At 62.6% G+C, this 113,853-nt stretch carries 105 protein-coding genes and 3 pseudogenes (2 of these 108 only partly in view); 56 read left to right on the forward strand and 52 right to left on the reverse strand.

Going from position 1 to position 113,853, the window contains the following annotated elements; all coding sequences use genetic code 11:
• The 7 genes in view from HDG34_RS18215 to HDG34_RS18245 are tightly spaced (at most 52 nt apart) and all read left to right on the forward strand, a layout consistent with a single transcriptional unit that may run on beyond the window.
• Positions 1-64, forward strand: the end of a protein-coding gene (locus HDG34_RS18215; RefSeq protein WP_184061571.1) for an AAA family ATPase. 1,148 nt of this gene lie to the left of the window's left edge; the window shows 64 of its 1,212 coding nt (coding positions 1,149-1,212); its start codon lies beyond the left edge, outside the window; the stop codon is at positions 62-64.
• A 39-nt stretch (positions 65-103) separates the two neighbouring features.
• A complete protein-coding gene (locus HDG34_RS18220) occupies positions 104-1,465 on the forward strand; it encodes a CpaF family protein (protein ID WP_184024443.1) in 1,362 nt (453 codons plus the stop codon).
• Positions 1,466-1,517: 52 nt separating this feature from the next.
• Positions 1,518-2,495, forward strand: a complete 978-nt coding sequence (locus HDG34_RS18225; protein ID WP_184061572.1) for a type II secretion system F family protein — start codon at positions 1,518-1,520, stop codon at positions 2,493-2,495.
• Between the two features lie 28 nt (positions 2,496-2,523).
• The gene (locus tag HDG34_RS18230) at positions 2,524-3,492 is read left to right on the forward strand and encodes a type II secretion system F family protein (RefSeq protein WP_184061573.1); all 969 of its coding nucleotides are present in this window, start codon (positions 2,524-2,526) and stop codon (positions 3,490-3,492) included.
• A gap of 52 nt (positions 3,493-3,544) precedes the next feature.
• Entirely contained in the window at positions 3,545-3,997 is a 453-nt protein-coding gene (locus tag HDG34_RS18235; RefSeq protein ID WP_184061574.1) for a TadE/TadG family type IV pilus assembly protein, read from the forward strand.
• Entirely contained in the window at positions 3,994-4,488 is a 495-nt protein-coding gene (locus HDG34_RS18240) for a TadE/TadG family type IV pilus assembly protein (protein WP_184061575.1), read from the forward strand. The genes HDG34_RS18235 and HDG34_RS18240 overlap by 4 nt, the downstream gene beginning before the upstream one ends.
• A gap of 51 nt (positions 4,489-4,539) precedes the next feature.
• A complete protein-coding gene (locus tag HDG34_RS18245) occupies positions 4,540-5,859 on the forward strand; it encodes a vWA domain-containing protein (protein ID WP_184061576.1) in 1,320 nt (439 codons plus the stop codon).
• A 15-nt stretch (positions 5,860-5,874) separates the two neighbouring features.
• On the opposite strand, the gene HDG34_RS18250 is transcribed toward HDG34_RS18245, so the two are convergent.
• From HDG34_RS18250 to HDG34_RS18275, 6 genes are all read right to left on the reverse strand, one after another.
• Complete coding sequence (locus HDG34_RS18250; protein WP_184061577.1) at positions 5,875-6,519, reverse strand: trimeric intracellular cation channel family protein; 645 nt, start codon at positions 6,517-6,519, stop codon at positions 5,875-5,877.
• Positions 6,516-7,784 carry a M20 family metallopeptidase gene (locus tag HDG34_RS18255; protein WP_090807627.1) on the reverse strand — a complete coding sequence of 423 codons (1,269 nt, stop codon included), beginning with the start codon at positions 7,782-7,784 and terminating at the stop codon, positions 6,516-6,518. The genes HDG34_RS18250 and HDG34_RS18255 overlap by 4 nt, the downstream gene beginning before the upstream one ends.
• Positions 7,785-7,844: 60 nt before the next feature.
• Positions 7,845-8,300, reverse strand: a complete 456-nt coding sequence (locus tag HDG34_RS18260) for a MarR family winged helix-turn-helix transcriptional regulator (protein ID WP_184061578.1) — start codon at positions 8,298-8,300, stop codon at positions 7,845-7,847.
• Between the two features lie 108 nt (positions 8,301-8,408).
• Complete coding sequence (locus HDG34_RS18265; protein ID WP_184061676.1) at positions 8,409-9,743, reverse strand: MFS transporter; 1,335 nt, start codon at positions 9,741-9,743, stop codon at positions 8,409-8,411.
• A gap of 57 nt (positions 9,744-9,800) precedes the next feature.
• Positions 9,801-11,285: an amidase gene (locus HDG34_RS18270; RefSeq protein WP_184061579.1), complete on the reverse strand. Its 1,485-nt coding sequence runs from the start codon at positions 11,283-11,285 to the stop codon at positions 9,801-9,803.
• Between the two features lie 170 nt (positions 11,286-11,455).
• Positions 11,456-12,151: a GntR family transcriptional regulator gene (locus HDG34_RS18275; protein WP_184061580.1), complete on the reverse strand. Its 696-nt coding sequence runs from the start codon at positions 12,149-12,151 to the stop codon at positions 11,456-11,458.
• Positions 12,152-12,450: 299 nt separating this feature from the next.
• Between HDG34_RS18275 and HDG34_RS18280 the strand changes: the two genes are divergently transcribed.
• On the forward strand, positions 12,451-14,004 hold the full coding sequence (locus HDG34_RS18280) for a hypothetical protein (RefSeq protein ID WP_184061581.1): 1,554 nt from the start codon (positions 12,451-12,453) through the stop codon (positions 14,002-14,004).
• 212 nt (positions 14,005-14,216) lie between these two features.
• Here the strand turns inward: HDG34_RS18280 and HDG34_RS18285 are convergent, their stop codons facing one another.
• From HDG34_RS18285 to HDG34_RS18295, 3 genes are read right to left on the reverse strand one after another with little or no spacing between them, the layout of a single operon-like run.
• A complete protein-coding gene (locus HDG34_RS18285; RefSeq protein ID WP_090807615.1) occupies positions 14,217-14,495 on the reverse strand; it encodes a 2Fe-2S iron-sulfur cluster-binding protein in 279 nt (92 codons plus the stop codon).
• Between the two features lie 52 nt (positions 14,496-14,547).
• Positions 14,548-14,868 (reverse strand): hypothetical protein, encoded by a 321-nt coding sequence (locus HDG34_RS18290; RefSeq protein ID WP_184061582.1) that lies wholly within the window; start codon positions 14,866-14,868, stop codon positions 14,548-14,550.
• Entirely contained in the window at positions 14,865-15,173 is a 309-nt protein-coding gene (locus HDG34_RS18295) for a 2Fe-2S iron-sulfur cluster-binding protein (RefSeq protein WP_184061583.1), read from the reverse strand. Before HDG34_RS18295 ends, HDG34_RS18290 begins: the two co-directional genes overlap by 4 nt.
• 326 nt (positions 15,174-15,499) lie before the next feature.
• On the opposite strand from HDG34_RS18295, the gene HDG34_RS18300 reads away from it, so the two are divergent.
• From HDG34_RS18300 to HDG34_RS18325, 6 genes are all read left to right on the forward strand, one after another.
• Complete coding sequence (locus tag HDG34_RS18300) at positions 15,500-16,231, forward strand: TenA family transcriptional regulator (protein ID WP_184061584.1); 732 nt, start codon at positions 15,500-15,502, stop codon at positions 16,229-16,231.
• A gap of 105 nt (positions 16,232-16,336) precedes the next feature.
• A complete protein-coding gene (locus tag HDG34_RS18305) occupies positions 16,337-17,797 on the forward strand; it encodes an aldehyde dehydrogenase family protein (RefSeq protein WP_090810261.1) in 1,461 nt (486 codons plus the stop codon).
• Between the two features lie 56 nt (positions 17,798-17,853).
• Positions 17,854-18,333: a heme-binding protein gene (locus HDG34_RS18310; RefSeq protein WP_184061585.1), complete on the forward strand. Its 480-nt coding sequence runs from the start codon at positions 17,854-17,856 to the stop codon at positions 18,331-18,333.
• 66 nt (positions 18,334-18,399) lie between these two features.
• Positions 18,400-19,416: a 2Fe-2S iron-sulfur cluster-binding protein gene (locus tag HDG34_RS18315; RefSeq protein ID WP_184061586.1), complete on the forward strand. Its 1,017-nt coding sequence runs from the start codon at positions 18,400-18,402 to the stop codon at positions 19,414-19,416.
• A gap of 53 nt (positions 19,417-19,469) precedes the next feature.
• Positions 19,470-20,414: an ornithine cyclodeaminase family protein gene (locus HDG34_RS18320; protein WP_184061587.1), complete on the forward strand. Its 945-nt coding sequence runs from the start codon at positions 19,470-19,472 to the stop codon at positions 20,412-20,414.
• A 6-nt stretch (positions 20,415-20,420) separates the two neighbouring features.
• Positions 20,421-22,049: an MFS transporter gene (locus HDG34_RS18325; protein ID WP_260321211.1), complete on the forward strand. Its 1,629-nt coding sequence runs from the start codon at positions 20,421-20,423 to the stop codon at positions 22,047-22,049.
• A gap of 13 nt (positions 22,050-22,062) precedes the next feature.
• Here the strand turns inward: HDG34_RS18325 and HDG34_RS18330 are convergent, their stop codons facing one another.
• Both HDG34_RS18330 and HDG34_RS18335 read right to left on the reverse strand, forming a co-directional pair.
• Complete coding sequence (locus HDG34_RS18330; RefSeq protein ID WP_184061588.1) at positions 22,063-22,590, reverse strand: GNAT family N-acetyltransferase; 528 nt, start codon at positions 22,588-22,590, stop codon at positions 22,063-22,065.
• A complete protein-coding gene (locus HDG34_RS18335; RefSeq protein WP_184061589.1) occupies positions 22,587-23,174 on the reverse strand; it encodes a helix-turn-helix domain-containing protein in 588 nt (195 codons plus the stop codon). Before HDG34_RS18335 ends, HDG34_RS18330 begins: the two co-directional genes overlap by 4 nt.
• A 398-nt stretch (positions 23,175-23,572) precedes the next feature.
• Here HDG34_RS18335 and HDG34_RS18340 point away from each other — a divergent pair, with 398 nt between their 5' ends.
• Positions 23,573-25,789 (forward strand): beta-glucosidase, encoded by a 2,217-nt coding sequence (locus HDG34_RS18340; protein WP_184061590.1) that lies wholly within the window; start codon positions 23,573-23,575, stop codon positions 25,787-25,789.
• A 60-nt stretch (positions 25,790-25,849) separates the two neighbouring features.
• Here HDG34_RS18340 and HDG34_RS18345 read toward each other — a convergent pair whose 3' ends face one another.
• Positions 25,850-27,172, reverse strand: a complete 1,323-nt coding sequence (locus HDG34_RS18345) for an amidohydrolase family protein (protein ID WP_184061678.1) — start codon at positions 27,170-27,172, stop codon at positions 25,850-25,852.
• Between the two features lie 650 nt (positions 27,173-27,822).
• On the opposite strand from HDG34_RS18345, the gene HDG34_RS18350 reads away from it, so the two are divergent.
• Entirely contained in the window at positions 27,823-28,689 is an 867-nt protein-coding gene (locus HDG34_RS18350) for a MipA/OmpV family protein (RefSeq protein ID WP_184061591.1), read from the forward strand.
• A gap of 84 nt (positions 28,690-28,773) precedes the next feature.
• Here HDG34_RS18350 and HDG34_RS18355 read toward each other — a convergent pair whose 3' ends face one another.
• The 3 genes from HDG34_RS18355 to HDG34_RS18365 all read right to left on the reverse strand — a co-directional run bounded on the left by HDG34_RS18355 (position 28,774) and on the right by HDG34_RS18365 (position 31,182).
• Complete coding sequence (locus HDG34_RS18355; protein ID WP_184061592.1) at positions 28,774-29,313, reverse strand: thioredoxin family protein; 540 nt, start codon at positions 29,311-29,313, stop codon at positions 28,774-28,776.
• A 1-nt stretch (position 29,314) separates the two neighbouring features.
• Positions 29,315-30,031 (reverse strand): cytochrome c biogenesis CcdA family protein, encoded by a 717-nt coding sequence (locus HDG34_RS18360; protein ID WP_090807599.1) that lies wholly within the window; start codon positions 30,029-30,031, stop codon positions 29,315-29,317.
• 179 nt (positions 30,032-30,210) lie between these two features.
• On the reverse strand, positions 30,211-31,182 hold the full coding sequence (locus HDG34_RS18365; RefSeq protein WP_090807598.1) for a LysR family transcriptional regulator: 972 nt from the start codon (positions 31,180-31,182) through the stop codon (positions 30,211-30,213).
• A gap of 304 nt (positions 31,183-31,486) precedes the next feature.
• Between HDG34_RS18365 and HDG34_RS18370 the strand changes: the two genes are divergently transcribed.
• The 3 genes from HDG34_RS18370 (at position 31,487) to HDG34_RS18380 (ending at position 34,130) form a co-directional block, all read left to right on the forward strand.
• Positions 31,487-32,530 carry an alpha/beta fold hydrolase gene (locus HDG34_RS18370; RefSeq protein WP_184061593.1) on the forward strand — a complete coding sequence of 348 codons (1,044 nt, stop codon included), beginning with the start codon at positions 31,487-31,489 and terminating at the stop codon, positions 32,528-32,530.
• A 376-nt stretch (positions 32,531-32,906) separates the two neighbouring features.
• A complete protein-coding gene (locus tag HDG34_RS18375) occupies positions 32,907-33,254 on the forward strand; it encodes a DUF4148 domain-containing protein (protein WP_184061594.1) in 348 nt (115 codons plus the stop codon).
• A gap of 87 nt (positions 33,255-33,341) precedes the next feature.
• Positions 33,342-34,130, forward strand: a complete 789-nt coding sequence (locus HDG34_RS18380) for an alpha/beta fold hydrolase (protein ID WP_184061595.1) — start codon at positions 33,342-33,344, stop codon at positions 34,128-34,130.
• Between the two features lie 20 nt (positions 34,131-34,150).
• Here the strand turns inward: HDG34_RS18380 and HDG34_RS40165 are convergent.
• A pseudogene (locus tag HDG34_RS40165) lies at positions 34,151-34,228 on the reverse strand (AsnC family transcriptional regulator); the annotation flags it as partial.
• 469 nt (positions 34,229-34,697) lie between these two features.
• On the opposite strand from HDG34_RS40165, the gene HDG34_RS18390 reads away from it, so the two are divergent.
• Positions 34,698-34,886, forward strand: coding sequence for a hypothetical protein (locus HDG34_RS18390; RefSeq protein ID WP_184061596.1), 189 nt, complete (start codon positions 34,698-34,700; stop codon positions 34,884-34,886).
• A 125-nt stretch (positions 34,887-35,011) separates the two neighbouring features.
• On the opposite strand, the gene HDG34_RS18395 is transcribed toward HDG34_RS18390, so the two are convergent.
• From HDG34_RS18395 to HDG34_RS18415, 5 genes are all read right to left on the reverse strand, one after another.
• Positions 35,012-35,167 carry a DUF3309 family protein gene (locus tag HDG34_RS18395; protein ID WP_018423731.1) on the reverse strand — a complete coding sequence of 52 codons (156 nt, stop codon included), beginning with the start codon at positions 35,165-35,167 and terminating at the stop codon, positions 35,012-35,014.
• Positions 35,168-35,392: 225 nt separating this feature from the next.
• Positions 35,393-35,599, reverse strand: coding sequence for a hypothetical protein (locus tag HDG34_RS18400; protein WP_184061597.1), 207 nt, complete (start codon positions 35,597-35,599; stop codon positions 35,393-35,395).
• A 346-nt stretch (positions 35,600-35,945) separates the two neighbouring features.
• A complete protein-coding gene (locus tag HDG34_RS18405; RefSeq protein ID WP_184005151.1) occupies positions 35,946-36,164 on the reverse strand; it encodes a hypothetical protein in 219 nt (72 codons plus the stop codon).
• Positions 36,165-36,359: 195 nt separating this feature from the next.
• On the reverse strand, positions 36,360-36,662 hold the full coding sequence (locus HDG34_RS18410; protein ID WP_184061598.1) for a hypothetical protein: 303 nt from the start codon (positions 36,660-36,662) through the stop codon (positions 36,360-36,362).
• 91 nt (positions 36,663-36,753) lie between these two features.
• On the reverse strand, positions 36,754-37,020 hold the full coding sequence (locus HDG34_RS18415; protein ID WP_184061599.1) for a hypothetical protein: 267 nt from the start codon (positions 37,018-37,020) through the stop codon (positions 36,754-36,756).
• Between the two features lie 433 nt (positions 37,021-37,453).
• Here HDG34_RS18415 and HDG34_RS18420 point away from each other — a divergent pair, with 433 nt between their 5' ends.
• The gene (locus HDG34_RS18420; protein ID WP_184061600.1) at positions 37,454-39,544 is read left to right on the forward strand and encodes a serine/threonine protein kinase; all 2,091 of its coding nucleotides are present in this window, start codon (positions 37,454-37,456) and stop codon (positions 39,542-39,544) included.
• 28 nt (positions 39,545-39,572) lie between these two features.
• On the opposite strand, the gene HDG34_RS40170 is transcribed toward HDG34_RS18420, so the two are convergent.
• Both HDG34_RS40170 and HDG34_RS40175 read right to left on the reverse strand, forming a co-directional pair.
• Complete coding sequence (locus HDG34_RS40170) at positions 39,573-40,637, reverse strand: formylglycine-generating enzyme family protein (protein WP_409259433.1); 1,065 nt, start codon at positions 40,635-40,637, stop codon at positions 39,573-39,575.
• Between the two features lie 105 nt (positions 40,638-40,742).
• Positions 40,743-41,573, reverse strand: a pseudogene (locus HDG34_RS40175) (caspase domain-containing protein); the annotation flags it as partial.
• A gap of 313 nt (positions 41,574-41,886) precedes the next feature.
• Between HDG34_RS40175 and HDG34_RS18430 the strand changes: the two are divergent.
• The 9 genes from HDG34_RS18430 (at position 41,887) to HDG34_RS18470 (ending at position 54,586) form a co-directional block, all read left to right on the forward strand.
• Positions 41,887-42,390, forward strand: a complete 504-nt coding sequence (locus HDG34_RS18430) for a DUF4399 domain-containing protein (protein ID WP_184061602.1) — start codon at positions 41,887-41,889, stop codon at positions 42,388-42,390.
• A gap of 46 nt (positions 42,391-42,436) precedes the next feature.
• The gene (locus HDG34_RS18435) at positions 42,437-42,874 is read left to right on the forward strand and encodes a DUF4399 domain-containing protein (protein WP_090807583.1); all 438 of its coding nucleotides are present in this window, start codon (positions 42,437-42,439) and stop codon (positions 42,872-42,874) included.
• Positions 42,875-43,127: 253 nt separating this feature from the next.
• Positions 43,128-43,406, forward strand: coding sequence for a hypothetical protein (locus tag HDG34_RS18440; protein ID WP_184061603.1), 279 nt, complete (start codon positions 43,128-43,130; stop codon positions 43,404-43,406).
• A gap of 349 nt (positions 43,407-43,755) precedes the next feature.
• Positions 43,756-45,132 carry an efflux transporter outer membrane subunit gene (locus HDG34_RS18445; protein ID WP_221309169.1) on the forward strand — a complete coding sequence of 459 codons (1,377 nt, stop codon included), beginning with the start codon at positions 43,756-43,758 and terminating at the stop codon, positions 45,130-45,132.
• A 239-nt stretch (positions 45,133-45,371) separates the two neighbouring features.
• A complete protein-coding gene (locus tag HDG34_RS18450) occupies positions 45,372-47,984 on the forward strand; it encodes an FHA domain-containing protein (protein WP_184061604.1) in 2,613 nt (870 codons plus the stop codon).
• The gene (locus HDG34_RS18455) at positions 47,962-49,335 is read left to right on the forward strand and encodes an HlyD family efflux transporter periplasmic adaptor subunit (RefSeq protein WP_184061605.1); all 1,374 of its coding nucleotides are present in this window, start codon (positions 47,962-47,964) and stop codon (positions 49,333-49,335) included. Before HDG34_RS18450 ends, HDG34_RS18455 begins: the two co-directional genes overlap by 23 nt.
• A 38-nt stretch (positions 49,336-49,373) precedes the next feature.
• Positions 49,374-50,126, forward strand: coding sequence for a peptidylprolyl isomerase (locus HDG34_RS18460; RefSeq protein ID WP_184024541.1), 753 nt, complete (start codon positions 49,374-49,376; stop codon positions 50,124-50,126).
• A 39-nt stretch (positions 50,127-50,165) separates the two neighbouring features.
• Positions 50,166-53,234, forward strand: coding sequence for a peptidase domain-containing ABC transporter (locus HDG34_RS18465; protein WP_184061606.1), 3,069 nt, complete (start codon positions 50,166-50,168; stop codon positions 53,232-53,234).
• The gene (locus HDG34_RS18470) at positions 53,231-54,586 is read left to right on the forward strand and encodes a sigma-54-dependent Fis family transcriptional regulator (RefSeq protein ID WP_184061607.1); all 1,356 of its coding nucleotides are present in this window, start codon (positions 53,231-53,233) and stop codon (positions 54,584-54,586) included. Before HDG34_RS18465 ends, HDG34_RS18470 begins: the two co-directional genes overlap by 4 nt.
• Before the next feature lie 45 nt (positions 54,587-54,631).
• On the opposite strand, the gene HDG34_RS18475 is transcribed toward HDG34_RS18470, so the two are convergent.
• Complete coding sequence (locus HDG34_RS18475; RefSeq protein WP_184061608.1) at positions 54,632-55,402, reverse strand: protein phosphatase 2C domain-containing protein; 771 nt, start codon at positions 55,400-55,402, stop codon at positions 54,632-54,634.
• A gap of 5 nt (positions 55,403-55,407) precedes the next feature.
• Positions 55,408-55,695, reverse strand: coding sequence for a hypothetical protein (locus HDG34_RS18480; protein ID WP_090807566.1), 288 nt, complete (start codon positions 55,693-55,695; stop codon positions 55,408-55,410).
• Between the two features lie 449 nt (positions 55,696-56,144).
• Between HDG34_RS18480 and HDG34_RS18485 the strand changes: the two genes are divergently transcribed.
• Complete coding sequence (locus HDG34_RS18485) at positions 56,145-56,666, forward strand: lecithin retinol acyltransferase family protein (protein ID WP_184061609.1); 522 nt, start codon at positions 56,145-56,147, stop codon at positions 56,664-56,666.
• Between the two features lie 40 nt (positions 56,667-56,706).
• Positions 56,707-56,958 (forward strand): hypothetical protein, encoded by a 252-nt coding sequence (locus HDG34_RS18490; protein ID WP_184061610.1) that lies wholly within the window; start codon positions 56,707-56,709, stop codon positions 56,956-56,958.
• 4 nt (positions 56,959-56,962) lie between these two features.
• Here the strand turns inward: HDG34_RS18490 and HDG34_RS18495 are convergent, their stop codons facing one another.
• A complete protein-coding gene (locus HDG34_RS18495; RefSeq protein ID WP_184061611.1) occupies positions 56,963-57,841 on the reverse strand; it encodes a LysR family transcriptional regulator in 879 nt (292 codons plus the stop codon).
• A 340-nt stretch (positions 57,842-58,181) separates the two neighbouring features.
• On the opposite strand from HDG34_RS18495, the gene HDG34_RS18500 reads away from it, so the two are divergent.
• Positions 58,182-58,673: a DUF4126 domain-containing protein gene (locus HDG34_RS18500; protein ID WP_090807556.1), complete on the forward strand. Its 492-nt coding sequence runs from the start codon at positions 58,182-58,184 to the stop codon at positions 58,671-58,673.
• A gap of 65 nt (positions 58,674-58,738) precedes the next feature.
• Here HDG34_RS18500 and tehA read toward each other — a convergent pair whose 3' ends face one another.
• The 4 genes from tehA to HDG34_RS18520 form a co-directional block, all read right to left on the reverse strand.
• Positions 58,739-59,761: a dicarboxylate transporter/tellurite-resistance protein TehA gene (gene tehA / locus HDG34_RS18505; RefSeq protein ID WP_184061612.1), complete on the reverse strand. Its 1,023-nt coding sequence runs from the start codon at positions 59,759-59,761 to the stop codon at positions 58,739-58,741.
• A 179-nt stretch (positions 59,762-59,940) separates the two neighbouring features.
• Positions 59,941-60,291, reverse strand: a complete 351-nt coding sequence (locus HDG34_RS18510) for a PleD family two-component system response regulator (RefSeq protein ID WP_184061613.1) — start codon at positions 60,289-60,291, stop codon at positions 59,941-59,943.
• Between the two features lie 6 nt (positions 60,292-60,297).
• Positions 60,298-61,863 carry an ATPase domain-containing protein gene (locus HDG34_RS18515; protein WP_221309170.1) on the reverse strand — a complete coding sequence of 522 codons (1,566 nt, stop codon included), beginning with the start codon at positions 61,861-61,863 and terminating at the stop codon, positions 60,298-60,300.
• Positions 61,811-62,278, reverse strand: coding sequence for a hypothetical protein (locus tag HDG34_RS18520; RefSeq protein ID WP_184061615.1), 468 nt, complete (start codon positions 62,276-62,278; stop codon positions 61,811-61,813). The genes HDG34_RS18515 and HDG34_RS18520 overlap by 53 nt, the downstream gene beginning before the upstream one ends.
• Positions 62,279-62,370: 92 nt before the next feature.
• Between HDG34_RS18520 and HDG34_RS18525 the strand changes: the two genes are divergently transcribed.
• Together HDG34_RS18525 and HDG34_RS18530 are read left to right on the forward strand one after the other, a co-directional pair.
• Entirely contained in the window at positions 62,371-63,417 is a 1,047-nt protein-coding gene (locus tag HDG34_RS18525) for a phytoene/squalene synthase family protein (RefSeq protein WP_184061616.1), read from the forward strand.
• Positions 63,418-63,601: 184 nt separating this feature from the next.
• Positions 63,602-63,850 (forward strand): hypothetical protein, encoded by a 249-nt coding sequence (locus tag HDG34_RS18530; RefSeq protein ID WP_129961873.1) that lies wholly within the window; start codon positions 63,602-63,604, stop codon positions 63,848-63,850.
• Positions 63,851-64,124: 274 nt separating this feature from the next.
• Here the strand turns inward: HDG34_RS18530 and HDG34_RS18535 are convergent, their stop codons facing one another.
• On the reverse strand, positions 64,125-64,439 hold the full coding sequence (locus HDG34_RS18535) for a DUF4148 domain-containing protein (RefSeq protein ID WP_184061617.1): 315 nt from the start codon (positions 64,437-64,439) through the stop codon (positions 64,125-64,127).
• Positions 64,440-65,248: 809 nt separating this feature from the next.
• Here HDG34_RS18535 and HDG34_RS18540 point away from each other — a divergent pair.
• Together HDG34_RS18540 and HDG34_RS18545 are read left to right on the forward strand one after the other, a co-directional pair.
• The gene (locus HDG34_RS18540) at positions 65,249-66,484 is read left to right on the forward strand and encodes an ABC transporter substrate-binding protein (RefSeq protein ID WP_260321220.1); all 1,236 of its coding nucleotides are present in this window, start codon (positions 65,249-65,251) and stop codon (positions 66,482-66,484) included.
• Positions 66,481-69,429 carry an EAL domain-containing protein gene (locus tag HDG34_RS18545; RefSeq protein ID WP_184061619.1) on the forward strand — a complete coding sequence of 983 codons (2,949 nt, stop codon included), beginning with the start codon at positions 66,481-66,483 and terminating at the stop codon, positions 69,427-69,429. Before HDG34_RS18540 ends, HDG34_RS18545 begins: the two co-directional genes overlap by 4 nt.
• 479 nt (positions 69,430-69,908) lie before the next feature.
• Here the strand turns inward: HDG34_RS18545 and HDG34_RS18550 are convergent, their stop codons facing one another.
• From HDG34_RS18550 to HDG34_RS18560, 3 genes are all read right to left on the reverse strand, one after another.
• Complete coding sequence (locus HDG34_RS18550; RefSeq protein WP_184061620.1) at positions 69,909-70,301, reverse strand: hypothetical protein; 393 nt, start codon at positions 70,299-70,301, stop codon at positions 69,909-69,911.
• A 395-nt stretch (positions 70,302-70,696) separates the two neighbouring features.
• Complete coding sequence (locus tag HDG34_RS18555; RefSeq protein ID WP_184046296.1) at positions 70,697-70,999, reverse strand: VF_A0006 family four-cysteine protein; 303 nt, start codon at positions 70,997-70,999, stop codon at positions 70,697-70,699.
• A gap of 572 nt (positions 71,000-71,571) precedes the next feature.
• Positions 71,572-71,757: a hypothetical protein gene (locus tag HDG34_RS18560; protein WP_184061621.1), complete on the reverse strand. Its 186-nt coding sequence runs from the start codon at positions 71,755-71,757 to the stop codon at positions 71,572-71,574.
• Positions 71,758-72,875: 1,118 nt separating this feature from the next.
• Here HDG34_RS18560 and HDG34_RS18565 point away from each other — a divergent pair.
• From HDG34_RS18565 to HDG34_RS18575, 3 genes are all read left to right on the forward strand, one after another.
• Entirely contained in the window at positions 72,876-73,814 is a 939-nt protein-coding gene (locus HDG34_RS18565; protein ID WP_184061622.1) for a nitrilase-related carbon-nitrogen hydrolase, read from the forward strand.
• Positions 73,815-73,981: 167 nt separating this feature from the next.
• Positions 73,982-75,298, forward strand: coding sequence for a hypothetical protein (locus HDG34_RS18570; RefSeq protein ID WP_184061623.1), 1,317 nt, complete (start codon positions 73,982-73,984; stop codon positions 75,296-75,298).
• Positions 75,299-75,632: 334 nt separating this feature from the next.
• Positions 75,633-76,289, forward strand: coding sequence for a 2OG-Fe(II) oxygenase (locus HDG34_RS18575; RefSeq protein ID WP_221309172.1), 657 nt, complete (start codon positions 75,633-75,635; stop codon positions 76,287-76,289).
• Between the two features lie 243 nt (positions 76,290-76,532).
• Here HDG34_RS18575 and HDG34_RS18580 read toward each other — a convergent pair whose 3' ends face one another.
• The 6 genes from HDG34_RS18580 to HDG34_RS18605 form a co-directional block, all read right to left on the reverse strand.
• Positions 76,533-77,177 (reverse strand): hypothetical protein, encoded by a 645-nt coding sequence (locus HDG34_RS18580; RefSeq protein ID WP_184046304.1) that lies wholly within the window; start codon positions 77,175-77,177, stop codon positions 76,533-76,535.
• A 434-nt stretch (positions 77,178-77,611) separates the two neighbouring features.
• Complete coding sequence (locus HDG34_RS18585) at positions 77,612-78,499, reverse strand: hydratase (RefSeq protein WP_184061624.1); 888 nt, start codon at positions 78,497-78,499, stop codon at positions 77,612-77,614.
• Between the two features lie 104 nt (positions 78,500-78,603).
• Positions 78,604-79,920 carry an MFS transporter gene (locus HDG34_RS18590; protein ID WP_184061625.1) on the reverse strand — a complete coding sequence of 439 codons (1,317 nt, stop codon included), beginning with the start codon at positions 79,918-79,920 and terminating at the stop codon, positions 78,604-78,606.
• 298 nt (positions 79,921-80,218) lie between these two features.
• Complete coding sequence (locus HDG34_RS18595) at positions 80,219-81,145, reverse strand: ketopantoate reductase family protein (RefSeq protein WP_184061626.1); 927 nt, start codon at positions 81,143-81,145, stop codon at positions 80,219-80,221.
• Positions 81,146-81,156: 11 nt separating this feature from the next.
• A complete protein-coding gene (locus tag HDG34_RS18600) occupies positions 81,157-82,236 on the reverse strand; it encodes an isocitrate/isopropylmalate dehydrogenase family protein (protein ID WP_184061627.1) in 1,080 nt (359 codons plus the stop codon).
• A gap of 121 nt (positions 82,237-82,357) precedes the next feature.
• The gene (locus tag HDG34_RS18605) at positions 82,358-83,263 is read right to left on the reverse strand and encodes a LysR family transcriptional regulator (RefSeq protein WP_184061628.1); all 906 of its coding nucleotides are present in this window, start codon (positions 83,261-83,263) and stop codon (positions 82,358-82,360) included.
• A 565-nt stretch (positions 83,264-83,828) separates the two neighbouring features.
• Here HDG34_RS18605 and HDG34_RS18610 point away from each other — a divergent pair.
• Positions 83,829-84,827 (forward strand): class I SAM-dependent methyltransferase, encoded by a 999-nt coding sequence (locus HDG34_RS18610; RefSeq protein WP_184061629.1) that lies wholly within the window; start codon positions 83,829-83,831, stop codon positions 84,825-84,827.
• 488 nt (positions 84,828-85,315) lie between these two features.
• On the opposite strand, the gene HDG34_RS18615 is transcribed toward HDG34_RS18610, so the two are convergent.
• The 9 genes and pseudogenes from HDG34_RS18615 to HDG34_RS18650 all read right to left on the reverse strand — a co-directional run bounded on the left by HDG34_RS18615 (position 85,316) and on the right by HDG34_RS18650 (position 93,316).
• A complete protein-coding gene (locus HDG34_RS18615) occupies positions 85,316-85,582 on the reverse strand; it encodes a hypothetical protein (protein WP_409259434.1) in 267 nt (88 codons plus the stop codon).
• A pseudogene (locus HDG34_RS40180) lies at positions 85,539-85,700 on the reverse strand (MFS transporter); the annotation flags it as partial. The pseudogene HDG34_RS40180 and the gene HDG34_RS18615, both read right to left, overlap by 44 nt.
• A 198-nt stretch (positions 85,701-85,898) precedes the next feature.
• A complete protein-coding gene (locus tag HDG34_RS18620; protein ID WP_184061630.1) occupies positions 85,899-87,443 on the reverse strand; it encodes an alkaline phosphatase family protein in 1,545 nt (514 codons plus the stop codon).
• A 151-nt stretch (positions 87,444-87,594) separates the two neighbouring features.
• Positions 87,595-88,287 (reverse strand): hypothetical protein, encoded by a 693-nt coding sequence (locus HDG34_RS18625; RefSeq protein WP_184061680.1) that lies wholly within the window; start codon positions 88,285-88,287, stop codon positions 87,595-87,597.
• Positions 88,287-88,769 carry a glycoside hydrolase family 108 protein gene (locus tag HDG34_RS18630; protein ID WP_090807511.1) on the reverse strand — a complete coding sequence of 161 codons (483 nt, stop codon included), beginning with the start codon at positions 88,767-88,769 and terminating at the stop codon, positions 88,287-88,289. The genes HDG34_RS18625 and HDG34_RS18630 overlap by 1 nt, the downstream gene beginning before the upstream one ends.
• Positions 88,770-88,823: 54 nt before the next feature.
• Entirely contained in the window at positions 88,824-90,296 is a 1,473-nt protein-coding gene (locus tag HDG34_RS18635) for a tetratricopeptide repeat protein (RefSeq protein WP_184061631.1), read from the reverse strand.
• Between the two features lie 286 nt (positions 90,297-90,582).
• Complete coding sequence (locus HDG34_RS18640; protein WP_184061632.1) at positions 90,583-91,446, reverse strand: ABC transporter permease; 864 nt, start codon at positions 91,444-91,446, stop codon at positions 90,583-90,585.
• Between the two features lie 16 nt (positions 91,447-91,462).
• Positions 91,463-92,257 (reverse strand): ABC transporter ATP-binding protein, encoded by a 795-nt coding sequence (locus tag HDG34_RS18645; protein ID WP_184024643.1) that lies wholly within the window; start codon positions 92,255-92,257, stop codon positions 91,463-91,465.
• A 39-nt stretch (positions 92,258-92,296) separates the two neighbouring features.
• Positions 92,297-93,316 carry an ABC transporter substrate-binding protein gene (locus tag HDG34_RS18650; protein WP_018423693.1) on the reverse strand — a complete coding sequence of 340 codons (1,020 nt, stop codon included), beginning with the start codon at positions 93,314-93,316 and terminating at the stop codon, positions 92,297-92,299.
• Between the two features lie 292 nt (positions 93,317-93,608).
• On the opposite strand from HDG34_RS18650, the gene HDG34_RS18655 reads away from it, so the two are divergent.
• The 3 genes from HDG34_RS18655 (at position 93,609) to HDG34_RS18665 (ending at position 96,841) form a co-directional block, all read left to right on the forward strand.
• Positions 93,609-94,286: a response regulator gene (locus tag HDG34_RS18655; RefSeq protein ID WP_018423692.1), complete on the forward strand. Its 678-nt coding sequence runs from the start codon at positions 93,609-93,611 to the stop codon at positions 94,284-94,286.
• A gap of 2 nt (positions 94,287-94,288) precedes the next feature.
• Positions 94,289-95,674 (forward strand): sensor histidine kinase, encoded by a 1,386-nt coding sequence (locus tag HDG34_RS18660; RefSeq protein ID WP_184061633.1) that lies wholly within the window; start codon positions 94,289-94,291, stop codon positions 95,672-95,674.
• 126 nt (positions 95,675-95,800) lie between these two features.
• Positions 95,801-96,841: an ABC transporter substrate-binding protein gene (locus HDG34_RS18665; RefSeq protein ID WP_184061634.1), complete on the forward strand. Its 1,041-nt coding sequence runs from the start codon at positions 95,801-95,803 to the stop codon at positions 96,839-96,841.
• A 153-nt stretch (positions 96,842-96,994) separates the two neighbouring features.
• Here HDG34_RS18665 and HDG34_RS18670 read toward each other — a convergent pair whose 3' ends face one another.
• Positions 96,995-97,834 (reverse strand): DNA-binding transcriptional regulator, encoded by an 840-nt coding sequence (locus HDG34_RS18670; protein WP_184061635.1) that lies wholly within the window; start codon positions 97,832-97,834, stop codon positions 96,995-96,997.
• 221 nt (positions 97,835-98,055) lie between these two features.
• Between HDG34_RS18670 and HDG34_RS18675 the strand changes: the two genes are divergently transcribed.
• The 10 genes from HDG34_RS18675 (at position 98,056) to HDG34_RS18720 (ending at position 109,540) form a co-directional block, all read left to right on the forward strand.
• Entirely contained in the window at positions 98,056-99,918 is a 1,863-nt protein-coding gene (locus HDG34_RS18675) for a bifunctional 3-(3-hydroxy-phenyl)propionate/3-hydroxycinnamic acid hydroxylase (RefSeq protein WP_184061636.1), read from the forward strand.
• 1 nt (position 99,919) lies between these two features.
• Complete coding sequence (locus HDG34_RS18680; protein ID WP_184061637.1) at positions 99,920-100,870, forward strand: 3-carboxyethylcatechol 2,3-dioxygenase; 951 nt, start codon at positions 99,920-99,922, stop codon at positions 100,868-100,870.
• Positions 100,871-100,888: 18 nt separating this feature from the next.
• Entirely contained in the window at positions 100,889-101,698 is an 810-nt protein-coding gene (locus HDG34_RS18685; protein WP_184061638.1) for a 2-keto-4-pentenoate hydratase, read from the forward strand.
• A gap of 35 nt (positions 101,699-101,733) precedes the next feature.
• On the forward strand, positions 101,734-102,684 hold the full coding sequence (locus HDG34_RS18690; protein WP_184046345.1) for an acetaldehyde dehydrogenase (acetylating): 951 nt from the start codon (positions 101,734-101,736) through the stop codon (positions 102,682-102,684).
• 13 nt (positions 102,685-102,697) lie between these two features.
• Complete coding sequence (dmpG, locus tag HDG34_RS18695) at positions 102,698-103,729, forward strand: 4-hydroxy-2-oxovalerate aldolase (RefSeq protein WP_184061639.1); 1,032 nt, start codon at positions 102,698-102,700, stop codon at positions 103,727-103,729.
• 101 nt (positions 103,730-103,830) lie between these two features.
• Positions 103,831-105,093 carry a 3-(3-hydroxy-phenyl)propionate transporter MhpT gene (mhpT, locus tag HDG34_RS18700; RefSeq protein ID WP_184061640.1) on the forward strand — a complete coding sequence of 421 codons (1,263 nt, stop codon included), beginning with the start codon at positions 103,831-103,833 and terminating at the stop codon, positions 105,091-105,093.
• Between the two features lie 81 nt (positions 105,094-105,174).
• Positions 105,175-106,059 carry an alpha/beta fold hydrolase gene (locus HDG34_RS18705; protein ID WP_184061641.1) on the forward strand — a complete coding sequence of 295 codons (885 nt, stop codon included), beginning with the start codon at positions 105,175-105,177 and terminating at the stop codon, positions 106,057-106,059.
• A gap of 189 nt (positions 106,060-106,248) precedes the next feature.
• Complete coding sequence (locus HDG34_RS18710) at positions 106,249-106,500, forward strand: AbrB/MazE/SpoVT family DNA-binding domain-containing protein (protein ID WP_184061642.1); 252 nt, start codon at positions 106,249-106,251, stop codon at positions 106,498-106,500.
• Entirely contained in the window at positions 106,494-106,841 is a 348-nt protein-coding gene (locus HDG34_RS18715; RefSeq protein ID WP_184061643.1) for a type II toxin-antitoxin system ChpB family toxin, read from the forward strand. The genes HDG34_RS18710 and HDG34_RS18715 overlap by 7 nt, the downstream gene beginning before the upstream one ends.
• A gap of 470 nt (positions 106,842-107,311) precedes the next feature.
• The gene (locus tag HDG34_RS18720; protein WP_184061644.1) at positions 107,312-109,540 is read left to right on the forward strand and encodes an NADP-dependent isocitrate dehydrogenase; all 2,229 of its coding nucleotides are present in this window, start codon (positions 107,312-107,314) and stop codon (positions 109,538-109,540) included.
• 190 nt (positions 109,541-109,730) lie between these two features.
• On the opposite strand, the gene HDG34_RS18725 is transcribed toward HDG34_RS18720, so the two are convergent.
• On the reverse strand, positions 109,731-109,958 hold the full coding sequence (locus HDG34_RS18725; RefSeq protein ID WP_184061645.1) for a hypothetical protein: 228 nt from the start codon (positions 109,956-109,958) through the stop codon (positions 109,731-109,733).
• 361 nt (positions 109,959-110,319) lie between these two features.
• The gene (locus HDG34_RS18730) at positions 110,320-111,216 is read right to left on the reverse strand and encodes a LysR family transcriptional regulator (protein WP_184061646.1); all 897 of its coding nucleotides are present in this window, start codon (positions 111,214-111,216) and stop codon (positions 110,320-110,322) included.
• A gap of 98 nt (positions 111,217-111,314) precedes the next feature.
• On the opposite strand from HDG34_RS18730, the gene HDG34_RS18735 reads away from it, so the two are divergent.
• Together HDG34_RS18735 and HDG34_RS18740 are read left to right on the forward strand one after the other, a co-directional pair.
• Positions 111,315-112,619: a CitMHS family transporter gene (locus HDG34_RS18735; RefSeq protein ID WP_184024701.1), complete on the forward strand. Its 1,305-nt coding sequence runs from the start codon at positions 111,315-111,317 to the stop codon at positions 112,617-112,619.
• A 25-nt stretch (positions 112,620-112,644) separates the two neighbouring features.
• A protein-coding gene (locus tag HDG34_RS18740; protein WP_184061647.1) for an acyclic terpene utilization AtuA family protein crosses the window boundary here: on the forward strand, positions 112,645-113,853 show its 5' portion. The gene runs 150 nt beyond the window's last position; only the first 1,209 of its 1,359 coding nucleotides appear in the window; its start codon is at positions 112,645-112,647; its stop codon lies beyond the right edge, outside the window.

Consider the following 113,853-nt stretch of genomic DNA (forward strand, 5'->3'; position numbering starts at 1 on the left):
GGGCGAGTCGCTGTTCGGGCGGCTGCTGGGCCGCCAGCCGTCGCCGAAACTCGAAACGCTTTAACCGTGCTCCAACGCTACACGATCAGAACAGGGGAACGTCATGTCGCTTCGTGAGCAGATTTCCGCGCAACGCGTGCAGCCGCTGGGCGAACGCCAGGACCCGGCGGGCGCCGGCATGTTGCGCGGTGCCTACCAGAAACTGAAACGCGAGATTCATCAGGCGGTGCTCGAACGCGTCGAGCTCGAACGGCTGTCGCGCCTGCCGCCCGAGCAGGTCCGCCAGGAGATCGCGACGCTGATCGGGCGCATTCTCGAAGATCAGAAGGCGCCTGCCAACGATCTCGAACGCCGGCAACTCGTCGGCGACGTGCACGACGAAATGTTCGGCTTCGGTCCGCTCGAAGTGCTGCTGCGCGACCCGACCGTGTCCGACATTCTGGTGAATACGCATCGTCATACGTACGTCGAGCGCCGTGGCCGTCTCGAAGCGACCGACGTGACCTTCTACGACGACGCGCATCTGATGAAGGTCATCGAGAAGATCGTCTCTGGCGTCGGCCGCCATATCGACGAATCGAGCCCGATGGTCGACGCGCGCTTGCCGGACGGCTCGCGCGTGAACGCGATCATCCGGCCCTGTGCGATCGACGGTCCGTTGCTGTCGATCCGCCGTTTCGCCGCCAATCCGTTGCAGGTTGCCGACCTGGTTGAATTGCAGAGCCTGACGCCGCCGATGGCCGAAGTGCTCGACGCGCTCGCGCGCGCGAAGGTGAACATCCTCGTGTCGGGCGGCACGGGCAGCGGCAAGACCACGCTGCTGAACGTGCTGTCGGGCTTCATTCCGGGCGACGAGCGCATCGTCACGATCGAGGACGCGGCCGAGCTGCAACTGCGCCAGCAACACGTGCTGCGGCTGGAGACGCGTTCGCCGAACATCGAGGGACGCGGCGAGATCACGCAGCGCACGCTGGTGCGCAACGCGCTGCGGATGCGGCCCGACCGCATCATTCTCGGCGAGGTGCGCGGCGCCGAAGCGCTCGACATGCTGAACGCGATGAACACCGGCCACGAAGGCTCGCTGTCGACGATCCACGCGAACACACCGCGCGATGCGCTGACGCGCCTCGAAAACATGATGACGCTCGGCGGCCTGTCGCTGCCGACGCGCACGATGCGCCAGCAGATTTCGTCGGCGATTTCGGTGGTCGTGCAAGCCACGCGTCTGACCGATGGCCGCCGCAAGATCGTCAGCATTTCGGAGCTGACCGGCATGGAGGGCGACATGATCAACATGCAGGAGATCTTCGTGTTCCGCCGCTCCGGCGTCGATACGAAGGGCAACGTGCGCGGCCATTTCTGCGCGACCGGCGTGCGGCCCCAATTCGCCGAGCGCTTGCAGGCATTCGGCGTGGCGCCCTCGGAGCAGGTCTACGATCCGGCGCGTCGCTTCGAAACGACATGACGGGTATGGACAACGCGCACCGACCGCTCGCCCGGTGTTTCAGGAGACTTGCATGAGCCCGATTTTCTACGCGTCGATCATTCTGCTGTTCGCGGCCGTGGCGCTCGCGACGGGCGGCGTCTACGAGTATTGGAACAGCCGGCACGGCCCGGTCGCGCGGCGCGTCGATTCGCGGATTCGCGCGCTATCCGCCGGCGGCGCGTTGAGCAGGCAGCGTCTTTCGATTCTGAAGACGCGCACGATGGCCGACTCGGCGGTGCTCACGCGGCTGCTGCTGCGCATTCCGCGCGTGCACGCGCTCGATCTGTTTCTGCAGCAGTCGGGGCTATCGTGGTCGGTCGGGCGACTCGTCGGCACCTGCGCGGTGTTGCCGCCGTTCGTGCTGATGGCGGGCGCGAGCCTCGCGATGCCATGGGTCTTCACCGCGGGCGCCGCGGCGCTGTCCGCATTGCTGCCGCTCGCCTACGTGCAGCGGCGGCGCAACCGGCGCATCCGTCAACTCGAACGGCAACTGCCGGACGTTTGCGACATGCTGTCTCGCGCGTTGCGTTCGGGCCATGCGTTCACCAGCGCGATCGATATGGTCGGCACCGAGTTCGCCGAGCCGATGAGCGGTGAGTTCCGCATCGTGTTCGACGAGATCAACTACGGCGTGTCGATCAGCGAGGCGCTGACGAATCTCGCGACGCGCGTGCCGATTCGCGATCTGCGCTACTTCGTGATCGCCGTCGTGATCCAGCGCGAGACGGGCGGCAATCTCGCCGAAGTGCTCGACGGCATCACCGCGCTGATCCGCGACCGCTTCAAGCTATTCGACAAGGTTCGCGTGCTCGCCGCCGAAGGCAAGATGTCCGCGTGGGTGCTCGGCCTGCTGCCGTTCGGCGTCGGCGCCGCGATGATGGCGATCAACCCCGGGTTCCTGAACGTTCTGTGGCAGGACCAGGCGGGCGTCAAGATGATCGCGGTGGCGAGCGTCGCCATGCTGTTCGGCATTCTGTGGATGCGGCACATCGTGAAGATTCGCGTCTGAGCGGGCGAGAGCTCATCGGAGAAGGACCATGCAAACACTGAACATCACGCAGATTCTGTTGCTTGCCGGCGTATTCGCGATCGTTTTCGCGGCCGCGTTCGGCGCGATGCATCTAAGCACGCCGCGCGACATGAGCCGCCGTATCGAGCAGGCGGGCGGCGCGAATGCCGTCCCGGCGCCGGAGCAACTCGCCGCCGCCGCGCAGACGCCGTGGTACGAAAAGCTCGTCGAGATTTCGCAGCCGATCTCGAAGCTGTCGGTGCCGAAGGACGGCTGGGAGCAATCCGCACTGCGCCTGCAATTGATGAACGCCGGCTGGCGCTCGGCCAACGCCGCGCCGATCTATCTGGCCGCGAAGACCGCGCTCGCGCTGACGTTGCCGCTCGTGGCGATGCTCGCGCTGTACGGCTCGTCGTTCGCGAATTCGCTGCTCGAACGCGCGATCGTGCTGGTCGTGCTGGCCGCACTCGGCTACTACCTGCCCAACGTCGTGCTGTCGCGCCGCATCGCAGCGCGCAAGCGCGGCATCGTCGAGGACTTTCCCGATGCGCTCGATCTGCTGACCGTGTGTGTCGAAGCGGGTCTGGGCCTCGATGCGTCGCTGATGAAAGTCGGCGAGGAAATCCGCCTTCGCAGCGCGGTGGTCGCGAGCGAGCTCGAACTGATGCTGCTCGAAATGCGTTCAGGTTTCTCGAAGGAAAAGGCGCTGCGCAATTTTTCGCTGCGCACCGGTGTGGAAGACATCGACTCGTTCAGCGCGATGCTGATCCAGGCCGAGCGCTTCGGCACCAGCATCGGCGCGTCGCTGCGTGTGCTGTCCGATACGCTGCGCACGCGCCGCCGGATGCGCGCCGAGGAGCGGGCCGCGAAGATCGCGCTGAAGTTGCTGTTTCCGTTGATGTTCTGCATTTTTCCGGCGCTGCTCGTCGTGCTGATGGGGCCCGCGATGATTCATATCTATCGCGATCTGCTGCCGAGCATGGCGGGTGGTGCATGACCACGCACTTCGTCGCGGGTGGACCGACATGTGGAACGAACGGAGGGAGCCGGTGAAACGCACGAGACAACGTGGCGCGGCAGCGGTCGAACTCGCGCTCGTGCTGCCGCTGCTGCTTGCGCTGATCTTCGGCATCGTGCAGTTCGGCTGGCTGATCAACAACTATCTGGTACTGACCAACGCGGCCTCGCTCGGCGCACATCAGCTCGCGGCGGAGCGCGGTTACGCATCGCCATACTCCGACGCGACTGCCGCGATTCATTCGCAGACCGGTGCGCTGAACGGCACGTTGACGATTTCGATGAGCGTCGGCGGCACGTCCTGCACGAGCGATAGCGCGTGCGCCAGCGCACTGGGGTCGAGCACGTCCGCGCCGGCTGCGGGTACGCAGGCGAAGGTGCAGCTCGGTTATACGTTCGCGCCGCTCTTCGGCGGCACGCTCGATAACCTCAAAGGCATCATGCCCCGCAGCTTGAGCGCCACCATGTCGGAGGTCGTGCAATGAGTGCAGCCATTCGTCCGAAGCGGAGAACGACACCGCCAATCGGTTACAAGCAACAGAAGGGCGTCGCCGCGGTCGAGTTTGCGCTGGTCGCGCCGCTGCTGCTGCTGGTGCTGCTCGGCATCGCGCAGTTCGGCTGGCTGCTCGGCAACTACGTGATGGTCGTCAATGCGGCCTCGTCGGGCGCGCGCTATTTCGCGTCGCAACGCGGCACCAGCACACCGTACTCGGCGACGCAAGGTCAGGTAAGCACCTCGGCGGCGCTTCTGAATACGTCGAATCTGTCGATCGCGACGTCGGTGAACGGCGTCGCGTGCAGCAGCGATTCGAGCTGCGCCGCCGATCTGAGCAGCGCCGGCGGCACGAGCGCGGTCGGCACGGCGACCGTGACCGTCACCTACACGTTCGCGCCGCTGTTCAAGGGCAGCCTGTCGGGTCTGTACGCGATGATGCCGACCGCGCTCAATGCGAGCGCGGTGGAGCGGGTGCAATGACGACGCATGAATAACAAAAGCGGTGCGACCGTTTGGGAGGGGCGTGAAATCATGAAAACGACATACCGTAGTTCGGGTGGCTCGCGTCGGCGTCAGCGCGGCGCCGTTTCCGTTCTCGTGGCGGTATCGATGGTCGCGCTATTGGGCTTTGTCGCAATCAGCGTCGACTTCGGCTACCTGGCGTATAGCCAGCGGCGCCTGCAAAGCGCAACCGATGCCGCGGCGCTGTCGGGCGCGGTCGACCTTTGGACGCAATCGTGGACCACCGCGGCAAGCGACGCGCAGGCGTTCACGGCGGGGTACAACAACAGGCTGCCTGCCGCCGTCGTGCCCGCCAGCGCGACGATCACCGGTCTCACGTTGTCGAGCGTCACATTGCCATATAAGCAGGCGACCTCGGGCTATAACGGCATCCAGGTCACGCAAACGGCGACCGTGCCGCTCTATTTCGCGCGCGTGTTCGGCAAGAGTTCGCAGACCATTTCCGCGACCTCGCGAGCCGGGGCGGGCGGCGGCGCGGAGCCCGCGCTCTACAACGTGATGATCGTGCTCGACGCCACGAAATCGATGGCCACGACGACGGACAGCAACTGCAAGAACTCGAAGGGCGTCGCGCAGACGCGGCTGGCGTGCGCTCAGGCGGGCGCGTTGACGCTGCTGACAGGCTTGACCAATGCGGGAGACAACGTCGGCTTGATGGCGTTTCCGCCGCAAACGTCGTCCACCTATAACTTCACGTGCTCCGGCAAGGCGCCGACCATCGCGGGCAGCTATTCGGCGTCGGGCGCGACTTACCAGGTTTCGTCGCTGAACACCGGCTATCTCGGCAGCAACGGTTCGGTCAGCACGAGCTCGGGTATCGTGCAGGCGCTGGGCGGCGGCAGTTGCGGCGGCATGTCGGCGCCGGGCGGTCTCGGCACGTTCTACGCGCAGGCGCTTACGGCTGCGCAATCGGCGCTCGTCGCGAAGTCGTCGACGCAGAGTCCGGCTGGACAGAACGTGATCATTCTGTTGAGCGACGGTGTTGCGTCGTCGTCGACGAGTCAACTCGGCAACACGTACGGCAGCACTTATGGAAGCGAGTGCCAGGCCGCCATCAATGCGGCGTCGACGATCAAAGCCAGCACCGGCACGTTGATCTATACCGTCGCGTATCTGGGCGGGGAGGCCGCGTCGGCGCCGAGCTGCGGCGACGGTAACGACAAGCTCACCGCGTGCAATACGATGCAGTCGATCGCGTCCGGTCCGTCGTATTTCTACTCGGACACCTGCTCGAATGCGGCAGGCGGCACCAATAGCCTCAATACGTTGTTCAGCCAGATCGCGTACAGCCTGACCAAGCCGCGGCTGATTCCGCAAACCGCGAGCTGAAGCGCGAAGGGCTCGTTATGAGTTGTCGCGTGTCCCGGCCGTGCGTCTGCCTTGGAAGATCGGCAGCCGCCAGCCATAGCGCAGCGACGCGAGCCGCGCCAACACGCAAGCCGATGTCGCGAACCACGGCGTCCACCAGTCCGTCCAGCCCGCGTACGAAAAACCGACTTGCACCGCCGCGCCTAACAGCGCGGCCGACGCATAGATCTCGCGTTCGAGAATCGCGGGTACGCGCGAGAGCACGACGTCGCGCATCACGCCGCCACCGACCGCGCTGACGATGCCGAGCAGAATCGCGAGTTCGGCATTGTGGCCATACGTGAGCGCTTTCTGCGCGCCCGACACCGCGAACAGACCGAGCCCGATCGCATCGAAGAACAGCACCGGCTGACGCAGCCGGCGCACCTGCGGATACGCGAGAATCGTCACGGCCGACGCGGCGAGCGCGGTCGCCAGATAGCGCCAGTTCGACAGCCCCGCAGGCGGGATCGCGCCGATGCACAGGTCGCGCACGATGCCGCCGCCGCATGCGACCATGAAGGCGATCACGACGATGCCGAGCAGGTCGAGCCGTCGTTGACGCGCGGCCACCGCGCCGCTGATCGCGAACACGAAGGTGCCGATCAGGTCGAGAATGGTGTAGACGGCGTGTGAATTCACTGAGTGGTTTCGTGTTGATCGAGCCAGGCACCGGCCGCGCACAGCATGGCTTCGAGGCCCGTGCGCAGGGTCGGGTCGAGCACAGGTGCGAATTTCGGCGAGTGATTGCTCGGAATTTCGTTGAGTTTTTTCGCGGCGAGCGCCTGGCGGAACACTTCGGGCTCGGTGCCGCCGACGAACCAGAACGAGTACGGCACGTTCCATTCGCGGCCGAACACGCTGAAGTCTTCGCTTGCGGCGGCCGGCGGCGATTCGTACGCGCGCTCGCCGAACTGCGCCTCGAACGCGTTGCGCACACGCTCGGTCGTGACCGCGTCGTTGATCGTCAGCGGGTAGCTCGATAGTGTCGTGAATTCTGGCTCGCGCGGCGCGTTCGACGCCACGCATTCGGCGCAGCAGATGCGGCGGATCGCGCCGAGCATGTACTCGCGCACGTCATCGTCGTAAGTGCGCATGTTGAGCTTCAGCGTCGCGTCGTCGGGGATGATGTTCTCTTTCGTGCCGGCTTGCAGCGAACCGATGGTCAGCACGGCGCTGTCGCTCGGCGCGATTTCGCGCGACACGATGGTTTGCAGACGCAAGGTCGTCGACGCTGCCATGATCACGGGATCGATCGACGTCTGCGGCTGCGAGCCGTGCGCGCCGCGCCCGAACAGCTTGATCTTGATGCTGTCGCCGGCCGACAGGATCGTGCCGCTGCGATAGCCGACCGAGCCCGCCGCGCCGACCATCACGTGCTGGCCGAGAATCACGTCGGGCTTCGGAAAGCGCGTGGTCATGCCGTCGTCGAGCATGCTGCGCGCGCCGCGGCCGACTTCCTCACCGGGCTGGAACACGGCCATCAGCGTGCCGCGCCATGCGTCGCGATGCCCTGCCATCAGACGCGCGACGCCGAGCAGCCATGTGACGTGCATGTCGTGGCCGCACGAATGCGCGACGCCGACTTCGAGCCCGTCTTCGTCTTTCGCCCTCACCGTGCTCGCATAGGGCAGGCCGGTCGCTTCGGCCATCGGCAGCGCGTCCATGTCGGCGCGCAGCATCACGGTGGGACCGTCGCCGTTGCGCAGCAACGCAACGACGCCCGTCACGCCGACGTTGCGCGTCACCTCGTAACCGAGCTTTTCCACGTAGTCCGCGACGATGCCCGCGGTGCGCACCTCCTGCATCGACAGTTCGGGGTGCGCGTGCAGGTCTTTGTAGATCGCTTCGAGTTCAGGCAGCAGCGCGTCGATCGCGCTCGACATCGTTTCGATCAGCTTCGACATGGAGGGCTCCTTGTTGCCATGAACGCCAGGGAAGGAAGGCGGCGGAATGCGGACCGTCCGTCAGGATCGCGCAGGCGGCGTGCTTGCGGACTCGCTTTCGAGCAGGCTGTGCGAAAGCTTGCCAAGCAGACGTTCGAGCGTTTTGCGTTCGTTCGCGCTGAGCGCCTTCGCCAGCTCGACCTCGAGTTCGGTGCCCACCGCTTCGGACGCCTGCGCGACTTCGAGGCCGTGCGCCGTGGCACGCAACGCGATACTGCGGCGGTCCGACGCATGCATGTTGCGCGTGATCAGGCCGCGCGTTTCAAGCTCGGCGAGGACTTTGGAAAGCAGCGTTTTTTCGATCAGCGCGCGCTGTGAAACGGATTTGGGCGTGATGTCGGGCTCCGCGCAGACGAGGCGCAGCACGCGCAGCGCACGCACGTCGAGATCCCAGCGCTCGCGGTAGACCAGGTTCGCGCGGTTGATCAGCAACGCGCTGGTCAGATCGAGCCTGAAAGTCAGGAAGTCCGAATACAAGAATTTGCTCCGCTGTCCGCGTCATACGCAGTGCAGGCATTATAGGCAAGTAGTTGAAATTTTCAAATACTTGCGTGGACGCCGCCCTGGTGCGAGACAGGTGAAGTGTTAGCGAGCGTCGCGCCCGGAGCCGGATTGGGCCACGCGGGCGGCGACACCCATCGGTTCGATCGAAGCACTTGAATCGGTCTGCTCGCCGCTGAGCGAATCGAGGCTGATGCCGTTGGTCTCGGGCAGAATCCACGCGGTGACGATCACGCACAGATAACCGACGCCCGCGACCAGCGGAATCGCGGAGTCGAGCGCCATATGACCGGTGCTGAGCCAGCCCACGCCAAGCGGGAACAGCGAGCCGATGACGCGCCCCATGTTGTAGGCCACGCCGTAGCCGGTCGCGCGAATTTCGTTCGGGTAGCTCTCCGAGATCGTCGCGGCGATGCCCGAGAACGTTCCCTGCATCAGCACGCCGAGCAGAAAGCCGAGCACGAGCATCGCGCCGTTCGACGCGGGAATCGCCATATAGGCGAGCGCCATGGAAAACGCGCCCGCCGCGAACACGATATACGTGAGGCGTCGGCCGATGCGGTCCGACGAATACGCACCGAGCACGTAGCCCACGAACGAGCCGAGGATCATGATCGCGAGATAGGCGCTCGTGCCGAAGATCGACAGGCCGCGTTCGAGCTTCAGATAGGTCGGCATCCACGTCGCGATCGCATAGTAGCTGCCGAGCATGCCGCCCGACAGCAGACTGCACAGGATCGTCTTGCCGGCGAGCGGCCGCGCGCAGACACGGCGTAGTCCTTCCAAGGCGGCGGGCGAGTGCTGTTTTCCGAGCGCGTGCGAGAACGCTTCGGGCTCCTTCAGATCGCGCCGAAGATACACAACCAGCAGCGCCGGCACGATGCCGATAAAAAAGCAGCCGCGCCACGCCCACTCCGCCGGCAGCCACGAAAACAGCACGCTATAGACGATCGCCGCGGCGGCCCAGCCAAACGAATAACTGCTCGCCGCGAAGCCGGAGAATTTGCCGCGATGCGCGGGATTCCTGATGATCTCGGTCACGAGCACCATGCATAGCGACGATTCGCCACCGAAGCCGAGCCCCTGCAGCATGCGAAACAGCGCGAGCTGTAGTGGCGAGTTGGCGAAGCCGCACGCGAAGCACGCGAGCGCGAATAGCACGATGGTCCAGCGCAGAATGCGCACGCGCCCGAAGCGGTCGGCGAGCAGGCCCGCGCCGATCGCACCGACGAGCGACGCGATCAGCGTGTAGGTGACGATGCTGCCCGCGATGGCCTTGTTCATGTGCCAGGTCGCGGCGAGCACGGGAATCAGGAACGAGTAGATCATGAAGTCGTACACATCGACGGCATGACCCATGAACGCGCCCGCAAAGGCTTTCTTCTCGTTCTTCGACAGCGATTCGAACCAGACCATGATGGAGGACTCCGGGCGAGGATGAGGTGGCGGCTGGCGCCTCGAGAATGCGAGTGGGTGTTATAGCGGTGGCGCGACGAACGACAGTCCCGCCTGCTCGAGCAGCGCGGCCACCCGCAGCGAACGCAGGTCGTGATAGAGCGGCGCGACGATCTGCACGCCGATCGGCAGGCCGTCCGCGGTCGTGCCGGCGCGGGCCACGGTCGATGGCAGGCCGCACAGACCCGAGTGGCCGGCCCAGAACAGCTGGGTCGTCATCGGCTGCGGGCGGCCGTTGACGTCGAGCGTGCGCTGCCACGGCGCCCCGGTTTCGTCGAGCGTGAAGGCGGCGGTCGCGGCGGCGGGGCACAGCAGCACGTCGATCGTGCCGAACAGCTCGCGCCATGCTTCGCAAAACGCGTCGCGCTGCTTTTGCAGCAGCAGCCAGTCGCGGTGACGCAACGCGGTGCCCGCGTATTGCAAGGCGGCGTACGACGACGCGTCGGCGGGCACGGCGGCGCTTGCTGTGAGCGCGGCGGCGAAGGCGTCGTCGTCGAGATAGTGCGAGGTCGACGCGCGCAGCAGCAGCACGTAGGCGCGCATCAGTTGCGCGGCGTCGAGCGCGGGGCGCGCGTCCCAGACCACCGTCGCACCGGCGTCTTCGAGCTGCCGGCCAAGACGCGTGAGGCACGCCTCTACCGGGCCGTCGACGTCGGCGAGCGGATGATTGGTCAGTACGCCAAAGCGGAATTCACGCAGGTCCGTGCGCTCGCAGGGTGGCAGTGCGAGCCGCAGCGCGCTCGCGGCTTCGCCGGCCGGACCGGCGATCGCGCCGAGCACGAGTTCGAGGTCGCGCGCCGAGCGCGCGAGCGGACCCGCGACGTTGATGTCGGGCTGCGCCATGCCGCCGCCGATGCCATGGCCTTTCAGCGACACGATGCCATGCGTGGTCTTGTGCGAGAAGACGCCGCAGAAATGCGCGGGGTTGCGGATCGACGAGCCGACATCCGAGCCGACGTCGAAGAATGACATGCCCGCGCAGACGGCCGCCGCGCTGCCACCCGACGAACCGCCCGGCGTGCGGGACGGATCGCGCGGATTGCGGGTCGTGCCGTAGAGGTCGTTATAGCTTTGCCAGTCGCGCAGATAGATCGGCACGTTGGTCTTGCCGAGCAGCACCGCGCCCGCGTCGAGCAGGCGTTGCACGACGTCCGCATGGGCGCTCGCGATGTTCTCGCGATGCGCGGGGTCGCCAAGGGTCGTCGGCCAGCCGCGGACGTCGAAAGATTCCTTGATCGTAAACGGAATGCCGTGCAAGGGGCCGCGCAGCCGCCCCCCGCGCCGTTCCTCGTCGCGTGCTTCGGCGGTGGCGTAGGCGGCGTCGAAATCGGATACGACGACCGCGTTCAGCAGGCCGTTGTCGGCCTCGAATGCGGCTTCGCACGCGGCGACGAGCGAGACGGCGTCGATCTCGCCGGCGCGCATGTCGTGCGCGGCCTGCTGGACAGTGGCGTAACGGTAGCGCGCCGCCTGACTGGCGGCGGGTGGGGAGGAGCTTGGTGTCATGAAAGGCCTGAGAGGGCGATTGATGGGCGGTATGTTGTATACCGTCTATCGCCAAATTCAGCCTGTCAAGTGGCTTGCAGCGTAGTCGACGAAATTATCGGGTGGCGTAAAGCGAGCGCGGTGGCGTGTGCCGCGCCTCGCTTCCTATGCCGCGCGTTTCAAAGGCCGTTTCAACGCGCATTGTTCGCCAGATAGTGCTGGGCGGCGCGCATCACATGCCGCTCGGCGAGCAGCGCCGACAGCGTCGCATCGCCCGACTGCACCGCGCGCAGGATCGCGGCGTGTTCGTCCCAGGTCTGGCGGACTTCCGCATCGCTCGCGTTCGTGAACAGCATGCGCGTGCGGTCGCGCAACGAGCGCATCAGGTCGCTCAGAATCGTATTGGCCCCGGCCGCGTAGAGCAGGTCGTGAAAACGCGCGTTGAGTTCGAGCAGGCCGGCCGTCTCGCCGGCGTCGACTTTTGCCTTGCCTTCAGCGAGCACCTGTTCGATCTGGCCGACCAGTTCGGGCGTTCGATGTTCGGCGGCGAGCCGGGCGTTGAGTCCCTCGAGCGTCGCGCGGATCTGGATCATTTCGCGTGCCGCCGACGGCTGCAGCGACGCGACCACCGCGCCGTGCCGCGGCCGCACTTCGACGAGGCCTTCCGAGGCGAGCGCGCGCAGCGCTTCGCGTACCGGCACGCGCGAGACGTCGAGCTCCTGGGCGATGCGTCCTTCGACCAGCCGCTCGCCGGGCGCGTACGTGCCCGAGACGATTGCTTCGCGCAGCCGCGCGGTGACGAGATGCGACAGCTGCTGATGCATGATCGGCGCGCTCGATTGCCCCTGTGCGCCGCTTGCCGCGGTCGTGTCCGCTTCAGTGTTCATAAGGATCTCCAACCTGTGTTGCTGATGGCGTGTGATGCAGGCGATTTTACCTCAGTGCACGTCACGAATACTGTAGACCTTATACGGAAATATCCGGCTCGGCCTTGTCTGGCGGGGCATTGAAGCACGCGCCCCGCTTCCTCGTGGCTACCGGGAAAGGCGGGATTTCCGGCGAATGCGGGTAAACGCCAAGCAAACAGCCGTTGATCCGGTTTTAGTTGGTACATAGTATACCGTGTGATTATCTCAAACCCGCCGCATCCACCCGCGCTCGCAGGTCCGCGCAGTCAGGAGAAGCAATGGAATCTCACGTCGTTCTAACGTCGGCGCACTGGGTTTATCTGTGTGGTGTCGTCTCTATCATCGCGACGCTGGTGTTTCGCGCCAACGTCGTCGCGCCCGCGATTCTCGCGACCTTCGCCACCGTCTACGCGTTTTCCGGCCAGGTGTCGACCGCGATCGAAGCGGTGTTCTTCGCGCCGCTTACGGCGGCGCGCGAGCTGTTCAATATCTTCCTCGTGATTTCGCTGATGACCGCGTTGCTCAACGCGCTGAAACGGATCAACGCGGATGTGCGCATGGTCCAGCCGTTTCGCGCGGTCATGGTCAACGGGCACGTCGGCTTCTTCGTGCTCGGCTTCGTGAGCTACGTGTTGTCGCTGTTCTTCTGGCCGACGCCGGCCGTGCCGTTGATCGCCGGCATTCTGCTGCCGGCCGCGATTTACGCGGGCGTGCCGCCGCTGGGCGCGGCGTTGTGCATCGGCATCGCGGGACTCGGCACGGCCTTGTCGTCGGATTACGTGATCAAGGTCGCGCCGGGCATCAGCGCGAAAGCGGCCGCGGTCGCGATGCCGGACGTTGCCGACAAGGCGCTGCTGCTGTCGCTGATCACGGGCGGCATCGCGTTCCTGATCGCCTATCTGCGTATCCGCAAGCAGATCCAGGCGCCCGATGCGCGCCATCTCGAACGCTGGGAAGCGACCCAGGTCACGGCGAATGCCGTTGTCACGCCCGCGGCCGGCACGAGTCGCGCGCGCATCCGGCGCGGCAAACCGCAGCATGCTTCGGTCGGCGACGGCGGCCAGGTCAGCGGCGCGAGCGGCTCGCGGGCGTTGTTGTCGTCGCGCGACCTGTTGACGCCGTGGCAGGAGCGCTGGTCCCGCTGCTTCGCGATCGTGATCCCCGTCGCCTTTCTCGCGATCGTCGCTTACATGGTGTTGCCGCATCTGATCCCCGGCTTCAAGGGCGCGAGCGGTGCAGCGGCCGCGGCGCTCGTCGGCGGCGTCTCCGCGTTGCTGATGGTGGCGGTAGCCGCTGCGCGCGACTATCGCGCGATCTGCCGCAGCACGGCCGAGCACGTCACCGAGGGCTTCGTGTTTTCGTTTCGCGCGATGAGCTCGGTGCTGCCGATTGCGGGCTTCTTCTTCATCGGCGTGGCCGGCACTGCGGCGCCGATCCTCGGCTTGCCCGCCGGTACCCATGCCCCCGGCCTGCTTGCCGATCTCGTGAAAGCGGGCGAGGTCTACATTCCGCACAACGCGTTCTTCGTCTCGTACGGCATTCTGCTGGCCGGCATGGTGACGGGCATCGACGGCTCGGGCTTCGCCGGTTTGCCGTTGACCGGCGCGCTGGCGGGCGCGCTCGGCCGCACGGTGGGCTTCGACGTGTCGACCCTCGCGGCGATCGGCCAGATGGGTTCGGTGTGGACCGGCAAGACGCTGACCGCATGGTCGGCGCTCGCGGCGGTGGCGAGCTTCGCGCGTGTGCCGGTGTTGCAGGCGGTGCGCAATCTGTTGCTGCCGGTGGTGTGCGGCCTGGTGGTGTCGACGTTGGTGGCGATTCTGATCTGGTGATGGGGGGCGGGACGCGCGTGTCGTCCGCGCGGTTTTTGCCGGGCCTTGCGCGTTGGTTTGCCGATGCGCAAGGCCTTGGCGGTTTGATCGTCGGCGCGCTTTGCCCGCGAGTTGCGGCCTACGTCTTACGCCTCGCAACGACAAGCAAAAACGCCGGCTTCAGTGCATCGAAGCCGGCGTCCCAGTTTGACTCACTACGTTGTGTTGCTAACTCACCATGACACGCTGACATTGCCATTGACGAAAGTCTGACAGGCCATCCGATAGCCAGCTTTGATTTCGTCTTCGCTCAGATGGCGTTTTTCCTTGTCCTTCACGCTATCGGTATGTTCGATGCCGTGTTCGACCTTGCATTTGCAGGTGCCGCACAAGCCGCCGCCGCATTTGAACGGAATGCCGCCTTTTTCGCGCAGCGAGACGCGCAGCAGATTGCTGTTGGGCGGCGCGCTGACCGACTTGTTGTCGTTGCTGAGGAAAGTAATCTGGATCATTCGGAGGCTTACGTATTGGATTCGGAGAGGAGGGGATGAAACGGCGCGGCAACTAGCGCGGGGTCAGTCGCGCGGCGCCGTTGCCGTGGCCCGCGAGCTGCCGCAGCGACTCGAGCGCGGCTTCAGGCGTCGCGAATTTTTCGAGGAACCTGGTGGGAACGAGATTGACCGCCGACGGTGTGGCTTCGTCGATCACCCTGATCTTCGTTTCTTTCATGAGCGCGGCGATGACGAACGTGGCGATATGCCGACCGCCGTAGAGGTAGTCGAAGGTGGCGAGCGGCACGATGCCTTCGGTCGCCTCGGTGCGGTACTGGCCGGGCTTGCTCGTCAGAATCACGTGCGTGCCGGCCGCGACGGAGCGCGTATTCATGCTGCCTGCTCCAGATCGTCCTGCGCGAGTTCGATGTCGTGCTCGATCCATAGTTGGCACGCGAGGCGATAGCCCTGCGCAAGCCGCTCGCCGAGCTGTTTTTTTTCCTTCCAGTTGGGCTCGGGCAGATACTGCGCGCCGGACATCACGCGACACGCGCACTTCGAGCACTTGCCCATGCCGCATTCGTAGCGCAGATGCGGAAACGGGAATTGCCTGATGCCGGCGCGCACGACGAGGTTGGTGTTCTCCTTGACCTCGCCCTGATGGGTCGCGCCATTTTTGTGAAATACCACTGTTGGCATAACGCTCTCCGTGATTCGCTCGGATCTAGTCTAGTTGAAAAAAAGGATATAGTATACCGTCTACTGCCGGACGGATTCCGGCGAGGGCCGAAGACAGCGCCGGCTGGCGCGCATTAGTTCCAGTTTTCTTAGGCTTTCCGCGGTGAGGCCGCAATGAAGCGGCGCGTAGACGGAGCGCTCTTCCCAAGAACGGCTCGCGCATTTCAGACATTGCGGTATACAGTATGCATTACGGAGGCTACACTAGCTCAACTGTTTCTTCCGTGCCCGACGGCATTCGGGCTTTCGACAACGCCAACCTTTTCCCTACCTGTCAGGAGCTTGAAATGACTGAATTGATGAACCGTGATGACTTCCGCGCCGCGCTCGAGGACGCCATCAAAGGCAAGAGTGCGAACAAGGCGCCGTTCAGCATCGCGTGGGCGAGCGGCAAGCTGAGCCGCGCGCATCTCGCGCGCTGGGCCGAGAACCACTATCACTACGTGGGCCCGTTCGCCGACTATCTGGCCTACATCTATGCGCGCACGCCGGACCGCTTCACCGAGGCTAAGGACTTTCTGCTCGCCAACATGTACGAAGAGGAAATCGGCGGTGACCGTCATACCGATCTGCTGATCCGTTTCGCCGAAGCGTGCGGCACGACGCGCGAGCGCGTGATAGATCCCGACAACATGTCGCCGACCACGCGAGGCCTGCAGGCATGGTGTTATTCGGTGGCGATGCGCGAGGACCCGATCGTCGCGGTCGCGGCGCTCGTCGTGGGTCTGGAATCGCAGGTGCCGTCGATCTATCGCAAGCAGACGCCGACGCTGCGCGACAAATACCAGTTCACCGACGAGGAAGTGGAGTTCTTCGATCTGCACATCGTGTCGGACGAGATTCATGGCGAGCGCGGCTATCAGATCGTGCTCGAACATGCCGACACGCCCGAGTTGCAGCAACGCTGCCTGAAGATCTGCGAGATCGGCGCGCAGATGCGTCTGCTTTATACGACCGCGCTCTATTACGACTACGTCGAGCAGGACCTGGCGCTGCCCGAACTCGAACTCGCGAGTTGAACCCGCGGCGGCGCGCGCAACGCGGCGCCGTCTTCCGTTGGCATCGCCGCGAGCCAGCCGGCCGGCATGGCGCCGGCCATTGCGGCAACAGCACAGGTATCCGTCATGAGCAATCCGGCAACACCAGAGTTCAAGAATCTCATCGCGGGCGAGTGGACCGCCAGCGTGAGCGGCGGCACGTTCGACAACGTGAATCCCGCCGATACGCGCGACATCGTCGGCCGCTTCCAGGCGTCTTCGGCCGAGGACGCGCGCGCCGCGCTGGCCGCGGCGGCTGGCGCGTTCGCCGCGTGGCGGCGCACGCCGGTCGCGCAGCGCGCGGCCGTTCTCAATCGCGCGGCGGCGTGGCTCGAACAGCATGCGGACGGATTCGCGAACGAACTCACGCGCGAAGAAGGCAAGCCGCTCGCGCAGAGCAGGGACGAAATTCTGCGCTCGGCGCAGGTGCTGCGTTTCTATGCGGTGGAAGGTCAGTCGTATGCCGGCGAGACGTTCCCGAGCGACGATCCCGACATGACCGTCCACACGCAGCGCGAACCCCTCGGCGTCGTCGCCGTGATTACACCGTGGAATTTTCCGATCTCGATCCCGGCGCGCAAGATCGCGCCGGCGCTGATCGCCGGTAATACGGTGATCTTCAAACCGTCGTCGGATGCGCCGCTGATCGGCTACCGGCTCGCCGAAGCATTCGCGCAGGCGGGCATTCCATCGGGTGTACTGAATTTCATCACGGGACGCGCGTCGGAAATCGGCTCCGTCATTACCGCGTCGCCGGTCGTCAGGGCCGTGTCGTTCACCGGTTCGACCGCCGCTGGCGAACAGATTCATCGCTCCCTACCGCTGACCACGCGCACGCAGATGGAACTCGGCGGCAAGAACCCGCTGATCGTGATGGACGACGCGGATCTCGACCGCGCCGTCGACCTGACGATCAAGGGTGGCTTCTCGCTGACGGGCCAGGCCTGCACCGGCACGAGCCGCGTGCTGGTCATGCAGAGCGTGCGCGATGCGTTCAGCGAGAAACTGCTCGCTAAAGTGAAGACGCTCAAGATCGGCAGCGGCCTCACGCCCGGCATGGACATCGGCCCGCTCGCGACCCGGACGCAACTCGACACCGTGCTCGACTACGTGGCCTCCGGCAAGGCACAGGCCACGCATCTGTACGGCGGCGAGCGCCTGAGCGGTCCCGATTACGAGCACGGCTATTACGTCACGCCGGCGATCTTCACCGACGTGACGCAGGACATGCGTATCTGCCGCGAAGAAATCTTTGGGCCGGTGATCGCGATCGTCACCGTGACCAGCTACGAGGACGCGATCGCGAAGGCGAACGACACCGAGTATGGGCTCTGCGCCGCGATCGTCACGTCGAATCCACGCCACATGCATCGCTTCGCGGACGACATCGAGGCGGGCACCGTGAAGATCAACCGAACGACGACGGGCAACGCGATCAACGCGCCGTTCGGGGGGCTCAAGCGTTCGAGCACGTCGACGTTTCGCGAATCGGGGCGTGGCGGTCTCGAGTTCTATACGCAGATCAAGACGGTCTATCGCGGCATCTGAGAGCGGCGAGATCAGCTTTCCGAATCAATGAATCAATCAGCAATGAGGGGGTTGCAATGAAACAGATATTTCGCCTGGAACTGGCCGAAGCGCGCGAAATGATCCGCGCGGCCATCGGCCGGGCGCAGCAGATCGACGTGCTCGAATCGGTCTGCATCGTCGACGAGGGCGGCTATCCGCTCGCGCTCGAACGGATGGACGGCGCGCGCATCACTGGGCCGCAGATTGCGTGGAACAAGGCGTTCACGGCAGCCGGCCACAAGCGCTCGACGCATCTGTTCACCCAGCGGCCCAACGGTCCCGCGTTGCCGGGCAACGAAGCGTTCGGCATTCAATGGAGCTTCGAGGGTAAGTTTGCGGCATTCGTCGGCGGCTTTCCTGTTGTCGTCGATGGCCAGGTGGTGGGTGGTGTGGGCCTGAGCGGCGGCAACGGCGAGCAGGACACGCAGTGCGGCCTCGCCGCTTTGCAGGGGCTGCACGATCTGCTCGCGGCGCAGGGGCATAGCGTGCTCGTGGAAGCCGACATCAAGAAATGACGCCACGGGCCGCCTGTGCATGCCGGCGGTCCTGTCGTTCGCATCGCATCGTCATGAGGTGGCGTCATGTCATACCGGATTCAGGTGCTCGAAACAGGAGCGTGCTTCAGCGCTGAGCGCGACGAATCGCTGCTCGCCGCCGCGCTACGCGCGGACGTGCCGCTTGCGCACGATTGTCAGTTCGGCGGTTGCGGCACGTGCCGCGTGAAAGTGCACGAGGGCACGCTCGACTACGAGGAGTTTCCGCTCGGACTCACCGAGGAGGAGGCGCAGGCGGGATTTGCGCTCGCGTGTCAGGCGCGGCCGCGCAGCGACATTGTGATCGGCGCGGGCCACACCGGTGCGCCGACATCGGAGCCGGCGCGTCATACGGTGCGCGTCGAGGCGGTACGCTTGCTGGCGCACGACGTCACGCACCTCACGCTCGCGCTTCCAGAGGATGCCGAAATGATTTACCGGCCCGGTCAGTACATGAACGTGATGCTCGAAAACGGTAGTCATCGCAGCTTCTCGATGGCATCCGCCGCGCGCGCGGGCGGCCTCGTCGACTTTCATGTGCGGAAGATCGCGGGCGGCCGGTTCACCGATCGTGTGGTGGCGCAGCTCAAACCGGGCGACCGCCTCGACGTGGAACTGCCGCTCGGCGGATTCCGACTGCACGAAGAGGACTATCGTCCGTTGCTGATGGTCGCGACCGGCACCGGCCTGGCGCCGGTGAAAGCGATGCTCGAATCGCTGATGGACGATCCCGATTGCCCGCCCGTCGCGCTGTACTGGGGCGCGAGAACGGCCGACGGCCTGTATCTGCATGACGAAATCGGCCGCTGGGCGGAGCGTCTCTACGAGTTCCGCTATGTGCCGGTGTTGTCGCGCGCGGACACAGCATGGAGCGGGCGGCGCGGCTATGTGCAGCATGCGGTGTGCGAGGACCATGCGGACCTGTCGGAGCACGCGGTCTATCTGTGCGGCTCGCCCGCGATGATCGCCGAGGCGAAGGCCGCTTTCATCGCGAAGGGCGCGAGCGTGGATCATCTGTACTCGGACAGCTTTACGTTCCAGCACGCCGCAGCGGCGCTCGTGTAGCGCGCGGCACGCGCGCCATCCAGTCATCAGATTCGCACAAGGAAGCATTCTCCATGATTCATCTGAACGACGCGCAGATCGATGCGCTCGTGGGTTTCGACGAAGCGATCCCGACGCTCGAGCAGGCGTTTCGCGCACTGTCGCGGGGACGCGCGGCGGTGCAGCGGCGCGTGCGCACCGAAGCGGGCGGCGTGAAGCTATCGACGCTCGGCGCCGTGTTGCCCGAAGCTGGCGTGACCGGCGCGAAGGTGTACACGACGATCAACGGCCGCTTCTTGTTCTCGATCGTGCTGTTTTCAACCGACGACGGCCGCCCGCTCGCCACGCTCGACGCGAACGCGCTCACGCGAATCCGCACGGCCGCGACCACGGTGCTCGCGGTGCGAGCGCTCGCGCGCGAAGATGCGCGCGCCGTCGCGATCTTCGGCACCGGCGTGCAGGGGCGCGCGCATGCGCAGGCGCTCGCCGCGCATACCGGTTTGCAGTCGTTCAGAATCGTCGGCCTCGATAACGTGGAGCAGGTCGTCGACGAACTCAACGCGCGTCACCGTGCGCGCGGCGTGAAGGCCACCGCAGGCGAAGCCGCCGAGGCGGTGCGTGATGCCGACGTGATCGTCACCGCGACGCGCGCGACCGGTGCGCTGTTCGATGGCGCGACGCTTGCGCCCGGTGCGATGGTCGCGGCCATCGGGTCGAGCCTGCCCTACACGCGCGAGCTCGACGACACGACGCTCGCGCGCGCGTCGCGCATCGTGGTTGAACTGCATGAACAGGCAAGGGAAGAGGCCGGCGACCTGGTGCAGGCCGCGCCCGGCACGTTCGACTGGCGCAACGTAGTCGAACTCGGCGACGTGCTGGAAGGGCGCGCCAACGCACGCGTGCGGTCCGAGGACATCGTCGTCTACAAGGCGGTCGGCATCGGCTTGCAGGACGTTGCGCTCGCCGGGCTCGCGTGGCGCAAGCATGTCGCTCGCGAAGCGGCCGCACAGCGCGCCTGAACGCCGATGAGCAACGGCACGCCACCCGGCGCCATACCGCACGGCACATCGCCGCCCAACACGGCCCGCTCGTTCCGTCAGTCGCTCTTTGCGATGCTTGGCTTGTCGAGCGTCGTGATGATGGTCGCGATCGATCAGACCGTGGTCGGCACCGCGTTGCCTACCATCGTCGCCGAGCTGAAAGGCTTTAATCTCTATGCGTGGGTCGCGACTGCGTATCTGCTCGCCTCGGTCATCACGGTGCCGATCTTCGGGCGGCTCGGTGACTGGTTCGGACGCAAGCCGTTGATCGTGATCGCGATCGTCGTGTTCACGGCCGCGTCGGTGCTGTGCGGTGCCGCGCACAGCATGCAGGCGCTGGTGCTGTTTCGCGCGTTGCAAGGGATCGGTGGCGGCATGCTGGTGGGCACCTGCTTCGCGTCGATTCCCGATCTGTTTCCCGATCCCGTCGTGCGTCTGCGCTGGCAGGTGCTGTTTTCGAGCGCGTTCGGCGTCGCGAATGCGGTAGGGCCTTCGCTGGGCGGCTTTCTGAGCGAGCACTACGGCTGGCGCTCCGCGTTTCTCGTCAACCTTCCGGTCGGCGTGCTCAGTCTTTATCTGACTGCCCGACATCTACCGAACATTCGCCATCAACTGCGCGGCAAGCTGAGCCCGGACTGGCGCGGCGCATTGTTGATCGCAGCCGGACTCGGTGCGTTGCAACTGCTCGTCGAATCGCTCGCGCACCAGACGCTGAAGGTTTCGACGATCGCGTTCGGCGTGGTGGCATTGAGCGCGGGCGCGCTGCTCGTGCGCGAGGAACTGCGCGCGGCCGATCCGATTCTGCCGCCGGCGTTGCTGCGCGAGCGGGCCATCATCGCGTTGCTCGCGTTGTCGATGCTGATGGGCTTGGCGATGTTCGCGCTGCTGTTCTATGTGCCGTTGCTGCTGCAAGGCGGCATGGGTCTCAACGCGGATCGCGCCGGCGTGATGGTGACGCCGCTCGTGCTATGCATCACCGTCGGCACGATCGCGAATACGCGCGTCGTCACGCGTCTGCGTAAGCCCAACGTGCTGCTGTACGTCGGCTTCGCGTTGCTGGGCGTGGCGTGTTGGGGCGTCGCGGCCGAACGCATGGAGACCGGTCATGCGTTGATGGCCGCATTGACTGCGGGCGGCGTCGGGATCGGTCTCGTGATGCCGAATCTGACCGTGTTTGCGCAGCAGGTGGCGGGCAAGCGTCAGCTTGGCATTGCGACCGCTATGATCCAGTCGGCGCGGATGGTGGGCGGCATGATTGGAACGGCCGTGGTCGGCACAATCGTGCACGTGCTGTATCGCCAACGGGTGGCCGATGTTTTGCAAGGGCACGGTATCGATACGGACGCGCCGTGGGTTGCGCCCGCCGCGCACAGCCCGCAAGTACTGCTGACGTCTCGCGACGTCGCGAGCTTCATTCGCGATGCCCGCGCGGCGGGGTTCGACGGCGACGCGCTGATCGCCGCGGCGCGCGTCGCGCTCGTGCAGGCCATCGACCACGCGTTGCTCGCGGTGAGCGCGGCAATGGTGCTCGCATGCCTCGCCGTGTCGCTCGTGCCGCTGATTCGCGTGCAGCGATTGGGACGCGAGGTCGCGTCAGTCGCAGTAAGCGAATGAGCGCTGGTGCGGGTCAAAGCTGTTTGCAATAGAACGTCGTGGCGCACAACGCGCCGTCGGGCATCAGCGCGTAATTCGGCACGCTGCCGACGCGTTGCCATCCGGCGCGCTGATAAAGCCGTTCGGCATCGCCGCCGGTTACGGTGTCGAGCACGAGAACCGATTTCTTCTCTTCCCGCGCGATGCGATCGAGTTCGCTCATCAGAGCGTGCGCGACGCCGCGCCGGCGTGCTTTTCTGTGCACGAGCATCTTCGCGACGTCGGCGCGATGTGGCTGATTTTCGGGTTGCGCGGTAATCAGCTGCACGGTGCCCACGATATCGCCGCTGTGATCTTCGGCGATCAGCAATACGCGCTCGCCACGCGCGACGCTCTCCACGACGTTGCGCCAGAACGCGAGCGCCGTGTTACGCGAGATCGGCAGCATGAAGCTGACCGATGCTCCGCCTTCCACGCAGTCGATCAGCACGTCGGCGAGCGCTTCGACGCAGGCCGAAGCTCCGTTCGCGCCGACGCGCCGTATGGTCACGTTATCGCTCATCCGTTTCTCCGTTCGTTGACTGGCGATGTGGTCAGCGCGACGAGATAGCGCGCGCGTTTGCGGGTGGGGTTACGGAACACGATCGGGCTGTCGAGCCGCATTGCCAGGCAGTCACCGGTCTTGAGCCGCCAGTTGGTGTCGCCGACCGTGATTTCCATCGACCCGTCGAGCATCCACACCTGTTGATGAATGTCCGCGTCGCGCGCGCCGGTTTCGTAACTGACGCGCTGACCGGCGGGAAAGTTGACCTCGACCAACTGGATCGCCGAGCGCGCGGTCGGCGACAGATGACGTCGCACATACCCCGAGCTCGGATCGGTCCACACCGCCTGCTCGGTCGCGCGACTGACCGGCGATGGCTCGGCAGCCGGCGCGCCATCCTGCTCGAATAGCGACGCGAGCGGCACGTTCAACGCGGTCGCGAGTTTGTCAAGCACGGTCGCGGTAGGGCTGCTCTGAGCGCGCTCGATCAGCGAGATATTCGAGCGGCTGACTTTGCTGCGCTCGGCCAGTGCATCGAGCGACCAATTTTGAGCGTCGCGCAGTTCTTTGATCCGGCGCGCGATCTGGGCGTTGATGTCCATGTAATCCAGTTTAAGGGATGCGGTTTCCAGTAAACTAGACGGCGGCTTTTTTGTTGTCAATGCGCAAATGCCCACTCACCAATTTGAATAAAAACCCCCACAAAATTGCCGACTCTTTATTCGTTTTGATTCGCTAACTTTCAATTAGCCTGTGTCGGAAAAGCCTTACGCCCCATTACGCATAAAATTACACGTATTGGTATAAATACCGATGCTGTAGTGAGACTACATTCCTACATTATTCACCACGAAGAGTCGCTACAGCCCATCCAGTTGCGCCGATTCTTCTTCCCACAGGCAAACGTTTGCAGTCATCGCTGCATGCCTGTTTTCGCGTCCGCTTCCCACCCCCGACGCGCTCCGTTGCCCCAGAAAAGCACAATTTCGGAGAGACACCTATGCAGAAGAAACTATGGCCGGCCGTCGCGATAGCGGCGGCCGTGAGCGCCGCTGCGCACGCGGAAATACCCACTCCTGGTCTCGACTTCGCGCCCATGTCGACGGTGCTGAACGCGTTCGCGTCGGCCGCGGCGCATCGGCGCGCGGAAACGCTCGTCAACCAGATGACGATCGACGAAAAGCTGCAGTTCATTCACTCGGAGTACGCGATGTCCGCCGTGCCGGGCGGCGGCGCGGGCTACATTCAGGGCGTGCCGCGTCTCGGCATTCCCGACCTGAACATGGTCGACTCGGCCACGGGTTCGGGCAGCACCAACCAGCCATCGACGACCTTCCCGGCGACGCTCGCGGTAGCGGCGAGCTGGGACCGCGCGCTGTCGTGGAACTTCGGCAAGCAGATCGCGATCCAGTTGCGTCAGCAGGGCTTCGGCATGGGGCTCGGCGGTGGCACCAACCTCGCGCGTGAGCCACGCGGTGGCCGGCTCTTCGAGTATCTCGGCGAAGATCCGGTGCTTGCCGGCGAGATGCTCGCCGAGCGCACCGACGGCACGCAAAGCCAGAAGGTCATCGCGACGATCAAGCACTACATGGGCAACGAGCAGGAACATAACCGCGGCGGCGGCAATAGCCAGATCGACGAGCGCACGATGCGCGAGCTCTATCTGCTGCCGTTCGAAATCGCCGCGCGCCGCGCGCAGCCCGGCAGCGTGATGTGCAGCTACAACGAGGTCAACGGCATCCAGGCCTGCGAGAACCCGCACATTCTCAACGACGTGCTGAAGAACGACTGGCACTTCGAAGGTCAGGTGCAGTCGGACTGGGGCGCGACGCATAGCACGGCACCGGCGATCAATGCGGGTCTCGACGAGGAGGAAGACGTCGGTTCGACCGTCTATCTGACGCCCACGCTGGTCAAACAGGCGATCGCGAACGGCTCGGTGTCGACCGCGCGCCTCGACGACATGGTCGAGCGCAAGCTGTATGTGATGATCCGCACGGGCGTGATGGACGATCCGCCGAAGGGTGGCGCGACCATCGACTTCTCGGCCGCGAGAGCCTTCACGCAGTCGGTCGAAGAGCAGTCGATGGTACTGCTGAAGAACGCCAGCAATCAGTTGCCGCTCGCCGCTGGTTCGCTGTCGCGTATCGCGGTGATCGGCGGCCATGCCGACGCGGCGGTGCTGACGGGCGGCGGTTCAGGCAACACGCGCGATCCGGTGACGGGCGCGTTCGCCGGTTGCGGCGGCTTGACGTTCGGCACGGAGACGGGCTGCAGCTGGTGGACCAACCCGTGGCTGAAGCTGAATACGCCGATCGTGTCGGCGATCAAGGCGCTCGCGCCGCAGGCCACCGTGACCTTCGCCGGCAACAGCGATCAGCAGTCGCCGTTTGCCGCCTACACGCAGCAGCAGATCACCCAGGCGGCCACGCTGGCGGCCAACTCCGACGTCGCGATCGTCGTGGTCGCGCAGCCGGCCGGTGAGGATATCGGCGATCTGCCGAGCCTGGGCCTCGCGAATCCGACCAACCAGGATGCACTCGTCGAAGCGGTTGCGGCGGCCAATCCGCACACGATCGTCGTCGTCGAAAGCGGCAACCCGGTGCTGATGCCGTGGAAGGATAGCGTGTCGGCGATCATCGAAGCATGGTATCCGGGCGAAGGCGGCGGCAATGCGATTGCGAATGTGCTGTTCGGCAAGGTCAATCCTTCCGGCAAGCTGCCCGTCACGTTCCCGGTGCGCGACCAGGATACGCCGACGTGGGGCACGAATGGCGCGTTTGCGGCGAACCCGGTGTACGCCGAGAAGCTCGATATGGGCTATCGCTGGTACGACTCGCAGAACATCACGCCGATGTTCGAGTTTGGCTATGGCCTGTCGTACACGCACTTCGCCTACTCGGGTCTGTCGGTTCAGCATCTGCCGGGCGGCCTGATCGACGTGTCGTTCAACGTGCGTAACGATGGTCGCGTCGCCGGTGCGGAAGTGCCGCAGGTGTACCTCGGCGTGCCGTATCAGGGTGAACCGCCGCGGCGTCTCGTCGGCTGGGACAAGGTGGGTCTGAACCCGGGCGAATCGCGTCGTGTGCACGTTGTCGTGACGCAGCGCATGCAGAGCGTGTGGGATACGACGAGCAACCGTTGGCTCTATGTGCCGGGCAGCTCGGTGTACGTCGGCGCATCGTCGCGCGACATCCGTCTGCAGGGGCACGGCTAAATAGTGTGACGGTGTAGTTAATGCGGGCGCGCCAGGTTGCGCGCCCGCCTGAATTGTCGATTACGCTTTCAGCGTGTTCTTGTAGAACTTTCCATCCTTCATCACGATGCGCAGGTTCTGCTCCGGGTTCGCGATCAGGTCGAGATTCTCGAGCGGATTGCCGTCGACGAGCAGCAGATCGGCGTACGCACCTTCCTCGAGTACACCGAGCTTGCGCGGGTACGGATTGCGGTGCCCGGACAGCGCGAGTAGCTGGCCATTGGTGCCCGTTGCGATGCCCAATGCTTCGGCTGCGCCATACCACGCCTTCATATGCGTGAGCATCGTGCCTTGCCGCGCGGCCACGGCCTGCGAAAAGATCAGGTCCGTTCCGAACGCGACCTTGATGCCATGCTTGCGCGCGAGTTTGAAAACCCTGTCCGTGCCCGCGATCACCTGAAGAAATTTTTCGCGGATCGGTGGGGCGAGCGGACCCGCGTCGTCTTCGTTGACGAACGGCTGCGTGCTCAACCACGTGCCGTTCTTCGCCATCAACGCCGCAGTCCTGTCGTCCATCAGATGACCGTGCTCGATGCACTGCACGCCTGCCGCAACGGAGCGCTGAACCGCTTCGGGCGTGTACGCATGCGAGAGGACATAGGTGCCCCAGTCGGCCGCTGTTTCGACGGCCGCGCGCAACTGCTTTTCGGTAAACGTGAGCATGTCGAGCGGGCTGCGCGGCGTCGATACCCCACCGGCTCCGACCAGCTTGATCTGCGTCGCGCCCTGAATGAACTGCTCGCGCACCCGCAAGCGGACTTCGTCTTCGCTGTCGGCGATCGCGAAGCCACCGTCCCGTTCCAGTTGGGTGACCTGGTTGCCGGCGCGCGGCAGATCGCTCAGCGCACGAAAATCGCCGTGACCGCCGGTGGTCGTGATCATCGCGCCGGACGGATAGATTCGCGGCCCGGAAATCATGCCGCTATCGATTGCCTGCTTCAGCGCGAATGACGGGCCGCCCGCGTCGCGTATCGTCGTGAAGCCGCGCAGTAGCGTACGTTCGGCTTCAGCGCTTGCCGCAAGATGGACGAAAGCAATGTCGGATTGAAGGATGACCTGAATCGGCACTGCCGCGAGCAGAGCGTGCCAGTGCATGTCGATCATGCCGGGCATCATCACCTTGCCATCGCAATCGACGAGCGTTTTGCCGTCGATCGAAGCCGGTTGACCCCGACCCAACTGGCTGATGCTGTCACCCTCGACAACCATATAGAGGCCGTCACGCAACGTCGACGATTTGCCGTCGAACAAGCGGAAGTTCGTGAACAGCACCGGCTTGTCCGGCGGTGCTGGCGGTTGGGTGGTTTGAGCATTGCCAAGACCGGGCAGAACCAGGCTCAGCATCGAAGCGGCGAGACCGGTGACGAAGCCGCGCCGCGACAGATCGGCACTGATACGGCGGTTGGCATACTGCGCTTGAGACTTGTCACAAAGACATGAAAACGACGAACTGACTGTTTTATCGCCGATGTACTTTCCTGAAGGCATAGCTCACCCGTAACGTAGATCACCGTGCATCGAAAGCCGCCATCTGACTACATTTCACACCTGGCGACGCGAAAGTCAAGCCCGCACAGATTATCGCCTACGAACGAGGATGGCAAATTCCGCGTCGCTTGATACAAGCATTGAAATTGCATCTATTACTCGATTACGCGGCTGCAGCATGTAATTAGAAAAATATGCTTGCGACGGGCGAAAAGAACGGGCTATGCTCACGCCACGTATTCTGTAAGTGAATCCCCCGAAATAAGGCGCGATTCCCTACCCTGCTTGGGGGGATGTGCCAAACAAACGCCCTAAAAAAGCGGATGCATCGGCTATTACAAACGTATTTTCTATCATCGCGATTATCGAGCGAGGCGATCGGTCATTCTTTTAACGCCGCTGCAATTAGAAACTCAACTATTTCACAATTTCGCCGCCACTCCATGAATGCCGGGATCGGAAAAGTCGCATTCAGTCTTTTTTAATTTTTTCACGGAGAAACAGAAATGATCGATGTGTCAAAGCCGCGTATGCTCAAGGTGCTGGCGGGGGCTGGCTTGTCGCTGTTTGCCGTTACCGCGATGGCCGACGATACGCTCGGTTTGTCGGAAAGCCTGTTCTCCATCGGCGCGCCGGAAGTGACGCAGGCGCCTGGCGCGGGTGCGAGCCCGTGGCGCTTCGCGGTTGGCGCAGGGGTCGTGAACATGCCGAAATTTCCGGGCGCGAGTGGCACGAAATGGGAGGCGGTGCCGTCGGTGAGCGTGAATTACGACCGCTTCTTTATCGGCGCGAATCCAGACGCGGGCTCGGTGCTATCGCTGGGCGCATATCTGTATCGTGATAGTAACTGGCGCGTCGGCGCGGCGTTGACCTACGATTTCATCGAACCGCGCAGCGAGTCCGACGACTCGCGGCTGCACGGACTCGGCGACGTCAAACGCACCGCGCATGCGGAGCTGTTCGGTGTTTATACGTGGGAGTTCGTCACGGCGCGCGCGAGCGTTTTGACCGATATTGCCGGCAACGATCGCGGCACCGTCGCGACTTTCGATCTGTTGGGACGCTATCAACCCATTGCGCGACTGACGCTCAGCGCAGGCCCGGGCCTGACGTGGGGAAGCGACAAGTACAACGAAACCTATTTTGGCGTGAATTCCGAGCAGAGCGCGCGCTCGGGATTGCCGACCTACTCGGCCAGCTCCGGTTTGAACCAGTTGCGCTTCTCAGTCAACGGGGTTTACCGGATCGCAACGCGTTGGAACGTTGGCGCGAGCGTGTCGTTCGCGTGGCTGCGCGGCGACGCGACCGACAGCCCCATCACCGAAAAGACGAGTCAGATTACGTACGGCCTTTTCGCCAATTACCTCTTTTAGTCGTCTGCCAAAAACGAAGGCCCGCTGCACCCGATCGCGTGGGTGCAGCGGGCTTTCCTGTTCTACGAGTCAGCAAGCGCTTCGTCAATTCTTCTGCGCGAGCAGCGCCTGAATCCTGGCCTCGGTCTGCGCATAGGCGCCTTCTCCAAAGTGCGTGTAGACGATATGACCTTGCTTGTCGATCAGATAGAACGCGGGCCAGTACTGATTGTTATAGGCATTCCAGGTGGCGTACTGGTTGTCCTGCGCAACCGGATAGCTGATACCGAGCCGTTTCAGCGCGGTCTTCACGTTGCCGGTGTCGCGTTCGAACGGATATTCCGGCGTATGCACGCCGATCACCGTGAGCCCCTGATCCTTGTACTTCTGGTTCCAGCTTTTTACGTAAGGCAGCGTGTTGGCGCAATTGATGCAGCTATAGGTCCAGAAGTCGACGAGTACCACTTTGCCGCGCAATTGCTGCAATTTGAGCGGCTCGCTATTGAGCCATTGCGTGATGCCTGTGAGCTCGGGTGCGGGCGAGCCGCTTTCCGGCGGCGCGGCGATGGCGACCGTACTCGTCGCGATCAACGCGCAGGCGGCAAACGCGGTGGACAGTGCGAAGGTTTTCAAGCGGGTAGTCATGTCAAAGTCCTTTGAGTGAGGGGAAAAGACCGGCGAGCCGCGCGTACAGCAGCACGTCGTACTGCAAATAGATGGCGAGGGCGGTCAGCATCACCAGTACGCCGAATACCTGTTGCAGGCGCTCCGCGTGACGTGAGACCACACGTACATGACGCGTCACGTAATGGCCGCCGTAGATGATCGCGAGCATCGGAATCGCCGCGCCGATCGCATACAGCGTGAGCAGCAGAGCCGACCAACCGAGATCCTGAGCCTTCACGACGAGCACCAGAATCGACGCGAGCACGGGGCCGGCGCAGGGCGTCCATACCGCGCCGAGCGACATGCCGAGCACGAAGCCGCCCGCGTTGCCGCTGCCGGGTTGCGTAGCTGGCGCAATGGCCGCGCCGATGCGCTCGAGCGGCCCTTGCAGTTGCGCGACGAGCCAGTCGTAAGGTCGCGGCCAGATACGCAGAAGCCCGGACAGTGCGAGCAACGCGATGCCGGTATTGCGCAGTACCTGTTGCGCGACGTGCACGGTGCTCGACACCGCGCCCAATAGCAGCGCGAAAGACGCGAAAGTCAGAATGAAGCCGGCGACGATGAACAGTGGCCGCGTGCGGCTCGGTCGTTCGACGGAAGTGCCGAGCAGGATCGGCATCACCGGCAGCACGCAGGGAGAGGCGATCGTCAGCAGCCCGGCGAGCAGGGCGAGCGGAGTTTCGAGAGTACTGTGCATGATGGGCGTTCCGTTGGCTGGGATGGCCGTATTGGAACGCCCGCACGTATCTGGTTTATGTCGGGGACCGGGCGCGCTTGCAATGTAGTGTGTCTGCGTATGGCGCGGATACATTGCGACACAAATCGGTTGAGCAACCGATGCGCGCGGGGGCGGGGCGGCGGTAGCCGAACGCTGGCTCAGCGCGCCCTGCGCTTACGCACCGCGGTTCCCGTCGCGGCTGCGACGCTATTTGCGCTGGACGTGGAGAACATCGGCATACGCTCCTCGATCCAGCGCAGCAATTCGAGAGGTCCCGGTGCGAGCGGCCGGCCGGTCTTGACGAGCACACGCGCCTGCGCGCCGGAAAACAGCGGATGCGCGATCGGTATCGTCGTCAATTCGCCGCTCGCGATTTCGCGGTAGGCAGCGAATTCGCCGATCAGCGTCATGAAGTTGTCGACCGTGACGAAGCGCTTCAATGCGCTCAGTGAGTTGGTGGTCAGCGTCGCGGGAATCGACACGTTTTCGGCGAGTTCCGTCATCTTGACGACATGACCGATCCCAAAGGTCGGTGGCATCAACGCGAGCGGCCACGCGCGCAGGTCGTCGAGCGTCGCGGGTCGCTTGCGCTTCGCGAGCGGATGGTCGCTTCTTAGCAACAATACGACGGGCTGCGGCGAACTCGCGCGATGCTCGAGGCGCGCATGAGGCGGCGGATTGTACGCAAGCCCGATATGCGCACGACTTTCGGCGACTTCTTCCTGGATCGCGTCGACCGCGAGCATATCGAGGCCGATTTCGAGTTCTGGATATTGGACGCAGAATGGCGCGAGCACATCGTCGACCAGCGTATCGACGAAGCCTTCGCTGACCGCGAGCCGGATCTGCCCTCGCTGCAGGCCTTTCAACGCATGCAATTGATCTTCGAGCTTCTCCTGCTGCGAACGGTAGCCGCGCCAGAATTCGAGCAGATGCGTGGCCGCTTCGGTCGGCCTGACTCCGCGCGGCTGCCGCTCGAACAGCACCGCGCCGAGTTCGTCCTCGAGCAGCTTGATCTGCCGCGTGATCACGGAGGGTGACGTATTGATGCTTTCGGCGGCGCCGCGGATGGTGCCGTGCGTGAGCACCTCGTTGAAGTAGCGAAGGCGTTGCTGGTTGATCTCGCGCATGTGATTTGTCGATTGCGGTTAATGTGTTGCCCACAAGGCAACGATTTGTGAACTTAGTTGCTCTTGCTGATGAAGGCTTGCGCTGTCACTATCCATCTCAAGCGTCGCGACCGCGGTAAGCCAGTGGTTCAGTCGTCAAGGCATCTCCGGTTTCAGATTCGCTCTACCCGTCTCGTTCGATTCGTTTGAGATTGCCATTGAAGTCCGCTTTGCCTGCACGGCGCTCGCATGCGGCTGTGCGATATCACCCGCGAGCGGACCCGATCAATTCCATATCAAAGCCTTTGCTTGAAGGAGAACAGCCATGTCGGATCAGATCAATAATCGCCGCCGCCGCTTTCTCGGAACGGCGGTTGCCGGTATCAGCCTGCTCGAATTGGGACTGAGCGGGCTCGCGCATGCGCACTCGGCCGACGCGGCCGGCAATGCGAAAGCGGGCGCGCGCGTGGCGTCGTTCGAGAACATTCGCTCGATCAATGCGGGCACGCTGAACGTCAGCTACGCGGAAGCGGGGCCGCAGAACGGACCGGTGGTCATTCTGCTGCATGGCTGGCCTTACGACATCTACAGCTTTGCCGAAGTGACGCCGTTGCTGACGGCGGCCGGTTATCGCGTGATCGTGCCTTACCTGCGCGGCTACGGCGGCACGCGTTTTCTGTCGGCGGATACGCCGCGCAACGGTCAACAGGCGGTGGTCGCGGTCGACATCATCAACCTGATGGACGCGCTGAAAATCGACAAGGCCGTGCTCGGCGGCTTCGACTGGGGCGCGCGCACGGTGAACATCGTCGCCGCGCTGTGGCCGCAACGCGTGAAGGCGATGGTGTCGGTGAGCGGCTATCTGATCGGCAGCCAGGACGCGAACCGCGCGCCGTTGCCGCCGAAGGCCGAGCTGGCGTGGTGGTATCAGTTCTATTTCGCCACGGAGCGCGGCCGCGCGGGCTATGAAGCGAACCGTCATGACTTCAACAAGCTGATCTGGCATACCGCCTCGCCGAAATGGAATTTCGACGACGCCACGTTCGAGCGCTCCGCCGAATCGTTCAATAACCCGGACCATGTTGCCGTGGTGATTCACAACTATCGCTGGCGTCTGGGACTCGCGCAGGGCGAGCCGCAATACGACGAACTCGAAAAGCGCCTCGCCTCCGGACCGACGATCGCGGTGCCGACCATCACACTCGAAGGCGATGCGAACGGCGCCGCGCATCCCGAGCCCGCAGCATACGCGAAGAAGTTTACCGGCAAGTATCAGCACCGCAATATCAGCGGCGGCATCGGCCATAACCTGCCGCAGGAAGCGCCGAAAGCCTTTGCGGATGCGATTCTCGACGTCACCCGCCTTTGATGGAGCCGGCGCGCGCCGGCTTCTTCTGAACGGAACCCCAGCAGTCGAACGTACGGCTGCTGGGGTTTTTTCATGAGCGGGCCATTTGCAACCCACCTGCAACCCGCACGACGCATGCGACGCCGGCCCTGCTCGGCAGGTTCGGAAGTGGGTTTTTGTATCGCAATGTATCAACGGCATACGCAGACAAACACGCTTGCAGAAATGGGGGATGACGAAAACATTGCAGATACGTTGGAGCGTTCTAATGTCTTCACGCAAGGTTGATTCACGACGTTGCGTGTGAATCAGGCGGGACGTCACAGTGTATCTGCGTCGATGGCTTCGCGTCCCGCTCAATCCTTATCCCTGATGGTTCGATACCCGGAGAAGACTCATGAAACTCGTTCAATCGCTGATCGTCGCCGCACTCGTCGCCGTTCCCGTCGTTTCGTTCGCGCAATCGCAGCCGCAACAGGCACTCACACGTGCCGAAGTCCGCGCGGAACTGGTCCAGTTGGAAAAGGCCGGCTACAACCCGGCCAGCGACAACACGCAATACCCGCAGAACATCGAAGCGGCCGAGGCGCGCATCAGCGCGGGCCATGACGCGGCCGCCTACGGTGGCGTCGCGAACGGCAGTTCCGCTTCGGGCTCGCACGTGCCGATGAAGCGCGCGGCGGCGGATCGCGTGTACGACGGCTCCCACATCGTCGGCCTCGGTTCCATCTACGCGCATTCGTGATCGATGCAAATGAGCAGGCCGTCCGCGTGCATCGGCTCACGTCGACGCGCGGACTCCTGGTTTAACTCACCTGTCGAGACAAAAACGATGACCACGCTGCTGAAAAAAATTCTGGGTTCCGTTCTGTTGCTGGGCGGACTGTGCGCGTTGCAGGCCACGGAGTCCGCGCAGGCGGCGCCGTCCGATGACCTGAAGGGCAAGAACGTCGTTCTCGTACACGGCGCTTTCGCTGACGGGTCCAGTTGGGACAAAGTGATCCCATTGCTCGAAGCGCGCGGCCTGCACGTGGTGGCCGTGCAGAATCCGCTGAGCTCGCTCGCCGACGACGTGGCGGCAACCCGGCGCGTGATCGCGCAGCAGAACGGGCCTGTGATTCTGGTCGGCCATTCATGGGGCGGCGTGGTGGTCAGCGAGGCCGGCAACGACGACAAGGTGAAGAGCCTCGTGTACGTCGCGGCATTTGCGCCGGACAACAGTCAGTCCATTGCCGACATCACGAAGGACCAACCCGCGCCAGTCTGGGCGAGCGAATTGCGCAAGGACTCGGCGGGTTATCTGACGCTATCGACCAAGGCGGTGCTGGACGACTTCGCGCAGGATCTGCCGCTGCCGCAGAAGCGCCTGATCGCGGCGACCCAGCAGCCTTGGGCCGCTGGCTGTATCGACGACAAGGTGACGAACGCCGCGTGGCATGGCAAGCCGTCGTACTTCGTGGTGTCGGGCCGCGACCGCATGATCGATCCGTCCTTGCAACTGGAGATGGCGAAACACATCGACGCGAAGATCACGCGCGTCGCCACCAGTCACGTCGCGATGCTGAGCCAGCCGCAGGCCGTGGCCGACGCGATCATCGCCGCCTCGCGGGCCGCGCATTGAAGCGCGCGCAGTCTTGTCAATCAGATTGCGATTGACGGAATGCTCTTCATGCAGCGCAGCGCGAACATCGAGCGGCTATGGCGAATGCCTGCGATCTTGTTTTTGCTGATCGAGCAATGCGACATAGCCGCGGATATACCCTTCGTTTTCGAGGCTTCAGACAATGGAGATACGGCACGTTTGCGGCTTCACCAGTTCTGTCCCATCAGTACCTCGTCGAATGAAGCGCATTGGTCGGCCAATCATCAGTACCTTTTGCTGGGCAGTACTTTTGCGCTGATATTCGCGTTGGGCCTGGCATCGACGGCACTCTTCCCGCACCGTCTGCGTACGGTTCTACAGCGGCCGACGCGGCTGCGCATCGTGAACTGTCTGATGGGGGAGCTTGCTGGTAGGGATAGGCACGCTGGTGGCGACGGTACGCTGACCATGAAACGATCCGCATACCGCCGCCGCGGGAACAACGTCATCCTTATCGTCTGTACCGCGCGATATCAATGGAAAATGAGGTACAGGATGATCAATACGATCACTGGAACGCCGAGCAGCCAGCCAAGTAAGTAAGGCATGATGTCATCTCCTTTCGTATTGGAGTTCGAATACGCAGGAGTTTCAGCAGGCAGCGTGCCTGGCTCGAAGATGTCGATCTATTCGAGCAATCGAACGACGGCAACGCCGATGGTCCGCGTATCGGGCTTTAGCCATATCGATGCCATAGCCGATTCCGCACTCGCGCCGGTAATCGGCGCGACCTGATTGGCCAGTAACTTTTCCATCGAGTGCTTCGGCAACGACGAAAAAGCGAAGCCGCCACCTACCGGCACGCGACATCGCGCGGATAGACGGCGGCCCGCCTCATGTTCCAGTCCACTACGCGTGGTCTATATCACACCGGCAACCAGCAGAACGATCACCACGATCAGTACGATGCCGAGTCCACCGGTCGGACCATAGCCCCACGATCGGCTGTGTGGCCACGCTGGAAATGCGCCGATCAGCAGCAGAATCAGCACGATTAGAAGAATGGTTCCTAGCATGTTATGACCTCCGCCTGGTTGAGAGACCTGCTTTATCTACGTTGGCCACAAGGCCGCAGGGTAATCCCCAGGCAGCAAACCTTGTGCCCAAGGTCGATCCTTTAATCAGATCACCGGGGCGGCGCGCGGCGCGTGCGGAGATTCTCGAGCCAATTGAAAACGGCACCCGTCGCGCTCAAAAGCTGAGCCGGGTGCCGTTTTCCAATTGCGGACACGTCGCGCGTCCTATAGATAGGTTCCGCTGATGCGGCCTTCGAAGATCGCGGTGTTGATGTCCCAATCGTCGACGCTACCCGTGCCGCCACCGTCCACCTTGACGACTACCGAGCGGCCGCCGCGCAGCGTCTTCATCTGTTCGGCGCTCAGCGTTTTCTCGTCGGATGGCTCGCCCGCGCCGGGCGGCAGGTCTTTAATGATCACAGTGGCTTTCATGGCATTTCTCCTTGACGTGGAAAGGCGAGCACAGTGCGGCGCCCGCATCGATTTCTGCAAGGCCTATGCCAATGTGAGGGAACGTGCGCCGCAACATGGAGCGGGGGCCGCGATGCGAAGCCTGGCAAGGATCCGCGCGATAGCCGCGTTGAATCGCACTGAACACGATCGCGATTGCGCGTCGATGTGTTTGCGCGCGTCCCACGAGTCACGTGCGAATGGTTGGGGCGCAGCGCAGCGTCGCGCGTGGCGAACTCAGGCGTCCAACACTCAATCGCAAGCGCAAACAGAAACGGCACGCGCCATATGCGCGTGCCGTGATGGTGAAACGCCCCGGCGAGGAATGCTAGCGGCGCTGGCGTCTACGCGGCGAGGCTGCTTCCGCGATACGCAGATGCGCGGCCGGAAAGCCCGGCGGGTATTCGACGACTCGCATCGCGGCCGGCACCAGCGGCGCGGCGAGACTCGAGCGCGCGCCGACACGGGCGCCGCCGACGATCGCGGCCATCGCCTCGCGGTCCAGTTCGACGCTTTCGGTCAGATCCTTGATGCTCAGCTTGGCCATGATGGCTCCAGAAAAACGCTCCGGCGGCCAGACCCGTTCGGGTGCCGGCCGCCGTGCTCGGAATGTGTTCGGCGTGTCATTCGTTGTATTGAGGTCTCAACGCACTATCAGTATAGGAAATCCATTCGCGGCGCGCATGGCCGTGGTGTTGCCGCGGCAGTGAAGGAACCCCCAGTCCCCCGCTGCTGCCCCGGCTTACACGGCGGAGTAATTGGCGCCCGACAGGATAGGGTCGACTCTCAGCTTCAGCGGCAGCACGACGCCTGGGCCGATCGAACCGATGTCATTGAGCGCTGCGACGTTGACGATTTGCTGCTGAGCCAGATTCTGAGTGACGTTGACGTTGACGTTGACGTTGGCGAGGCCGGCAAGGCTGCCGAGACCACCAAGGCCCGAGGGCATGGGCACGTTGCTGCCGGTGCCGCCGGCGATCCCGGACATGGCCCGGCGGTCGAGTTCGCGCGTGCCGGACAGATCGCGAATCATGAGGGATGACATGGCGTTTCTCCAAAGACGTACGGAAAGCGGACATGAATGGCTCGCGGCGAAGCGGCCCGCGGCAGCGGGCGCCTCGCCGCGCCACGCACTATTAGTGGTTGCTGTTGCTCGAATTGATATACGGCGAGAAGTCCGACGTGATGCCGGTGGCGAGCGCAACGTCGTTGCCGTTGGTGTTCTGGAAGTTCAGTTCGTTACTGATCAGTTGCGTGGTGGTGGTGTTCTTGACGCTGGTCGGCGCATAGACCGGGGCGAAGCTGTAGTACTTGCTCGGGCCGAAGCCGCCGCGTACGGCTTGCATGGCTTTGCTGTCGAGTTGTTCGGTGACGGACAGGTCTTTGATCATCAGCGTTTTCATGGTGAGTCTCCTGAAAGAAGTTTTCGCAGTGTTGCGAGTGGTTTCGAGCAATTCGTTTGCTCGGACATCACTAATGCACAGGCTGTGCCAGTATTAATCAAGGATCCTGAGGAAATCGGCGCAGCCCTGTCGTATAAGGGTTTTGCGCGTGGAGGGACCACCGTGCCGGTCAGCTCGAAGCACGCTGACGCGCTCGGAGCGGTGGCCGCCGTCCGACATCGCGGCGGACCCTGTTGGATGGCGCACGACATTGCGCGAGCCAGCACGCGGCGCGGCGCGCGGCTCATGCCTGGTTTGCCTGGTTTGCGAAAGCGCGGACCGGGAGCTAGTATCGAAACGGCACATGTAACTGGATACGACAGGTTTTCTATCGACCCGCGTGGCGTCGGTCGCATGCGACACGGTCCAGCGGCAACGGCGGTGCTTCGCACAAATGGCTAGCCTTGCGCGTGTGATTCTCGACTTCCAGAGCGGCGAGCTATCGCGTGACGAGTTCGTCGCGCAGCTCGACAGCGCGTTGGCGACCGAGCAACTCGGTCCGACGCGGCTGCTGGAGACGCTGTACGCCGCGCATCATCGGTCGCCGTTGCCCGACGATCTCTACCTGGAAGTGCGGCGGCGCATCGAGCTGCTGCGCGTGTCGAACGTCGCGGCGGGTGGCGAGGAAACCGGCATCCAGACCTCGGTCGATCTACCGTCGCTGCGTTCGTCGAGCGCTGCGAGTGCGGGCGCCGCGAGTACTGCCGGCAGCGCCGCGCACGAGACCATCAAAGGCATCGGCGATACGCTGAACAACCGCTTCGTGCTCGAGGAGTGTCTCGGCGTGGGCGGCATGGGCACCGTGTACAAGGCGCTCGATCTGCGCAAGCTCGAAGCGTCGGATCGCAAGCCCTATCTCGCGATCAAGGTGCTGAACGTCCAGTTTCGCGGCAATCCGAATTCGCTGGTCGCGCTGCAGCGCGAGGCGCGCAAGGCGCAGGTACTCGCGCATCGCAACATCATCACCGTCTACGACTTCGACCGCGACGGGCCGATCGTCTATCTGACGATGGAGTACCTGAGCGGCAAACCCCTGAGCCAGCTGCTGCGCACGCCGGGCTATCAGGGCATGCCGGTGCGGGCCGCGCTGCCGATCGTGCGCGGCATGTGCGCGGCGCTCGCGTACGCGCACGAGCGCGGCTTCGTCCATTGCGATTTCAAACCCGCGAACGTGTTTTTGACCACGAATGCCGAAGTGAAAGTGATCGACTTCGGCATCGCGCGCGTATTCCAGCGGCCTGAAGAGGAGAGCGACGCGACGGTGTTCGATCCCGGCAGTCTCGGCGCGTTGACGCCGGCCTATGCGAGCCCGGAGATGATCGAGCATCGCGAGCCGGACCCGCGCGACGATATCTACGCGCTTGGCTGCATCACGTACGAGCTGTTGACGGGACATCATCCGTTCGATCGCCTGTCGGCCACGCAGGCGCGCAATGCCGATTTCAAGCCGCAGCGTCCGGCGAATCTCGATGCGCGACAGTGGCGCGCGTTGCGTGCCGCGTTGTCGTTCGATCGCAATACGCGGATACCGAGCGTCGTGCGCTTTATCGCCGAGTTCGACAATGAAGCGCGCGCGGAGAAGTCCGGGACGCTCGCGTGGGTCGGGCTCGCTGGCCTCGCCGTCGTGTGCGCGGTCACCGTGGGCGTGTTCGCTTTTCGCTCGGGGTCCAGCCGGCAGCAAGCCGCGCAAACCGAGGCGGCGCGATCACAGGGCGATCAGGTCGATCGGGCGGCTGGGGCGTCCGCTGTCGCGCCTGCAACGAATGTCGCGCAGACAACGCCGGCGCCCGCGTCGAAGCCCGCGTTGACGCTCGCCGCGATTACGCCCACGCTTGCCCAGGTGCCGTGTTCGGCTTTATCGGGCGCGGTGCAGGACCACGCACTGACGGTACGCGGTTTCCTGTCGCAGCGATACGGTGCCGCGCATCTGAAGGAGACGTTGGCGGCGCTGCCTGGCGTCGATACGGTTTCGCTAGACGTGCGGCCGCTCGCCGACGATAAATGCGACTTCGTCAAAACGCTCGCGCCGTTTCTGGTGCGCAACTGGCAGGCGGGGCGCGTGGCGTCGCTGCAGATGCGTCCGCCAAGCGGTTTTCTGACCGAGAACGACTCGCTGGTGGTCGACCTGAAAGCGCCGCCGTTCGATTCCTTTGCGACCGTCGACTACTACCAGCTAGACGGCCACGTCGTGCACATGGTGCCCAGTCGTCAGTGGCCGGACAATCAGATGCAGGCGAACGGCGGTCCGTACACGATCGGCAGCAATGCGGGCGATTGGACCGTATCGAAGCCGTTCGGCTCGGAAATGGTGGTGCTGATGGTGACGCCGGTGCCGCTGTTCGACAAGCTGCGCCCGGAAAGCGAAGCGCGCGCTGTTTATCTGCGCGCGCTCGAGACCCGGCTCAAGCAGATTGGCGGTCAATACGGGCAGGATCACCTGTTGGCGGACTTCGCCCCGATTACGACCAAACCCGCGACGCGATGATCCGTCAGGAAGCCAATCGACACGGCTTTTAGTGCAGATCCTTGACGACGCGAAAACCGTTCTGCGATTGGCGCACGCCCGCGCTGTATTTGAAGCGCGTCGCGCTGAGCATGTAGTCGCCGCCTTCGCGCCATGAGCCGCCGCGAATCGCGCGCATCTCGCAGCCGGGCGAGTCCCACGCGTGGCCATCGACGGGCGCGCCCTGATAGGTGTTGTGCCAACAGTCGGCGGTCCACTCCCAGACGCCGCCGTTCATGTCGTACAGACCCAGCGGATTCGCGGCGAACGTGCCGACGTTTTCCGGGCCTTCCTTGTGCCACGGGTCGCCGCAGTCCTTGCAATTGGCGTTGCCCTTGCGCATCTGCTCGCCCCACCAGTACGCGGTCGTGGTGCCGGCGCGGTCCGCGTATTCCCATTCGGCTTCGGTCGGCAGACGGTACGGTTTGCCGGTCGTTTTGGCGAGCCACTTGACGTACTGCTGCGCGTCGTCCCAACTGAGATCGCGCGCGGGTGCGGTCTTGATGCTATTGCTCTCCGGCGTCAGCTTCTGGCAGGCGCCGGCGGCGACGCACGCGTTCCATTGCTCGACCGTCACGGGGAATTTACCGATCGCGAAGGGCGCGCCAATGCTCACGTGATGCACGGGTTTTTCCGACGGATCGTCGGTATTGCTGCCCATTGCGAACGAGCCGGCGGGTACCGCGATCATGACCGGACAGGCCGCGCAGTCGCGGATTTCACCGGCCGTCGGGGGATGGGCGACGGTCTTTTCGGCGAATGGCGCGGCAGCGGGGCGCGGCGGCGGCGCGGCTGCGCTGGCTTGCGTCGCGGGATGCATGACCTGGGCAGGCGGCGTGGGTGGCGCGACGTGACCGCTTTGCGTCGCGGGCGCGGCTGGCGGTGCAGCCGGCGCGGCACTCACCGCGGGAGTCGATGCCGCCGCGCGCAATCGATCGATACGCGCATGCGCGAGTGTGGCGAAGCGGCCATTCGGATAGGCCTTCAGATAAGCCTCGTAATCGGCTGGGTAGTTGCTGTCCTTGATCGAATCCCAGAACGTGATTTCGTATTGTTCGCCGCTTTCCTTGGGCATGATGCCGCGACTGCGCGGCGTGATGGCGCGACGCTCTGACGTATTCGACGACTCGATAGCGCCTTCGCCACTTGTGGGAATGGATGAACGCGCGACAGAGAGCCACGGTTGCTGCGTTCCGCGTGTAGCGACGCGTACTTCGGCGCCGACCTGTCGGAACAGCGCGGCGAGCGATCGAGACGATGCGCCGGCGTCGTTGAGCGCTTGCAGCAAGGCATCGGTATAGACGCCATGCCGCGGACCGTCCGCCGCGAAACCGCCCGGTGCGGTTGCATAGGCAATCACGGTGTTGGCAGCGATCCTCGGTTTATCGATCGCAACCGCGGCGGGGGCAAATGGATTGTCGAGGCACGTATCGAGAATCACGAGATTGAGCCGGCCGACACGGGCGGATTGCATCGCATGCAAAACGGTATTCAGATCGACGCCGTTATTCAGTAGCGACACCGGCGCGCGGATGTCGGCTCGCGCATCGAGTTCCGCCGGCAAAAGCAGCGTTTGTGCGCCTACCTGCATGCCGTGTCCGGCGAAATAGAACACTCCGATATCGCCCGTTCGCAATCGTCGTTGAAATTCGTCGATGGCCGCGCGCATCTGCGGCGGCGTAGCATTCGTGCGCGTGATGACTTCGAAGCCACGCGCACGGAGCGCAGCGCCGATCGATTCGGCGTCGCGCGGCGCGTTGGCGCGGATCGGGTTAGCGGCGTCACCGTACTCGCCATTTCCGATCACGAGCGCGACACGCCGAGAATGCGTGTCGTCGCGTGACGAAGCAAAGGGTGAAAGGAGCAAAGCGGTGTCCGCCGGCCGCGCCGGATGACTCGCTACCCGAGCCGGGCTCGGCTCGATGCTTTCATGTTGCGTCGCGGCACCGGCACTGTCCCACTGCGCCTGGATTGCCCCAACCATGCACACCAGCAGGAATCGTCTCCACATCTTTATATCCTGTTTGTACCGGACAGAGTTCAGGCATTCGTGCACCAGGCTCGCGCTGCCCGCGCTCTTTATTAACGATAGCACGCGCTTTGCGTCACAACTGTCCGGGAGTCCTTAACGCGTCATACGGTTAACGAGCATTGCGTATCTTTTTGGCAAGTTACGTCCTAAGCTGATTCACAAAGTCACGTCACACGGTCGTTTTAACTAGGTGGGCTGCCTGCCGGTTTCGACCCGCGACATGCCGCTCGAACACCCGGAAGGTCATCGATAGCCGGGCCCCAGCCATGACTCCTGTTCGGGAGAGTGCGCTATGCGAAGAACCCGTGTTTCCTTTCTTTTCGGCAGTCGTGATCCGGCGCAAGCGCGTCGCGGCGGATTACGCGCGGCGGTGTGCGCGGCGCTCGTCGCGGTCTGCCTCGGTATCGGCACTGGCGGCGTTGCGCGCGCCGAGCAGACGCCGTCTCCGCCGGGGGCCGAGGAGTACATCATCTGGCCGTCGGATGGCGCGGTGATTCACGGCGGCAAGCTGTGGGTGCGCATGGGGCTGCGCAATATGGGCGTGTGTCCGAAGGGCGTCGCGTTTCCGAATACCGGCCACCATCATCTTCTGATCGACACGGATTTGCCCGCGCTCGATCAGGAGATTCCATCGGATCGCCAGCACCTGCATTTCGGCGCGGGCGAAACCGACGCGCGCATCGAGTTGCCGCCCGGCAAGCACACGCTGCAGCTGATTCTCGGCGACCATAATCACGTGCCGCACGTACCGCCCGTGTATTCGAAGAAGATCACCATCACCGTGCTAAAGAACTAACGCGGTCCGTTCGTTCGAACTGGTCAAGCCGGAACGGAGAGTCCTGATGAAGAAAATCATTGCGGCCGCGGCATTCGTCGCAGCGGCGCTGACGGTATCGACCGCGCCGCAGGGCGCGTGGGCAGCGACGCCGTCGCCGCCCGGCGCTTACGCGTATATCGGCTATCCGAACGATGGCCAGGTGGTGCCCGCCAATAAACCGTTTCGCGTGTGGTTCGGTCTGCGTTTCATGGGGGTCGCGCCGAAAGGCGTGAAGTACCCGAACACCGGCCACCATCATCTTCTGATCGATACCGATCTGCCGCCGATGGATCAGGAGATACCCTCGGATCGCCATCATCTGCATTTCGGCGCGGGCGAAACGGAAACGATGATTTCATTGCCGCCAGGCAAGCATACGCTGCAGCTGTTGATGGGCGACGACATGCATATGCCGCACAACCCGCCGGTGTATTCGAAGAAGATCACGGTGATCGCGCGCTGACTGTCATCGAGCAGCCAACAATGTCGCGCGCGCTGTTGGCTGCGATCCACCATTCACTGGTCTCGCTCTGCCGCTCGTCAGCGTCGGGACAGCGGGTGCGATCTTCCTGGCCTTTGCTACAAGGCGTTCAGGACGCGAATGACGAAAGCAAGGCACTCCTGGCATAGCCCATGCATCAGTAGCGCCCGAGCAGACAAGTTGCTCGAATCCCGACGCTCGATGATGCGCTTTCCCCATTCCCAGGAGATTTGCCATGAACACGCTGATGATCAAGGATCTGTCCAACACCGAACAACTCGACAGCAAGGCGATGAGCGCCGTGCGCGGTGGCAACGGCTACTATTCGATGCCGTCGTACCTCAGCTATGCGCCCGTCTATGCGCCGACCAGCATCAAGAACGTCTCCACGACGCAGATGATCAACACGGAAATGAACATCCAGAGCGCTAACGGCAACGACTCGGCGCTGGTCAGCGGTACGGCCACCTACATCCAACCGACCATTTACTCGAGCAACGTCAACAACGGGTAGTGAGCGGCGCACACGCGGCCCGGGCGGCCGCGTGTGCGTGCCCCAACAGGCGCGTCGCTCAAAAAGACCGCTAATCCAATCGTCCTTTCCACGCATCCTTCGCGTATCCGCCGCTCCCCGCATCGACTTTTCCGCCGCTTCATTGCCGAAGCCGCGCGGAAGCGGCTCGGGCTGAAAAACCGGGCATCTCGCGCGAAACAGGCGGGTGCAACTGGAGACCACCGTGTCAGCACTGCCGGAATCATCGTTCGATTCGTCGTGTGATTCGCTGGACCTTCAGCGGGTTCCTGCTGAAGCCAGGACGCCTCGCCGCATAGCCCGTGTACTGCGCGGGATCTGCGCGGCAACGATGTGCGCTTTGGCAGTGAGCGCGTGCGTCGACGTCAGCATGCCGGCTTATCAACGCCCGGACACGCCGGCCAAGACATCGTGGTCGGATCGCAATGGCGCGCCGGTATCGGCCGCGGAGACGATCGAGCGCGACTGGTGGAAGGGCTTCCAGGACCCGTACCTCGATACGCTGATCGACAAGGCGATCGACGGCAACTTCGATATCCGGGTGCTGGCCGCGCGTATCGAAGTCGCGCACACGCAGATCAGCGAGACAGGCGCGGCCGCATTGCCGACGGCGGACCTCGGTGCCGGCGCCGACTACACGAAGACGACTGGCCAGCCTTTGACGAAGACGTACAACCTCGCGCTGCAGGTGAACTGGGACATCGACATCTGGGGCAAGGTCGAAAAAGGCGTGCAGGCGCAAAAGGCCGAATTCCACGCGAGCGAGGCGGATTGGCGCGCGGGGTATCTCGAACTCGTCGCGAATGTGGCCAGTACCTATTTCCAGATCCTGCAATTCGACGACCAGATCGCACAGCAGCAAAAGACCATCGCCACGAACAAGCAAATCCTGGCGATCTACGAAGGCCAGGCGCGCAATGGGCTCGTGCCGCAAACGCAGGTATTGCGCCAGCAGGCGGAGATCAACCGGCTCACCAACGATCTCTATGATCTGCGCCGATCGCGGGCGGTCTCCGACAACGCGCTATGCACGTTGCTCGGCGTGCCGGCCGGCGAATTCCATGTGCCGCAGGGCCATTTACAGGAGCGCGTGAAATTGCCGGGCGTGCCCGATGGTTTGCCCGCGCAATTGCTGTCGCGCCGCCCCGACGTGGTGGCGGCCGAATTCAGGGTGCTCGAGGCCTATGACCTCGTCGGTCAGTCGAAGCTCGCGCAATTGCCGAGCATCGGCCTCACCGCGCAAGGCGGCACGGCAAGTTACGCGCTTAACCAGTTGCTGAAGTCGTTCACGTTCGGCCTGATGCCGAGCATCAATTTTCCGCTGTTCGATCCGGGCGTGCGCGCACATGTGAAGGTGACCGAGGCGCAATCGAAAGTCGCCGAGCAGCAATATCGCGTGGCCGTGATGGGCGCATTCGAGGAAGTGGAGAACGCGCTCGTCAATCTGAGTGCGCATAAGGCGCAGCACGCGGAATTGCTGCAGCAGGTGTCGCGCCTGCAGATCGTCGCTGATCAGATCCAGTCGCAACTGCGCCTTGGCGTCGTGTCGCAGCTCGAAGTATTCGAAGACGAGCGGACCTTGCTGGAGGCGCAACAGGCGTTGCTGGAAAACCACCAATTGATTCTGTCCGACACGGTAACGCTTTATAAGGCGCTCGGCGGCGGATGGCCCGGTGTCGACGTGCAAGCGCAGGTCAAAGAGAAGTAACGAAACATTGAGCTAATCCACGAGTTGGCGTACCGCGCGGGTATTTCGTCGGCTGACGGCTTATCCGCGGTCTTCTCATCCGGCGATATCCAAATTGACACTCTCGATGCGTGACTTACAATCCTTTAGGGGTCAGCGTTTGCGTGGCTCTTCACGACAATATCGTTGCGCCGTTGTTCTTCGTCCAGTTCGCCCCGCGTTCCCGCCGCGGCGGGTAAACGCTTAGCGATCCAGATAAAATGGCCACCGGCGAAGCTCCGATTGCTGAAATGCGCGTGACAGTGGACGCTGCCTTCGACGTGGTGTTGTCACCGGTTGCCTGCGCGCAGCGCCCCGCGCTCGACGCCATTCGCATCGTCGACAACCTGTTCGCCATCGGCCGCAGCGAAGCGCCGTTCAGCGACTATCCCGCACCATGGACCGCCGCTCTCTCGCGCCGACATGCGCGCGTTTTCATCGAGCATGGCGCGATTTATGTTGCCGATCTCGGCAGCAAGAACGGCACGACGGTCAACGGCATCGCGGTGCGACAAACCCCCGCGCGTGTACGCGCCGGCGATGAACTCTGCTTTGGCGGTGAACTGCGCTATCGCGTCGGCATCGAGCCGCGCGCGCGCGTCGTCACGGGTGGAAGCGCTTCTCCCCTCATTCATCTATTGCTGGTGCCGCAGCGCGATGACCTGGGTCTGCAACCGGTCGACGTGCTGGCTTTTCCATTTCTGGTCAGTAAAACGGACGAGGTTTTCTCGCGCTACAAAGACCGTTATCCGCATCAGGTCAATTACATTTCCCGGCGCCATGCGCACCTGTTTCTGAAGGGCGGCGAGCTCTATGTCGAGGATCTCGGCAGCACCAACGGCACGTTCGTGAATGGACAGCGGATCGGCGAATCGGCGCTTGCACTGGCGGACGGCGACGTCGTTGCATTTGGCGGCGACCACTTCGTCTACAGGGTGTCGCTACAGAACTCCGCCGACGTCGAACCCACCGTGACCCAGCTCTCTCTTCAGCCCGCTGTCGACAGTGCCGCCGATGCCGACAAGACGACCTTCGTCGGCGCTGCGCATTCGTTTCTCGACATCTTTTGCGTCGATCCGGCGCTGCAACGCGAAGACGAAGTGAATGAAGCGGCGCAGCCGGGCTCCGCGCGCGCGAAGCGTGACGGAATAGGGACGGCAAATGGCGCGCAGGGCGCCAAAGGTGCGCAGGCGGGGCATCCCGCCGATACGAGAGACGGCGCGAACGAAAGAAGCGGCAAAGCTAAAAGCGCGGCAAGAGGTAAGCCGCGTCGCTGGAAGATGGTCGCCGGCGAACTCCACAAGGCGTTAGTGGACGGCGAGCGCACCAATGTGCGGCGCGCGGCGGCATGGGGCGGAGCGGCTATCGCGATCGTGGTTGCGCTTGGCGTGGGCCTTTATCTGCACGGTTCATCGGAACGGGAGTTGAAGAGCCTGCTCGCGAGCGGTGATTACTCGAGCGCCCTCACGATGGCGCGCGGCTATCTGGCCACGCATCCGGCGGACACGAAAATCAGCGCGCTCGCGAGCGAGGCGTTGTTGAAAGCGAACTTGCCGGGCTGGATCGAAGCCGTGCAAAAAGCGCAGTTCGACCAGGCCGACACGCTGCTGAAGAACATGAGGGCGTTGAGCGGAAATGACGCCGATGCCGCGTCGCTGGTCGGCGAATTGCAATGGGTCGGCGATCTCGAACGCTTCGTCGCGGCGCGTGGCGGCGTCGACGCGCCGATCCGCATGTATACGGACGAAGCGACGATCAACGGTCTGCTGCACCGCTGGGACGACGACGCGGCGAGTCACCAGCGCGCGCTCGATCGGATTGCGAGTTACGTGCCGGTCTTCGCGGAGCCCTACGCCCACACGCTCAGCCATCTGCGCAAGCTCGAAAGCGACGATTCGGTGTACGTCGCCGCGATCGATCGGCTCAATGGCGTAATTCGTACCGAACTTTCGCGCGACAAACCCGACGCGCTGCCGCCGGTACTCGACGATTACGCGCAGCGTTATCCGCGGCTCGCGGGGCTCGATAGAGTGCGCGACGATTTGCGCCAATACACCGGGTTGCTGAATGCCGCGTTGAGCCGTCAATTGACGTCATTGCTGGCGATGATGAAAACGGTGCGCTTCAGCACGCCGCCTTTTCAGGCGCAATTCCAGCAGCTTGCGGCGACGCGCTTGCCGTCGGCGGACATCGTTCAACGGCAGGACGCGGTCGATGCCGCGTGGCAGCGCGGCGACGCGCAGCAGGCGCTGAACGATTTGCAGTCGATGCCGGCGAGCCCGTGGTCCGATGTGCTCGCGGCCGAAGCGACGCACAAGCAGGCGTTGTCCGATCAATACAACGATCTGCGGAAAACGCGTGACGGGAAAGATTACGACCAGCGTCTGCTGTCGTTCTACGCGAGCCTCGATCCGCGGATAGACGCATGGTTCGTGCAGGCGATCCAGAAAGACGTGGCCGCATTGCATGACAAGGCACTCGCGCATGCGCAAGATCTGCTGGTGCGCGCGCAAAGCCTGTGGAAAGAGTACCGCGCGAACGGCCCGATCGGCGGCACGCAGCGGCTCGAAGCCGGCATCTCGCCGGGCTTTCGCAACGAGGCGCGTCTGCTGAGCGAGGCGCAGACGGCGGCACGCCAGGGCATGCGCATCTATACGCAGTTGAAGGCCGATCATCCCACCGACTTCGATCGCCTGCTCGCGGATATCGAAGCCGAAGCGAGTTTGCAGCGCCGCTCGTTGACCGAGTTGCGCATGGTGCTGGACCCTGGGTTGCTGAAAGCGAAGCTCGCGTTGATTGGAGGCGATCAGAGTGAAACGCGATCCTCACCCTAGACCGTTGTCGGAGGCGCTCGAAGATCATAGCGTCGAAGGCATTGTGATTCTGACGTCCGAGCCGGTGCGGATTGCGCGCGCGCTGATCTGGGCGATGGTCGCGCTCGTCGTGTCGGGTTTGCTGTGGTCGTTCGTCGGCCGCGCGGATGTGATCGTCAGCGCGCCCGGCACGTTGGCGCCGGAGTCGGAGGTGCGGCGCATCTATACGCCGATCGACGGCGAACTCGCGGATCTGTATATCGCCGAGGGGCAGCCGGTGTCGAAAGGCGACGTGCTCGCGCGGCTCAATGCGCGCGGCGCGATCGAGGCAGCGAGCAACGCGTTACAGGCACAAGTGAAGCTCGAAGACGCCGAACGCGAATGGAAGCAGTTCCCGGAGAAGAAGGCGTTGATGGAACGCAAGGCCGCGTCGTTGAAGGCGCAACTCGAAGTCGAGGAGCGCTTGCACGAGAATCGCGTTTCAGAAGGCACGACGAAGCTTGCCGAAGGGCAGAAGGCCGAACTCGACGAAGCGCGCAGCTCGCTCGACAACGCGCGCCGCACGCGCGAAGCGGCGAATCAGGAACTCGATCGCTATTCGCGGCTGTTCGCGCAGCCGGGCGGCGGTGGCATTGCCGAATTACAGGTCGAGCAGAAACGCACGGCCGCGCTCGAAGCGGATAACGCTTACCGTGTCGCGCAGTCGAAGCTGGCCGAGCTCGACTTTCGTCTGAGCCATGAATACGCGCAGGCCAATGCGCAACTGGCGACGAGCGGCCAGCAAAGCACCGATCTGCAGCTGCAATACGATCAGGCGGTGCGCGACATCACCGATGCGGAAGACAAACTGCGCGTGCAACTGCAAAGCGCGCGCCTCGAAGCCGATGCCGCCGCGCGGGTGCGTTTCGAGAACATCGATAAAGACAATTTTCTGCTGATTCTCGCGCCGGTTTCAGGCGTGATCACCGACGTCACGTCGACGCAGCGCGGCGACAAGATTCAGGCGAACGCACCGCTCGGCGGCATTGCGCCAAAAGACGCGCGGCCCGTGCTGAAGATCGAAATCTCCGAACACGACCGCGCCTTTCTGCACGTGGGCCTGCCTGTCAAATTGAAGTTCAACGCGTTTCCTTACCAGCGCTACGGGTTGATCAGCGGCACGCTCGCCTATATCTCGCCGGCCACGAAGCCATCCGCGCAGGACAAGCAACCGGTCTACGAAGGCCGTGTCACGCTGGACAAGGACTACTACCAGGTGGCCGGCACGCGTTATCCGCTGCGTTACGGCATGACCGCCAATGCGGAAATCGTCGTGCGCGAGCGGCGCCTGATCGACCTCGGTCTCGATCCGTTCAGAGAGGTGGCGGGTTGAGCGCGCGAATCAAAACATCCACGAAAGGAGCCGAGCAAATGACCGCGATAGTGCGTATCGATGACGAAGTCGTGGACGTGGACGAGTTCATTCGTCTTCTGAAACTGACCGGCCAGTTCGAGAGCCTGGTCGAGCAGATCGTGCGCGACAAGCTTACCGTCCATGCGGCGAAGAAGCAGGGCGTCGCCGTCAGCGCCGACGAAATCCAGCAGCGCGCGGACCAGTTTCGCCGCGTGCGCGGGCTGCATCGCGCGGCGGACATGAATCATTATCTCGACGCGCTGCACGTGAGCCTCGACGAATTCGAGGCGTTCATTACCGACGGGCTTTATCAGGAGAAGATGCTCGACGACATCGGTAACGACGCGGCGATCCATGATTACTTCGCGCTGAATTCACCGAAGTTCGACGCGATCGAAGTCAGCCATATCGTGCTCGATAGCGAAGGTAAGGCGAAGGAAATGATCTCGTACCTGCACGACGACCCCGACGCCTTCGGCGAGATGGCGCGCGAGCATTCGATTGCCGATACGCGCGAGTCGGGCGGCGTGATCGGCAAGGTACTGCGCGGTTCGCTGAAGCCCGATATCGAGGCGAAGATCTTCAATGCGGCGGTCGGCGATCTGCTTGGGCCGTTTCCGTCGGCCGACCGTTCGTGTTTCGAGATCTTCGCGGTCACGGCCAAATATCCGGCCACGCTCGATGCCGACGTGGCCACCGAAATCCGCCGTTTGCTGCGCGAGAGCTGGCTCATTGCCCGCGCCCAGGAACACGTGATCGAAGCGCGCTAGCGCCCGACTAGCGCCCGATAAAGCGAGGCTCACCGATACATGGACGCCCTCCAGACCGCGCCATCCGCGCCTTCCACCGCCGAATTTCTCGCTTCGGTGGAGATCCTGTCGCCGTTCTCGCGCGACGAAATCGAGCGGCTTGCCGAGTACGCGCAGGCAAAGTTCTATCCGTTTGGCGAAACGGTGTGCTCGGCCGGTGACGTGGCCGAAGGTCTCTATGTGATCCGCTCGGGCACGGTACGTATCTTCTCCGAGGAGCACGGCAAGGAAACCAGCATGGGCGTGCGCAAGTCGGGCGAGATCTTTGCCGACATTGCGATGTTGCGCTCGTACGTTCACGAAGCGTCGGTACGTTCGTCGGGCAAGACCGAAGTGCTGTTCATTCCGCGCAGCGCGATCGAACCGGTGATGGCGGGCAACGCCGCCGCGTTGGCGTTCGTCGCCAGCTATGTGGCGATCAATTCGGCCGGGGGCTTCGTCGCGCAATTGTTCGATCTGCGCGGCAAGCTGAACAAGGCGGAACTCGAAGAGTACGTGCGCAGCGTCGGCGCAAAACGGGTCGCTGCCGGCAAGGAGATTCTGAAACAGGACGGCCGCGACGACAGGCGGCTTTATGTGGTGCGGCAAGGCCAGGTGCGCATCGTGCGGCAGGAGGAGGGCCACAACTATACGCTCGCGACGCTCGGCAAAGGCGAGATATTCGGCGAGAAGGCGTGCCTGATGCGCCAGGAACAGATGGCATCGGTCGTTGCAACCACCGACACGCGGCTGCTGGTCATCCCCGAGCGCACCGTTCATTTCATTCTCGAGCGCAATCCGAAACTGCGAGAAGTGCTCGACGAGCGCATCCGCTATGGCGACCGCGAATTACAGCGGCAAAAGCGGCTCGAACAGCGGCGCAAGCTGCCGTTGATGCTCGACCTGCAGAGCAAACCGGAACTCGGCGAGAAGATCATCCGGCGTTTCGCGCTCGTCGAGCAGGCCGAGGAGATGGATTGCGGCGCCGCGTGTCTCGCGATGATCTGCCGCCATTACGGCATTCCGATGACGCTCGGCAAATTGCGCGAACTCGCGAACGTGACGACGCAGGGTGCGACGCTCGACAGCCTCGCGCGCGCGGGCGAGTCGCTCGGCTTCACGACGCGCGGCGTGCAATGCACGTTCGATTCGCTGCGCGGCTTCGATCTGCCGTTCATCGTGCATTGGGAGGGCTATCACTATGTGGTCGTGTACGGGCTGTCGAAAGACTATGTCTGGGTGGCGGACCCGGCACTCGGTTTCAGAAAGCTGAGCGTCGAAGATTTCGAACGCGGGTGGAGCGGCACCTGCCTATTGTTTACCGGCGGATCGCAGTTGCTGCAGATGTCGGCCGAGCGCTCGCCGTGGATTCGCTTTGTCGGCTACCTGAAGCCGTACCGCAAGATACTCGGCTATCTGTTTCTGGCGACCTTCGTGATTCAGGTTCTCGGCGTGATTCCACCGCTAATCATTCAGAATATTCTGGACGGCGTGATCGTGCATCAGAACGTCAGTCTGCTGCATATGCTGATCGGCGGGCTCATCATCTCCAATGTCTTCACGCAGCTGATGTCGACGATTCGCGCGTATCTGGCGAACTTCATGGTTCGCAACATGGACTTCGCGATGATGTCGCAGTTCTTCAAGCATACGTTGTCGCTGCCGTTCTCGTTCTTCGCGAAGCGCAAGACCGGCGATATCTTCGCGCGCTTTCAGGAAAACCAGACGATCCGCGCGTTCCTGACCGAATCCACCGTGACGACCGCGCTGAATCTGCTGATGATCTTCATCTACTTCACGATCATGTTCGTGTACAACGTGAAGATGACGCTGGTGTTGATCGCGTTCGTGATTCCGATCATGGGACTCACGGTGATCGCGACGCCGAAGATCAAGGGCTACGCCCGCGAGGTGTTCACGGCGTCGACCGAGGCGAAGTCGTTCCTGATGGAAGCTCTGTCCGGCGTCGAGACCGTCAAGGGCATGGGCATCGAGCGGCCGGTACGGTTGCGCTGGGAGAAGAAATACGCAAAGGCGCTCGAATTGCAATATCGCGCGCACGCATTCAATATTCTGGTCGGCTTTGGCAGTCAATTGCTGAATGCGGCAACGACGATTGCGATTCTTTGGGTCGGCGCGAATCTGGTACTCGCGCGTGAGTTGACGATCGGTCAGCTGATCGCGTTCAATGCATTCATGGGCAGCGTATTGAGTCCGCTGATGGGTCTCGTCGGCTTGTGGAGCATGCTCAACGATGCGGGTGTCGCGATGGAACGGCTCGGCGATGTGCTCGATATCGAGCCCGAACAGAAGCCGCAGGATTTGCCCTCGCGCGTGATGCTGCCGGAGCTGCAAGGCGAGATCAGCCTGCAAGGCGTGTACTTCCGCTATGGCGAAGAGGATTCCGCTTATGTGCTGGAGAACATCAGCTTCGATATCAAGCCGGGTGAACTGGTCGCGATCGTCGGGCGCAGCGGGTCGGGAAAAACCACGCTCGCGAAGCTGCTGGTTGGCTTCTATCGGCCGAGCGAAGGGAAAATAACGATCGACGGCTATGACTCCGGCGTGATCGACAAGACTTATTTCCGCGCGCAAATCGGCTACGTGATGCAAAGCAATCTGCTGTTCTCGGGCACGATCGCCGAGAACATCGCAAGCGGGGACGACGCGCCGGAGCGCCGCCGCATCGAGGAAGTCGCGAAAATGGCCGACGCGCATGGCTTCATCAGCAAGATGCCGCTCGGATATGAGCAGATCGTCGGCGAGCGCGGCATCGGTTTGTCGGGCGGTCAAATCCAGCGGCTTTGCATTGCGCGTGCGCTGTATCACGATCCGCGTCTGCTCGTGTTCGACGAGGCGACGTCGGCGCTCGACTCGCAATCGGAAAGCAATATTCTCGGCAATATGCACGACATCCTGAAGGGCCGCACGGCGGTGATCATCGCGCATCGGCTCAGCACGATCATGCGCGCGGACAAGATTCTCGTGCTGTATGAAGGCGCGATCGTCGAACAGGGCCGTCACGAGGAGCTGATCCAGCGCGGCGGCATGTACTATCAGCTCGTGCAGAAACAGTTGAGTGCATCATGATGAAGATACTCGACCAGATTGAAGAGGCGAGTCCCGCGATATCGTACGCGGGACTGATCGAGCGGATCGAGATCCTGCGCTCCACGTTGCGCTGGTCGTCGCGGCTCGAACGCGCCGATATCGACAAGCTGCTGAGGCAGGCCACGTCGTTGCGCGACGAAGTGATGCAGCTTTCGCACAAGGAGCGCTTCGTGCAGGCGGCCACCGCGGGCGAGCCGCAGACGAGCGCGGAGCAATCGCGCGGTGCGCGCCGCAAGGCACTACTCGAACGCAGCTTCATTTTCGAGGGCACGTTCGGCGACAACCCGCGTTTGCTCGAATCGCTCGAAATCGCGGAAAAAGCGGCGCCAACCGATTTGCCGGTGTTGATCGATGGAGAAAGCGGCACCGGCAAGGAGCTGATGGCGAAAGTGATTCACGCGAATGGCTCGCGTGCGGACAAGCCGTTCGTTTCGGTGAACTGCGGCGCGATTCCGGAAAATCTGCTCGAATCCGAACTTTTCGGGCATCGCAAGGGCGCATTCACGGGCGCGTCGAGCGACCGCAAGGGAAAATTCGAAAGCGCGCATACGGGCACGATCTTTCTCGACGAAATCGGCGAGTTGCCGCTCGCGGGCCAGGTCAAGCTGCTGCGTGTGCTCGAGGCGCACGAGATTCAACGCGTCGGCTCCGACGAAACGATCGCGGTCGATACGCGCATCGTCGCGGCGACCAATCGCAATCTGCGCAAGCTCAGCGAGGAAGGCCGGTTTCGCGAGGATCTGTTCTACCGGCTCAGCGTGATTCACGTGACGTTGCCGCCGCTGCGCGAACGGCGCGACGAAATTCCGTTGCTGATTGCGTGGTTCGGCGACGAAGCGGCGGGTACCCTGAAACGCCGGCCAGTCAGGTTGACGCCGCGTTTGCGGGACTTTCTATTGAGCTACGCGTATCCGGGCAACATTCGCGAATTGCGCAACGTGATGTACCGCATCTCATGTCTGGCTGCCGACATGGCCGACATCGAGCATTTGCCGCTCGATATGCGACCCGCCGCACCCGGTTCGGCGGCGGCGCAGGCGGAGGGCGGACAGGCGAGCGGCGAGCAGCCGATCAGCGTCGCGAATCTGATGTCGTTGAGCGACGCGAAGCGGGCGGCCAGCGACGACGCCGAAAAAGCGTTCCTCGAACGCGGACTGCGTGAAGTCAGCGGGACCGTCGCCGAACTGGCGCGGCGCATCGATATGAATCGCTCGCACTTGCAGATGCTGCTGAAAAAACACGGCCTGCACTCGAAGGATTTCCGCAATCGCAATGCGCCGCCCACGAAGAACGGCGCGAACGAGCGCGACGAGGAAGACGACGAAGGCTGAGTGAACGACCACTGATCGCTCGGTGAAACGCGCGCCTGAAGATCATCAAGGCGCCGGGTTCAGCAAGGTCTTGTCCGCCGCATTCGGGTCCTGCGCTTCGACGACCACTGCGGTGATGTTGTCGCGCCCGCCGCGCGCGAGCGCGAGGTCGACGAGTTCGCAACATGCGTTTTCGCGCTCCGCCGTGGTCAGCACGGCGGCGATCTCGTCGTCGCTCAGTTCGTTGCTGAGACCGTCGCTGCACAACAGGAACACGTCGCCGTCGGTGACTTCGATCGCGTCTTCGTCGAGTTCGAGCGAATCCGTTGCCCCGACCGCGCGCGTGATCATGTGCTGCGCGGGATGATGGCGCGCCTCTTCGTCGGTGATGACGCCGAGCGAGCGCAGCTCCTCGACCTGGCTGTGATCGCGCGTCAGTTGCCGCAATTGCCCCGCGCGGTACAGGTAGATGCGGCTGTCGCCGGCCCACACGTAGCCGCAGAAGCGATCGCATGCAAGCAGCACGACCACGGTGCTGCCGATGCGCTGCACCTGGCGGCGCGCGGCTTCGTCGCGCAATTGACGGTTCGCGGTTTGCAGACGCGTGCGTACATCGGCGATCAGCATTCTGAGGCCGTGCGGCGCCGCCAGTTGAGTCAACGCGTCAATCACGGTGCGGCTGGCAACGTCGCCGACCGCGTGACCGCCCATCCCATCGGCGACAGCCCAGCGTCCCGCTTCGGGCTCGTCGAGGCAGGCATCTTCGTTGATTTCGCGGACCCGTCCCGTGTCGGAACGCGCGGACGACGTCCAGCGAAATTGGCTCTCGCATGTCACAACGGCTACACCATATCGTTTCGGTTGCGTGCGTCCGGAGACACGGTGAGGTTCGCGTTCGCGCCGGTGTTGCGTACGTCGACCGACTGGAACTGGTTGATCATCTGGTTAGCATAGAAGTTGTTGGAGACCTCGTACAGATTGACCACCGGCCCAATGCTCGGCGTTTGCGGCACGTACGGCTGAATCCAGCCATAGATCCATGGCGCGCCGCCGCCACCGCGAATCGCCGCCATCGCTTTGCGATCGAGCGCGAGGTTCAGCGAGAGGTCGTTCAATTTGATGCAGGACATGTCGTTCTCCGGTTGGCCGCGAGCGCAATGCGCGCGGCTGAATGGACTCTGCACCACACGGTGCAAAGGCCATGCCAATCGGGGGCGGATTCGACGCGAAGCCCGCGGCGCATTGACTGGCGCGGCTTGCGCGGCTTTACCACGAACGCGGTCGACGCGATCGGTCGGCTCGCGGCCAACAAGCCCCCATTCGAACAGGTGTGAGACCCAACACATTCGGCGGGGTCCCACTAGTTCTCCATTCAGTTGAAATCAACCCGCGACACGCTCGCAAATGAGCGTCGCACACCGACAGATCAGCGCGATTTCTGTTGGTCCCGTTCTGACATCTACCTCTTCAGAAAACCGTTCGATCGGCCGTCAACCCTGTAAACAGGGGTTTTCCGGCGCCTGGCCCGGATGATGCAAAAGCTGTCGCAACAGTGTTGGAAATGCGAACGAGGCCAGCCATGAACACCCAAACGCTCGATACACGCGACGACGACCCGCAATCCGCAGCCGCTTGCGACACCGCATCATCGACGATCGATCTGCCGATCGGCGCACATCTGGTCACGCAACGCAACGGCTACGAGCATCACGGCATCTATGTCGGCAATGGCCGCGTCGTGCACTACTCGGGCTTTGCGGCCTCCGCGCATCCCGGACCGGTGGAGGAAGTCGAACTCGCGCGCTTCGCCGCCGGCCATTCGCTGTCGGTTCGCGCGACGCCGAGCGCGATCTACGTCGGCGCCGATGCGGTGCGCCGCGCGCGCTCCCGCCTCGGCGAGAACCGCTATCGCCTGCTGACCAACAACTGCGAACACTTCTGCGCGTGGTGTCTGCTCGGCGAAAGCCGCAGCGAACAGGTGCATTGCTGCTTGCGCCATCCGAGCACGGGCATGCGCGCACTGCTGTGCCTCGTGAAGGCGTTTGTCGAGAGCGGGGCGAGGAACGAACACCGCATGGCGCAACTCGCGCAAGTCGCGTGAACGCAGCGCGTCAGGAATGGGACGATTCGAGGAGAACATCATGGTAGCCGCAGAAAAAAGCTTGCACTGGGCCGTCGACAAATGGCTCGCACCCACGCCGTCGATGCCCGCGCGCGTGGTGCGGTTCTGCCATCACGCGTCGCAACAGCAACGCTATGTATGTGTGCAGGCGTTGAAGCCGGAAGGATTGCTGTCGATTTTCTTCTTCCGCCACGGCGACGGTTCGTGGAACGTGTTCCCGCCGCAAGCCGAGCGGCCCGCGATGAACGGGTATTGCCGCACGGCCGCGTAGAAACTCATGCGTGACCCGCCGTGGCCGCTTCCGTGGCGAGCCACTGACTGAACAGCAACATCGCCGGCGTCATCGGCTTGCCCTTCAGGCAGGTCAGCCAGTAACTGCCCGCCTTGACCTCGACGTCGAACGGGCGCACCAGACGCCCGGTATTGATCTCCCTTTCGAACATCAACGCAGGCACGAGCGCGATGCCCGCACCCTGTATCGCCGCTTCCACCATCAACCGCGACGAATCGAACACCGGTCCGCGCACCGGCCGCGGCGCGATGCCCGCGGCCGCGAACCAGTTCATCCAGTCGTCCATGCGGTAAGAGCGCAGCAGCGTTTCGTTGGCGAGATCGTCGGGCCGTGCGAGGCGCGCGGCGATCTCGGGCGTGCAGAGCAGCGCGAGCGGCGCGTCGAGCAGTTTGGTGGCGAGCGAGCCGGGCCACGTGCCGTCGCCGAAACGGATCGCGAAATCGAGGCCCTCGGTCGCGAGGTCGACGAGGTTGTTATTGGTCAGCAGCCGCAGCTCGACGAACGGATGCGCGTCGCGAAACGACTTCAGGCGCGGCATCAGCCAGCCGACCGCGAACGTGCCGACCACACCGACCGTCAGCACCTCGTGAAAATGCCCGCCGTCGAACTGCTTGAGCACCGCCTCGATACGATCGAACGCGTCGGACAGCACGGGGCGCAGCGCGAGCCCTTCGTCGGTCATCGCGAGGCCGCGCGGCAAACGCTTGAATAGCGCGGTGCCGAGCCGCTCCTCCAGCGAGCGCACCTGCTGGCTGACCGCGGCTTGGGTCACGTTCAGCTCTTGCGCCGCGCGCGTGAAGCTCAGATGCCGCGCGGACGATTCGAACGCGCGCAGCGCGTTGAGCGGAAGATACGGTCTCATGGTGCAGATACAAGATTTTCTTGTGAGTGGGCTAACTTATCACCATCGGCCCACTTCGCCGACTCCCTGTCTCTTATTCGCCAGTCGAATTGTGCGACACTAGGGCCACATCGACGGGGGCAATCGCATGCCCGGCGCCGCGCCAGACGCGCGGTGGCGAGTCGGCAATGAAGAGCCGGCAATTGTGAGCAACGGTGAACGGCCGCCACGGATTGCCTCGATGTAGGTGGTGAGAAGTTGACTGTCCAGATGGAATGCTCGACATGTTCTGCCGACGTTCGTCCAGGTAAGCCGTCGGCTCGTGCAACCTTGCATCATTGCCCTCGATCGGGAGTCCGCTATGTCCGTGTATGTTCTGGCCTTGCTGATTGGCGTCGTCGCCGGCCTTCGCTCGATGATCGCCCCCACCGCCGTCAGCTGGGCCGCGCGTCTGGGATGGCTGCCGCTGCAAGGCACGTCGCTTGCCTTCCTCGGCTTCGCGGCCACGCCGTATATCTTCACCGTGCTGGCGGTCATCGAACTGATCACGGATCAATTGCCCGAAACGCCGAGCCGCAAGGTGCCGCTGCAGTTCGGCGCGCGAATCGTGCTCGGTGCGCTGAGCGGCGCGGCGATCAGCGGCGCGCATGGCGGCCTGGCGGGCGGCATGATCGTCGGGGTGGTGGGCGCGGTGGTCGGCGCGGTAGGCGCGGTGATCGGCACGCTCGGCGGCGCGAAGGTGCGCAGTTCGCTCGCCAGCATGTTCGGGCGCGATGCGCCCGCGGCGTTGATCGAGGACGTGGTCGCGATCGTCGCGGCTGCGTTGATCGTCGTGTCGTTGCACGGGTTCTGACACAAACGCAAAAACGCGGCGGGACGCTTTGCGCGTCGCCGCCGCGTTCGGTCGCTGCCCGCAGCTTATTGAACCCGGGCGATTCGCGCGGCCGTCGTGACTTGCGTGACTGGCGCCGCCGCCGTCGAACTCGCCGCCACGGGCGGCATCAGCTTGCCTTGCACGAGCAGCTGAAGCGTCTTCACGACCAGAATCGCGATGATCGCGTTCGCCACCAGGAACAGAACCGGTGCCGCGAATTCGATCGGACCCGTCGCGCCGCGTTCGACGAGACGCAGGGCCATCGTCGGCAACGCCGCTACGCCGAAGCTGAACGCCCAGTAGCCGGGCACGAATGCCTGTTGGCGGATCCACGGCAGCAAACGCAGCAGCATCAGCGCCTGATAGAGACCGTAGCCGAGCAGCGCGTAGGCGAACAGGTCGGGCGTGCCACTGGTGAGGCTCAAATACGCGACACCACCGACGACTGGCGGCGCGAGTTGCACGCCGAGGGTCGGGCGCAGCGCTTCGGGCAGCGGTTCATGCACGGCGGCGCGATGCAGGATCATCGATTCGAGCGCGAGCCACGCCAGCATGCCGCCGCCGAAAAACAGCTCGCCCAGTTGATGGAAGCCGAATGCGGCCGAGCTCGCCGCCGCGACGAAGCCCGCTCCGACCGTCGGCAGATAGATCGCCGGCGTGGTCAGTTCGGGCTTGCGGCCGCCTTGCCACAGCTTGCCTTGTAGATAGACGCCGAGCCCAAGTTGCGCGATCGCCGCGATGCCGTACAGCGTCAGCGCGAGGGTATGCGCGTACGGCTGCAGCAGTTGCGCGGCAAGCAGCGTCGAGATCGGCGCGAGCGCGACGAACGAAGACTGCACCGGATGGTCCAGTTCGGCGCGTGCGTCGGCGGTCCGTGCGAACCACTTGTGCGCGTAGGCGAACAAAATGATGACCCAGACGGCGAGCGCCGCGATCGTCACCACGCTGCCGGCGACGGCCGGCAAGTGCCACAGGCGGATTGCTACGCGCCACAGGTTGGCCAGCGCCAACGAGCCCACCGCGATGCTCAAGAAGCCAGCGGGAACCGCACCACGATTGCTGTTCATGACGACCTCCGAAAGTTGCGTCGCGCTGCGGGTTGCTGGCCATGCGCGATCGATGGCCTACTGTAAAAGGCCACGGAGAATCGCAGAACGCTGCAAACGCTCGACAAATGGCGCGAGCGTCTCAAGCTGTGTTTTAGCGGGGGAAAGGGGCAGAGAAGGCGGGGGAGGAAGGGCGGCCGTCAACCGCCCATGCGCACCAGCATCGCCAGCAGCTGGTCGAACGAAAGCGGCTTGCGCGCGTAGGCAAAATGTGGATTCGGCTGCACCGGAATGTCCGACGCGGCGCTGCACAGGATGATCGGAATCTCGCGCAGCTCTGGGTCCTCATACAGCGTCGCGCACAACTGGAGGCCCGACATGACCGGCATCATGCAATCGGACACGATGATATCGGGCCGGCTCGAACGGACCAGTTCGAGCGCGACGGAGCCGTTCGACGCCGTCCGTACCGCATAGCCGTGTCGTTCCAGCAGCAGCCGCCACACCGTGAGGATGTCGAACTCGTCGTCCACCACCAGAATGGTTTTCATGGGCGGCTAGGTTTTTCGCCCCAATTGCAGCGTGGCCGACAGGCCCGGCGTCGATTGGATGCCCGCGGCGCTGGGCGAGCCGTCGATCACGTCGAGTCCTTGCGACGAAATCGACAGTTCGCGCAGTGACGTGTCGTGCGCGCTTTCGCGTTGCTTCACCACCGAAATCACGCGCCGCAGTCCGCCTTCGGTCTCGGCGTAGCGCAGCAGCACGAGGTTTTCGGTCAGCGCCGACACGCGCACGGCCTTCGCGTGACCCGGATCGCTGTACAGCGGCAGCTCCTCCGTGACGAGCGTCGTGACGGTCGCTTCGCGCAACTGATGCAGCAGTGCATTGAGGAACAGGCCGAAGCGCTCGGTACGCAACGCCGAATCGCGAAAGCCCTCGACGCCGTCGATCACGATGCGCGTCGCGCCGGTCTGCTTGACGGTGGCGAGCGCTTTCGACGCGATTTCATCGACCGCGAGTTCGATCGCCGGCTGCCAAAGCACTATCAGACGACCGTCCTGCCACGCATCGGCAAGCGCGATCGACACCGCTTCGGCCTTGCCGATGAGTCTCTGCGGACTCTCGTAGAAGCCGAGATACACGCAACGCTCGCCGCGTGCGAGACCGGCCGCGAGGAACTGCAGGCACAGCAGGGTCTTGCCGACGCCCGACGGGCCGATCAGCGTGGTCGTTGCGCCTTGCGCGAAGCCGCCGCCGAGCAGGTTGTCCAGGTGCAGCAAGCCGAAGCCGAGCCGTGCTTTCAGATCGACGGGGCCCGCTTGCTCCGCGCACTGCGCTTCGAGGCGCGGGAACATCAGCAGCCCGCTGCCGGCGATGCGGAAGAAGTGCTTGCCCATCAGATGATCGCGCGCGCGCATCTTGTGCACTTCGATTTCGCGCGCGCGCCGCATGCCGTCGTGATAGCTGTTCAGCTCGATCAGACCGTCCACCAGCGTGTGCTCGGGATGCGACTCGTTGCCCGACAGCGGCGCGAGCAGCAGCGTCGTGCAGTCCATCGCGGCGACCAGCGCGTTCAGCTCGTGAATGAACTTCGACAGCGACAGCTCGGTTTCGCTGAATTCGCGCGCGCTGCGAAAGCCGTCGATGATCATCAGGCTCGGCCGGTAGTCGTAGATGCTCGACGCGATCAGCTTCAGGAAACCGTCTAGGCCGTCCTGCATCAGCTCGTGATAGCCGGACACGAACAGCATCTGCTGCGCGACCGCGGCTTCGTCGAAAAAGCTCAGGCCTTTCAGGTGACCGAGCAGCTTGTCGTGCGATTCGGCGATCAGCGTCATGTACAGCACTTTCTCGCCTTGCCGCACCCGATGAAAACCGATCTGGCTCGACAGGATCGTCTTGCCGGCGCCGGCCATGCCCTCCAGTAGATAGACGCCACCGCTCACCAGACCGCCGCCGAGGATCTCGTCGAAACCGGGCACGCCGGTTTCGACATTGCGTCGGGCCGCGTCAGGTCGGGCCGCGTCAGGTCGGGCCGCGTCAGGCCGGGCCGCATTAGGTCGCGCCGCGTTAGGTCGCGCCGCGTCGGACGGGCGGGACGTGTTGGATGCGTCGGTAGTCATTGTCGATGTGTCGTTCAAAGTGCAAGCGACGGCCTGGTCGTAACCGTCCTGTGCTCAACCCCGTTGCGGCAGCAATCCCCATTCCCGATCGCGAGCGACAGTGTCCCGCGGCGTGAAATGCGGGGAGTCTATCCGGCAACGCGTGCTCGGCGAACGGCATGTGCTCGACATGGCGGCGTGAGAGGGCGAAAAAGGCCGGCGGCGAGAAGCCCGGTGCATGCGGTATGAGGGGGGAGTGAAGTGCGGTGGCCGGTCGAACTTGCAAACCGATGCAATGAAACGGAAAGGCGAGCGCTTCGCTCATACGGCGCCGCAGGCTGCGGTCGAGGCTGCCGATCCCATAGGTCAGGTGCAGGTTCGAACGACGGCTGCGAGTGGCGCCGGCTTCGGCGGACGGCTTCTGATGCTGGTTCATGGTGTACCGGGTGACGCGCCTCGCCGTATACAATTCGGCAGCGCCTGATCCCAGCGGGCTTTCACCCGCCTATTTGCCAACCGATCCAACCCATGCCGAATCCGACCCGGGCCTTTCTTCTCGGCCCGCTCCTGAAAGGCGTTTCACGCTCCTTCTATCTGACGCTGCGCGTGCTGCCCATCGGCATGCGCGATCCGATCGGCCTTGCGTATCTGCTCGCGCGCGCGGCCGATACGATTGCGGACACCTCGCTGATCGCGCCAGGCCAACGCCTCGAATTGCTGCTCGCGTTGCGCGATCAGGTCAATGGCGTGGCCGTCGATAGTGCGCCGTTCCAGCGCATCGCCGCGGAAGTCGCGGGTCAGCAGGCGCAGTCGGATGAAAAGCTGCTGCTCGAATCGTTGAGCCCCGCGCTCGACGTGCTCGCGCAACTGAGCGAGTCCGACTGCCACGCGGTGCGCGCGATCGTCACGACGCTGACCGAGGGCATGGAATTCGATCTGCGCACGTTCCCCGACGAACGCTCCGGCCAGATCGCGGCGCTGCGCGAATACGACGAACTCGATCGCTATACGTATCTGGTCGCGGGCTGCGTCGGCGAGTTCTGGACCACGATGACTTACGCGCACATGCCGGGCACGCTGAAAGAACAACCCGACACGATGAAGCAGCGTGGCGTGCGTTTCGGCAAGGCATTGCAAATGACCAACGTGCTGCGCGATTGCGGAAAAGATTTGCGCATCGGCCGCTGCTATTTGCCGCAGAGCATGCTCGAGCGCCACGGTCTGAGCGCGCGCGATCTGCTGCAACCGGCCAATTCGATGCGCGCGCGGCCGCTGCTCGTCGAACTGCTGCGCAAGACGCTCGATCATTTCCGCACGGCGCTCGACTATACGCTCGCGATTCCGGTGAGCGCGGTGCGCTTGCGGCTCGCCTGCCTGTGGCCGATCCTCATCGGCCTCGACACCTTACTGCTGCTCGCGGATAACGACGCGTGGCTCGATCCGGCGAAAGTGTCGAAGGTGACGCGCCATGACGTGTATCGGATCATCGCGTCGTCGCTGCTGCTGGTGCCGTCGAATGCGCTGGTGCGCCATGCGATCAATAGCCGCATCGCGCGGATCGAAACTCGGCTGTAGGCGTAAACGCCTACGGTTGCGCGCACAGTCACGCGCATCGAATAAAACTGAATCGCTTCAAGGCGCTACGAATCGCCCGCAGTAGCCGCGATTTATTCTGGATCATTGAATCTTCAACAATCGGGAAAGCCCCAGGCCACTGCATTCGCGCTTCACGTTAGTCTCTTCGAAAAGGAGGCGACCCATGCGACAAGCGTTCAATATTGCGTTGGTGCTTTTGCTTGGCTATCTGATGGCGGATCGGGCGTTGATGCGTGCGCAGGCGGGCGAGGTCGGCACGATTACGTGTCACCAGGGCGCGGCGCTCGTCAAATCGGACGCGTTGAAAAAGGGCTTTGGTGACGCTGGCGCGAGCGCGCAGAGCGAGAGCTTCCTGTCGAGTTGCCTCGTGACCGGGCGCGGCCAGGTCGGCAATCTGATCGCACGCGACTGAGCGCGGGCAGCTGAGAATTCATCGCGGCGCACGCAGAGCGGCGCGAAAAAGCGCCCAGACCGTGAAGGCCTGGGCGAAGTCATCGGGAGCCCGATGACGGAGGTAACCACATACGAACTGGCCCGCGCTCGGAGATACCCGAGTCGCGGGCCAGTTCATTTGAATCGGGGTGCGCGTCGCAAGGACGCGCTATTTGGAAGTGCTCGCGGTCCGTTTCGCCGTAGGGCTTCGTGGCCACACAGCTGCGCTTGACGAACCGCCTGCCACCTACCGCTTACTGACCGAAGTAGACCGACTTCGGGCCACTCGTCGGAGCCGCATGGCTCGCTTGCGACGTACCGCTCACCACACCACCGAAGCCGGTAGCGGCTTGACCGACGCCGTTTTGCGCGTCGACGCGGGCTTGCGCAGCCTGGATGTCAGCCGGGTAGTGCGGGTCGGCGTGACCAGGTTGATAGCCGGCCTTTTCCAGTTGGATCAGCTCGGCGCGCACTTGAGCGCGGGTCACGGGCTGGTTGGCTTGCGCGAACGCGGCGACCGGAGCGGCGACAGCGACGGCGATGACAACGGCTTGAATCAGCGATTTCATGATACTTACCTCCAGTTCAGGGTTTTATCTTGCTGCGAACTTGCATGTTCGTAGTCAGTGATTGCATTGTAATTTGGCGAACTGGACAGAGTAAGTCGTGAGGTAGGTAATGTTTGTTGCGAACATTGATATAAAGCGACGGAACTTTTAGGGTTAACGCGTAGACGTGTGGCCGGTGTCACAGGAAATGAAAACTATGCGAGGTCGGTGAACGACTGCTGCCACAGTTCGTGATTGATCCGGGCGGTCGACATCCCTTGCGGGAGTAAGGTGGTCCGCGATTGCGTCAAATCGACCCCAAGCCGACCGTGAACCCATCACCACATATTCGGCAGCTTCCAAACTACAGCGGCGATCCATTCCTGCCAGTCGCTCGGCGGGTCATCGGCCCTGAGCGGACGACCGGAAGTACAGGCGTTCCCTTCAGTTAAAGTATCTGCGTCTGTTGCCGATATGCCGTGTGAGTGCCTACCCGTCAAGAGCTCTAAGCAGCCCTGTTTTATAGACATTCAGGTGCCGATCGATAGGCGTCGTCGATGACAAAAGATCGGCCGGCAGCGAGAAAGATTTGTGATGAAATGCGCAGCGGCATGCCGGGCTTCGTCACAACTTACCGCTGCAGGGACGCCGCCATGGTTATGCAAGTGATTCGACCGCGATGAAAGTTTCACCGGTTTGCCGTCGAATGCGCCCATAGCCTCTGCCGAGGGCCGCCCAATCCAAGCCGAATCTGAAAAAGTGAACCCCACGTGCGACAAACTGAGTTTGGCTCCTTGCTGTCGGTCTTGGCCTGTTTCATTCTTTTCTCGTTGTGCGGTTGCCATCAGCGAGACCACGATTCTTCGAACACGAGCGGGCCGGCCAGTACCACCATCACCGCCTTGATCTGGGCTCCTGACTGGCCGGAAGAAATGCTTCAGATTGCTGCCGAATTCAGCAAGCTGAATCCGGACATACACGTGGATGTGCAGTTCATGATTGGCAATTCGGTGGAAGAAAATATCAAGCCGCGGATCGCCTCCGGCAACTTGCCCGATCTGGTGAGTATCAACCCGAATGCCTACGCGGCCGACCTGGCCGATCAAGGGCTCCTCGCCGACGTTAGCAAGACATCCGCCTGGAACAACATGCTCGATCCTCTCAAAAAAGACTGGACCAGTCGCCAATCCAGGCACTTTGGAATAGCGGGGGGAATGGCTACGACGTTGATCTATTACAACGAGGACATGTTTGCGAAGGCGGGGATCAGGGAGCTGCCGACCAATTTCAACGAATTCCTGGCGGTTTGCGAACAGCTCAAACGTGCGGGCTATACGCCAATAATGTGGAACGGCGGCTTCCCAAATATGCTCGGCAACGGCCCCTTCAGTTCAGGCTTTGCTAACAATGTGGTTGCGCGCGAGCCAGACTGGAAGGACAAAATCAGCGATGGCACGCTGGATTTGAACACCCCCCAGGTAGCGGATATTTTCGCCAGGATCAGGCTGATGCCGGAACGGGGTTTCGTACAGGAATCGTTCATGACAACTGGCTACGATGATGGCATACGGCTATTCAAGGAGGGCAAGGTCGCAATGGCTTTTCACGGCAGTTGGGCAGCCGGTCTGTTGCTGCACGGCAATCCCTTTGAAGTTGGCGTGCTCATCCCGCCCTGGAACGCGCCAGGCGAGCAGGTGGTGCCCGTGATCGGCAGCGAAACCGGGTTTGCGGTGTCGGAAACGCCCAACAAGGCCGCGGCAATGCGTTTTCTCGAGTTCGTCGCTGGGCAGGGGTTTTCCATCCTCCAGATCAAGCGCCAGAACATTTCCCCATTCAAGCAGTTCCCGGGCATGGTGGTGAGCGATCAGAAGATTGTCGACTACACGAACATGGTCAGTCGCTATGCCGTGACCGGCAGCCCGTACTATTCGTTTCTACCCTCCAATTCCATCGAGCGCTTGCATCGATTGATACAGGATGTGCTGTTCAGGAAAATCACGCCAATGCAGGCTGCAAAACTCCTGGACGAGTCTGTTAAGAATGAAGCGAAGATGCACTACAAATGAGCCCACTGATCGCCTGGCTGCGAAGCGCATTCGCGTACTTCTCGTTGGATCTGCTGCGCCGGGTCGAAATTCGCTACCGGCTGATAACCGCGTTTATCCTGCTTTCGCTGATACCGATACTTGTCTCCAGCTACATTTCGTATGTGGAGTCAACAGCAGAGTTCAAGCACAAAGCGGAGATATTTTCCAAAGAGGTAGTCAAACAGGTATCCAAAAATATCTCGTTGCGGATGGAGCAGATCGAGACGGAGAGCAGTCTTCTGGTGCTCTCCGATCAGGTTCAAGACGCGCTGACCCGCGTCGCACACGGCAATGAAAAGGAGCAGAGCGAAGCTCGCCAGGATCTGACCCGACTGCTCCTGGAGCACTACGGCGCGGTTGATTTCATCAATCAGAAATATTTGCTCGACAAGGACAACCGGATCACGGACACCCAGGCGTTCGCGCAATTGACGCGAAGTGTGGTGCATCTGGTCCAACAGGCTCCCGATCGAAATGGCCGGCCTTACTGGGGCAGCTATGACAACGGGGCCGGTCAGCAAGATCTCGGGATGGTGCGCGCCATCATCGGCAAGAGCGACAATCGACAGATCGGTAATCTGGTTCTAGTGATTCGCCCCGAGTATTTCTCATCGATTTTCAATGACGTCGCCGTGGGCAGTGGAACGGAGATCTATGTACTTGACGCCAGCAGCGACAAGCTGATTGTTCGTGCCGACGGCTCTTCAATGAGCACCGACGGAAAGTCTGAACCGGGTCTGCTCGAAAGAATCACAAACGCCGATCCGCACGGCGAGCCAAATGGCTTCGTCGACTTCCATGGCAAGAATGGCGACCGATATCTCGCTGCATACACGGGTATCGCCGGCACAAAATGGTTTGTGGTCAGTACGATCCCGGAGAAGAAGTTGACGGCGGAGGCACAGTCCGTACGCGATCAGATCATACTGGTGGGCATTTCGGGGTTTCTGCTTTCGATCTTCCTCGCCAACTTCATTTCACACAGCATCTCTGTACCGCTCAAAGATCTGGTGCGAAGGATGGACGACACCGGTAGCGATGCAGGCGCAGAGGCGGAGGCATCGGTGGACGCGCGCAGTGAGATTGGCGTAAAGGATGAATTGGGCAGATTGGCGCACAGGTTCGAACGAATGAGTGCGGCGATCGGGCAGAAGATCCAGAAGATCAACGAGATCAACGCTACCTTGGAGCAGACGGTCATCGAGCGAACGGCCGAGCTCGTCGCCAAAGAGCAGGAGTCGCGCACGTTGATCGAGAATTCACCTGACACGATCACGCGCTACGACCGGGAGCTGCGCCGCACCTACGCCAATCCGGCTTTCTGTGTCTCGGCGGCCCGCAGCCTTCGCGAATCGCTCGGCAAACGGCCCTCAGAGATACCGGGCGGTGCTAACGCGCTGGCTTACGAGAAGAAGATCAGCGAAACCATTGCAACCGGGAAAAGTCGCCAATTCGAACTGAGATGGCTCAGTAAGGACGGACAGGAACAGTGCAGCCATATCAGGCTCACTCCAGAGATCGACGCGTCGGGCGAGGTGAACTCCGTGTTGGCGGTCGGTCGTGATTTGTCGGACCGGATGGCATTCGAGGCAACGATATGGAAACAGGCTAATTACGATGCGCTGACCCATCTCCCGAACCGCCAGATGTTTCATGCCCGTCTCGAGCACGAAGCCGGCGTGTCCCATCGCTCCGGGCGGCCGATGGCCTTGATGCTGATCGATCTCGACCGCTTCAAGGAGGTCAACGACTCGCTCGGACACGATATGGGCGACATCCTGCTGATCGAGGCCGCGAGGCGCATTACCTCGTGTGTGCGTGAATTCGACACGGTCGCTCGACTTGGCGGTGACGAGTTCACGGTGATTCTGCCCGAGTTGGACGACACCGGGAGCATCGAACAGATCGCGAAGACGATCATCGCCGCGCTGGCCCAACCCTTCAAGCTTGGTCCGGACGAGGCTTTCATTTCTGCGAGTGTCGGAGTCACGCTTTACCCTGACGACGGGACAGAACTGGATGTTCTCTTCAAGAATGCCGACCAGGCTATGTACGCGGCCAAAGCCGCGGGGCGCAACCGTTTCCACTACTTTACGCCCGAGTTGCAAGTGGCGGCAGAAAAGCGCCAGCGTCTCACGAGCGATCTACGTACCGCCCTGCAAGTCGAACAGTTCCGTGTTTATTACCAGCCTATCGTCAATCTGGCGACTGGCGAAATTTACAAAGCTGAAGCGCTAATTCGCTGGCTGCACCCTGTGCGCGGCACGATCAGTCCATTGGATTTCATCGCATTGGCCGAAGACACGGGGCTCATCGTTCCGATCGGCGATTGGGTGTTCAAACAGGCCGTGCGCCAGGCGCATCAATGGCGCCGACGATTCCATCCATCGTTTCAGATCAGTGTCAACATTTCACCGGTGCAGATTCGCCAGGACAATCTGGTGTGTATCCAATGGTCGGAATACCTCATTCGGCAAGGCATGCCTAGACAGAGCGTGGCAATTGAAATAACCGAAGGGCTGTTACTGGACGCCGAATTGAACGAGAAGTTGCTGAGTTTCCGCGAGGCAGGAATCGGGATTTCGATCGACGACTTCGGGACCGGTTACTCGTCCTTGGCCTATCTGAAGCGCTTCGACATCGATTATCTCAAGATCGACCGTTCATTCGTACAGAACCTCGGTTTCGACGGCGGCAATCAGGCGCTCTGCGAAGCAATGGTCATGCTCGCTCACAAGTTGGGATTGCAGGTTATTGCCGAGGGGGTCGAGACGACGGATCAACGTGATTTTCTCGCCGCCGTGGGTTGTGACTTTGCGCAAGGCTTTTTGTATTCGGAGCCGGTTCCATCTGATCAATTTGAGGAGCGGGTGTGGCCGACAGCCAGGGAGGCGGCTCATCAAGAGGTGCGCGACGAATCGTGAGCTATCGCCGAACGAGTGTATGCCAGGTATCGAGAAACGAGCCCCGGTCACGGTAGTCTCGAACGGTCGAAAACAGTTCGACCTCAGTCTTCCGAGTTTTCGGGAGAAGCCATTGGACAGGCTGCGATCGGACGGGGCGCCAATGGCCGCAAAGGCCGGCGGACTCAACGCTCGAAAGTCCGTTTGCAGGCTCGAAGATACGCCTGAACGTGTATATCGAGGCATCGACCAACGGCGGCTTGTGGCCGAACCCAGTCCGACGTTTAACACGCCGAGTGAGCCGCCATTCATCAGTCCGCGTCGGGCAGAGGTCGACCCATCGGTGCCGTTGAGGTTTCATCAAGCAAAGGGCAGGTGCTTGAGGTAGACCGGTCATTCGATCAAGTGCAGTCGCCGGCCGGACATTGGCCCCTTCTCATTTCGTAACAAAAGGACCTTCGTGGCGGTGAAGATAGACCAGGACCGGTCGAGCAGATCGGTTAATTGAAGATGCCGGTCTTTCGCGATACATCCGACTCGCTCATCGAAAAGCGCTTCACGATGTTATCGGTGTTGAACAGCACCACCAACTCCTTCTTCGTGCCGCTAGCGCTCGATCCGAACAGGTTGACAACCGGAATGTAATTGACCGCGTCGCCATGCAGCTTGGTCAACTCGTAATGCCAGATTTCCAGGCCGCCGTCCGTGAACTCGGTCTTCATCGGCGAGCCGAACATGCTGCGGACCTCGTTCTTCGTCGTTTTGCCTTCGACGATTTTGGTCGAAACGGTGGACTCCGTTTCCGAACGCAATGAATCGTTACCCACGCCGGCACATCCGGTCAGCAGGATGGCGCCAGCGGCGATTGCAGTTACCACCACGAATTTCTTCATGTTCCCTCGTAGAAGTGGGTTATTTTTTGGGCACGGTGAATGTGAATCGCTGTTAGCGAGCGATTCACCTTACTATCGGTTACAGGGAGGAAATCTTTAGAGCGACCCGGAAATTCGACAGCCTCGCAGTCGGTTCGCAGTTGATGAACGGACGTTCATAAATCGATGGTGAGAGGCCGTTCCTGGCCGCACCCGGTCCGACGATGAGCTGACGGCGTGCTCCGCCATTGATGCCTCGGGTCGGGCAGTAGTCGGACCCGAAGCGGACCTTGGCATTTTCCGGAAGCAGCCGTTCGTGCCAGTGTCTCGCCACGTCTCCACGGGGCGGGGTCAATGAACGCAATCGAAATTAAATCTTGCGAATCTCAGGGCTGCAATCGTCAATGGCGTCCGTCCTACATCTGATTTTGACGTCGGCATGCATGCAGTATCTCGTTGACCGCAAATGCTCCTCTCACGGTCTGCACATTTTGCAGGACACACAGGTGATACGCTCTTTCGCGCGGCAAAAGCATTGCGCCATTTCTGTAAATCGCGTCGCACGAGTTGCTGATCTGGCGAGCCGCAAAGCTGCTCTGACTGTTTCCCAACGAATGCAGAATGCATTGATCGTAGTCTGGATTATCACTACCGTACGCTAGGGCCGAGAGCGGGGTGGCGAGCGTGATCGAGAGAAACAGATAGGCGAGTTTGAGCATGATTGCGACCAAGACTCAGGGATATAACGGCGGGCAGTTGCCGATTATCAGCGATTCAGGCGTCAGTGTCGAATGACCGGTGGTGGCAGGGCCGAGTCAAACACTCGGCCCACCTATGTGAATGCCTCAGACCGACCCTCAACGGCCAGTCACGGTGCGCGCTCTCACTGGCAGAAAACTGACCGGTCCGTACGTTCAAGTGGCATTTTCGGGAACAACTATTCGACTTAGCCGCCGCTGGCCGGTCGCCACACCGACGGCGGCTTAAGCCAACAAGGTGCTGGGACCTGCGTCGTCATGGTGTTTCGCGTCCGCGATCCGCGTGGGAGTCCGTTGTTTTGCGAGGAGAAAAGTTGAGCACGCCTGGTGAGGAACCGGAAGCCTAGTACCTCATCGATCGTGAACAAGAAAACGGTCGTAATGCCCTCGGAAAGAATGCTCACGCTCACAACAACCCGTCGAATTGAAGCGGAACGGTCGGTATCGGGGCAGCGCAGATAAAGTCACCGGAAGCGAATTCAAAGAGGCCCCTCGTTGGCGGGGCCTTGAGGTACGAAATCACCGTGTTTCTGTTAGTACGTCACAGAAGTCCCACTGCCAGTAAAACTGTGCTGGGTAGGAGCGTCATTTGCATAGTCGCCAACGGCCTGGATGATGTTCACGATCTGCTGCGGCAACCTGCCGCCGCTGACGGCGGTCATTGCAGTACGATCCATCTCAACGACTACGGGGAGGTCTTTGATTACCAGCGCGTTCATTTCGATTCTCCAAGGGTAAATTAGTCAGTCAGGAATGTCAGAGCTTGTTTTGAGGGTGTAGATACTCCTCGATGAGGATCAAGGCAAAGTGCGTGCCAAACGGTGGCACCGCGGTAAGCGATCACACAACTAATTGAAAATATTGGATTTTTAATGGCGACCGGTGCGAATTGGTAGACAGACATGCGCGCTGCGACCGGTGGGTCGGATCCAACTCTCCGTCTGGCGCTGTGGGTTAGATCGCGACACATGCGGTCCGCCTCCGTATCCCGTGTTTGTACGATGTCCTCGAGGCTTAGAATCCGATCGAAGCCTGAGGACAATGAGTCTGTCGCACGGTCGCTGAGGGAAACGCCGATTCGCTCCGCGGCTTTCCTCGTTTCAATGACGGGAGATGCTGTCAGTCAGCGAGACATTGCCCGGCTCTTCGATGTCTATCTGCACAAGCCGTTCTCCTGCGAGACACTCATGCAGGTCATCGAAGATGCTCGCTGCAGCAGCGATGCGAATACTCGCCAAGCCGCCTGGACTAACTGTTGTCGACGGAAGCGCACACAACCCATAGTCGGAGGTTCAACGGCAAGCCTCTTCCGGGTCACGGAGCAAAGCGAGCGGCAGCTTTCAGCATGAAAGCGACTTTTGAATGTCTGGCCGAGTGAGCGGGCGACCGGCTGAACATGGCCGAGAGTGCCAGTTCAAATGAAGGTCGCGCGAAGCGGGCGTGAACGGCACCGTCTGTTTTTCCGTATTCAAGGGCGCGGATGAGACAAGCGTGCCCCACTACACAGGCAAATCCAGCGTCGAAAGGCTTCTGCGAGCCGTCTGTGCATATGCGAATGGCATATAGCAGGAAGTACCGCCGCGTCTAAACTGAAATTGCCGCCACATCACGATCACGACTTTTCTCTGCCCACATTCCGACATGTCTGGGTCCTCCGGCGCAGTTGCCCGACTCGACGAATCAATCCACCTGCCTTTGTCATCCGCTGAAAAGGGCGTAGAGACGGGCTGACGGGCGTTCAACGATGTGAGATCTGAACCATGGCCAAAAAATCTATGCGCGCACCAATTCTCGCCCTTTAATAAAGTGAACTAACGCCTTCGAACCGGAGGTCAGAATGGAGCAAGTTCTGCGTGCAGCGGTCATGCAAACGGGATCGGCCATGTTCGATGTCGAACGAACGCTGGCCAAGCTCGAACGGGACGTAGTCGCGGCGTCGAAACTCGATTCGCAATTGATTGTGTTCCCGGAAGCCTTCGTATCCGCCTATCCCAAGGGACTGCATTTCGGCGCTCCCGTCGGCGAGAGGACGCCTGAAGGCAGAGAGGACTATCGCCGGTACTTTGACAGCGCGATCGAGGTGCCATCTGTGTGGACAAATCGAATCGCGCAGATCGCAGGCGACCTGAGGCAATACCTGATCGTCGGTGTGATTGAGCGCGACGGCGGTACGCTCTACTGTACCGTCATCTTCCTGGCGCCCGATGGAATACTGCTGGGAAAACATCGAAAGCTGATGCCCACAGCGGCCGAGCGGTTGATCTGGGGGTTTGGCGACGGGTCGACGCTTCCCGTATTCGATACGCCTTTCGGTCGGCTGGGTGCGGTGATCTGTTGGGAAAACTACATGCCGCTTTTGCGCATGGCCATGTACGCGAAGCGAATACAGATTTATTGCGCGCCGACAGCGGATAGTCGGCCCACCTGGGTTGCTTCAATGCAGCACATTGCGATGGAAGGCCGCTGTTTTGTGCTCTCTGCGTGTCAGCATTTACGGCGCCGCGATGCGCCGGACAACTATGCTGCCGTCCAGGGCAACAATCCGGATACCGTCCTCATGCGTGGCGGCAGTTGCATAGTGGGACCACTAGGAGAGGTGCTTGCCGGGCCCGTGTTCGATGAAGACGCCCTGCTTGTTCATGAACTGGATCTCGCTGACCTCGCGAGGGGAAAATACGACTTCGATGTCGTAGGGCACTACGCACGTCCGGATATATTCCGCCTCCATGTAAATGAGTCGGTTACCCCACCCGTCGTCTTTGAGCAGAACCGTTGATTGCGCCTCGTCGGGCTGTTTCTCCGAAACGGCCTCGCACGGATGCCTAACGTCGGTCGCGACATCACCGAGGACAATCGGTCTCAGTATGCATTTCATTGCGGCACTTCACCGTGCCTTCCTGAAACAGGCGAATGATGCCCGGTTCTCGGGCGATGGAGGACGCTATGTATTCCTTGTTGCCAATATTGGGACCTGATCCTGACGCCCCCGTGAGCGCGGAAGCATACTCATTGGGTAATGATGGTCAGGCAGCCGGAACCACATTTGTGAACGACGAGGGGCAATCGCGGCCGGTTGGCGCGCAATGGCTAAACGGCTGGCTTACCTCTACCCTTGCGCCTCCGAATCACACGACCCTCTGGGGTATCAACGACGGCCTTATCGCTGTGGGCAGCATGACAACGGACAACTACGCAACCGAGTCCGCCATCATCGTCGACGCCGGGAATGTGACTGACCTCTCGAACCTGGTCGGGCCGATCTCATGGGCGGCCGATGTCAACGATCAGGGGCTCGTTTGCGGCGGCGGCACTAACGGAGAGGGTTTCCTGTTCAGCGTGCCCGCAAACCGTCTCGTTGCCACTGTTCCGGCGCTTAATCTTGCCGTGATAAACAACCAGGGAGAAGCAGTTGGCTTTAGTGATTCCGGGAAGCCGGGAGTACATAGCGTCGCGAGCGGCGCCACAAAGATGCTGGATGCGATGGAAAGCGCGTACGGCATTAACGACGCCGGGGTAGCCTGCGGAGCAGCCGGCACGCCGCCCACATACAAGGCCGTTCCGGGAACGTGCGACACACGGCAGGCGACGCCGGTCTTTCAGCCTATCCCGCTGCCCGCTGGAGCAACCGAGGGTACTGCAACGGCAATCAACAACAGTGGTGATGTGGTCGGCAGTTGCGTGTTTGACGATCCGTCGTTAAACAACGGCTTTCATTTTGGAGCTTTTCTCTATCAAAACGGGACGACGACGCTTCTGGACAAGCTGATTTCGGATCCCGGATGGCATCTGGAGGTTGTGTTCGATATCAACGCTAGCGGACAGATCATCGGGATGGGGAAGCAGAACGGCACTTTGACGGCTTTCATGCTGTCACCCACGACGAGCTGGCCATCGTGGCATTTTCCGTTGCCGGTACTTGTAGGGCGCCTTCTCGGGGGTGTGGCCGATGACGCAGGTGGTTCGCTAGTTCTTGGCGGAAGGCCGATTCCAATCGATCCGTGGGGCCCCTGGCTGCAACTACAGCCGGAAAAGCGCGATGCGCTCATTGCACTAGCGATCGACGAGATCGCGAGTTCTATCCTTGACGAAGCGACCCGCGTGCAGGTGCGAACGACGTTGGTCGAAGCCGCAACCAGCCGCCTGAAAGGTATGAATGTCAGACGCGGTCGAACCGGACCGCGGCAAACCTCGAAACGAAACGCGGAGATTCCCAGAAAGCACGGGCTTCCGGTGAGCTGGCTAAAGAAGTTTGGCCGCTAGCGTCAACCTGGCGGATTCAACCGGTCGATGCAATAGTTCGATCGAATCGTTCAGCCGGTGTTTCGTAATCCAGGGTCTTTCGTGGTCGCTCGTTCAGCCTTCGTCCCACTCGTGTAGACTGCGCGGTTGTCCCAACAGATCGACCACCTCGGCCCGGCTCTTCCTCCTGGGTCCGGCGTGTGTCAATGCCCGCGTTCGACGCGCCCCCGACAACGCTTGATGGTTTTGACCAGCTGGTAGCAGACCCGAGCGAGTACTCGATCGAGCCGCCAGCGGAAGAACAAATAAAACGGATGCATTTCTGGAACACCCCCTGATTGAAGCGGAAATCGAATTGCTGGTTGATTGCCTGATCGGCGACGCCGCGCCGGACGAGGCAATCGATGTCGCGTCGAATTCCCGATCCAGCGAATTCGACATCGCGACACGCACGCTCGCCGTCGACGGCTGGTGTGTCGTGTCGAACTTTTTGTCACAGAGCCAGACGCAGGCCTTATCGACCGAATGCATGGCCATGCACGACGCGCAACTGCTGACACCAGCCCGTGTGGGGGCCAATCGCGCTGCCACACTCTTGCGCGGCGATAGCACGCACTGGTTCCAACCCGACGCGCTGAGCACGCGGCAGCAGGCGTTCGCCGATCGCATCGACGCGCTACGGAACGCGCTCAACCGCGACCTGTTTCTCGGTCTGGTCGATAGCGAATCACACTACGCGGTATATCCGCCAGGTGCCGGATACGCACGCCACCTCGACTGCCTGCGTAACAGCGACAGCCGCGTGATTTCCGCTGTGTTCTACCTCAACGAAGCGTGGCAGGACGCCGAGGGCGGCGCACTGCGGCTATACCTTGCCGATCAGTCTTATCACGACGTCTTTCCGCGCGCCGGAACGCTGCTCTTGTTTCTCTCGGCGGAGTTTGAACACGAGGTGCTGCCCGCCACGCGCGACCGCATGAGCATTGCATGCTGGATGAGGCAGCGGGTGTAAGCCGAACCGCGTGCGCATCTGTGGTTAGCGTCCAGGATCGCGCCCTTTCGGATCAGCTTGACAATCAATTGCCGGATTTCGTTAGTGTCCAGTTCGGCATGGTGCCGATGGCATACGCGCGAAGCCAACGCCGAGTCACGACAATGTGGCCGAGCTCGGAAGCTCAATCAAGCCGTGAGCCCTCCTTTCGCCCCCGTCACCCTGGGTGCAGCAGACGCGGGAACAGAGTCCCCAAAAAGTAGCTCAGTGTTGGAGATTTTCCTCGCAATCTTCCCAGTACCGAAGCGGGTCGCGATGTTGTGGATAGTGTAAGTTGAGCCACTCTGACAACCGGGCCCAATCGGGATGGTTGGTACCAGTTTGAGCCGACCAGATCGACGACCTCTCAAGTACTCGACCGTTCACGCGATCACGGACGAGCAAGCTGCCCAGTCCGCTTGAACTGTTCGTCTGTGACTCAACCAGATACCGCGGCAGAATCCTGAGCTCAGCATCCTCGGCCCACCCGTATATGGCGCGGACCACGCCGGACGGATCTCGCAACTCTATGGGTCCGCTTTCCGGGCGAACGGCTGTCCAACCTTCAGGAAACTCAGTGACAACCTCGTTTTTACCTTCCCTTACCCACTTCGCCCGCCATGCCCTCGCCATCGACTCGCGCATGCGAGATACCGACTCGTAGGCAGCAGGCAACTCGATCGCCATCGGAAGAGTAATGAGGTTGTCTTTCCAGAGTTTGGCTTCGTCGTCGACGCGCTCGACCTCGTCGAACACCCCTGCATCGAATGGGTTCTCTGGCCGGCTCGATACTTTCACGTTCCCATTAGGCAGACCCTCGAAAAGGCGCTCAGCATCATGGCGGGTAAGTTTCGTCTTTCCTTTCTTCATTTGGCTCTCTGCAACAAGGTTGTCGCTAACGCGTAGGCCATAACGACCGAAATCGGGCGCCACTTCCTCTCACGCGCGGTTGAAGATGCTCACGATCCTATTCTGCGCTATTCGCATGTTACCGGCTTGCGCGGCGGCAATGGCGCGGCGGCTTATGCCGCCGCTCCTGCCGCCGGACATCAGACGGGTCGATCCTCGCACAGGATCAGAGGATGAGCGGACGGGCGTCTAACGATTCCAGCAAACTATTGCATCCACCGGTTGAATCCGCCACCCTTTGCAGACGGTCACGATAAGTGGAATTCTACGGCCGGTATCAGAGGCGATTCAGCCACTTGGCACGCCTGCATTCCGACTAGCTTCTCCCGCGCCCCGGAAGGAATTGACCCAGTTATCAAGCAAGCGCCGTGGCGGCTGATCGCAAAGGCTTACCACTAGAATTCGGACTGCGGGAACGGCGATGCACCATTGAGCCAGTCGTAATGCTCAACATTGACTCTTGACTTCAGTACACCTTTGTTGCGAACGTTGCCGTCGTCATCTTGAGCGTTATCCGACGAAAATCTCAGCGCCACACCGACGGTGGCGTCCGCAAACCGTGCTGTCAGATTTGCGCTGCTCGTGCAGTCTACCGGTGCACTCAGGGTGCCGGTTGTCACGATCGCTCCTCTTTCCAGCGTCCGACCTTGGCGCGCGAACTCCTTCCAAAGGAACGCAAGGGATTCAAACGGCCGAGTTCGATCATCGCCATTAAGCGTTGATGCGATACGCTCACCGTTGCGCCAGATGCCTGCATCCTCATCAAAGGAACAATCATCTGCAAAGGGGATTTGCTCGCCGCAGATTAGTGCGTGGAATCCAAGGTTATCGGCAACGAAGCTAGGCTGTGCGACTGCTTTCCTGTCGATGTATCGGCTACACACGACCTCGATGGCAACAAAAGCACGATCAAGCATTGACGTATCGAACGCTTCTTTTGCAGGAGAAACCGTGCGACCGAAGCGAAAAGCAACCTCGGTTTCAAGCGTCGCACGACTATCGACGCGAAAATTGAGGATGCTGCCCGAAGGTGGGACTCGCGATTGGACCAAGCACCCGGTGGCAGGAGCGTTGATTAACTCGCCGCGCAGTCCGCGCGGCGAGGCACCCGCGATTTTCCATCCAATCACTGGCTCGCCGATACGCTCGACAAAAAGCGCCTGTGCGGCGTAGCCGCCACTCAGCGAACTGGGTCTTGATCCGGGCGGCAAGTCTCCAAGCCCCAGCCCGGTCTGCCACGACCATTCCAAGTGGGCCGCGGCGGCAGCGGGATCGAAACGCATCTGTTCCACTCCTTCAACGTGGGCGTGCTCTGTTACACAGTGGACGAATAGCTCGGGGAAAAGGAAGCCCCGCCCTAACGGCAAGGCTGTCGTTCCGAGTTGGCTTAGACGTCCTTGGCTCGAAGTTGAGCCGGGAAGGCCCAGATAGCGATCGCTGCGCAAAGCACGCACAATGCGACGATCGTGTAGAGCGCAGGAGTTGTGCTTCCGGTCAAATCGCTAATACGGCCGACCATCACAGGGCTGACGATGCCGCCCAATTGCCCGATCGAATTGATCAGTGCGATACCGCCCGCAGCACCCACACCGGTCACAACCTTAGGCGGGAGTGTCCAGAACGCCGGAATCGTGGTCAGCATGCCCGTACCGAGAACAATCAGGGCGACGACCAGCGCAACCGGGTTCTTCGCGAAGATGCCCGCGCCAAGAAAGCCTAAGGCGGTGAGCAGCATGCAACCTGCGAAAACCATTCGACGATTCCCAGAACGATCGCCCAGCTTGCCCATCGTGAGCATCCCGATGCCACCAAACAAGTACGGGAGGGCTGTGAGTAGACCGATGGTAGAGGGGTCTTTAATTCCCGACGAGCGAATGAGCTGTGGCATCCAGAAGTTCATTCCGTAGGACGCGATCTGAACGAGGAAGTACGCCAGCGCCAGAATCAGGAAGGCCTTCGACTTCAACGCACCGAGAAACGAGTGGCTTTCGGCCTTCTTCGCGTCGGCATCGAGTTTGGACCGCAAAAGAATCTTCTCGTCGTCATTGAGCCATTTGGCATCTTCGACACGATCGTCAAAGCGGAAGAGCACCACGAACCCCAGCAGCACGCAGGGCAAGCCACCGATCAGAAAGTTCCAATGCCATGCGGCCATACCCATGAAGCCGTCGAAGTGCGAGAGGATGAAGCCCGACAAAGGCGCACCGAGGACGCCGGAGAACGCCAGGGCGAGAAAAAGCAGCCCACTGACGCGGCCGCGATGCTTCGCAGGAAACCAGGTCGAAAGGTAATAGAGGACGCCTGGTGCGAAACCCGCCTCCATCGCGCCGATGATAAAGCGAGCAATGTAGAACTGCGTCTCGCTCCGAACGAAGACCATGCACGCCGTGGCGATGCCCCACGAGATCATGATGCGCGCGATCCATTTGCGCGGTCCGACACGAAAGAGAAACAGATTGCTCGGAACTTCGCAGGCAACGTACCCCACTACGAACAGGGCAGCACCCAGGCCGTAGGCAGTATCGCTCAGCGCAAGCTCCTTCTGCAGATGAAATTTCGCAAAGCTGATGTTGATTCGATCAAACCATGCGAACAGATAGCAGATGATGATGAGCGGAATAACGCGAAGTTTGACCTTCAACATTAGCGCTGTTTCGGCATCGCGTATTGCTACGCCACCTTCCAATGCCTTATTGATTTGCATATGCTGCCCCTTATGTCTCTGGTAAAGGGTAGGTGTCGCGGCGTTGTTTTAACGCAGCGTCCAAAACCGTATGTCCGGGTAAGTTCGGCTCGATAGGAACGGCTCAGTTCAACTGCGCAGGCCCGGAATCTTTTTTTGCGTTCTCGTTTCCAAGGAGCTGTTCCTGCACGCGACTAATTCGCTATTTGCCTTGGCGGCTCATGATTGTCTCCATTTCGCTTGTTTAGTATCGGTGCGATTCGCCTGTCACTGTCGGACGAAGAACGACACCCACCCGTTGCCGGGTGGGTGGATCTCATTACTTGGTGAAGTTGGCTTCGCGCGCCTTGATGATCGCGACTACCGTGTCATTGACAGGAGTCGGCACGCCGTACTTCCTGCCTTCGCGGGAAATTGATCCGTTGATCGCTTCGACTTCGCCGCGACGGCCGAGGTTATAGTCGAGCAGCATCGAGGGGCGAGCATTGGGAATCTTGCTTCCAAGCTTGCGAATGTGCTCGATCGGATCGCCCACATCGAGGCGGATGCCAGCGGCTTTCGCCACCGCAATCGCTTCTTCCGCCGCGCCCTTTGCTACACTCCAGGCACTGGGGTTCGCCATTACTTCGCCGATGGTCATTCCCGTTGCACACGTGGTGCCCGAGAACGCGACGTTCATGATCAGCTTTTCCCAAACCATCTGATCAAGATCGCCGAAGATCGCAACCTTGAAGCCCGACGAGCGCCAGATTTCAGCAGACGCTTCGAGGTCATCACGCGACAGACCACGATAAGCGCCGAAGCGAATCATTTCCATGCCGTTGTGGTGTGCATGACCGGGTGCGCGAATCGATGCTCCAAAGCCTCCTACAACGCCTATCGCGATCCGGTTCTCTCCGAGGATCGTCGCAGCCTTTTCGGCAGAGCCCAAACCGTTCTGAATGGTTTGAACAACTGTCTTCGGACCGAGGAGTTGTTCCGAGGCACGAGCGGCAGCCTCAACGTCGAACGCCTTCGTCGCGATGATGACGAGATCGCACTCGCCAATACCATCGGTTGTCGTGCTGGCGTGAATCGGCACCGTGCGGTCGCCGCTGGCACCTTCAACACGCAGTCCTTTCTTTTGCATCGCGGCCACGTGATCGGGCCACAGACAGATCGCATGTACTTCGTGGCCGGCGCTCACCATCAGACCAGCGTATACGGAGCCCATTGCTCCGCTGCCTACAATCGCTATCTTCGCCATTTCCGTGCTCCTTAGTGGCTAAGCACGGAGATGATTGCCTTCGTGACGCTTTCCGTGTTGCCGTTGCCGCCGATGTCCGGGGTGCGCGGACCGTCTTGCAACACCTTGGCAGTCGCCTGGCGAATCGCCGCAGCAACCTTTTCGCAACGCGGATCGTCATTCTGTCGGGCGATCCATTCGAGCATCATCGCAGCGGACAAGATCGTTGCAATCGGGTTGGCTACGCCCTTGCCGGCGATGTCCGGCGCGCTGCCGTGGCTCGGCTGGAAGATGCCGTGCTTCAGGCTCACGTCGCCCGAGGGTGCGACGCCGAGACCACCCACCACACCGGCTGCGATTTCCGAGGTGATATCGCCGAAAACGTTCTCAGTCACCACCACGTCATAGCGTTCCGGGTTGGTGACAAACATCATCGAACCGGCGTCGATGTAAATCCGGGCAGTGCCGATGTCGGGGTGACGTTCCGCGACTTCATCGAACACCTTGCGCAGAAAGGCGTTGCTGCGCAGCACGTTCGACTTGTCCAGAAGCGTGACGTGACCGGGCGTGCCATGTGTCTCGCGACGCTGCCTGGCTTGCTCGAACGCCAGTTCAAAGAGTTTTTCGCTGGTAGCGCGGGTGATCGTCAGGCGATCGCTGACAGCTTCATTGCTGGATTCCTGCTTGTCGTGACGACCAGCGAACAGACCTTCCGTCGTCTCACGGATGACGAGCATGTTTACTTTCTCGGCCTTTACACGCGTCGGCACGCCGGGGAACAGCTCGCAGGGACGCAAGCTCGCGAACAGGCCATAGCGTTCGCGCAGATCGATTTGAGGCGCAATTTCGGTACCGTCATCCTTGCGAACAGTCGGCAGACCCATCGCGCCCAGGAGAACAGCGTCTGCCTCGCCGACGGCAACCGCGTCAGCTTCGGCCATTGATTCGCCAGTGCGCTGGTAGAGGTTTGCGCCTGCTTCGTAGGTCGTGTATTTCAGCTCGACGCCTTCGTTCCCAGCCGCCGCCTTCAGGACGCCAACCGCAGCGTCAACCACTTCAGGACCGATACCGTCGCCCGGCAGGAGGGCGATTTCGTATTGCGCCTTGCTCATCTTCGTGTCTCCAGATCTAACCGGCGCCGTTGCGGTGCCGTTGGGTCAAATAATGGAGAAGGCGGGCTGGTCCGTGAATTAGTCTTTCGCTAGCCAGCCGTAACGAACCGTTATGGCTGCCTTACGCGTCACGGCGCGCGGCCGCCCGAGCCTGAAGGTGCACTACAAGGCTCTCAGCCGCTGGCGAGAGGGCTTTGCGGTTGCGAATCGCGATGCCGAGGCGACGACGTGCCCAAGGCTCCTCGAGGGGCACTTCGGTAATTCCTAAGCGTTTGACGAAAAGTTTGGTGAGGTTGCGAGGGGCAACCGCAATGCCAAGGCCTGACGAAACCATCAAGCAAAGAGCATCGTAGCCGGTGACCTGTATCCGGAGCCTGAACTCCTTTTGGAGCCGATTGGCGATCTGGGTGAGCTGAGTGTTGATCGCACTCCCAGTACGAAGCCCTACGAAATCCCACGAGAGAGTCTCCTCGAACCGAGTATGTCTTCTGCCTGCCAGCGGATGGTCGCGCCGCACCACCACGGCCAACTCGTCTTCCTCATAGGGCAGAGTCTCGACGCTCTCTGCGTGAGGCTCGACAGTGAAGATTCCGACGTCTGCGGCGTTCTCAGCGACTGAACGCAGCGTGACAAGGCTGTTGCGTTCCTCGAGCCGGATCTCGACTGCCGGATGGTCGGCAAGAAAGGTCCCGAGGTCATCGGGCAGGAACTGGGTTATCGCCGAGATATTTGAAAAAACTCGCACCTGCCCCCGCGTACCGGAGGCGAAATCCAGCATCTCGCTGTGAATGTCGTCGAGGTAGTTGACGGCGCGACGTGCAAGATTCAGCAAAACATACCCAGCAGCAGTTGGCTCGACGCCTTTATGATGGCGCGTCAACAAAGTGGTTCGCAGTGTTTCTTCGAGCGCGCTGATGCGCTTACTCACGGCCGGCGCGGCGATGTGCTCTCGTTCCGCGGCGGCTGCGATGCTTCCTTCTTCGACCACAGCGATGAAAAAGCTGAGAGAAACGGGATCAAGCTTCATAGGCGGCTCTCTGGCCATTCGTTGCACGCACTAAATTCATTGCTTCAGCGTCCCTTTGGCATCAGGGGAGGAGTTTAACTGACCCACTCGTGGCGCCCCCCGGGCGAACGCCCAGTGCCCATGTATTGATCCCGCGCTAGCCCAATGTCAACGGTGCAATCCCTCAAAGGGCGCCTCTCGAGGTCGCACTTTGATAGCGCTTGTTCCGGTACTGATGCATCGATTCGCCTGGATACTTGGATGGCTGGCCGGTACCAGGGTGGGACTGGTCATTTGGATGTCGGATTGCGGCGGCTGTCAAACGTCGACTTATGGCCGAACCCAGAAATTCGGGTTCCGGCCGAGACTCACGGAGTGCGCCAGCGCCGCGAATTCGGGATTCCGCTGAATGCGAGCAGGCCTGCGGAGTGGCCGCTCGCCCCGCTCCAATCAGAGGTTCGACACGCAGCCATTATTCGACTAGGCTTATCAGAAGCCCCATGCTGCACAAACGCGTTGAAAACCCGCCAAGAAAGATTCGATTCAAACATCTGTTTGCAGGGTATCTCACGATAGGCTACCGACCATGGACGACATCTCTCCGCAGGCCTTCGTCGATGCCGCGATAGCCTATCAGAAGACTGCCGCGGTGAAAGCCGCCGTCGAGCTCGATCTGTTCACCGCGATAGCGGACGAGCACGGCGACGTTAAGCGTATAGCCGAGCGGGTAAAGGCCGCCGAGCGCGGTGTGCGCATACTCTGCGACTTTCTGACCGTGCACGGGTTTCTGCAGAAGGAAACGGGACAGTACCGATTGACGCCGTCGACCACCGCATTCCTGACGACTTCCTCGCCGGCCTGGATGGGGAGCATCGTGGATTTCCTGGCGGCTCCTGAAATGACGGCACTGTGGCTGGACGACCCCGCCGCGTTCGTTCGCAACGGAGGAGCCGTGGGGCTGGGCAACATCGAGCCCGAGCATCCCGTCTGGGTGAAGTTTGCGCGTGCGATGGCACCGTTCGTGACACAAACCGCACAGAGCATCGCGCAACACGTGAGTGCGCGGCCTCAGGCACCGAAGCGCGTGCTGGACATTGCAGCCGGGCATGGGCTGTTCGGAATCGCGATCGCCGAAGCGATTCCCGGCGCGGAAATCGTGGCGACCGACTGGCAACCGGTTCTCGAGGTCGCGACGGAGAACGCCGCAGCGGCCGGTGTCAGTTCGCGTTACCGCACGGTCGCCGGCAGTGCGTTCGAAGTCGATTGGGGTACGAATTTCGATCTGGCGCTGGTCACGAACTTCCTGCACCACTTCGATCCGCCAACCTGCGTGGAATTACTCTCGAAAGTCCGCAGGAGCCTCAGTCCCGCAGGGCGAGCGCTCGCGGTGGAATTTGTTCCCGACGAGGATCGCGTGTCGCCGCCGTTCGCCGCCGCGTTTTCCTTTATGATGCTTGCGTCCACGCCGCAAGGCGACGCGTACACCGCGCGCGAACTCGAGCAAATGGGCCGCGAAGCCGGCTTTTCCAACGTAACGGTGATGCCGCTGCCACCTTCGCCGCAAGCCCTCGTTGCATTCGAGTAGCGCACACCCCTCGCGCTCCAGGCACCGCATTTCGTAATGGAGACGGCGTTCAGACGATGTCGATGTTGAAGGTTGCGCTGCCGGCCGACCTGACGGTCGACGCCGGGGTGTGCTCGGCACGGGCGCGGGCGGCTATCTTCCGCCGTCGCGAACGCCCGACGACGTATGCTCTTGCTGACGTACAAAACCTGGTCGATCTTGCTCATCCTGCGGGTCGATGCCGCTCGCAGCCTCGTCGATACCGGAGAACTCTCACTTGCAGTGATCGCCAGAGAGACCGGATTTGGCGATACCGAAAGAATGCGCAGAGCATTCGTCAGGACGCTCGACCACCCCCTCATTGCTTCACGGAATTTTCAAGAAGGGTTCCGCACCTTGTCCACGGCTCAGTCCCCGCACATGGTTGCGGCGCGATTGGCAGCAAACGTGTACACGGCGATCCGTCAGCGGGCCGCGCATAATGGTTGCCTGCCTGAAGGCGGTACGTTTCAGCGGAGATCGAAGTACGGATGCCGAAAGCAGGCGCGTCCGGCGACGCCAAGCACATCACTTGCGGGCTGGATGGTCGCCACCGCGAGACCCGCTCCTGCGAACGCGCACGCGCCGGACACCAGCGCGACTGCGCGCAGCGCGTCAGTGATGGCGTCGGCTTCCGCCTTCGCCACGGGTGTCTGCGGCGGCGTATGAGCATCGCCGGCTGCCGCCGCAGCTTGCGCGTCCGGCTCCAGCAACCGCCCGGTCTGGCAGCTTGTCACCCATCGATCCGCCCACCAGCACAAAGGACCCGAGAAAGAGCAGGTAGGCGTTGACGATCCACTGCATCGCCGCAACGCTCGCGTGGAGCTCCCTCTGAATGGCAGGCAGCGCTGCGCTGCGGCGGTCCCGAACCGAAATTCCCGGTTTCTGTGGCACGATTCACCGTCCGCTTCACTGATACCGTCACTGCCAACCGGGCACTGCCAACCGGCCACTGCGTCAAGACGATTGAAATAGTCGAAGAAATCCAAGGTCCCCGATTTCACGAACTTTGGCATCCGGCAACGTTCCACACTACCACCGCTTTGCGGCGTGCTATTTCTCCGGAACCGGATTGACGGGCGAGGCCGTTTCTTCCGCATCGTTTCGCGCGATGCCCGGCGTCGCCCCACGGACCGATTGCCGCAAACGCGTGAACGCCTGGCTCGTGCGTGCATCGCGTTGGTCGCGTGCGTCGTAGAAGTCCTTGCTGAGCCACTGGCCGAGACTCATCATCAGCGAGCCCAACGCGCTCTTGAAGCGCACCCATGCGTTGCCGGTGCGCGCCAGTTGCGCGGCCGCCTCGACCGCCTCGGCGGCGAGCCGGTCCAGTTCCGCGTGCAGATAGTCGGCGAAGTGATGCAGGCCATGCTGATTGCCATTCGACGATTTGCGCTCCAGTTCGACGTGCTGCGCAATCAGCGATTGATTGGGTACGCGAATAAACGGCGGCGTATCGGTGCGCGCGCCGCCGCCACGGCGAATCGCCACACCGAGGTTCGCGGACGCCTCGGTGCGCTTGCCGAGCGGTGGCATTTGCCACTTGTCGCACAGGTACTTCAGCAGGCTGCAATGATCGAATCGTTCGTTGCACACGCCGGCTTCGCACCACGGTGACACCAGGATGGCGGGAACACGCACGCCGAGTCGTTTGAAATCGAAGCTCGCGGTGTGGTCGTCGGGTGCGAGCACGTCGGCCGGCGGCGATACGTGGTCGTAGAAACCGCCGTGCTCATCGTAGAGGACCACCAGTAACGTGCGCTCCCACAGCGCCTGATTCGAGCGCAGCGCATTGTAGGTATCCGCGATCAGCTTCTCTGCCTTCATGATGTTGTGCGGCGGATGATCGTCGTTCTGCGCTTCGCCGAAGTACTTCGGCTCGATCAGTACGAATTGCGGAAACTGACTGGCGGGTCCCGCTGCGTCCTCGAAGAATTGATCGAAAGAGCGGTAATTCGCAAGGTTTTCCGCGCGTCGCTGGTTCTTCAGCAGCAACGAGGCGGGGAAGTCGTAGAAATAGACGCTCCACGTTTTGCGCGCGGCGTTCAGCCGATCGAAAATCGTGTCCTGATCCTGCTCGGTGTACCAGTGCGGATTGAGCCCGTCGAGTCCCGAAGGCATTCCGATCTCGCCTTTCGACGTACCCGTCAGCGCGAAAAAACGGTTGGGCCACGTCGGCCCCGGCAATGACGAGAACCACCGGTCGCACACGGTGAATTGCGAACCGAGCGTGTGCAGCGCGGGCAGAAAGCCGAGCGGGTAATAGCCCATCACGTCTTGCCGCGCGGCGAGGCTGCTCTTCGGGTAGTCGTTCACGAACGTACGCACGAAACCGCTGTTGTCGGCGGCGATCTGTTCCATCACGGCCTTGTGCTCGTGATTCGGATCGTCCTTCATCTGCCGCTCGCGCGTTTCACGCGGATAGAAGGTGTGGCCTTGACCGTCGGCGTTCGATTTGCCGGCCGCGTTGCGCACGCCGTCCAGTTTGTCGTGCACGGCGTCGAGGCAGCCGAGCATCTGGTCGAACGAGTGATTCTCCATCAACAGTAGCACGACGTGTTCGATCGGATCGTTCTGCGCGTTCTGCTCGACGTCACTCATCTTTTATCGCTCCACTCGGGACGGGATGGACTTCGCGTTGCCAACTTAGCGCAAAACGCGCGCTGGCGAAAGAGCCCTGCTTTGAGGCGGACATGCACGCGACGGTCAATGTACTTCGTCGTATGCATGATTCGCTTAACGTAGCATCGACTCAACTGCCGCCCGAGAAGATCGGACCTTGCCCGCCCGGCGCGAACGATGGGAAGTGGTCGCCGGACGGCGCGGCCGTCGCCGGTGCTTGCGCTCCCGACTGCGACGCCGGTTCGCGCAACGTCAACGCGCTATCGGCCGTGATCGGCACGCTCGGCTTCGCGAGCAGCTCGGTCTTGCGCATCGAGCCGACCGACGTGCCGAAGTAATAGCCGATGATGCTGATCCACGCGGTTCCCAACGCGCCGACGATCACGTTGACGAGATCCTTGTTGGTACCCGGCAAAGGCTGGAACGCCATCAGCAGCAAAATGCCGAAGAAGCCGGCGGTGACGGCCATGGCGAGCACCTTCGGGACCCAGTCGCGATTGGCGACACCCATCGCGCGTGCATTCGCGGTGTCGCTCGTGGCGATGCGGGCCATGTCGGCGTCGTGCGCGAGGCTCGACTGCGCGGCCGTCACCATCAACTGCTGCAATTGCAGCGAATTCGCGCTTTCGGCCTGGCGAAGTTTTTCGAGTGCGCCGGGGTCGTTCAACGCGGGTTCCACGAAGGCCGGGTCGCCCGGCGTGCCGAGCGCGTGCGAGATGATCGCGGCGGCAGCGGTCACGCCGAGGCCGACCGGCCCCCCTACGAGCCCGGCGAGAAGCGGGGCGGTGCTGTTGATATTCTTCGCTACTTTAGACCAGTCCATCATGCTGCTCCCAGGAGAAGATTGGCTGCCATGCGTTCGGTCCAGCCGCGGCTGAAACTCGGCCACGAATGCAGGTTCCGCAGGTACCGCAGACGATACGCGGCGAAGCGCATCACGAACTTCATCGGATCGGCGTTCTTGACCGCATCGAGCGTGTCGGGGCCGAACTTGCCGTCTTCCCTGGCGCCGGACGCTTTCTGCATCCACAGCACGACGAGGCCGCCGTTGTAGTTCGCATCGAAAATCTGGAAAGCCACGCGCGGATCGAGTTCGTCGAGATGCAACGGGTCCCAGTACCTGCGCTTGGCGATCTGATGGGCGGTATCGAGCGGCAGGTCTTTCATCGCGCCGTTATAGCCCTCACTGCGCGCGACGCGCGCTGTCACACCCCACATCGTTTCGCCGCCTGGATCGGCCGGATTGAAGCTGTACCCGCCTTCGTTTCCGATCAAGGCTTTGAATGCATCTTCGAAGCTGTCCATCGAACTGTCTCCTGTTCGGCTGTGTTGCCAACTCAAATGGCGAATGCGCGCGGCTCAGGCCGCTCGCATCACCCGTCCTACGGCGTCGCTTACCGTATCGAGCGATGCCCGAAGCGGGTACGACGTCATGGGATTCGAAACGGGCTTGACGCGCAGGTCAGGCCTTGATGTCCGGGTGTCGGCTTCGTCGGGCGATGCGTCCGTCGAGAGCGCCAGCTCGCGTTCGCGCGCCGACAACGTGCCGGCGTCGAGCTGCAATGCCTGTGCATACTTGCGCGCGGCCTCGCGCAGCGCGCCTTTGTGTTCCAGCGCGTGGCCCCATTCCACATAGGACGGCGCGAGATCGGGACGCAACGCGACGGCGTGCGACAGCTTGTCGATCGCTTCGTCGTCGTGGCCGGTTTTGACGAGCGCCTCGGCCCAGTCGTGCAGCGTGTCGACGGAGTCGGGGTTCATCTTGGCAGCTTGCCTGAATGCTTCGAGTGCTTCGTGATCGTGCTTGTTCGAATGCAACAGCACGTCGCCGAGCAGTCGCAGGTTTTCAGCGGTGCGCGACTTTTCCTTCGCGCCGGCCCGCAGTTCCTTTAGCGCATCGTCGATGCGGTTCTGCTGTTCGAGCGCAATGCCGAGACTCGCGCGCAGCACCGCCGAGTGCTTGTATTGGGTCAATGCTTCACGGATCTGCTGCTCGGCTTCTGTCGAGCGCTGCTGACTGTCGAGCAACCACGCCTTACCCGCGACTGCCCATTGGGCTTGCTCGGATGAGGGCAACGCGAGGACTTCGTCATAGATCCCGACGATCTCGCGATAGTCGCATTGCGCGAGCGAGCATTTGGTCTTTTTTTGGACCTGCGTGAACAGATGACTGGCGAGGATGTTAGGTTCGGCGAGGCGCATCGCCGTGACTGCGATGTCGCGCACGAGCTTTTCGAGGTCGCGCCCTTCGAACGGCACCGTGCTTTCGCGGCCGTTGAACGGTCCGTGTTCTATCTGCACGTGCGCGACGTATGAATCCGCGCTGCCATTCGTCTTCGTGATGCCGATGTGCACGGCGACATCGTCGCGTTTGAGCACGCCTTTGATGAAGCGCACCGTCGTCGCATACGACATTTCCTGACCCGGAATCTGGATGTCCTGCTGCGCGTCGTTGCTGGTCATCGTGTCGTGCGGAATCGATTCGGCATCCTGGCCGATTTCCTTCATCGCCGACATGATCCGCTCGGCGAGAAAGTTCGCCGTATAGCCGCGCTCGGTCAACGTTTGCGGTGTCTCCACCGGCGGTACCAGCAATTGACGCGTGAGCACGCCGCGCACGACGAGGCAGATGGAACCGATCGTCAGTAGGATGAACAGCCAGGGCAGGACATACGGCCAGAGGCGTTTCGGTCCGCGGCCGATCACACCGGCGGTGCGCAAGCCGAACAGCACGAATCCGCTCGAATGATGACGATCGCGGCGATTCGCGGCGCGCATGAACGGGCCGCCGTACCCGTTGGTTGACCGGCGTTGACTCTGTGCACTCGACATGACTCACCTCGCTTCGATCCGCGATCGATGTTGGCAATCGCCTGACTTGCGCGGTGGGGTATGCATCGAGCGTGCCATAGCGCATGGAACCGGCTGGCAGCCGGATGTTGGCTTCTGGTGGGGGATTGAAAGAAAGAAGTGTTGCGAGGTGACCAACGTATTGCGAAAAACAGTTTGCTGGCGGGAGACAGGATGTGCGTTAGCAAATAAAAATGCCGCTCAGTCCAGAAGACTGAGCGGCATCGGTGCAGCGAACTACTGTTTGTGGACTCTGCGCTGCCCTGGCTTAAACCGAACTCGGCCGCCACTTCAACAATCGACTCTCCACCGCGGTCAGCAGGTAGTCGGCGGCAAGCGCGACCACCGCCAGCACGATCATCGCCGCGAACACGCCGGCCGCATTGAACGCGCCCTGCGCGGTGGAGATCAGCAAGCCGATGCCCTGCTTCGAGCCGAGAAACTCGCCGACCACCGCGCCGACCAGCGCAAAGCCGAAGCTCACGTGCAGGCTCGCGAGAATCCAGCTGAGCGCCGACGGAATCACGACCGAGGTCGTCACCTGACGGCGCGACGCGCCGAGAATCTGCGCATTCGCGATCATGTAGCGATCCGCTTCGCGCACGCCCTGGAACGCGTTGGCGAACACGACGAAAAACACCATCACGACCGCGAGCGCGACTTTCGATGCCATGCCGAGCCCGAGCGCGATCACGAACACCGAGCCGAGCACGACGCGCGGGATCGAGTTGGCGATCTTGATGTAGAGACTGAACACGTCGGAGAGCAGCTTGTTGCGGCCGAGCACGATGCCGCAGAAGATGCCCCCGATCGAACCGATGATGAAGCCGAGCCCCGTTTCCTCGAGCGTGACCCACACCTGCGTGAGCAGCGGCCCTTGCGAGGTACCGTTCACGAACCAGTCGACGATCTGAGCGAAGATCTCGGTCGGCATCGAGAAGAAGAAAGGGTCGATCCACTTCAGGCGCGCGGACAGTTCCCAGCCGCCGAGCACGACCACGAGCAGGAGAATGCGCAGCGAAATCACCAGAACCTGGCGCTGGCGGATCTTCTTCTGCGCAATACGCTCGACGTGAGCGAGCGACGCGGCGTCGATGCCCGAGGGCATCATCTGTTGAGAGGGTGTAGACATGTTTGCCGTTCCTTGATTAACCGATCTGCACTTCTTCGCGCAGGTCATGCCAGATATCGCGCGAAATTTCGATGAAGCGTGAGTCGTAGCGGATCTCCGATGTGACGCGCGGTCGCGGCAGATCGATTTCGTAGACTTTCTTCAGCGTGGCGGGGCGGGCAGTTAGCACGAACACGCGGTCGGCGAGCGCAATCGCTTCTTCGAGGTCGTGCGTGACGAACACGACCGAGCCGGCGCCGCCCCACAATTGCAGCAACTCGTCCTGCATCAAGGTGCGCGTCTGCATGTCGAGCGCCGAGAACGGCTCGTCCATCAGCAGGATTTCCGGCTTGTTGATGAAGGTCTGCGCAAGCGCGACGCGCTTGCGCATGCCGCCGGACAGTTGATGCGGATAGTGCTTGCCGAACTTGTCGAGGCCAACGCGGCGCAGCCATTCGTTTGCTTCATCGTAAGCGGCCGATTTCGAGCGGCCGCGATACAGCGGACCCGCCGCGACGTTGTCGAGCACCGAGCGCCACGGAAACACCGCATCGGCCTGAAACACGAAACCGATGCGCGGATCGATGCCGTCCACCGGCGCGCCCATCACGCGCACTTCGCCGGTGGTCGGCTTCAGCAAGCCGGTGATCATGCTGAGCGTGGTGGACTTGCCGCAGCCGGTCGGGCCGACCACCGCGACGAATTCGCCGCGTGCCACCGACATGCTGAAGTCGCGCAGCGCGATCGTGGCCTTGCCGTCCGGGGAAATGAAACGGCACGACACGTTGCGCATTTCGATCGCTGGCGTCTCGCGTGACATAGGTTGATTCATCGGCGGGTGCCTCGCAGTTCTGTGAAGATGAAAGAAGCGTTACTTCGACGCGGTCTTGACCGGCGCCGACACGTAGTCGTTGGTGTAGGTCTTGGCGAGATCGATATGCTTGCCCTTCACCGACGGATTGAATGCGGACAGCACCTTCAGCACCGTATCCGGGCCGTCGGCGGGCATCTTGCCGTCCTTCGTGAACATCGGCAGCGACGCCTTCAGCGCGTTCACGTACAGGTCCTTGTTGTTGCCGTAGTAGTCTTTCGGCATCTGCGCGGCGATGTCCTCGGCGCTATGCGTCGCGATGTAGTTCAGCGTCTTCGCGAACGCGTGCGAGAGCTTCGCGGCCTCGTCCTTGTGCGCTTCGGCCCACGCGCGCTGCACGTAGAAACTCGAAGCGGGGTAGGTGCCGCCGAGCGCGGCGCGCGTGCCGTCCACGTTGCGCATGTCGACCAGCACCTTCGCGTCGCCGGTCTTGAGCAGTTGCGAGACGGTCGGCTCGGTGGTCATGCCGGCGTCGATGCGGCCTTGCTTGACGGCGGCGATGAAGCTGTTGTCCGCGCCGACCGGCAACATCGTGTATTGCGTCGACGGCACGCCCGCGCGCTGCGCGAGGTACTGCGTGAGGAAGCTGGTCGACGAACCGAGGCCGGTCACGCCGAGCGTCTTGCCTTTGACGTCGGCCATGCTCTTCAGCGAATCGGCCGCCTTCGTCGAGACCATCTCTACTTCGCCCGGCACCTGGCCGAAGACGACGAGCGCCTGCACTTCCTTGCCCTTGCTCTGCAGGTCGATCGTATGATCGTAGAAGCCGACCACGCCTTGCACCGCGCCCGCGAGCAGTTCGTTCTCCGCATCGACACCGGCCGGCTGCGACAGGATCTCGACGTCGAGGCCTTCGTCCTTGAAGTAACCGAGCTGCTCGGTGAGCTTGGCCGGCAGATAGATGATCTTGGTGGCGCCGCCGACCATGATCGTGATTTTCTCGGCGTGAGCGGCGGCCGATGCGGCGGCAAGGGCGAACGCAACTCCTGACACAGCGGCAATCTGGCGCAAGGTACGCATGAAGCAGTCTCCTTAGGTGGGTCGCCGCGACCCCGTGGTGCGCGGCGCTTTTCTGGGTCAATGGGGGCGATTATAGAAACGCGAAACCTTCTGGCAGCTTTCGGGGTTTGGCGCAAAACATGGGTGTTAACCCGAAAAAGCGCCGAAAATGCGCCGAAAATGCGCCGACATTGCGCGCGGATCGGCACTGCGCTCGCGGCGGGCACTGGACGTATGCGGCAAACCACACGGTATGCGCGCGGCCCTCTTGTTTTAAGGCACAATCGACGACCTGACTTTTGCCGTTGCCGCCATGAAGCTGCTGCTGATCGAAGACAACCCCACGCTTGCGCACTGGCTCGCGAAGATGCTGGAGCAGGAGGCCTTCGCGCTCGACGCCGTGCAGGACGGCGATGAAGCCGACCGCCTGCTGCGCACCAATCACTACGACGTGATCCTGCTCGACCTGAACCTGCCGAAGCTGTCGGGCAAGAACGTGCTGCGCCGGCTGCGTCAGCGTGGCGACGCGACGCCGGTGCTGATCCTCACCGCGAGCGGCTCGATCGACGAGAAGGTGGAGCTGCTCGGCGCCGGCGCCGACGACTATCTGGTGAAGCCGTTCGAAGTGCGCGAGCTGATCGCGCGCATCAAGGTGGCGATTCGGCGGCAGTCACCGTCGAAAGCGGGCGAGGTGGTGTGCGGCGATCTGTCGTTCGACATCGACACGCGCCAGTTCACGCTGAAGGGCGCGCCGCTGAACGTGACGCCGCGCGAGCGTTCGGTGCTCGAAGCGCTGATCCTGCGCCTCGGCAAGACGGTGACGAAGCCGGCGCTCGTCGATGCGATCTTCACGCTCGCCGACGAGCCGAGCGAGGATGCGGTCGAGATCTACATTTCGCGTCTGCGCAAGAAGCTCGATGGCAGCTCGGCCGCGATCGTCACGCTGCGCGGGCTCGGCTATCTGCTGCGCAAGCGGGAAGACGACCAGTAACGATGGCCAATAGCCTACGCATACGCCTGCTGTGGTGGCTGCTCGTCCCGCTCGCGCTTTATGTGTTCGTGACCGGCAAGACCGAGTACGACAACGCGCGGCACACCGCGAATCTGGTGCAGGACAATCAGCTGGTCGCGTCGGCGCGGATGATCGCGGGCGAGGTCGAATGGAGCGACGGCTTTCTGCGTGTCGATGTGCCGCCCGCCGCGCTCGAGATCTTCGCATCGCCATATCGCGACCAGGTGTTCTATAGCGTGCGTGTCGACGATGGGCGGCTGCTCGCGGGTACGCCTGATTTCCCGCCGCGTCCGCTGCGGGCGCCCGACGTGCCGGATTCGTACTACACGCAGTTGCGCGGCCAGCAGGTGCGCGCTGTCGACATCGTGCGGCTCATGTACGACAACGGCGCGACGCGTCCCGTGCGCGTGACGGTCGGCAAGACCGTGCGCTCGCGCGATGCGATGACGCAACAGCTGTGGCGGCCGCAACTCGTGCGCCAGCTCGAAATGATCGCGCTGGCGGTGGCGCTCGTTTGCATCGGGCTCACGTTCGAGTTGCGGCCGTTGATGAAGGTGAAAGACGAGGTGGCCGACCGCGATCCGATGCAGCTCGAACCGATTCGCGTCGAGCGTCTGCATACGGAACTGCGGCCCATCGTCGATGCGATCAATCAGTGCATCGCGCGGCTCGGCGTGCAGGTGGCGGCGCAGCGGCGCTTTATCGCCGACGCCGCGCATCAGTTGCGCACGCCGCTCACGCTGCTCGGCACGCAACTGCAATTCGCGCGGCAGCAGGAAGGCCTCAATCCCGCGCTCGACGAAGCGCTTGCCGCGATGCATCGCAGCAACCGTTCGATGGTCGGGCTCACCAACAAGCTGCTTTTGCTCGCGCAGGCCGAGGCCGCCGACAACTCGCAGCTCGCCATGGAACGCGTCGATCTGGTGCCGCTCGCGATGGAGGTCGTCGAAGATCTCGGCCTGCTCGCGCAGGCACGTGAAATCGATCTGGGCGCGGAATTGCACGGCGCGGCGCCGGTGCTCGGACATCGCGGCTTGTTGCAGGCACTGATCGCGAATCTCGCCGAGAACGCGATTCGCTATACGGGCAGCGGTGGTCACGTGACGGTCGCCGTGAACGCTGATACCGCGGCCAATGCGGTGACGGTCAGCGTGACCGACAACGGCCCCGGCATTCCGGCCGAATCGCGCGGCCGCGTGTTCGAGCCGTTCTTTCGTGCGTCGACGGATACCGAGGGCACGGGCCTCGGTCTTGCGATCGTGCGCGAAATCGCGGACGCCCATCACGGCGAGATCACGCTGAAGGCGGGCGAGGGCGGCAAGGGTGTGCATATCGCCGTGACGTTTCCGCGCGCGACGCCGAAGTGATCGGGACAAACCCGAGGTTCGCGCAACATGCACAGCCGTGAAAGCATCGGGAAGGGTTCGCACCTTCGAAATCACGGGCAGGCGACCCGCGCGGCGCCCAGACGCAAGATAACGGAGACACCCCCAATGAAGCTTTCCTTGACGCGTTGCTCGCGCGCGGCCTATGCCGCCGTCGCGGCGTCGCTCGCGCTGTGCGCGCTCGCGAGACTCGCGACGCCTGCGCAAGCCGCCGCGCCGGAGAAACTCGCGATCATGGTGGGCGGTACCAACAAGCTCATCTATCTGCCGGCGCGTCTTGCCGAACGGCTCGGCTATTTCAAGGCCGAAGGGCTCGACGTCGAACTGCTGTCGCAGCCGACTGGAATAGACGGCGAAAACGAAATGCTCGCGGGCGCGGTGCAGGGCGTGGTCGGCTTCTACGATCACACGATCGATCTGCAGACACGCGGCAAGGAAGTGAAGACGATCGTCGTGTTCAGCCAGGTGCCCGGCGAAGTGCAACTGGTCGCGGCGAAATCGGCCGATTCGATCCGGAGCATGGCCGACGTGCGCGGTAAAACGCTCGGCGTGACGGGGCTCGGCTCCTCGACGAGTTTTCTCACGCAGTACCTCGCACAGCGCGCGGGCGTGCGGTCCACGCAATACACGCTGCTGCCGGTCGGCGCGGACAGCAGTTTCATCGCGGCGATGCGGCAAGGACGCATTCACGCGGGTATGACGACCGAGCCGACCGTCACTCGACTATTGAAAGCGGGCGACGCCAAAGTACTCGTCGACATGCGCAATGTCGATGGCACGCGCGCCGCGCTCGGAGGCATGTATCCGGCGTCGAGCCTCTACGTGCAAAGCACGTGGCTCGACGCGCATGCCGACGTAGCCGCGAAACTCGCGCGCGCATTCGTCAAGACGCTGCGCTATATGCACACCCACAGCGCGGAACAAATCGCCGCGCAGATGCCAAAAGAAGACATCGGCAACGACAGGGCGCTGTATATCAGCGCATTGCAGGCCTCGCTGCCGATGTACACCGTCGACGGCAAGATGCCAGCCGACGGTCCGCAGACGGTGCTGAAGGTACTGTCGAGCTTCAATCCGGCGGTGAAGGGGCGGCATATCGATCTGTCGCGCACGTTTACCAATCGGTTCGTCGATGAGGTGAAGCCTTGAAAGCGGGCTGACCGCGTGGGTCGCTTCGAGCACAAGATGAAGCTTCACAATGGTTGCGTCGTCGCGACGACGTTTGGCGCGAAGAACCAGTTGCAATTGACGACGGGCATTCGCACGCGGTTCTGAGTTGCGGGACGGCTTGCGAAAGCCACCTCACGACTTGCGCTCGCGTCCCGCACGCGTCTTGCCCGCTTCGCTCCTCGCGCGGGTCTGCGCCGCGAGTTCGTCGACCATCTCCCGCGCGGCCGTCTGCAACTCGGGCACATAGCGCCGCTTCGCTTCCGCGAGCGACACCGCGCGCGACAGAAACACTACGTTCAAGCTCGCGAGCACGCGTTCCTCGAACACGATCGCGACGGCAACCGCGCCGATCTTCCCCTGATCCGCCCAGTCGCCGTGATTCGAGCCGAACCCATCCGCGCGCACGCGTCGCACGAGACTGCGAATCAACGCGTCGTTCGACGCGAGCGCCTTCTGCTCCTCGCCGCCCGCGCCCGCGCGCAGCAGATCGAGAATGTCCTCGCGCTCCTCGTCGGGGCACATCGCGAAGTACGCACGACCCGCCGCGGTCAGCAGGATCGGCAAACGGCGGCCGACCATCGCGCGATGAAACGATAGCGGACTGAAGCGGTGCGTGGTCTCGCGGACGATCATCGCGTCGCCGTCGGGCGTGGTCAGATCGGACGGCCACGCGACGCGTTGCAGCAGACGCCCCATCACCGGCGGCGCGATCGTCGCGATGCGTTCGTCGTCGGTGAAGCCTTCGCTCAGCGCGCGCACCTTCAGCGTGAGCCGGAAGCTGTCGTCGGACGCGCTGCGCCGCACGAAGCCTTCCTCCATCAACGTTTCGAGCAGCCGCCGCGCGGTGGTGCGATGCAGGCCGGTCAGCTCGCTGATCTGCTGGCTCGTCGCGCGGCCGCTGTCCATCGAGTTGAGCGCCTGCAGCACCTGCAAGCCGCGCGACAGACCTCGCACATTCGTGTATTTGGTCACTTTAAACCTCAATAAAATCAACTATGTGCATTCTATGCACAATTTCCAGATTTTGTTGAGCGGGCAGGTGGCCGGTCCTAGACTGCCAACAAATCAACGATTTCATGGAGACAGCAAGCTGTTGTCCGCAGGCGATTTTTCGCCATGGCGACAGCCGGTTCCCGCCGCCGCGCTCCGTGAATATCTCGACCCGGTCACTCTGGTCGACATACGGAGACAACATGCCCCAACCGCTCGACCCGGTGGCCGCGCAAGGCCACAGTGGACCCGTCACCACCGACGTCGCGATCATCGGCGCCGGCCCGGTCGGTTTGATGATCGCCAACTATCTCGGCCTGCAGGGCGTGCGCGTCGTGCTGATCGAAAAGCTCGACGGGATCATCGACTATCCGCGCGCAATCGGCCTCGATGACGAAGCGCTGCGCGTGTTTCAGTCCGTCGGCCTCGCCGATGCATTGCTGCCGCACACGACCCCCGATCACTGGATGCGCTTCGTCACGAGCAACGGTCACTGCTTCGCATCGATCGAGCCGCGCACCGACGAATTCGGCTGGTCGCGCCGCAACGCGTTCATTCAGCCGCTGGCCGATCGCGTGTTGTGCGACGGCCTGCAACGCTTCCCGCACGTCGAGGTGCTGTTCGGCCACACGGTCGACTCGTTCACGCAGGACGGCAGCGGCGTCACGATCGAAGCGGAACACGCGCAGAGCGGCCGCCGCACGATCCGCGCGTCGTACATGGTCGGTGCGGACGGCGGCAACAGCTTCGTGCGCCGCGCCCTCGACGTGCCGTTCGAGGGCCGCACGAAACCGAATCAGTGGATCGTCGTCGACGTGCGCAACGACCCGATCGGCTCGCCGCACGTGTACATGCATTGCGATCCGCGGCGCCCGTATGTGTCGGCCGCGCTGCCGCACGGGATTCGCCGCTTCGAATTCATGGTGATGCCCGGCGAGACCGAGGAAGAGCTGTCGAAGCCGGAGAACATGGCCGCGCTGATCCGCACGGTGGTCGCCGAGCCGGAGAAGGTCGACTACATCCGCAAGCGCGTCTATACGCACAACGCGCGCCTCGCGAGCAGCTTCCGCGTGAAGCGCGTGCTGCTCGCCGGCGACGCCGCGCACATCATGCCGGTGTGGCAGGGCCAGGGCTACAACAGCGGTATTCGCGACGCGAGCAACCTCGGCTGGAAACTCGCGATGGTGGTCAAGGGGGTCGCCGGCGATGCGCTGCTCGATAGCTACACCGCCGAGCGCCGCTCGCATGCGCGCTCGATGATCCACCTCTCTGAGGTCGCGGGCGACATCTTCGCGCCGACGAGCCGCTTCGGCATCAAGTTTCGCGACGCGTTCGTGCGTACGTTCAACTGGTTCCCGGCGGTCAAGCGCTACTTCGTCGAAATGCGTTTCAAGCCGATGCCACGCTATGAAAGCGGCGTCGTATTGCTGGCGCGCACGCCGCGCAAGCGTGGCTGGCTCGCGCGCGTGCTCGAACGCTCGGGGCATTCGGCGCCGGGCCGCCTGCTCGGTCTGATGAGCGAGAAACGCGAGTCGCGGCTCGGCCGTCTGGTGTATGGACGCGACCCGCATTGTCATTCGCCGGTCGGCCGCATGTTCATTCAACCGCGCGTGCGCACGGTGAGCGGCGAGGTCGTGCGACTCGACGATGTGCTCGGCAACCGCTTCGCGATCGTCGGCTGGGGCGCGGAACCGACCTTCGGTTTGTCGGAGCAGGCGCGTGCGATCTGGCAGCGGCTCGGCGGCTGCTTCGTGGTCGCGAAGCCGGACACGCAGTTGTCTTTCCATGACGACGTGCCAGAAGACGTCATCGCGATCGGCGATGTGAACACGCGGCTGAAGGACTGGTTCACGCGAGTGCCGGAATCGGTCGTGCTGTTGCGTCCCGATCGTTTCGTCGCGGGCATGGGCTCGCCGCAGCAGGTGTCGCAACTCGTCGTCGAACTCGCGCGGCAGCTGCATCTCGACCTGGCGGGGCGGGCCGACGTGGCCGGTTCTCGCAACGAAGCAGCGTTCGCGCCCGATGCCGTCGCCACTTTCGCCACCGCTGCAACCGCCGGAGCCTGATATGCCGATGCTGCTCGAATGCCTTTCGCACACGCCGTTGCACGGCTATTACGATCCCGCGCCCGAAGTCGTCGCGGAAGTCGAGCGCGTGCATGCGGCAGCGCGTGCGCGCGTCGTCGAGTTCGATCCCGAACTGGTCGTCGTGTTCGCGCCCGATCATTACAACGGTTTCTTCTATGACGTGATGCCGCCGTTTTGCATCGGCGCATCGGCGAGCGCGATCGGCGACTTCAAGAGCCTCGCCGGTCCGCTGGAGGTGCCCGCCGATACCGCGCTCGACCTTGCCGAAGCGGTGCTCGCGAGCGACGTCGACGTCGCCGTCTCGTACCGCATGCAGGTCGATCACGGTTGCGCGCAAGCGCTGGAGATTCTGACGGGCGGCCTCGATCGATATCCGGTCGTGCCGGTATTCATCAATTCGGTGGCCGCGCCGATGGCTTCATGCCGCCGCGCGCGTCTGCTCGGCGATGCGTTGGGTCGAGCGCTCGCACGCTCGAAGCAACGCGTGCTCGTGATCGGCTCGGGCGGCATCTCGCACGAGCCGCCGGTGCCGGAACTCGCGGGCGCGAGCGAGGAAGTCGCCGAGCGTCTGATCGCGGGCCGCAATCCGTCGGCCGAATCGCGTGCGGCGCGTGAGGCGCGCACGATCGCGGCGGCGCGTGCGTTCGCCGCGGGCGACAGCCGTCTTCATCCGCTCAATCCGGAATGGGATCGCGCGTTCCTGAAGCTGCTCGAAGACGGCGAACTCACCGCGCTCGACGGTTTGACCAACCGCGCGATCACGCGCGAGGCCGGCAAGTCCGCGCACGAAATCCGCACGTGGATCGCCGCGTTCGGCGCACTGAACGCGAGCGGCCCGTATCGCGCGTCGCTCGATTACTACCGTCCGATCCCCGAATGGATCGCGGGCTTTGGCGCGATGCACGCGCGACCCGTGACGGCCCACGTCTAACCGAATCAGGAACCCGCTATGACCACTCAAAGCAATATAGACGCGCTCGCCCTGCGCCTGCGCGAATCGGAACGTACGCGCGCGACCATCGCGCCGTTGCGCGACGACCCGCGTTTCGTCGAACTGTCGAACCCGGCCGACGCCGAGGAGCTCGCGTACGCGGTGCAGCAGGCCAACGTGGCCGCGCGCATCGCGGCGGGGGAGCGCGTCGTCGGCCGCAAGATCGGACTCACGTCGCCGGCGGTGCAGCGTCAACTCGGTGTCGACCAGCCTGACTTCGGCGCGCTGTTCGCATCGATGGCGTATGGCGACGGCCAGCCGATTCCTCTCGATCAGTTGATCCAGCCGAAGGTCGAAGCGGAGATCGCGCTCGTGCTCGAACACGATCTGCTGCACGAGCGCCACACGTACGCCGATCTGATGCGCGCAACCGCGTATGCGGTCGCGGCGATCGAAGTGGTGGACAGCCGCATCGAAGGCTGGAACATCCGTTTCGTCGATACGGTCGCGGACAACGCGTCGAGCGCGCGCTTCGTGCTCGGCAGCCGGCCGGTCCTGCTGCGCGATATCGATCCCGCGGCCTGCGCAATGACGCTATCGAAGGATGCGGAAGTCCTGTCGCGCGGCAATGGTGCCGCGTGTCTCGGCAATCCGCTGAATGCCGCCGCCTGGCTCGCGGATCGCATGGTCCGGCTCGGCACGCCGCTGCGTGCCGGCGACGTGCTGATGACAGGCGCTTTGGGCCCGATGGTCGCCGTCAAGGAGCCGGGCACCTACTGCGCGCAGATCGAAGGTCTCGGCAACGTCCGCGCGACTTTTTCCGCATAAAGCATGCACTCGCAAGCACTCGATTGGGAACTCATATGGCAAGCGAAAAACTGAAGGCCGCGATCATCGGCTCCGGCAACATCGGCACCGATCTGATGATCAAGATCCTGCGTCACGGCAAGCATCTCGAAGTCGCGGCGATGGTCGGCATCGATCCGAACTCCGACGGCCTCGCGCGCGCCGCGCGGCTTGGCGTCGCGACCACGCATGATGGTGTCGAAGGTCTGACTCGTCTACCCGTGTTCAACGACATCGACTTCGTGTTCGACGCGACCTCGGCCGGCGCACACGTCAAGAACGATGCGCTGTTGCGAAAGCTGAAGCCTTCGATTCGCGTGATCGATCTGACGCCGGCGGCGATCGGCCCGTACTGCGTGCCGGTGGTGAATCTCGACACGCATCTCGACGCGCCGAACGTGAACATGGTCACGTGCGGCGGACAGGCGACCATTCCGATGGTCGCGGCCGTGTCGCGCGTCGCGAAGGTGCATTACGCGGAGATCGTCGCGTCGATCAGCAGCAAGTCAGCGGGCCCAGGCACGCGCGCGAACATCGATGAATTCACCGAGACCACGTCGAAGGCGATCGAAGTGGTCGGCGGCGCCGCGAAGGGCAAGGCGATCATCGTACTCAACCCGGCCGAGCCGCCGGTGATGATGCGCGACACGGTCTATACGCTGTCGGAGCTGGCCGACCTCGACAAGGTCGAGCAGTCGATCGAGCAGATGGCCGCCGCGGTGCAGGCGTACGTGCCCGGCTATCGCCTGAAGCAGAAGGTGCAGTTCGACGAAATCAGCGCGAGCGCGCCGCTGAACATTCCGGGCCTCGGCAAGTTCAGCGGTCTGAAGACCTCGGTCTTCATCGAGGTCGAAGGCGCCGCGCACTATCTGCCTGCGTATGCGGGCAATCTCGACATCATGACTTCGGCCGCGCTCGCGACCGCGGAGCGCATGGCGCAGGCGCTCGTGCAGGCATCAGAGGCTTAAGGAGACTTCCCGCATGGACAAGAAACTGTATATCTCCGACGTGACGCTGCGCGACGGCAGCCACGCCATTCGTCACCAGTACTCGATCCGGAACGTGCAGGACATCGCACGCGCATTGGACCGCGCAAAGGTGGACAGCATCGAAGTTGCCCACGGCGATGGCCTGCAGGGTTCGAGCTTCAACTACGGCTTCGGCGCGCACAGCGACCTCGAATGGATCGAAGCGGTGGCTGACGTGGTCGAGCACGCTCAGATCGCGACCCTGCTGCTGCCTGGCATCGGCACGATCCACGATCTGAAGGCCGCCTACAACGCGGGCGCTCGCGTGGTGCGCGTCGCCACGCATTGCACGGAAGCGGACATCTCGAAGCAACACATCGAATACGCGCGCGAACTCGGCATGGACACGGTCGGCTTCCTGATGATGAGCCACATGACTACGCCGGAGAACCTCGCCATCGAAGCGAAGAAGATGGAGAGCTACGGCGCGACCTGCATCTATGTGGTCGACTCGGGCGGCGCGCTGACGATGAACGACGTGCGCGACCGCTTCCGCGCGGTGAAGGCGGTGCTGAAACCCGAAACGCAGACGGGCATGCACGCGCACCACAACCTGTCGCTGGGCGTGGCCAACTCGATGGTCGCGGTCGAAGAGGGCTGCGACCGTATCGATGCATCGCTCGCGGGCATGGGCGCCGGCGCGGGCAACGCGCCGCTCGAAGTGTTCATCGCGGCGGCCGAGCGCATGGGCTGGAATCACGGCACCGACCTTTACACGCTGATGGACGCCGCCGACGACATCGTGCGTCCGCTGCAGGACCGGCCGGTGCGCGTCGATCGCGAAACGCTCGCGCTCGGCTATGCGGGGGTGTATTCGAGCTTCCTGCGCCACTCGGAAGTGGCCGCGAAGAAATACGGCCTGAAGACCGTGGACATTCTCGTCGAGCTGGGCAAACGCCGCATGGTGGGCGGCCAGGAAGACATGATCGTCGACGTCGCACTGGATCTGAAGCGCGCGCACGCAACCGACGCAGTGGCTTCATGACCCGGACGCTGCGCGACGGCGCCGCATGCCGCGCGCGCAGCGTTCATTTCATCCAGCAAGGTCGCCGCAAGAGCGACGCTGACTCAACATTGGAGACTTTTATGCGGCAGTCAACGCAAGCAACGCAAACAACACAGTCGACGAAAACTCTTGCCGGCGGCGCGCTGACGATCGGGCTCTGCCTGATCGTCGCGCTGCTCGAAGGCGTGGACCTGCAATCGACCGGCCTCGCGGCACCGCGCATGGCGCGCGAATTTCATCTCGCGGTCGCGCAGATGGGCTGGGCGTTCAGCATCGGCGCGTTCGGGCTGCTGCCAGGAGCCGCGATCGGCGGACGTCTCGCCGACCGGCTCGGGCGCAAGCGCGTGCTGATGTGGTCGGTCGCGCTATTCGGCATCTTCTCGCTCGCGACCGCGCAGGTGTGGGACCTGAACAGCCTGCTCGCCGCGCGCTTTCTGACCGGCCTCGGTCTTGGCGCAGCGATGCCGAATCTGATCGCGCTGTGCTCGGAAGCGGCGCCGCCCCATCAGCGCAACACCGCGGTCGGCGCCATGTATTGCGGCATGCCGTTCGGCGCGGCGCTCGCGGCGGTGGTCGGCATCATCAGTCCGGGCGACGCGGGCTGGCGGCATATCTTCTACGTCGGCGGCTTCGGGCCGTTGCTGGTGCTGCCGCTGCTTGCACTGTTCCTGCGCGAGTCGACGCAGTTCGTCGCGGCGCGTGCAACCAAAGGCGCGCGACGCGATGCGTCGGCTAGCGTGACGCACGCGCTGTGGCGGGAAGGGCGCGCGGGCACGACGATCGCGTTGTGGATCAGCTATCTCGGCACGCTGATCGTGCTGTATTTCCTGATCAACTGGCTGCCGTCGCTCGTCTTGACGCGCGGTCTGACGCGCGTGCAGTCCGGTGTCGTACAGATGATGTTCAACATCGGCGGCGGCATCGGCGCGATCGTGATCGCCGGCATGATGGACCGGATGGGCCGGCGCCGCACGGTCGCGGGCATGTATGTCGGCATCGTCGTTGCGCTTGGCGCGTTGCTGAGCGCGAATGGCGGCACGTCGATGGCGTGGGGCGGTCTGCTCGCGGGGCTGTTCCTGGTCGGCGGCCAGTCGGTGTTGTATGCGCTGGCAAGCAGCCTGTACCCGACCGAAGTGCGTGGCACCGGCGTCGGCGCGGCCGTGGCGGTGGGCCGTCTCGGCTCGATCCTCGGACCGTTGATCGCGGGGCAACTGCTCGCGATCGGTCAGGGTGCGAGCGTGCTGCTCGGCGCGAGCATTCCGCTGATCGCGCTCGCCGCGATTGGCGCGTGGCTCGTCGTGAATCGCTCGACACTTCGTTATACCCCGGTGGCCGCGCAATAGCTTGGCAGCCCGAAATACCGCGCGGGTCCGCCGTCAACGGCGACTCGCGGTCACTTAATCCGTGAAACAAAGGAATTCGACATGAGCAACACCAACACGCAAGCAGCGGCGATCACCGAGGAAGCGACCAGCCGATTCGTCCGCATCACCGAAGACGGCCGCGAGATGCAGCTCCACTACAACGACGTGGGGCAGGGTGAGAAAACGGTCGTGATGCTGCACGGCTCGGGACCGGGCGCGACCGGCTGGGCCAACTTCAATCGGAACGTCGAGCCGCTCGTCGCGGCGGGCTATCGCGTGATCCTGATGGACTGCCTCGGTTGGGGCAAGAGCGACCCGATCGTCTGCAAGGGCTCGCGCTCGGAACTGAACGCGCGCTGCCTGAAGGCGCTGCTCGATGCGCTCGATATCGAACGCGCGCATATCATCGGCAACTCGATGGGTGGGCATAGCGCGGTCGCGTTCGCGCTCGCCGAGCCGCAACGCGTCGGCAAGCTCGTGCTGATGGGCGGCGGCACCGGCGGCCCGAGCCAGTTCGTGCCGATGCCGACCGAAGGCATCAAGCTGCTGCAAGGGCTGTACCGCAACCCGACCATCGAGAACCTGCAGCGCATGATGAGCGTCTTCGTGTTCGACACGAAGGCGTTGACCGACGACCTGATGCAAGCGCGCCTCGCGAACATGCTGGCGCGCCGCGATCATCTCGAGAACTTCGTCGCGAGCCTCGCCGCGAATCCGAAGCAGTTCAATGACTACGGGCCGCGCCTTGGCGAAGTAACCGCCTCGACGCTCGTGATCTGGGGCCGCGACGATCGTTTCGTGCCGATGGACATCGGCCTGCGGCTCGTTGCCGGGATGCCGAACGCCGATCTGCATGTGTTCGGCCGCTGCGGGCATTGGGCGCAGTGGGAGCATGCGGACAAGTTCAACCGGATGGTGGGGGAGTTCCTGGGACGCGGGCATTAAGCAGGGTTGTCGTCGTGGGCGACTGGTGCGTCGTTGCGGCGGCGGGCTGGTTGCCTCGTTTAGGTTTGGGTTCTTTTCTTCGCCGACTAATAGGCGATTTCAAGGTCCAAATGTAGAGTCAATGTAGATACGGGCGACTTGCTGTTTTCGCTGTGAGTATCTACAATGGATATACATTTGGAGCTGGATATGGAACTCAAGATTCAGAAGTGGGGCAACAGCGCTGCAGTACGGTTGCCGGCCGTGTTGTTGGAGCAAATTCATGCGTCGGTGGGCAGTTCGCTGAACGCGGACGTGCGCCCCGATGGGGTGTTGCTTACGCCTGCGCGTCGCAAGTATTCACTGGATGAACTCGTCGCGCAGTGCGATCCGAAGGCGCCACCGCCAGCCGATCTCGACGTCTGGAGTGAAGTCAAGCCGGCGGGGCGCGAAGCATGGTAAGGCGCATCAAGTTCGAGCGCGGCGATATCGTGCGCGTGAGCCTGAATCCGACGCTTGGCATCGAGCAGCAAAGCGATTTCCGTGCCGCGCTGGTTTTGTCGCCTGCCGCATTCAATGCTCTTGGGGTCGCGCTCGTTGCGCCGATCACGCAGGGCGAGTTCGCTCGATACGCTGGGTTCGCGGTACCGCTCTCGGGTTCGGGAACAGAGACTCAGGGGGTGGCTCTGGTGAATATGGTGCGCACTCTGGACCTCGAGGCCCGCGGCGCACGCAAAGTCGAGCGCGCTCCGGCCGAGGTAGTCGAGGACGCGCTCGCCCGACTTCAAACGATTCTGGAATGACGGGAAAGACGATACGAACTAAACCAATCCGCGGCGAGCGACCCCATCACACTGCGCCGCCGGCATCCGGGTCACACTCTTCGGCAGCCGCCCATCACTACCCGCGGCGTCGTCCGCTGGAGGGCCAGCAGTCACGGCTCGGTGGCGGCATTTGCGGCGCGTCAATGCGACCAATTCGCATTCATCCAAAAATAATATTCCGCAAGTCATCTATAAGATATCTGTCTTAAGACCGGGGTAATCGGCCGCAAACCCTTTCCAGTCATGGATCGACCCGTTTGGGTAGGGTCTCGCGACCTGTTTGTCTGGTCACATTTAGTGGAAAACGCGCATATACTCTCGGTCGTATCGCAAAACGAAGGTCGCGGGGTTGCGTCGTGCCGAACTGACGCCGTCAGCCGTCGCGTCACGATTTGCGCTGGCTTCGACTGCCAACGCTCTGTCTATCACTTCCTAGCAAAGCATTAATCATGTCCACACCGCCGAAGATCATCTACACCCTGACCGACGAAGCGCCCGCACTGGCGACGTACTCGCTGCTGCCGATCGTCAAGGCGTTCACGCGCTCGTCCGACGTGCTCGTCGAAACGCGCGACATCTCGCTCGCCGGCCGGATCATTGCCGCATTTCCGGACTACCTGAGCGCGGAGCAGAAGGCTTCCGACGATCTGGCGGAGCTCGGTGGACTCACCATGCGCCCGGAAGCGAACATCATCAAGCTGCCGAACATCAGCGCGTCGGTGCCGCAGTTGAAGGCCGCGATCGCCGAGCTGCGCGACCAGGGCTATAAGCTGCCGTCGTACCCGGACGTCGCGACGACCGACGCCGAGAAGGACGTCAAGGCCCGCTACGACAAGATCAAGGGCAGCGCGGTGAACCCGGTGCTGCGCGAAGGCAATTCGGACCGCCGCGCGCCGTTGTCGGTGAAGAACTACGCGCGCAAGCATCCGCACAAGATGGGCGCATGGAGCGCGGACTCGAAGTCGCACGTCTCGCACATGAGCGCTGGCGATTTCTACGGCAGCGAGAAGTCGGCGCTGGTCGCGCAGGCCGGTAGCGTGAAGATCGAACTGGCCGCCGCCGACGGCACGATCACGGTCCTGAAGGCGAAGACGCCGGTGCAGGCAGGCGAAATCATCGACGCGTCGGTGCTGAGCAAGAACGCGCTGCGCAGCTTCATCGAAGCGCAGATCGCCGAGGCGAAGGCGAACGGCGTGCTGTTCTCGGTGCACCTGAAGGCCACGATGATGAAGGTCTCGGACCCGATCATCTTCGGTCACGTGGTGTCGGTGTTCTACAAGGACGTGCTCGCGAAGCATGCGGAAGCGCTGGCCAAGGTCGGCTTCAACCCGAACAACGGTATCGGCGACCTGTACGCGCGTCTGAAGGATCTGCCGGCTGAGACGGCCGCGGCGATCGAAGCCGACATCAAGGCGCAGTACGAACAGCGTCCGCCGCTCGCGATGGTCAACTCGGACAAGGGCATCACGAGCCTGCACGTGCCGAGCGACGTGATCGTCGACGCATCGATGCCGGCGATGATCCGCGAGTCGGGCAAGATGTGGGGCGCAGATGGCGCGCTGCACGACGCGAAGGCGGTGATTCCGGACCGTTGCTACGCCGGTGTGTACCAGGCGGTGATCGAAGACTGCAAGAAGCACGGTGCGTTCGACCCGGTCACGATGGGTACGGTGCCGAACGTCGGGCTGATGGCACAAGCCGCCGAAGAATACGGTTCACACGACAAGACGTTCCAGATCCCGGCGAACGGCGTGGTCCGCGTCACCGACGAAGCCGGCGCGGTGCTGCTCGAGCAGCCGGTGGAACAGGGCGACATCTTCCGTATGTGCCAGACCAAGGACGCGCCGGTCCGCGACTGGGTCAAACTCGCGGTGAACCGCGCCCGCGCTTCCAACACGCCGGCCGTATTCTGGCTCGACGCGGCGCGCGCGCACGATGCGCAGATCATCAGGAAGGTCGAGCAGTACCTGAAGGATCACGACACGAACGGTCTCGACATCCGCGTGATGACGCCGGTCGAAGCGACGAAGTTCTCGGTCGAGCGCATCCGCGCCGGCAAGGACACGATCTCGGTCACCGGCAACGTGCTGCGCGACTACCTGACCGACCTGTTCCCGATCATGGAACTGGGCACCAGCGCGAAGATGCTGTCGATCGTTCCGCTGATGGCCGGTGGCGGCATGTTCGAAACCGGCGCGGGCGGTTCGGCGCCGAAGCACGTGCAGCAGCTGGTCGAGGAAGGCTTCCTGCGCTGGGATTCGCTCGGTGAATTCCTCGCGCTGGCGGCATCGCTCGAGCATCTGGGCACCGCGTATCACAACCCGAAGGCGCAGATTCTTGCGAAGACGCTCGATCAGGCGACTGGCAAGTTCCTCGACAACGACAAGTCGCCGGCGCGCAAGGTCGGCGGCATCGACAATCGCGGCAGCCACTTCTACCTCGCGATGTACTGGGCCGAAGCACTGGCCGCGCAAACCGACGATGCCGCGCTGCAGGCGCAGTTCGCCGGCGTCGCGAAGGCGATGGCCGACAACGAGGCGAAGATCGTCGCGGAACTCGGCGCGGCGCAGGGCAAGCCGGTGGATATCGGCGGCTACTACCGTCCGAACGTCGAGCTGACTAGCAAGGCGATGCGCCCGAGCGCGACGCTGAACGCAATCGTCGATTCGGTGGCTTGAGTTCGCGCGGGCGACTGATGCGGTAAGCGCCGCGGCCGCACCTGCGCTGGCCCCGAAAGCCGCACGGTAAGCATGCGCAGCACAACCGCGGACAAAGCCGCAAGCAGGACCGCAAATACGACAATGGCGCCTTCGGGCGCCATTGTCGTTTCTACTGTCACTGCTACGTCGCCGTCGGTCATGTCCTTCCTTATACGTGAACGATTTCCCAATCGGCGAGCTTCTCCGGAATCTCGAGCGTCGACGTGTCGAGCTCCGACAGATGCTCGCAGCTCAGACCGCGCGCGAGGTCGTCGGCGGCCTGTTGCGGGTTCGAGAATTCTCCGAGCGTTTCGTTGCCGTAGGTGGCTTCCCAGCCGTCCTGACCCGGCAGAATGTAGAACGCTCCCTGCGTCGAACCAAAGCGAAAGCCTTTCATTTTTAGTCTCCCAGTTGCCAATAAAAAAAGCCGCGATTCGTGACGGCTTCTTCGCAATCTGCGGGATTTGGGTGGCCGTGTCGTGAGACCCCTCGAATCCGACTGCGTGAAGCGCGTGCTCTTGTGAAAGAGTCTACGTCAGCGAATCGGCGGGCAATTGGGCGTCGAACCGGTCTTTATATTAAAAATATCCGTGTAAAAACAAAGGCTTGTGCGATCCGTTTTGCGATGTGCAACGCCGCCGGGCATCGTGAAATGGCCGCTTTGTGCCACGCAACATGATTTTTTACGACGCGCGGCATCGTTTCGTATCGTGAAAATTAGGGGCTGCGCGCGACGCGCAAAACGACGCTGTGCGGCCCTATGACGCGCCGAGCCGTTCGATCAGCATCGCGACGAAGGTCTCGGTCACCGGCGGCAAGGTTCGGCCGCGCTTTTTGATCAGCGCGATGCGCCGCGTGAACGCGGCTTCGTCGATGGGTCGCGCGACCAGCTCGGGCTCCGCGCGCACCTCGCGCGCCGACGCCGGCAGGATCGTGATGCCGAGCCCGGCGCGCGCCATCGCGACCGCGCTCATCATGTAGGTCGGTTCGCAGGCGATGCGCGGCTCACATTGCGCGTCGGCGAATGCGCTGTCGACGACCGCTCGCACGCTCGTGCCCTGCGCGGTCAGCACGAGCGGCTCGCTGGCGAGATCGGCGAGCGTGACGGGCCGGCGCCGCCGCGCGAGCGCGTGCTGCTTCGGCAGCACGGCGACGAGCCGGTCGATGCCCGCATGCAGTACCTCGAGCCCGCTGTCGTTCAGCTCGCCGCCCGTCAGTCCGATATCGGCTTCCTCGTTGCGCACCAACGTGTTGACCATGCTCGCGACGACATCGCGCACCTCGAAGCCGACGCGCGGCACGGCTTTTCTCAGCGCCTGCACGAGCTCGGGCAGCACGCTCGCCGCGAAGGTCGGCAGACACGCGATGCGCAACGTGCCGCTCCCGCCTTCGCCGAGCGCGCGCGCGTCGAGCAGCACGTGCTCCATGTCGTGCAGCGATTTCTGCAGCACGGGCAGCAGCTCGCGGCCGGTCGGCGTCAGGGCGACGTTGCGGCTGTTGCGATCGAACAGGCGCAGGCCGACCGTTTCCTCGAGCCGGCGAATCTGCACCGTCAACGCCGGTTGCGACAGATGCAGCCGCGCGGCCGCACGCGTGAAGCTGCCCGTTTGCGCGACCGCGATAAACGCGCGGATGTCCCGGAGATTCAGATCCATGATGATTTGTGATTGCTGCAATCAATTCATTTCAATTGCATTATTGCTGCCCCGAACTTACGCTCGATCACACTAAAAAACAACCTGGAGACAAGCTCATGCTGCCATTGCTGGGGCTGGCTACCATCGTCGTGCTGCTCGGCGCGATCCTGTCCAAACGCATGTCGCCGCTCGTCGCGCTGATCATCGTGCCGCTCGCGGCCTCGCTGCTCGGCGGCTTCGGCTTGCAGACGAGCAAGTTCGTCGTCGATGGCCTCAAGAGCCTCGCGCCCGTCGTCTGCATGTTCGTCTTCGCGATCCTGTACTTCGGCACGATCACCGACGCCGGTACGCTCGACCCGATCATCGAGCGCATCCTGCGCGCGGTCGGCACACGGCCCACGCGCATCGTGATGGGCACCACGCTGCTCGCGCTGCTGATCCACCTCGACGGCTCCGGCGCTGTCTGCTTCCTCGTCACCATTCCGGCGATGCTGCCGCTCTACGACCGCCTGAAGATGGACCGGCGCGTGCTCGCCGCGGCGGTATCGATGGCGGCCGGCATCAATTTCCTGCCATGGACGGGGCCGATGATTCGCGCGTCCGCGTCGTTGCATCTGCCGATCTCGGCGTTGTTCAATCCGCTTATTCCGGTGCAGGCGATCGGCCTCGTATTTGTGTTCTCGATGGCGTACTGGCTCGGGCGGCGCGAGGAAAAGCGCCTCGGTCTCAACGCTGCGAGCGGTTCCGTGCCGATGCCCCAACGCGAACTGACGCCGGAACAACAGGCGCTGCGCCGCCCGCAAAACTTCTGGTTCAACATCGTGCTGACGCTCGTCGTGCTCGGCACGATGGTCGTGATGGGCGAGAAGATTCCGCCGGCGATCATGTTCATGGTGGGCCTGTGCATCGCATTGATGGTCAACTATCCGAATGTGGACATGCAGCGCAAACGGATCGACGCGCATGCGCGCGCCGCGCTGATGATGGCCGGCATCCTGCTCGCGGCCGGCGTGTTCACCGGCGTGATGCAGGGCAGCGGCATGCTGAAGGCGATGGCGCAGGCGGCCGTCGGCTTCGTGCCGCCGGCGATGGCGAGTCATATTCCGATCGTGCTCGGCCTGCTGTCGATGCCGCTCAGCATGCTGTTCGATCCCGATTCGTTTTATTTCGGTGTACTGCCGGTGATCGCGGAAGTGGCCGGCCAACTCGGCGTGCCCGCGGTGCACGTCGGTCAGGCCGCGTTGCTTGGACAAATGACCACCGGTTTTCCGGTCAGTCCGCTCACGCCCGCGACGTTCCTCGTGGTCGGGCTGTGCGGTATCGATCTGGCCGATCATCAACGATTCACGTTTCCCCTGCTGTTCGGCGCGTCGGTCGTGATGACGATCGCGTGCGTCGTGCTCGGGATCTTTCCACTGTGAGCTTCACTGAAGGAACGGGAGCACCATGACAGCCACTGAACCTCGACGCGTCGTGCGCATCGGCGCGGGCGCGGGCTATTCGGGCGACCGCATCGAACCCGCGCTCGAACTCGCGGAACACGGCCAGCTCGACTATCTCGTGTTCGAATGCCTCGCCGAACGCACGATCGCGATCGCGCAGCAGGCGCGCAGCAAGGACCCGGAGCTCGGCTACGACCCGCTGCTCGAAGCGCGCATGCGCGCGGTGCTGCCCGTCGCGGCGCGCAACGGCATGCGTATCGTGTCGAACATGGGCGCGGCCAATCCGCTCGCGGCAGCGCGCCGGACCGCGCAGATCGCGCGCGAGTCGGGTCTCGGCGGCCTGAGGATTGCCGCAGTCACCGGCGACGACGTGCTCGACGTCGTGCGCGCGGGCGACTTCCATTTCGTCGAATCGGGCGAGGCGGTGGCCGCGTGCGCGGACCGGCTGATATCGGCCAATGCGTATCTCGGCGCGAGCGGCATCGTCGAGGCGCTCGCGGCCGGCGCGCAGATCGTGCTGACCGGGCGCGTCGCCGATCCGTCGCTGTTCGTCGCGCCGCTGATCCACGAATTCGGCTGGCGCATGGACGACTGGCCGATGCTCGGCCAGGCGACGGTAATCGGCCATCTGCTCGAATGCGCGGGGCAGATCACCGGCGGCTATTTCGCGGACCCCGGTTTCAAGGACGTGCCGAATCTCGCACGGCTCGGCTTTCCGATCGCCGAAGTTGCGCGGGACGGTTCAGTGGTGATCACGAAGCTCGCGCAAAGTGGCGGGCTCGTGACCGAGGCGACCTGCAAGGAGCAGTTGCTTTACGAGATCCACGATCCGCGTCGTTATCTGCAGCCCGACGTGGTCGCCGATTTCTCGCAGGTGCGCGTCGAGCAGGAAGCCGTGGACCGTGTGCGCGTCACCGGCGGTGGCGGCACGGAGCGCACCGCGACGTTGAAAGTGTCGGTTGCGTATTTCGACGGCTATATCGGCGAGGGGCAGATTTCGTACGGCGGACCCGGCGCGCTTGCGCGGGCGCGGCTCGCGCTCGATATCGTGCGCGAGCGTCTCGCGCTGACCGGCGTGCAAACGCGCGAGTTGCGCTTCGATCTGATCGGCGTGAACGCACTGCATGGTGACGCGGTGGCGGCCGGTCATGGCGAGCCGTACGAAGTGCGCGCCCGGGTGGCGGGACGCACGGCGTCGCTCGCGCAGGCGCTG

This window comes from Paraburkholderia sp. HC6.4b, assembly GCF_014200875.1.
Lineage (GTDB): Bacteria > Pseudomonadota > Gammaproteobacteria > Burkholderiales > Burkholderiaceae > Paraburkholderia > Paraburkholderia tuberum.

Excerpts from the sequence above, each read along its gene's own strand:
- HDG34_RS18220 (WP_184024443.1), top strand. The coding sequence starts at position 104 with ATGTCGCTTCGTGAGCAGATTTCCGCGCAACGCGTGCAGCCGCTGGGC.
- HDG34_RS18225 (WP_184061572.1), top strand. The coding sequence starts at position 1,518 with ATGAGCCCGATTTTCTACGCGTCGATCATTCTGCTGTTCGCGGCCGTG.
- HDG34_RS18230 (WP_184061573.1), top strand. The coding sequence starts at position 2,524 with ATGCAAACACTGAACATCACGCAGATTCTGTTGCTTGCCGGCGTATTC.
- HDG34_RS18240 (WP_184061575.1), top strand. The coding sequence starts at position 3,994 with ATGAGTGCAGCCATTCGTCCGAAGCGGAGAACGACACCGCCAATCGGT.
- HDG34_RS18245 (WP_184061576.1), top strand. The coding sequence starts at position 4,540 with ATGAAAACGACATACCGTAGTTCGGGTGGCTCGCGTCGGCGTCAGCGC.
- HDG34_RS18255 (WP_090807627.1), bottom strand. The coding sequence starts at position 7,784 with ATGTCGAAGCTGATCGAAACGATGTCGAGCGCGATCGACGCGCTGCTG.
- HDG34_RS18270 (WP_184061579.1), bottom strand. The coding sequence starts at position 11,285 with ATGACACCAAGCTCCTCCCCACCCGCCGCCAGTCAGGCGGCGCGCTAC.
- HDG34_RS18275 (WP_184061580.1), bottom strand. The coding sequence starts at position 12,151 with ATGAACACTGAAGCGGACACGACCGCGGCAAGCGGCGCACAGGGGCAA.
- HDG34_RS18280 (WP_184061581.1), top strand. The coding sequence starts at position 12,451 with ATGGAATCTCACGTCGTTCTAACGTCGGCGCACTGGGTTTATCTGTGT.
- HDG34_RS18285 (WP_090807615.1), bottom strand. The coding sequence starts at position 14,495 with ATGATCCAGATTACTTTCCTCAGCAACGACAACAAGTCGGTCAGCGCG.
- HDG34_RS18290 (WP_184061582.1), bottom strand. The coding sequence starts at position 14,868 with ATGAATACGCGCTCCGTCGCGGCCGGCACGCACGTGATTCTGACGAGC.
- HDG34_RS18295 (WP_184061583.1), bottom strand. The coding sequence starts at position 15,173 with ATGCCAACAGTGGTATTTCACAAAAATGGCGCGACCCATCAGGGCGAG.
- HDG34_RS18300 (WP_184061584.1), top strand. The coding sequence starts at position 15,500 with ATGACTGAATTGATGAACCGTGATGACTTCCGCGCCGCGCTCGAGGAC.
- HDG34_RS18305 (WP_090810261.1), top strand. The coding sequence starts at position 16,337 with ATGAGCAATCCGGCAACACCAGAGTTCAAGAATCTCATCGCGGGCGAG.
- HDG34_RS18310 (WP_184061585.1), top strand. The coding sequence starts at position 17,854 with ATGAAACAGATATTTCGCCTGGAACTGGCCGAAGCGCGCGAAATGATC.
- HDG34_RS18315 (WP_184061586.1), top strand. The coding sequence starts at position 18,400 with ATGTCATACCGGATTCAGGTGCTCGAAACAGGAGCGTGCTTCAGCGCT.
- HDG34_RS18320 (WP_184061587.1), top strand. The coding sequence starts at position 19,470 with ATGATTCATCTGAACGACGCGCAGATCGATGCGCTCGTGGGTTTCGAC.
- HDG34_RS18325 (WP_260321211.1), top strand. The coding sequence starts at position 20,421 with ATGAGCAACGGCACGCCACCCGGCGCCATACCGCACGGCACATCGCCG.
- HDG34_RS18330 (WP_184061588.1), bottom strand. The coding sequence starts at position 22,590 with ATGAGCGATAACGTGACCATACGGCGCGTCGGCGCGAACGGAGCTTCG.
- HDG34_RS18335 (WP_184061589.1), bottom strand. The coding sequence starts at position 23,174 with ATGGACATCAACGCCCAGATCGCGCGCCGGATCAAAGAACTGCGCGAC.
- HDG34_RS18340 (WP_184061590.1), top strand. The coding sequence starts at position 23,573 with ATGCAGAAGAAACTATGGCCGGCCGTCGCGATAGCGGCGGCCGTGAGC.
- HDG34_RS18345 (WP_184061678.1), bottom strand. The coding sequence starts at position 27,172 with ATGCTGAGCCTGGTTCTGCCCGGTCTTGGCAATGCTCAAACCACCCAA.
- HDG34_RS18350 (WP_184061591.1), top strand. The coding sequence starts at position 27,823 with ATGATCGATGTGTCAAAGCCGCGTATGCTCAAGGTGCTGGCGGGGGCT.
- HDG34_RS18355 (WP_184061592.1), bottom strand. The coding sequence starts at position 29,313 with ATGACTACCCGCTTGAAAACCTTCGCACTGTCCACCGCGTTTGCCGCC.
- HDG34_RS18360 (WP_090807599.1), bottom strand. The coding sequence starts at position 30,031 with ATGCACAGTACTCTCGAAACTCCGCTCGCCCTGCTCGCCGGGCTGCTG.
- HDG34_RS18365 (WP_090807598.1), bottom strand. The coding sequence starts at position 31,182 with ATGCGCGAGATCAACCAGCAACGCCTTCGCTACTTCAACGAGGTGCTC.
- HDG34_RS18370 (WP_184061593.1), top strand. The coding sequence starts at position 31,487 with ATGTCGGATCAGATCAATAATCGCCGCCGCCGCTTTCTCGGAACGGCG.
- HDG34_RS18375 (WP_184061594.1), top strand. The coding sequence starts at position 32,907 with ATGAAACTCGTTCAATCGCTGATCGTCGCCGCACTCGTCGCCGTTCCC.
- HDG34_RS18380 (WP_184061595.1), top strand. The coding sequence starts at position 33,342 with ATGACCACGCTGCTGAAAAAAATTCTGGGTTCCGTTCTGTTGCTGGGC.
- HDG34_RS18390 (WP_184061596.1), top strand. The coding sequence starts at position 34,698 with ATGATGTCATCTCCTTTCGTATTGGAGTTCGAATACGCAGGAGTTTCA.
- HDG34_RS18395 (WP_018423731.1), bottom strand. The coding sequence starts at position 35,167 with ATGCTAGGAACCATTCTTCTAATCGTGCTGATTCTGCTGCTGATCGGC.
- HDG34_RS18400 (WP_184061597.1), bottom strand. The coding sequence starts at position 35,599 with ATGAAAGCCACTGTGATCATTAAAGACCTGCCGCCCGGCGCGGGCGAG.
- HDG34_RS18405 (WP_184005151.1), bottom strand. The coding sequence starts at position 36,164 with ATGGCCAAGCTGAGCATCAAGGATCTGACCGAAAGCGTCGAACTGGAC.
- HDG34_RS18410 (WP_184061598.1), bottom strand. The coding sequence starts at position 36,662 with ATGTCATCCCTCATGATTCGCGATCTGTCCGGCACGCGCGAACTCGAC.
- HDG34_RS18415 (WP_184061599.1), bottom strand. The coding sequence starts at position 37,020 with ATGAAAACGCTGATGATCAAAGACCTGTCCGTCACCGAACAACTCGAC.
- HDG34_RS18420 (WP_184061600.1), top strand. The coding sequence starts at position 37,454 with ATGGCTAGCCTTGCGCGTGTGATTCTCGACTTCCAGAGCGGCGAGCTA.
- HDG34_RS40170 (WP_409259433.1), bottom strand. The coding sequence starts at position 40,637 with ATGCCCAAGGAAAGCGGCGAACAATACGAAATCACGTTCTGGGATTCG.
- HDG34_RS18430 (WP_184061602.1), top strand. The coding sequence starts at position 41,887 with ATGCGAAGAACCCGTGTTTCCTTTCTTTTCGGCAGTCGTGATCCGGCG.
- HDG34_RS18435 (WP_090807583.1), top strand. The coding sequence starts at position 42,437 with ATGAAGAAAATCATTGCGGCCGCGGCATTCGTCGCAGCGGCGCTGACG.
- HDG34_RS18440 (WP_184061603.1), top strand. The coding sequence starts at position 43,128 with ATGAACACGCTGATGATCAAGGATCTGTCCAACACCGAACAACTCGAC.
- HDG34_RS18445 (WP_221309169.1), top strand. The coding sequence starts at position 43,756 with ATGTGCGCTTTGGCAGTGAGCGCGTGCGTCGACGTCAGCATGCCGGCT.
- HDG34_RS18450 (WP_184061604.1), top strand. The coding sequence starts at position 45,372 with ATGGCCACCGGCGAAGCTCCGATTGCTGAAATGCGCGTGACAGTGGAC.
- HDG34_RS18460 (WP_184024541.1), top strand. The coding sequence starts at position 49,374 with ATGACCGCGATAGTGCGTATCGATGACGAAGTCGTGGACGTGGACGAG.
- HDG34_RS18465 (WP_184061606.1), top strand. The coding sequence starts at position 50,166 with ATGGACGCCCTCCAGACCGCGCCATCCGCGCCTTCCACCGCCGAATTT.
- HDG34_RS18470 (WP_184061607.1), top strand. The coding sequence starts at position 53,231 with ATGATGAAGATACTCGACCAGATTGAAGAGGCGAGTCCCGCGATATCG.
- HDG34_RS18480 (WP_090807566.1), bottom strand. The coding sequence starts at position 55,695 with ATGTCCTGCATCAAATTGAACGACCTCTCGCTGAACCTCGCGCTCGAT.
- HDG34_RS18485 (WP_184061609.1), top strand. The coding sequence starts at position 56,145 with ATGAACACCCAAACGCTCGATACACGCGACGACGACCCGCAATCCGCA.
- HDG34_RS18490 (WP_184061610.1), top strand. The coding sequence starts at position 56,707 with ATGGTAGCCGCAGAAAAAAGCTTGCACTGGGCCGTCGACAAATGGCTC.
- HDG34_RS18495 (WP_184061611.1), bottom strand. The coding sequence starts at position 57,841 with ATGAGACCGTATCTTCCGCTCAACGCGCTGCGCGCGTTCGAATCGTCC.
- HDG34_RS18500 (WP_090807556.1), top strand. The coding sequence starts at position 58,182 with ATGTCCGTGTATGTTCTGGCCTTGCTGATTGGCGTCGTCGCCGGCCTT.
- tehA (WP_184061612.1), bottom strand. The coding sequence starts at position 59,761 with ATGAACAGCAATCGTGGTGCGGTTCCCGCTGGCTTCTTGAGCATCGCG.
- HDG34_RS18510 (WP_184061613.1), bottom strand. The coding sequence starts at position 60,291 with ATGAAAACCATTCTGGTGGTGGACGACGAGTTCGACATCCTCACGGTG.
- HDG34_RS18515 (WP_221309170.1), bottom strand. The coding sequence starts at position 61,863 with ATGACTACCGACGCATCCAACACGTCCCGCCCGTCCGACGCGGCGCGA.
- HDG34_RS18520 (WP_184061615.1), bottom strand. The coding sequence starts at position 62,278 with ATGAACCAGCATCAGAAGCCGTCCGCCGAAGCCGGCGCCACTCGCAGC.
- HDG34_RS18525 (WP_184061616.1), top strand. The coding sequence starts at position 62,371 with ATGCCGAATCCGACCCGGGCCTTTCTTCTCGGCCCGCTCCTGAAAGGC.
- HDG34_RS18530 (WP_129961873.1), top strand. The coding sequence starts at position 63,602 with ATGCGACAAGCGTTCAATATTGCGTTGGTGCTTTTGCTTGGCTATCTG.
- HDG34_RS18535 (WP_184061617.1), bottom strand. The coding sequence starts at position 64,439 with ATGAAATCGCTGATTCAAGCCGTTGTCATCGCCGTCGCTGTCGCCGCT.
- HDG34_RS18545 (WP_184061619.1), top strand. The coding sequence starts at position 66,481 with ATGAGCCCACTGATCGCCTGGCTGCGAAGCGCATTCGCGTACTTCTCG.
- HDG34_RS18550 (WP_184061620.1), bottom strand. The coding sequence starts at position 70,301 with ATGAAGAAATTCGTGGTGGTAACTGCAATCGCCGCTGGCGCCATCCTG.
- HDG34_RS18555 (WP_184046296.1), bottom strand. The coding sequence starts at position 70,999 with ATGCTCAAACTCGCCTATCTGTTTCTCTCGATCACGCTCGCCACCCCG.
- HDG34_RS18560 (WP_184061621.1), bottom strand. The coding sequence starts at position 71,757 with ATGAACGCGCTGGTAATCAAAGACCTCCCCGTAGTCGTTGAGATGGAT.
- HDG34_RS18565 (WP_184061622.1), top strand. The coding sequence starts at position 72,876 with ATGGAGCAAGTTCTGCGTGCAGCGGTCATGCAAACGGGATCGGCCATG.
- HDG34_RS18570 (WP_184061623.1), top strand. The coding sequence starts at position 73,982 with ATGTATTCCTTGTTGCCAATATTGGGACCTGATCCTGACGCCCCCGTG.
- HDG34_RS18580 (WP_184046304.1), bottom strand. The coding sequence starts at position 77,177 with ATGAAGAAAGGAAAGACGAAACTTACCCGCCATGATGCTGAGCGCCTT.
- HDG34_RS18585 (WP_184061624.1), bottom strand. The coding sequence starts at position 78,499 with ATGCGTTTCGATCCCGCTGCCGCCGCGGCCCACTTGGAATGGTCGTGG.
- HDG34_RS18590 (WP_184061625.1), bottom strand. The coding sequence starts at position 79,920 with ATGCAAATCAATAAGGCATTGGAAGGTGGCGTAGCAATACGCGATGCC.
- HDG34_RS18595 (WP_184061626.1), bottom strand. The coding sequence starts at position 81,145 with ATGGCGAAGATAGCGATTGTAGGCAGCGGAGCAATGGGCTCCGTATAC.
- HDG34_RS18600 (WP_184061627.1), bottom strand. The coding sequence starts at position 82,236 with ATGAGCAAGGCGCAATACGAAATCGCCCTCCTGCCGGGCGACGGTATC.
- HDG34_RS18605 (WP_184061628.1), bottom strand. The coding sequence starts at position 83,263 with ATGAAGCTTGATCCCGTTTCTCTCAGCTTTTTCATCGCTGTGGTCGAA.
- HDG34_RS18610 (WP_184061629.1), top strand. The coding sequence starts at position 83,829 with ATGGACGACATCTCTCCGCAGGCCTTCGTCGATGCCGCGATAGCCTAT.
- HDG34_RS18620 (WP_184061630.1), bottom strand. The coding sequence starts at position 87,443 with ATGAGTGACGTCGAGCAGAACGCGCAGAACGATCCGATCGAACACGTC.
- HDG34_RS18625 (WP_184061680.1), bottom strand. The coding sequence starts at position 88,287 with ATGGACTGGTCTAAAGTAGCGAAGAATATCAACAGCACCGCCCCGCTT.
- HDG34_RS18630 (WP_090807511.1), bottom strand. The coding sequence starts at position 88,769 with ATGGACAGCTTCGAAGATGCATTCAAAGCCTTGATCGGAAACGAAGGC.
- HDG34_RS18635 (WP_184061631.1), bottom strand. The coding sequence starts at position 90,296 with ATGTCGAGTGCACAGAGTCAACGCCGGTCAACCAACGGGTACGGCGGC.
- HDG34_RS18640 (WP_184061632.1), bottom strand. The coding sequence starts at position 91,446 with ATGTCTACACCCTCTCAACAGATGATGCCCTCGGGCATCGACGCCGCG.
- HDG34_RS18645 (WP_184024643.1), bottom strand. The coding sequence starts at position 92,257 with ATGAATCAACCTATGTCACGCGAGACGCCAGCGATCGAAATGCGCAAC.
- HDG34_RS18650 (WP_018423693.1), bottom strand. The coding sequence starts at position 93,316 with ATGCGTACCTTGCGCCAGATTGCCGCTGTGTCAGGAGTTGCGTTCGCC.
- HDG34_RS18655 (WP_018423692.1), top strand. The coding sequence starts at position 93,609 with ATGAAGCTGCTGCTGATCGAAGACAACCCCACGCTTGCGCACTGGCTC.
- HDG34_RS18660 (WP_184061633.1), top strand. The coding sequence starts at position 94,289 with ATGGCCAATAGCCTACGCATACGCCTGCTGTGGTGGCTGCTCGTCCCG.
- HDG34_RS18665 (WP_184061634.1), top strand. The coding sequence starts at position 95,801 with ATGAAGCTTTCCTTGACGCGTTGCTCGCGCGCGGCCTATGCCGCCGTC.
- HDG34_RS18675 (WP_184061636.1), top strand. The coding sequence starts at position 98,056 with ATGCCCCAACCGCTCGACCCGGTGGCCGCGCAAGGCCACAGTGGACCC.
- HDG34_RS18680 (WP_184061637.1), top strand. The coding sequence starts at position 99,920 with ATGCCGATGCTGCTCGAATGCCTTTCGCACACGCCGTTGCACGGCTAT.
- HDG34_RS18685 (WP_184061638.1), top strand. The coding sequence starts at position 100,889 with ATGACCACTCAAAGCAATATAGACGCGCTCGCCCTGCGCCTGCGCGAA.
- HDG34_RS18690 (WP_184046345.1), top strand. The coding sequence starts at position 101,734 with ATGGCAAGCGAAAAACTGAAGGCCGCGATCATCGGCTCCGGCAACATC.
- dmpG (WP_184061639.1), top strand. The coding sequence starts at position 102,698 with ATGGACAAGAAACTGTATATCTCCGACGTGACGCTGCGCGACGGCAGC.
- mhpT (WP_184061640.1), top strand. The coding sequence starts at position 103,831 with ATGCGGCAGTCAACGCAAGCAACGCAAACAACACAGTCGACGAAAACT.
- HDG34_RS18705 (WP_184061641.1), top strand. The coding sequence starts at position 105,175 with ATGAGCAACACCAACACGCAAGCAGCGGCGATCACCGAGGAAGCGACC.
- HDG34_RS18710 (WP_184061642.1), top strand. The coding sequence starts at position 106,249 with ATGGAACTCAAGATTCAGAAGTGGGGCAACAGCGCTGCAGTACGGTTG.
- HDG34_RS18715 (WP_184061643.1), top strand. The coding sequence starts at position 106,494 with ATGGTAAGGCGCATCAAGTTCGAGCGCGGCGATATCGTGCGCGTGAGC.
- HDG34_RS18720 (WP_184061644.1), top strand. The coding sequence starts at position 107,312 with ATGTCCACACCGCCGAAGATCATCTACACCCTGACCGACGAAGCGCCC.
- HDG34_RS18725 (WP_184061645.1), bottom strand. The coding sequence starts at position 109,958 with ATGAAAGGCTTTCGCTTTGGTTCGACGCAGGGAGCGTTCTACATTCTG.
- HDG34_RS18730 (WP_184061646.1), bottom strand. The coding sequence starts at position 111,216 with ATGGATCTGAATCTCCGGGACATCCGCGCGTTTATCGCGGTCGCGCAA.
- HDG34_RS18735 (WP_184024701.1), top strand. The coding sequence starts at position 111,315 with ATGCTGCCATTGCTGGGGCTGGCTACCATCGTCGTGCTGCTCGGCGCG.